At 70.8% G+C, this 111,979-nt stretch carries 106 protein-coding genes and 1 tRNA gene (1 of these 107 cut by a window edge); 58 read left to right on the top strand and 49 right to left on the bottom strand.

Annotated features, from left to right (window positions below):
• A protein-coding gene (locus tag Adu01nite_RS31880; protein WP_203732378.1) for a DUF4240 domain-containing protein crosses the window boundary here: on the bottom strand, window positions 1-399 show its 5' portion. 240 nt of this gene lie to the left of the window's left edge; only the first 399 of its 639 coding nucleotides appear in the window; it begins with the start codon at window positions 397-399; the stop codon falls past the left edge of the window.
• A 28-nt stretch (window positions 400-427) separates the two neighbouring features.
• A tRNA-Sec gene (locus tag Adu01nite_RS31875) sits at window positions 428-523 on the bottom strand.
• A 38-nt stretch (window positions 524-561) separates the two neighbouring features.
• On the opposite strand from Adu01nite_RS31875, the gene selD reads away from it, so the two are divergent.
• On the top strand, window positions 562-1,560 hold the full coding sequence (gene selD, locus Adu01nite_RS31870) for a selenide, water dikinase SelD (RefSeq protein ID WP_203732376.1): 999 nt from the start codon (window positions 562-564) through the stop codon (window positions 1,558-1,560).
• Here the strand turns inward: selD and Adu01nite_RS31865 are convergent.
• The 7 genes from Adu01nite_RS31865 to fdh form a co-directional block, all read right to left on the bottom strand.
• Window positions 1,555-2,325 carry a DUF1295 domain-containing protein gene (locus tag Adu01nite_RS31865; protein WP_203732375.1) on the bottom strand — a complete coding sequence of 257 codons (771 nt, stop codon included), beginning with the start codon at window positions 2,323-2,325 and terminating at the stop codon, window positions 1,555-1,557. The two genes, selD and Adu01nite_RS31865, sit on opposite strands and share 6 nt — an antisense overlap.
• Complete coding sequence (locus Adu01nite_RS31860) at window positions 2,319-3,557, bottom strand: SAM-dependent methyltransferase (protein ID WP_203732373.1); 1,239 nt, start codon at window positions 3,555-3,557, stop codon at window positions 2,319-2,321. Before Adu01nite_RS31860 ends, Adu01nite_RS31865 begins: the two co-directional genes overlap by 7 nt.
• Window positions 3,554-4,255 (bottom strand): DUF1365 domain-containing protein, encoded by a 702-nt coding sequence (locus tag Adu01nite_RS31855; protein WP_203732371.1) that lies wholly within the window; start codon window positions 4,253-4,255, stop codon window positions 3,554-3,556. Before Adu01nite_RS31855 ends, Adu01nite_RS31860 begins: the two co-directional genes overlap by 4 nt.
• Window positions 4,252-5,478: an NAD(P)/FAD-dependent oxidoreductase gene (locus Adu01nite_RS31850; protein WP_203732369.1), complete on the bottom strand. Its 1,227-nt coding sequence runs from the start codon at window positions 5,476-5,478 to the stop codon at window positions 4,252-4,254. The genes Adu01nite_RS31855 and Adu01nite_RS31850 overlap by 4 nt, the downstream gene beginning before the upstream one ends.
• Before the next feature lie 126 nt (window positions 5,479-5,604).
• Complete coding sequence (gene nrfD / locus Adu01nite_RS31845; RefSeq protein WP_203732367.1) at window positions 5,605-6,540, bottom strand: NrfD/PsrC family molybdoenzyme membrane anchor subunit; 936 nt, start codon at window positions 6,538-6,540, stop codon at window positions 5,605-5,607.
• A complete protein-coding gene (locus Adu01nite_RS31840; RefSeq protein ID WP_203732365.1) occupies window positions 6,537-7,451 on the bottom strand; it encodes a 4Fe-4S dicluster domain-containing protein in 915 nt (304 codons plus the stop codon). The genes nrfD and Adu01nite_RS31840 overlap by 4 nt, the downstream gene beginning before the upstream one ends.
• Complete coding sequence (gene fdh, locus Adu01nite_RS31835) at window positions 7,438-10,701, bottom strand: formate dehydrogenase (protein ID WP_239132842.1); 3,264 nt, start codon at window positions 10,699-10,701, stop codon at window positions 7,438-7,440. Before fdh ends, Adu01nite_RS31840 begins: the two co-directional genes overlap by 14 nt.
• Before the next feature lie 29 nt (window positions 10,702-10,730).
• Here fdh and selA point away from each other — a divergent pair, with 29 nt between their 5' ends.
• The 8 genes from selA to Adu01nite_RS31790 are packed head-to-tail and all read left to right on the top strand — an operon-like array spanning window position 10,731 to window position 19,528.
• On the top strand, window positions 10,731-12,026 hold the full coding sequence (gene selA, locus Adu01nite_RS31825; protein WP_203732412.1) for an L-seryl-tRNA(Sec) selenium transferase: 1,296 nt from the start codon (window positions 10,731-10,733) through the stop codon (window positions 12,024-12,026).
• Between the two features lie 2 nt (window positions 12,027-12,028).
• Entirely contained in the window at window positions 12,029-13,774 is a 1,746-nt protein-coding gene (gene selB / locus Adu01nite_RS31820) for a selenocysteine-specific translation elongation factor (RefSeq protein ID WP_203732359.1), read from the top strand.
• Window positions 13,775-13,816: 42 nt separating this feature from the next.
• Window positions 13,817-15,772: a phosphocholine-specific phospholipase C gene (locus tag Adu01nite_RS31815; RefSeq protein ID WP_203732358.1), complete on the top strand. Its 1,956-nt coding sequence runs from the start codon at window positions 13,817-13,819 to the stop codon at window positions 15,770-15,772.
• A gap of 44 nt (window positions 15,773-15,816) precedes the next feature.
• Window positions 15,817-16,944, top strand: a complete 1,128-nt coding sequence (locus Adu01nite_RS31810; RefSeq protein ID WP_203732356.1) for a Fic family protein — start codon at window positions 15,817-15,819, stop codon at window positions 16,942-16,944.
• A 47-nt stretch (window positions 16,945-16,991) separates the two neighbouring features.
• Window positions 16,992-18,143, top strand: coding sequence for an MFS transporter (locus Adu01nite_RS31805; RefSeq protein WP_203732354.1), 1,152 nt, complete (start codon window positions 16,992-16,994; stop codon window positions 18,141-18,143).
• Between the two features lie 39 nt (window positions 18,144-18,182).
• Window positions 18,183-18,542 carry a hypothetical protein gene (locus Adu01nite_RS31800; protein ID WP_203732352.1) on the top strand — a complete coding sequence of 120 codons (360 nt, stop codon included), beginning with the start codon at window positions 18,183-18,185 and terminating at the stop codon, window positions 18,540-18,542.
• Between the two features lie 56 nt (window positions 18,543-18,598).
• On the top strand, window positions 18,599-18,913 hold the full coding sequence (locus Adu01nite_RS31795; protein ID WP_203732350.1) for a hypothetical protein: 315 nt from the start codon (window positions 18,599-18,601) through the stop codon (window positions 18,911-18,913).
• A 3-nt stretch (window positions 18,914-18,916) separates the two neighbouring features.
• Window positions 18,917-19,528, top strand: coding sequence for a leucine-rich repeat domain-containing protein (locus tag Adu01nite_RS31790; protein ID WP_203732348.1), 612 nt, complete (start codon window positions 18,917-18,919; stop codon window positions 19,526-19,528).
• On the opposite strand, the gene Adu01nite_RS31785 is transcribed toward Adu01nite_RS31790, so the two are convergent.
• Complete coding sequence (locus Adu01nite_RS31785) at window positions 19,486-19,908, bottom strand: winged helix-turn-helix transcriptional regulator (RefSeq protein WP_203732346.1); 423 nt, start codon at window positions 19,906-19,908, stop codon at window positions 19,486-19,488. The two genes, Adu01nite_RS31790 and Adu01nite_RS31785, sit on opposite strands and share 43 nt — an antisense overlap.
• 36 nt (window positions 19,909-19,944) lie before the next feature.
• Here Adu01nite_RS31785 and Adu01nite_RS31780 point away from each other — a divergent pair, with 36 nt between their 5' ends.
• A complete protein-coding gene (locus Adu01nite_RS31780) occupies window positions 19,945-20,283 on the top strand; it encodes a hypothetical protein (RefSeq protein WP_203732344.1) in 339 nt (112 codons plus the stop codon).
• Here Adu01nite_RS31780 and Adu01nite_RS31775 read toward each other — a convergent pair.
• Together Adu01nite_RS31775 and Adu01nite_RS31770 are read right to left on the bottom strand one after the other, a co-directional pair.
• The gene (locus Adu01nite_RS31775; RefSeq protein ID WP_239132841.1) at window positions 20,280-21,218 is read right to left on the bottom strand and encodes a polysaccharide deacetylase family protein; all 939 of its coding nucleotides are present in this window, start codon (window positions 21,216-21,218) and stop codon (window positions 20,280-20,282) included. The genes Adu01nite_RS31780 and Adu01nite_RS31775 overlap by 4 nt on opposite strands.
• A 54-nt stretch (window positions 21,219-21,272) precedes the next feature.
• Window positions 21,273-22,541 carry a ferredoxin reductase family protein gene (locus Adu01nite_RS31770; RefSeq protein ID WP_239132840.1) on the bottom strand — a complete coding sequence of 423 codons (1,269 nt, stop codon included), beginning with the start codon at window positions 22,539-22,541 and terminating at the stop codon, window positions 21,273-21,275.
• Window positions 22,542-22,914: 373 nt separating this feature from the next.
• On the opposite strand from Adu01nite_RS31770, the gene Adu01nite_RS31765 reads away from it, so the two are divergent.
• The 3 genes from Adu01nite_RS31765 to Adu01nite_RS31755 are packed head-to-tail and all read left to right on the top strand — an operon-like array spanning window position 22,915 to window position 25,527.
• Entirely contained in the window at window positions 22,915-24,243 is a 1,329-nt protein-coding gene (locus tag Adu01nite_RS31765) for a D-alanyl-D-alanine carboxypeptidase family protein (RefSeq protein ID WP_239132839.1), read from the top strand.
• Between the two features lie 14 nt (window positions 24,244-24,257).
• Entirely contained in the window at window positions 24,258-25,001 is a 744-nt protein-coding gene (locus Adu01nite_RS31760; RefSeq protein WP_203732338.1) for a nucleotidyltransferase domain-containing protein, read from the top strand.
• Between the two features lie 22 nt (window positions 25,002-25,023).
• On the top strand, window positions 25,024-25,527 hold the full coding sequence (locus tag Adu01nite_RS31755; protein ID WP_203732336.1) for a hypothetical protein: 504 nt from the start codon (window positions 25,024-25,026) through the stop codon (window positions 25,525-25,527).
• Between the two features lies 1 nt (window position 25,528).
• Here Adu01nite_RS31755 and Adu01nite_RS31750 read toward each other — a convergent pair whose 3' ends face one another.
• A complete protein-coding gene (locus Adu01nite_RS31750) occupies window positions 25,529-26,179 on the bottom strand; it encodes a dienelactone hydrolase family protein (protein ID WP_203732334.1) in 651 nt (216 codons plus the stop codon).
• Window positions 26,180-26,228: 49 nt separating this feature from the next.
• Window positions 26,229-26,756 carry a QsdR family transcriptional regulator gene (locus tag Adu01nite_RS31745; RefSeq protein WP_203732332.1) on the bottom strand — a complete coding sequence of 176 codons (528 nt, stop codon included), beginning with the start codon at window positions 26,754-26,756 and terminating at the stop codon, window positions 26,229-26,231.
• 272 nt (window positions 26,757-27,028) lie between these two features.
• On the opposite strand from Adu01nite_RS31745, the gene Adu01nite_RS31740 reads away from it, so the two are divergent.
• The 3 genes from Adu01nite_RS31740 (at window position 27,029) to Adu01nite_RS31730 (ending at window position 31,215) form a co-directional block, all read left to right on the top strand.
• Entirely contained in the window at window positions 27,029-27,916 is an 888-nt protein-coding gene (locus Adu01nite_RS31740; RefSeq protein WP_203732331.1) for an alpha/beta hydrolase family protein, read from the top strand.
• A gap of 620 nt (window positions 27,917-28,536) precedes the next feature.
• Window positions 28,537-30,243, top strand: a complete 1,707-nt coding sequence (locus tag Adu01nite_RS31735; RefSeq protein WP_203732329.1) for an alpha/beta fold hydrolase — start codon at window positions 28,537-28,539, stop codon at window positions 30,241-30,243.
• Between the two features lie 408 nt (window positions 30,244-30,651).
• Window positions 30,652-31,215: a TetR/AcrR family transcriptional regulator gene (locus Adu01nite_RS31730; RefSeq protein WP_203732327.1), complete on the top strand. Its 564-nt coding sequence runs from the start codon at window positions 30,652-30,654 to the stop codon at window positions 31,213-31,215.
• A 23-nt stretch (window positions 31,216-31,238) separates the two neighbouring features.
• Here Adu01nite_RS31730 and Adu01nite_RS31725 read toward each other — a convergent pair whose 3' ends face one another.
• Window positions 31,239-31,979 (bottom strand): YwiC-like family protein, encoded by a 741-nt coding sequence (locus tag Adu01nite_RS31725; protein WP_239132838.1) that lies wholly within the window; start codon window positions 31,977-31,979, stop codon window positions 31,239-31,241.
• A 309-nt stretch (window positions 31,980-32,288) separates the two neighbouring features.
• Here Adu01nite_RS31725 and Adu01nite_RS31720 point away from each other — a divergent pair, with 309 nt between their 5' ends.
• Entirely contained in the window at window positions 32,289-33,344 is a 1,056-nt protein-coding gene (locus Adu01nite_RS31720) for an aldo/keto reductase (RefSeq protein ID WP_239132837.1), read from the top strand.
• 44 nt (window positions 33,345-33,388) lie between these two features.
• On the opposite strand, the gene ald is transcribed toward Adu01nite_RS31720, so the two are convergent.
• Complete coding sequence (gene ald, locus Adu01nite_RS31715; protein WP_203732325.1) at window positions 33,389-34,504, bottom strand: alanine dehydrogenase; 1,116 nt, start codon at window positions 34,502-34,504, stop codon at window positions 33,389-33,391.
• 131 nt (window positions 34,505-34,635) lie between these two features.
• Between ald and Adu01nite_RS31710 the strand changes: the two genes are divergently transcribed.
• Window positions 34,636-35,103: an Lrp/AsnC family transcriptional regulator gene (locus Adu01nite_RS31710; RefSeq protein ID WP_203732323.1), complete on the top strand. Its 468-nt coding sequence runs from the start codon at window positions 34,636-34,638 to the stop codon at window positions 35,101-35,103.
• A 1-nt stretch (window position 35,104) separates the two neighbouring features.
• Here the strand turns inward: Adu01nite_RS31710 and Adu01nite_RS31705 are convergent, their stop codons facing one another.
• Window positions 35,105-35,968 carry a response regulator gene (locus tag Adu01nite_RS31705; RefSeq protein ID WP_203732321.1) on the bottom strand — a complete coding sequence of 288 codons (864 nt, stop codon included), beginning with the start codon at window positions 35,966-35,968 and terminating at the stop codon, window positions 35,105-35,107.
• 194 nt (window positions 35,969-36,162) lie between these two features.
• On the opposite strand from Adu01nite_RS31705, the gene Adu01nite_RS31700 reads away from it, so the two are divergent.
• From Adu01nite_RS31700 to Adu01nite_RS31665, 9 genes are all read left to right on the top strand, one after another.
• Entirely contained in the window at window positions 36,163-37,386 is a 1,224-nt protein-coding gene (locus Adu01nite_RS31700) for a GAF domain-containing sensor histidine kinase (RefSeq protein ID WP_203732319.1), read from the top strand.
• A gap of 28 nt (window positions 37,387-37,414) precedes the next feature.
• Entirely contained in the window at window positions 37,415-38,041 is a 627-nt protein-coding gene (locus Adu01nite_RS31695; protein WP_203732318.1) for a GntR family transcriptional regulator, read from the top strand.
• A gap of 70 nt (window positions 38,042-38,111) precedes the next feature.
• On the top strand, window positions 38,112-39,491 hold the full coding sequence (locus tag Adu01nite_RS31690) for a M36 family metallopeptidase (RefSeq protein WP_239132836.1): 1,380 nt from the start codon (window positions 38,112-38,114) through the stop codon (window positions 39,489-39,491).
• Between the two features lie 408 nt (window positions 39,492-39,899).
• Window positions 39,900-40,028 carry a hypothetical protein gene (locus Adu01nite_RS48590; RefSeq protein ID WP_275414717.1) on the top strand — a complete coding sequence of 43 codons (129 nt, stop codon included), beginning with the start codon at window positions 39,900-39,902 and terminating at the stop codon, window positions 40,026-40,028.
• A 62-nt stretch (window positions 40,029-40,090) separates the two neighbouring features.
• On the top strand, window positions 40,091-41,104 hold the full coding sequence (locus Adu01nite_RS31685; RefSeq protein WP_203732316.1) for a hypothetical protein: 1,014 nt from the start codon (window positions 40,091-40,093) through the stop codon (window positions 41,102-41,104).
• Between the two features lie 82 nt (window positions 41,105-41,186).
• The gene (locus Adu01nite_RS31680; protein ID WP_239132835.1) at window positions 41,187-42,059 is read left to right on the top strand and encodes a pentapeptide repeat-containing protein; all 873 of its coding nucleotides are present in this window, start codon (window positions 41,187-41,189) and stop codon (window positions 42,057-42,059) included.
• 146 nt (window positions 42,060-42,205) lie between these two features.
• Window positions 42,206-42,805, top strand: coding sequence for a DUF5753 domain-containing protein (locus Adu01nite_RS31675; RefSeq protein ID WP_275414716.1), 600 nt, complete (start codon window positions 42,206-42,208; stop codon window positions 42,803-42,805).
• Between the two features lie 8 nt (window positions 42,806-42,813).
• Window positions 42,814-43,032, top strand: coding sequence for a DUF397 domain-containing protein (locus tag Adu01nite_RS31670; RefSeq protein ID WP_203732312.1), 219 nt, complete (start codon window positions 42,814-42,816; stop codon window positions 43,030-43,032).
• A 119-nt stretch (window positions 43,033-43,151) separates the two neighbouring features.
• On the top strand, window positions 43,152-43,676 hold the full coding sequence (locus Adu01nite_RS31665) for a hypothetical protein (protein WP_203732311.1): 525 nt from the start codon (window positions 43,152-43,154) through the stop codon (window positions 43,674-43,676).
• Between the two features lie 62 nt (window positions 43,677-43,738).
• On the opposite strand, the gene Adu01nite_RS31660 is transcribed toward Adu01nite_RS31665, so the two are convergent.
• Together Adu01nite_RS31660 and Adu01nite_RS31655 are read right to left on the bottom strand one after the other, a co-directional pair.
• A complete protein-coding gene (locus Adu01nite_RS31660; protein WP_203732309.1) occupies window positions 43,739-45,340 on the bottom strand; it encodes a cellulase family glycosylhydrolase in 1,602 nt (533 codons plus the stop codon).
• Between the two features lie 33 nt (window positions 45,341-45,373).
• A complete protein-coding gene (locus Adu01nite_RS31655; protein ID WP_203732307.1) occupies window positions 45,374-47,491 on the bottom strand; it encodes a glycoside hydrolase family 3 N-terminal domain-containing protein in 2,118 nt (705 codons plus the stop codon).
• 85 nt (window positions 47,492-47,576) lie between these two features.
• On the opposite strand from Adu01nite_RS31655, the gene Adu01nite_RS31650 reads away from it, so the two are divergent.
• Together Adu01nite_RS31650 and Adu01nite_RS31645 are read left to right on the top strand one after the other, a co-directional pair.
• A complete protein-coding gene (locus Adu01nite_RS31650) occupies window positions 47,577-48,482 on the top strand; it encodes an MFS transporter (RefSeq protein ID WP_239132834.1) in 906 nt (301 codons plus the stop codon).
• Between the two features lie 93 nt (window positions 48,483-48,575).
• Window positions 48,576-49,589 (top strand): LacI family DNA-binding transcriptional regulator, encoded by a 1,014-nt coding sequence (locus tag Adu01nite_RS31645; RefSeq protein ID WP_203732303.1) that lies wholly within the window; start codon window positions 48,576-48,578, stop codon window positions 49,587-49,589.
• Here Adu01nite_RS31645 and Adu01nite_RS31640 read toward each other — a convergent pair.
• Window positions 49,586-51,070 carry a serine/threonine-protein kinase gene (locus Adu01nite_RS31640; RefSeq protein WP_203732302.1) on the bottom strand — a complete coding sequence of 495 codons (1,485 nt, stop codon included), beginning with the start codon at window positions 51,068-51,070 and terminating at the stop codon, window positions 49,586-49,588. The genes Adu01nite_RS31645 and Adu01nite_RS31640 overlap by 4 nt on opposite strands.
• An 84-nt stretch (window positions 51,071-51,154) precedes the next feature.
• Window positions 51,155-51,874 (bottom strand): laminin G domain-containing protein, encoded by a 720-nt coding sequence (locus Adu01nite_RS31635; protein WP_203732300.1) that lies wholly within the window; start codon window positions 51,872-51,874, stop codon window positions 51,155-51,157.
• Between the two features lie 190 nt (window positions 51,875-52,064).
• On the opposite strand from Adu01nite_RS31635, the gene Adu01nite_RS31630 reads away from it, so the two are divergent.
• Complete coding sequence (locus Adu01nite_RS31630; RefSeq protein WP_307836664.1) at window positions 52,065-52,394, top strand: STAS domain-containing protein; 330 nt, start codon at window positions 52,065-52,067, stop codon at window positions 52,392-52,394.
• On the top strand, window positions 52,391-52,795 hold the full coding sequence (locus Adu01nite_RS31625; RefSeq protein ID WP_203732296.1) for an ATP-binding protein: 405 nt from the start codon (window positions 52,391-52,393) through the stop codon (window positions 52,793-52,795). The genes Adu01nite_RS31630 and Adu01nite_RS31625 overlap by 4 nt, the downstream gene beginning before the upstream one ends.
• On the opposite strand, the gene Adu01nite_RS31620 is transcribed toward Adu01nite_RS31625, so the two are convergent.
• Window positions 52,773-54,299, bottom strand: coding sequence for a PP2C family protein-serine/threonine phosphatase (locus tag Adu01nite_RS31620; RefSeq protein ID WP_239132833.1), 1,527 nt, complete (start codon window positions 54,297-54,299; stop codon window positions 52,773-52,775). The genes Adu01nite_RS31625 and Adu01nite_RS31620 overlap by 23 nt on opposite strands.
• 320 nt (window positions 54,300-54,619) lie before the next feature.
• On the opposite strand from Adu01nite_RS31620, the gene Adu01nite_RS31615 reads away from it, so the two are divergent.
• On the top strand, window positions 54,620-55,291 hold the full coding sequence (locus tag Adu01nite_RS31615) for a hypothetical protein (RefSeq protein WP_239132832.1): 672 nt from the start codon (window positions 54,620-54,622) through the stop codon (window positions 55,289-55,291).
• Window positions 55,292-55,334: 43 nt separating this feature from the next.
• Here Adu01nite_RS31615 and Adu01nite_RS31610 read toward each other — a convergent pair whose 3' ends face one another.
• Window positions 55,335-55,988, bottom strand: a complete 654-nt coding sequence (locus tag Adu01nite_RS31610) for an aspartate/glutamate racemase family protein (RefSeq protein ID WP_203732291.1) — start codon at window positions 55,986-55,988, stop codon at window positions 55,335-55,337.
• Entirely contained in the window at window positions 55,985-57,889 is a 1,905-nt protein-coding gene (locus tag Adu01nite_RS31605) for a hybrid sensor histidine kinase/response regulator (protein WP_307836663.1), read from the bottom strand. Before Adu01nite_RS31605 ends, Adu01nite_RS31610 begins: the two co-directional genes overlap by 4 nt.
• A gap of 84 nt (window positions 57,890-57,973) precedes the next feature.
• Here Adu01nite_RS31605 and Adu01nite_RS31600 point away from each other — a divergent pair, with 84 nt between their 5' ends.
• The 4 genes from Adu01nite_RS31600 (at window position 57,974) to Adu01nite_RS31585 (ending at window position 61,175) form a co-directional block, all read left to right on the top strand.
• A complete protein-coding gene (locus Adu01nite_RS31600; protein ID WP_203732287.1) occupies window positions 57,974-58,771 on the top strand; it encodes an SAM-dependent methyltransferase in 798 nt (265 codons plus the stop codon).
• Between the two features lie 46 nt (window positions 58,772-58,817).
• Entirely contained in the window at window positions 58,818-59,234 is a 417-nt protein-coding gene (locus Adu01nite_RS31595) for a response regulator (RefSeq protein WP_203732285.1), read from the top strand.
• 51 nt (window positions 59,235-59,285) lie between these two features.
• Window positions 59,286-59,903 (top strand): pyridoxamine 5'-phosphate oxidase family protein, encoded by a 618-nt coding sequence (locus Adu01nite_RS31590; protein ID WP_203732400.1) that lies wholly within the window; start codon window positions 59,286-59,288, stop codon window positions 59,901-59,903.
• A gap of 75 nt (window positions 59,904-59,978) precedes the next feature.
• A complete protein-coding gene (locus Adu01nite_RS31585) occupies window positions 59,979-61,175 on the top strand; it encodes a response regulator (RefSeq protein WP_203732283.1) in 1,197 nt (398 codons plus the stop codon).
• Here Adu01nite_RS31585 and Adu01nite_RS31580 read toward each other — a convergent pair.
• On the bottom strand, window positions 61,168-61,548 hold the full coding sequence (locus Adu01nite_RS31580; RefSeq protein ID WP_203732281.1) for an Hpt domain-containing protein: 381 nt from the start codon (window positions 61,546-61,548) through the stop codon (window positions 61,168-61,170). The genes Adu01nite_RS31585 and Adu01nite_RS31580 overlap by 8 nt on opposite strands.
• 83 nt (window positions 61,549-61,631) lie before the next feature.
• On the opposite strand from Adu01nite_RS31580, the gene Adu01nite_RS31575 reads away from it, so the two are divergent.
• From Adu01nite_RS31575 to Adu01nite_RS31560, 4 genes are all read left to right on the top strand, one after another.
• Window positions 61,632-63,932: a putative bifunctional diguanylate cyclase/phosphodiesterase gene (locus tag Adu01nite_RS31575; RefSeq protein ID WP_239132830.1), complete on the top strand. Its 2,301-nt coding sequence runs from the start codon at window positions 61,632-61,634 to the stop codon at window positions 63,930-63,932.
• A gap of 83 nt (window positions 63,933-64,015) precedes the next feature.
• Window positions 64,016-66,271, top strand: a complete 2,256-nt coding sequence (locus Adu01nite_RS31570; RefSeq protein ID WP_239132829.1) for a putative bifunctional diguanylate cyclase/phosphodiesterase — start codon at window positions 64,016-64,018, stop codon at window positions 66,269-66,271.
• An 11-nt stretch (window positions 66,272-66,282) separates the two neighbouring features.
• Entirely contained in the window at window positions 66,283-66,801 is a 519-nt protein-coding gene (locus Adu01nite_RS31565) for a hypothetical protein (RefSeq protein ID WP_203732277.1), read from the top strand.
• Window positions 66,802-66,878: 77 nt separating this feature from the next.
• Window positions 66,879-67,685 (top strand): hypothetical protein, encoded by an 807-nt coding sequence (locus Adu01nite_RS31560; RefSeq protein WP_203732275.1) that lies wholly within the window; start codon window positions 66,879-66,881, stop codon window positions 67,683-67,685.
• 63 nt (window positions 67,686-67,748) lie between these two features.
• On the opposite strand, the gene Adu01nite_RS31555 is transcribed toward Adu01nite_RS31560, so the two are convergent.
• From Adu01nite_RS31555 to Adu01nite_RS31525, 7 genes are read right to left on the bottom strand one after another with little or no spacing between them, the layout of a single operon-like run.
• Window positions 67,749-68,891, bottom strand: a complete 1,143-nt coding sequence (locus Adu01nite_RS31555; RefSeq protein ID WP_203732273.1) for an ABC transporter substrate-binding protein — start codon at window positions 68,889-68,891, stop codon at window positions 67,749-67,751.
• A gap of 34 nt (window positions 68,892-68,925) precedes the next feature.
• Window positions 68,926-69,690, bottom strand: coding sequence for an ABC transporter permease (locus Adu01nite_RS31550; protein ID WP_203732272.1), 765 nt, complete (start codon window positions 69,688-69,690; stop codon window positions 68,926-68,928).
• Window positions 69,687-70,466 (bottom strand): ABC transporter ATP-binding protein, encoded by a 780-nt coding sequence (locus Adu01nite_RS31545; protein ID WP_203732270.1) that lies wholly within the window; start codon window positions 70,464-70,466, stop codon window positions 69,687-69,689. The genes Adu01nite_RS31550 and Adu01nite_RS31545 overlap by 4 nt, the downstream gene beginning before the upstream one ends.
• Window positions 70,463-71,305 carry an ABC transporter permease gene (locus Adu01nite_RS31540; protein ID WP_203732268.1) on the bottom strand — a complete coding sequence of 281 codons (843 nt, stop codon included), beginning with the start codon at window positions 71,303-71,305 and terminating at the stop codon, window positions 70,463-70,465. Before Adu01nite_RS31540 ends, Adu01nite_RS31545 begins: the two co-directional genes overlap by 4 nt.
• The gene (locus Adu01nite_RS31535) at window positions 71,302-72,297 is read right to left on the bottom strand and encodes a TIGR03842 family LLM class F420-dependent oxidoreductase (protein WP_203732266.1); all 996 of its coding nucleotides are present in this window, start codon (window positions 72,295-72,297) and stop codon (window positions 71,302-71,304) included. The genes Adu01nite_RS31540 and Adu01nite_RS31535 overlap by 4 nt, the downstream gene beginning before the upstream one ends.
• A 3-nt stretch (window positions 72,298-72,300) precedes the next feature.
• A complete protein-coding gene (gene hydA / locus Adu01nite_RS31530) occupies window positions 72,301-73,701 on the bottom strand; it encodes a dihydropyrimidinase (protein WP_203732264.1) in 1,401 nt (466 codons plus the stop codon).
• Window positions 73,698-74,537, bottom strand: coding sequence for a nitrilase-related carbon-nitrogen hydrolase (locus tag Adu01nite_RS31525; protein WP_203732262.1), 840 nt, complete (start codon window positions 74,535-74,537; stop codon window positions 73,698-73,700). The genes hydA and Adu01nite_RS31525 overlap by 4 nt, the downstream gene beginning before the upstream one ends.
• Before the next feature lie 190 nt (window positions 74,538-74,727).
• On the opposite strand from Adu01nite_RS31525, the gene Adu01nite_RS31520 reads away from it, so the two are divergent.
• Both Adu01nite_RS31520 and Adu01nite_RS31515 read left to right on the top strand, forming a co-directional pair.
• Complete coding sequence (locus Adu01nite_RS31520; protein WP_203732260.1) at window positions 74,728-76,101, top strand: aminotransferase-like domain-containing protein; 1,374 nt, start codon at window positions 74,728-74,730, stop codon at window positions 76,099-76,101.
• 17 nt (window positions 76,102-76,118) lie between these two features.
• On the top strand, window positions 76,119-77,420 hold the full coding sequence (locus tag Adu01nite_RS31515) for an aspartate aminotransferase family protein (protein WP_203732259.1): 1,302 nt from the start codon (window positions 76,119-76,121) through the stop codon (window positions 77,418-77,420).
• 91 nt (window positions 77,421-77,511) lie between these two features.
• On the opposite strand, the gene Adu01nite_RS31510 is transcribed toward Adu01nite_RS31515, so the two are convergent.
• Window positions 77,512-78,384 carry a phytanoyl-CoA dioxygenase family protein gene (locus Adu01nite_RS31510; protein WP_203732257.1) on the bottom strand — a complete coding sequence of 291 codons (873 nt, stop codon included), beginning with the start codon at window positions 78,382-78,384 and terminating at the stop codon, window positions 77,512-77,514.
• Between the two features lie 258 nt (window positions 78,385-78,642).
• Between Adu01nite_RS31510 and Adu01nite_RS31505 the strand changes: the two genes are divergently transcribed.
• Window positions 78,643-79,536: a sugar phosphate isomerase/epimerase family protein gene (locus Adu01nite_RS31505; protein ID WP_203732255.1), complete on the top strand. Its 894-nt coding sequence runs from the start codon at window positions 78,643-78,645 to the stop codon at window positions 79,534-79,536.
• A complete protein-coding gene (locus tag Adu01nite_RS31500) occupies window positions 79,536-81,605 on the top strand; it encodes a PQQ-dependent sugar dehydrogenase (protein ID WP_203732253.1) in 2,070 nt (689 codons plus the stop codon). The genes Adu01nite_RS31505 and Adu01nite_RS31500 overlap by 1 nt, the downstream gene beginning before the upstream one ends.
• Here Adu01nite_RS31500 and Adu01nite_RS31495 read toward each other — a convergent pair.
• From Adu01nite_RS31495 to Adu01nite_RS31485, 3 genes are all read right to left on the bottom strand, one after another.
• Complete coding sequence (locus Adu01nite_RS31495; protein WP_203732251.1) at window positions 81,595-82,626, bottom strand: GGDEF domain-containing protein; 1,032 nt, start codon at window positions 82,624-82,626, stop codon at window positions 81,595-81,597. The genes Adu01nite_RS31500 and Adu01nite_RS31495 overlap by 11 nt on opposite strands.
• Before the next feature lie 155 nt (window positions 82,627-82,781).
• A complete protein-coding gene (locus Adu01nite_RS31490) occupies window positions 82,782-83,561 on the bottom strand; it encodes a hypothetical protein (protein ID WP_203732249.1) in 780 nt (259 codons plus the stop codon).
• Between the two features lie 184 nt (window positions 83,562-83,745).
• Window positions 83,746-84,264 carry a hypothetical protein gene (locus Adu01nite_RS31485; protein WP_203732247.1) on the bottom strand — a complete coding sequence of 173 codons (519 nt, stop codon included), beginning with the start codon at window positions 84,262-84,264 and terminating at the stop codon, window positions 83,746-83,748.
• Between the two features lie 197 nt (window positions 84,265-84,461).
• Between Adu01nite_RS31485 and Adu01nite_RS31480 the strand changes: the two genes are divergently transcribed.
• Window positions 84,462-85,547: a glycerophosphodiester phosphodiesterase gene (locus Adu01nite_RS31480; protein ID WP_203732245.1), complete on the top strand. Its 1,086-nt coding sequence runs from the start codon at window positions 84,462-84,464 to the stop codon at window positions 85,545-85,547.
• A gap of 89 nt (window positions 85,548-85,636) precedes the next feature.
• Here the strand turns inward: Adu01nite_RS31480 and Adu01nite_RS31475 are convergent, their stop codons facing one another.
• The 5 genes from Adu01nite_RS31475 to Adu01nite_RS31455 form a co-directional block, all read right to left on the bottom strand.
• Window positions 85,637-85,918, bottom strand: a complete 282-nt coding sequence (locus tag Adu01nite_RS31475; RefSeq protein ID WP_203732243.1) for a hypothetical protein — start codon at window positions 85,916-85,918, stop codon at window positions 85,637-85,639.
• A 13-nt stretch (window positions 85,919-85,931) separates the two neighbouring features.
• The gene (locus Adu01nite_RS31470; protein ID WP_203732241.1) at window positions 85,932-87,197 is read right to left on the bottom strand and encodes an inorganic phosphate transporter; all 1,266 of its coding nucleotides are present in this window, start codon (window positions 87,195-87,197) and stop codon (window positions 85,932-85,934) included.
• 171 nt (window positions 87,198-87,368) lie between these two features.
• Window positions 87,369-87,686, bottom strand: a complete 318-nt coding sequence (locus Adu01nite_RS31465) for a DUF3349 domain-containing protein (RefSeq protein ID WP_203732239.1) — start codon at window positions 87,684-87,686, stop codon at window positions 87,369-87,371.
• A gap of 18 nt (window positions 87,687-87,704) precedes the next feature.
• Entirely contained in the window at window positions 87,705-88,022 is a 318-nt protein-coding gene (locus Adu01nite_RS31460; RefSeq protein WP_203732237.1) for a hypothetical protein, read from the bottom strand.
• The gene (locus Adu01nite_RS31455; protein WP_203732235.1) at window positions 88,019-89,245 is read right to left on the bottom strand and encodes an inorganic phosphate transporter; all 1,227 of its coding nucleotides are present in this window, start codon (window positions 89,243-89,245) and stop codon (window positions 88,019-88,021) included. The genes Adu01nite_RS31460 and Adu01nite_RS31455 overlap by 4 nt, the downstream gene beginning before the upstream one ends.
• 217 nt (window positions 89,246-89,462) lie before the next feature.
• On the opposite strand from Adu01nite_RS31455, the gene Adu01nite_RS31450 reads away from it, so the two are divergent.
• Genes Adu01nite_RS31450 through Adu01nite_RS31440 form a run of 3 tightly spaced genes read left to right on the top strand, consistent with a single transcriptional unit; the run spans window position 89,463 to window position 90,756 of the window.
• The gene (locus Adu01nite_RS31450; protein WP_203732233.1) at window positions 89,463-89,969 is read left to right on the top strand and encodes a methyltransferase family protein; all 507 of its coding nucleotides are present in this window, start codon (window positions 89,463-89,465) and stop codon (window positions 89,967-89,969) included.
• Window positions 89,970-89,983: 14 nt separating this feature from the next.
• Window positions 89,984-90,418, top strand: coding sequence for a VOC family protein (locus tag Adu01nite_RS31445; protein ID WP_203732231.1), 435 nt, complete (start codon window positions 89,984-89,986; stop codon window positions 90,416-90,418).
• An 11-nt stretch (window positions 90,419-90,429) separates the two neighbouring features.
• On the top strand, window positions 90,430-90,756 hold the full coding sequence (locus tag Adu01nite_RS31440) for a TraR/DksA family transcriptional regulator (protein ID WP_203732229.1): 327 nt from the start codon (window positions 90,430-90,432) through the stop codon (window positions 90,754-90,756).
• Here Adu01nite_RS31440 and Adu01nite_RS31435 read toward each other — a convergent pair.
• The gene (locus Adu01nite_RS31435) at window positions 90,743-91,567 is read right to left on the bottom strand and encodes a GNAT family N-acetyltransferase (RefSeq protein ID WP_203732227.1); all 825 of its coding nucleotides are present in this window, start codon (window positions 91,565-91,567) and stop codon (window positions 90,743-90,745) included. The genes Adu01nite_RS31440 and Adu01nite_RS31435 overlap by 14 nt on opposite strands.
• 47 nt (window positions 91,568-91,614) lie before the next feature.
• On the opposite strand from Adu01nite_RS31435, the gene Adu01nite_RS31430 reads away from it, so the two are divergent.
• Window positions 91,615-92,007: an Imm1 family immunity protein gene (locus Adu01nite_RS31430; protein WP_203732225.1), complete on the top strand. Its 393-nt coding sequence runs from the start codon at window positions 91,615-91,617 to the stop codon at window positions 92,005-92,007.
• A 61-nt stretch (window positions 92,008-92,068) separates the two neighbouring features.
• Window positions 92,069-92,785, top strand: a complete 717-nt coding sequence (locus Adu01nite_RS31425) for a Clp protease N-terminal domain-containing protein (RefSeq protein ID WP_203732223.1) — start codon at window positions 92,069-92,071, stop codon at window positions 92,783-92,785.
• Here Adu01nite_RS31425 and Adu01nite_RS31420 read toward each other — a convergent pair.
• Window positions 92,778-93,722: an EamA family transporter gene (locus Adu01nite_RS31420; RefSeq protein ID WP_203732221.1), complete on the bottom strand. Its 945-nt coding sequence runs from the start codon at window positions 93,720-93,722 to the stop codon at window positions 92,778-92,780. The genes Adu01nite_RS31425 and Adu01nite_RS31420 overlap by 8 nt on opposite strands.
• A gap of 38 nt (window positions 93,723-93,760) precedes the next feature.
• Between Adu01nite_RS31420 and Adu01nite_RS31415 the strand changes: the two genes are divergently transcribed.
• Window positions 93,761-94,303, top strand: coding sequence for a CGNR zinc finger domain-containing protein (locus tag Adu01nite_RS31415; protein WP_203732219.1), 543 nt, complete (start codon window positions 93,761-93,763; stop codon window positions 94,301-94,303).
• Here the strand turns inward: Adu01nite_RS31415 and Adu01nite_RS31410 are convergent.
• Window positions 94,278-95,420 (bottom strand): acyl-CoA dehydrogenase family protein, encoded by a 1,143-nt coding sequence (locus Adu01nite_RS31410; protein WP_203732217.1) that lies wholly within the window; start codon window positions 95,418-95,420, stop codon window positions 94,278-94,280. The two genes, Adu01nite_RS31415 and Adu01nite_RS31410, sit on opposite strands and share 26 nt — an antisense overlap.
• Before the next feature lie 44 nt (window positions 95,421-95,464).
• Here Adu01nite_RS31410 and Adu01nite_RS31405 point away from each other — a divergent pair, with 44 nt between their 5' ends.
• Window positions 95,465-98,422, top strand: coding sequence for a glycine--tRNA ligase (locus Adu01nite_RS31405; RefSeq protein WP_203732215.1), 2,958 nt, complete (start codon window positions 95,465-95,467; stop codon window positions 98,420-98,422).
• On the opposite strand, the gene Adu01nite_RS31400 is transcribed toward Adu01nite_RS31405, so the two are convergent.
• On the bottom strand, window positions 98,419-99,756 hold the full coding sequence (locus Adu01nite_RS31400) for a serine hydrolase domain-containing protein (RefSeq protein ID WP_203732213.1): 1,338 nt from the start codon (window positions 99,754-99,756) through the stop codon (window positions 98,419-98,421). The genes Adu01nite_RS31405 and Adu01nite_RS31400 overlap by 4 nt on opposite strands.
• A gap of 96 nt (window positions 99,757-99,852) precedes the next feature.
• Between Adu01nite_RS31400 and Adu01nite_RS31395 the strand changes: the two genes are divergently transcribed.
• Window positions 99,853-101,460, top strand: a complete 1,608-nt coding sequence (locus tag Adu01nite_RS31395; protein WP_203732211.1) for a methyl-accepting chemotaxis protein — start codon at window positions 99,853-99,855, stop codon at window positions 101,458-101,460.
• A gap of 82 nt (window positions 101,461-101,542) precedes the next feature.
• Here the strand turns inward: Adu01nite_RS31395 and Adu01nite_RS31390 are convergent, their stop codons facing one another.
• Together Adu01nite_RS31390 and Adu01nite_RS31385 are read right to left on the bottom strand one after the other, a co-directional pair.
• Window positions 101,543-102,256 carry a class I SAM-dependent methyltransferase gene (locus tag Adu01nite_RS31390; protein ID WP_203732209.1) on the bottom strand — a complete coding sequence of 238 codons (714 nt, stop codon included), beginning with the start codon at window positions 102,254-102,256 and terminating at the stop codon, window positions 101,543-101,545.
• Between the two features lie 22 nt (window positions 102,257-102,278).
• Entirely contained in the window at window positions 102,279-103,529 is a 1,251-nt protein-coding gene (locus Adu01nite_RS31385; protein ID WP_203732207.1) for an alpha/beta fold hydrolase, read from the bottom strand.
• A 96-nt stretch (window positions 103,530-103,625) separates the two neighbouring features.
• Between Adu01nite_RS31385 and Adu01nite_RS31380 the strand changes: the two genes are divergently transcribed.
• Complete coding sequence (locus tag Adu01nite_RS31380) at window positions 103,626-104,249, top strand: hypothetical protein (protein WP_203732205.1); 624 nt, start codon at window positions 103,626-103,628, stop codon at window positions 104,247-104,249.
• Here the strand turns inward: Adu01nite_RS31380 and Adu01nite_RS31375 are convergent.
• Window positions 104,242-105,777 carry a sensor domain-containing diguanylate cyclase gene (locus Adu01nite_RS31375; protein WP_203732203.1) on the bottom strand — a complete coding sequence of 512 codons (1,536 nt, stop codon included), beginning with the start codon at window positions 105,775-105,777 and terminating at the stop codon, window positions 104,242-104,244. The genes Adu01nite_RS31380 and Adu01nite_RS31375 overlap by 8 nt on opposite strands.
• A gap of 195 nt (window positions 105,778-105,972) precedes the next feature.
• Here Adu01nite_RS31375 and Adu01nite_RS31370 point away from each other — a divergent pair, with 195 nt between their 5' ends.
• Together Adu01nite_RS31370 and Adu01nite_RS31365 are read left to right on the top strand one after the other, a co-directional pair.
• Window positions 105,973-108,495: a LamG-like jellyroll fold domain-containing protein gene (locus tag Adu01nite_RS31370; protein ID WP_203732202.1), complete on the top strand. Its 2,523-nt coding sequence runs from the start codon at window positions 105,973-105,975 to the stop codon at window positions 108,493-108,495.
• A 98-nt stretch (window positions 108,496-108,593) separates the two neighbouring features.
• Complete coding sequence (locus tag Adu01nite_RS31365) at window positions 108,594-109,574, top strand: endonuclease/exonuclease/phosphatase family protein (RefSeq protein ID WP_203732200.1); 981 nt, start codon at window positions 108,594-108,596, stop codon at window positions 109,572-109,574.
• Between the two features lie 5 nt (window positions 109,575-109,579).
• Here the strand turns inward: Adu01nite_RS31365 and Adu01nite_RS31360 are convergent, their stop codons facing one another.
• The gene (locus Adu01nite_RS31360; protein WP_239132828.1) at window positions 109,580-110,149 is read right to left on the bottom strand and encodes a TetR/AcrR family transcriptional regulator; all 570 of its coding nucleotides are present in this window, start codon (window positions 110,147-110,149) and stop codon (window positions 109,580-109,582) included.
• Window positions 110,150-110,219: 70 nt separating this feature from the next.
• Between Adu01nite_RS31360 and Adu01nite_RS31355 the strand changes: the two genes are divergently transcribed.
• Both Adu01nite_RS31355 and Adu01nite_RS31350 read left to right on the top strand, forming a co-directional pair.
• Complete coding sequence (locus Adu01nite_RS31355) at window positions 110,220-111,092, top strand: SDR family oxidoreductase (protein WP_203732198.1); 873 nt, start codon at window positions 110,220-110,222, stop codon at window positions 111,090-111,092.
• A 176-nt stretch (window positions 111,093-111,268) separates the two neighbouring features.
• Entirely contained in the window at window positions 111,269-111,742 is a 474-nt protein-coding gene (locus Adu01nite_RS31350) for a phosphoribosyltransferase (RefSeq protein ID WP_203732196.1), read from the top strand.
• The last annotated feature ends 237 nt before the right edge of the window (window positions 111,743-111,979 follow it).

The raw sequence follows: 111,979 nt of genomic DNA, 5'->3' as shown, positions 1-111,979 counted from the left end.
CGCGATGCGCTCGAAGGTCTCGCGCCCCAGGGTGATGACCCACGACCGCCAGTCGGTGAACCCGTCATCACCGACGGACCCGCACACCATGTCGGCCGCCGCGGCGTGCCGCCAGGTGTAGAGGCGCCGGCTCGCGGCAACCAACTGCCGCTGAAACCCACGCAGTTCGTCGTCACCGGCGTCGGCGAAACGCTCTTCGAGAACCTCCGCCATCGCGTCCGGGTCGTCGGAAGCCTGCTCCCGAGCGTCCCCGACGATCTGCCAGAACGCGTCCTCGTCCACCGTCTCCAGCCCTCTCACCGCGGTCGACGGCGACGCCTGTGGGCGGACCGGCGTTGCCCCGCACCCGGCCACCACCAGGGCGAGCAGCGGCGCAAGTACGTACCCAGCCCTCGCCATGTCACCCAACGTAGATGATCACGAAAGATGGCGGAGGCGGACGGGAATCGAACCCGCCTGGCCCGGATGCCGGGCCACACCAGTTTTGAAGACTGGGAGGGGCACCAGCCACCTGAACGCCTCCGCCGCACACCCTAGACCGTGGCGTGGGAGAGTGGGCGGGTGACGGCTACTTCGGTTCAGCGGCTCACCCAGTATGCGCACGGCGGTGGCTGTGCCTGCAAGATTCCGCCCGGCGAGCTGGAAGCCGTGGTTGCGGGTCTGACCACCGATCTGCCCAAGGGGCCCGGTGAGCTGCTCGTCGGGCTTGACGACGGGGATGACGCCGCCGTGGTGCGGATTGCCAACGGGCAGGCCATCGTCGCCACCGCGGACTTCTTCACGCCGGTCGTCGATGACGCCTATGACTGGGGGCGGATCGCTGCCGCCAACGCCCTCTCCGATGTGTACGCCATGGGCGGCACCCCCGTCGTCGCGGTCAACCTGCTCTGCTGGCCTCGTGATCTGCTGCCGATGGAGCTCGCCGCCGAGGTGCTGCGCGGTGGGCTCGACATCGCCCGGGAAGCCGGCTGTCACGTCGCCGGTGGGCACAGCGTCGACGATCCGGAACCCAAGTACGGCATGGCGGTCACCGGGATCGCCGACCCGGAGCGGCTGATGCGCAACGACGCCGGGCGGGCCGGCACCCCGCTCACCCTGACCAAGCCGCTCGGCATCGGCGTCCTCAACAGCCGGCACAAGAACACCGGCGAAGTGTTCCCGCAGGCGGTCGCGGCGATGACCACGCTCAACCGGGACGCCGCCGAGGCCGCCAAGCAGCGCGGCGTCACCTGCGCCACCGACGTGACCGGCTTCGGGCTGCTCGGGCACCTGCACAAGCTTGCCCGGGCCAGCAAGGTCACCGCGCGGATCGACTCCCGCGCGGTTCCCTACCTGGACGGTGCCCGGGAGGCCTTGAAACAGGGCTTCGTCAGCGGTGGCACCCGGCGCAACCTCGACTGGGTGCGGCCGCACCTCGACGCGTCCATCTCCGAGGACGAGCTGCTGCTCCTCGCCGACGCGCAGACCTCCGGCGGCCTGCTCATCGCGGGCGAGATCCCCGGCTACCCGGTCATCGGGGAGCTGGTGCCGAGCACCGGCAAGACGGTGGAGTGCTCATAGACGCCGGGGCGGCCGGGGGAAGAAACCGCTGGTCCGGGCCACGTATTCGGCGTAGCCCGGCCTTGTCGCCGACAGGTGTTTCTCCATCAACGGCTTGCCGGTCTTGCCGGCCAGGAACCACGTCATCAGCATCGGTGACAGCACCGTGAGCCAGCCGGTCCAGTGCAGCGCGGCCAGCGCGAACAGGCCCCACCACACGCACGCGTCGCCGAAGTAGTTGGGATGCCGGGTGTAGTGCCACAGGCCGGTGTCGAGGACCTTTCCCTTCGACGCGGGGTCGGCCCGGAACCGGGCCAGCTGCGCATCGCCGACCGCCTCGAAGAACAGGCCGACCGCCCAGATCGCCACGCCGATCACAGCGAAGGCGTTGAGCGGGGCGTAGTGGGCGGCGACCTGGACCGGCAGCGACACGAACCACAGGATGATCCACTGGAGCAGGTAGACGCTGCGCAGCGCGTACCAGGTCCGGTTGCCCTTTCCCTTGCTCAGCAACTCGGCGTAGCGCGGGTCCTCGCCGGGGTGCCGGCCGGCCTGCCGCCCGATGTGGATCGACAGGCGCAGGCCCCAGACAACGGTCAGACCAGCGGCGAGCCAGGCCATCGGGCGGTCCGCGTTGAGGGCGGCGGTGGCGACCGCGACCGCGGCGAACCCCAGCCCCCAGGCGACGTCCACCCCCTTGTGCCGGCCCAGGGCCACCCCGGCCGCAAAGGCCACCAGCATCACGGCGAGGGAAGCCGCGGCGGTGGTGAGCAGCAGGGTCAGCATTCGCGTACGCCGTGGCCCAGCACCAGCTGGCACACGTCCAGGTAGCGGGAGGCGAAGCCGGCCTCGCAGTAGGCCAGGTAGAAGTTCCAGGTCCGGGCGAAGGTGGCGTCGAAACCGAGCGCGGCCACCTCGTCCGTGCGGCCGGTGAAGGCGGCCCGCCAGCGGCGCAGGGTCTCCGCGTAGTCGAGGCCGAAGTCGAGCCGGTCGTGCACGGTCAGCCCGGCCCGGCCGAGCACGCCGGTCATTGCCGGCACCGACGGGATCAGCCCGCCGGGGAAGACGTACTTGTGGATCCAGGTGTACGTGTCGCTGGTGGCGAGCATGCGGTCGTGCGCCATGGTGATCATCTGCAGGCCGACCCGGCCGTGCGGGGCGAGGTGCCGGGCCAGGACATCCGCATAGGCCGGCCAGTAGTCGAGACCGACCGCCTCGACCATCTCGACCGACACGATCGCGTCGAAGCCGCCCGGCACCGGGGTGATCTCCCGGTAGTCGCACAGCCGTACCTCGACCCGGTCCGCCACCCCGGCCGCGGCGGCCCGGCGCAGGGCCAGGTCCCGCTGCTCGGCGGAGAGCGTCACGCTGACCACCCGGGCGCCACGCTGAGCGGCCCGGATGGCCAGCTCGCCCCAGCCGGTGCCGATCTCCAGCAGGAGGGTGCCGGCGGTGGTGCCGGTCCGATCCAGCAGCCGGTCGATCTTGCGATGTTGGGCGGTGAGGAGGTCGTCGGAGGAGCCGGAGGCGAACAGGGCGCTCGAATAGCTCATCGACTCGTCCAGGAACAGCGCGAACAGGTCGTTGGACAGGTCGTAGTGCCGGGCGATGTTGCTCCGGGAGCCGTCCGGCGTGTTCCGCTCGGCCTGCGGCGACCGCGGCCCGTGGAAGCGCCGTATCCATTGCAGCGACGGCGGGATCAGCGTGCCCATCCGCCCGGCCAGCACGGTCAGCACGCCGACCAGGTCGCCTGAGTCCCAGTCGCCGGCCTGGTAGGCCTCGCCGAAGCCGATCAGCCCGGCCGCCCCGAGCCGGGCGTGCAGGGCGGCCGGCCGGTGCACGTCCAGGATCGGCCCGGACGTGCCGGTCATCCGGCCGCCGGGGTAGCGGACCCGGACGGCGGAGCCGGCCATCGCGTGCCGGAACACCACGCCGGCCACGGCGGCCCGGATCGGGGCGTTCGGCAGGGCCGCCACGTCCGGCCACCGGCTGGTCGCCTGGTTCAGGGTGATCGTCATCGCGGGCCTTCCGTTCGGGGCACGACCGGCAGGCCGCGCAGGTACAGCCGGATTCCTTGCAGCCGGATCCGCACCGCCACCGCGACGGTGACGAACGGATGCCGGACGGCCGCGCCGAGCAGCGCGAGCCCGGTGGCCGGGCGGCGGCGCCCGCGCAGCGAGGCGACGAACGGGCGGCCGCCGTCGCGGTCCAGCGCGACGGTCAGGGCGAGCCGGCCGCCGGGCTCGGGCAGGGTCAGCCGGTACTCGCCGGACACGTCGTTGAACGGCGACACGTAGAACGCCTTGGCGGTCTCGGCCCGGCCGCGCTCGTCGGTGTGCAGCAGGTAGCAGTGCCGGCCGCCGTAGGTGTTGTGCACCTCGGCGATCACCGCGGCGAGACTGCCGTCGGCGCGATGGCACCAGTAGACGCTGAGCGGGTTGAACACGTACCCGAACGAGCGGGCGTTGGTGAGCAGCCGGATCGGGCCGCCGGCCAGGTCGATGCCGTGCCTGGCCAGGTACGCCTCGACGTTCGCCCGGATGGTCCGGGCCGGGTCGCCGAAGTGGTCGGCGGCCCGGAACGAGGCGAGCAGCCGGTCGCGCGGCAGCTCGTCGAGGTCGACGAACCACTGGTAGGTGCGGTAGGTGAAGGCGTGCCGCAGCGGCGTGGTCCGGGTGTGCCGGACCGTGCAGTCGTAGAGCGCGGGGGCGGTCACCAGTCGGCCCCGAGCGACTTGGCGGCCAGCACCCCGCTGCGGCAGCCGTCCTCGTGGAAGCCCCACCCGTGGTAGGCGCCGGCGAACGCGGTCCGGCCGTCGTTGAGCGCGGGCAGCCCGGCCTGGGCGGCGACCGACGCCGGCGTGTAGATCGGATGCTCGTAGGTCATCCGGGCCAGCTCCCCGCCGGTCCGGCCGCCGGCGTTCAGCGTGACCAGGTAGTTCCGCGACGCGTTCAGCCCTTGGAGCCGGTTCATGTCGTAGGTGACGACCGGCGGTCCGGCGTCCGGCGTGCAGCCCGGCAGCCGGTAGTTCCAGCTCGCCCGCGCCCGCCCGGAACGGGGCAGGATCGAGTCGTCGGTGTGCAGCACGGTCTCGTTGCGCGAGTAGCCGAACGCCCCGAGCGTCCGCTGCTCGGCCTCGGTCGGGTCGGTGAGCAGCCGTAACGCCTGGTCGGCATGGGTCGCGACGACCACCGCGTCGTAGTGGGTGCGCTCGGTGGCCTGAACGTCGACGCCCGACGGCGTACGCGTAATCGCGGTGACCGGATCGCTCACCCGAACGCTGCGCAGGTTTTTGGCGAGCAGCTCGACGTAGGTGCGGGAGCCGCCGGTCACGGTCCGCCAGGCAGGCGAACCGGTCACCGAGAGCATGCCGTGGTGGGCCAGGAAGGTGAACAGGTAGCCGGCCGGGTAGTCGGCGACGACGTGCGGGCCGCAGGACCAGACCGCCGACACCAGCGGCACGACGAAGTGCCGGACGAAGTGATCGGTGTACCGGCCGCGGGCCAGGAACTCCCCGAGGGTCATCTCGTCGCCACTGGCCAGCAGGGCGCGGGCCCGCCGGTGGAAGACCGGGACCTGCGCCAGGGTGGCCAGGTAGCGCGGCCCGGGCGGCTGGGCGAACAGGCCGCGGGGGCCCTTCGCGCCGGCGTACTCGAGACCGCAGCCGTCGCATCGCACCGACATGCTCATCTCGGTGGCCCGGGTGGGCACGTCCAGCTCGGCGAAGAGCCGGCGGAGCAGGGGGTACGTCCGGTCGTTGTGCACGATGAAGCCGGAGTCGACCGCGACGGTCGAGCCGCGGTCGGGCAGGTCGTGGGTGTGTGCGTGCCCGCCCAGCCGGGTGTCGGCCTCGTACAACGTCACGTCCCACGTGTTACGCAGCACGTAGGCCGCGGTCAGCCCGGACACCCCGGCCCCGATGACGGCTACTGATCTCATCCTCGGTCACTCCCCGCCGGTCAGTGGATCTTCCGGTGGTTATTCGGAACCAACCGCCCGGCGGATAGGTGCATTCATTTTCCGTCACCGGGCGCGGAGAGGCCGGGTGATCGAGAGAAAAGGGCGCTACTCGTTCCGTTGGGCAAGGCGCTCACGCTGCGGGATCACCGTGTATTTCGGGTCCCGCGCGGACACCATGCCGCCCTCGAAGATGCCGAACCGGGTGATCGCCGACGCGGCCAGCAGCGACAGACCGGACAGGGCGGACACGACCCGGCTGCGGCGGCCCAGCAGGGCGCCGGCGATCCCCGCGGCGGTCAGCAAACGGCCCGCCCGCAGCAGCGTTCCGGCGTGGCCGGAGGTGAAGGGCTCGCTGAGGATGCCCTTCGTCGTCTCGATCCGGTGCGCGCCGTACAGCTCCAGGGCCGCGCCCAGCACCGCCATCCGCCGGACCGGTGGCGCCGGATCGGCGATCAACCCGACGCCGGCCCCGCTGGCCAGGGCGCTTCCGGCAAAGACGAAGGGCAGTTCCGGGTACGCCGCGTGCCAGCTCGGCGTCGCGGTGTCGGCGAGCAGCACGGCCGTGTAGGTCGCCAGCGCGGGCGCGACGACCGCGGCGCCCAGCCCGGCGGCCGCGCCCACCGGCGGCAGCACCCGGCGGAAGAAGCCGGGCGGCAGCAGCGGCGCCGCCTCGGTGATCGCGGCCGCGCCGGCCGCCGCGCTGAAGGCGGAGAAGATCCACGTGCCCATCGACATCGGCGACGTCGGCTTGGCCACCCGCAGCATGTGGTGGAAGCGGGCGGGCCGGCCCAGGTCGGCGACCAGGAAGTAGCCGCTGGCCGCGACCGCGCCGAGCGACGCGACCCGCCCGGCCCGGCGCAACCGGGGCCGGCGGGTCAGCTGCCCGCCGGCGGCCAGGAGCGCCGACCCGGCCGCGAGCCCGCCGGTGAACAGGTAGGAGGCGATGTCGTGGGTCCACGGCGCGGGCCGCACGATCGGCCGGCCGTAGTAGGACTTGAACTCGGCCCGGGGCACCATCGGCCGGTCGCCGCGCTTGCTCATCCGCGCCGCCCCAGGAACGAGACGGCCACCGACGCGGCCATGGCCAGGGCGGCGATGCCGGCCCGCTTCCACATGTCCGGCAGGTCCCGCGTGGTGACGATCGGGTCGGGCGGCAGGCCGTACACCTCAGGCTCGTCCAGGAGCAGGAAGAACGCGCCGTCCCCGCCGACGCCGTCGTCCTCGGAGTGGCCGTAGAGCCGGGCCGACTCGACGCCGGCCTCGTGCAGCGCGTCGACCCTCTCCGCGGCCCGGGTGCGCAGCTCGTCGAGCTCGCCGAACTGGATCGACTGGGTCGGGCACGCCTGGGCGCAGGCCGGGGTCAGCCCGTCGCCGATCCGGTCGTAGCAGAGCGTGCACTTCCAGGCCCGGCCGTCGTCCTCGCGCCGGTCGATCACGCCGTACGGGCAGGCGGCGATGCAGTAGCCGCAGCCGTTGCAGATGTCCTCCTGGACCACCACCGTGCCGAACTCGGTGCGGAACAGCGATCCGGTCGGGCAGACGTCGAGGCAGCCGGCGTGGGTGCAGTGCTTGCACACGTTCGACATCATCAGCCAGCGGAAATCGGTGCGCGGCGCCTCGGTGACCCGGCCGGGCAGGTCGCTGAGCGGCATCCCGAGGAACTGGGTGCCGGCGGCAGCCAGCGCATCCGTCAAGGAAGGGACCACGGGCTGCTCGATGAAGGCCACGTGCCGCCACGTGTTGGCGGACAGGCCGCCGGTGTTGTCGTAGGACTGCCCGAGCAGGTTGAAGCCATCGTCCGGGATGGCGTTCCACTCCTTGCAGGCCACCTCGCACGCCTTGCACCCGATGCACACCGAGGTGTCGGTGAAGAAGCCCATCCGCGGTGGCGCGTCGACGTAGCCGGCGTCCGGCGCCGGGTCGAGCGGCCCGTAGAGGCTATTGCTCCCCATCAGCGTCCTCCGCGGAATGAGTGGTCACGATCGGTGTGTGATGCCCCGGCACGAGCCCGGCCCGGCGTCGATAATCCTCCACGAAGCTGAGCAGGGCCGGCCCGACCGGCCGCCGCCCCGGCTGGATGTCGCACGTGCCGACCTTGCTCTCCTGGATCAGGACGTTCGGGTCGAGGGTGATGCCGATCAGGTCGTTCGCCGAGTCGCCGGTGACCAGGCCCTCCGAGCCCCAGTGGTAGGGCAGCCACAGCTGGTGCACGATCCGGCCCTCGATCCGCAGCGGCGTCAGCCGCTCGGTGACCAGGACTCTCGCCTCGATCGCGGCGCGCGCCGTGACGATGTGCGCCCACCCGAGATGGTCGAGACCGCGTTCCGCGGCCAGCGCGGGGGAGACCTCGACGAACATCTCCGGCTGCAGTTCCGAGAGGTACGCCAGCTGCCGGCTCATGCCCCCGGCCGTGTGGTGCTCGGTGAGGCGGCTGGTGCTGAAGACGTACGGGAAGACCTCGGTGTGTTGTTCGGGTGGGCTGGGGTTCGTCGGGTTGTCGGACCGGTCGTAGACCTTGCGGGTCGGGTTGGCCTGCTGACCGTAGAGCGGGTTGCGGACCATCGACTCGGCCGGCTCGTAGTGGGTCGGCATCGGCCCGTCGATCAGCCCGGCCGGCGCGAACAGCCAGCCCTTCCCGTCGCCCTGCATGATGAACGCGTCGTCGCCGGAGATCGCCTCGACGCCGGTCGCGCCCTCGGGCGGCCGGTAGGACGGCGGCTTCGTCTTCTCGAAGTCGGGCACGTCGTGTCCGGTCCACTCGCCCGCGGCAGGGTCCCACCAGACGTAGGCCTTCCGTGAAGACCACGGATTGCCGTCCGGGTCGGCGGAGGCACGGTTGTAGAGGGTGCGCCGGTTGGCCGGCCACGCCCAGCCCCACTCCGGCGCCACCCAGCTCTGCTCGCGGCCGGGCTTGCGGCGGGCCGCCTGGTTGACGCCGTCGGCGAACACTCCGGTGTAGATCCAGCAGCCGCCCGACGTGGTGCCGTCCGGCTTCATCTGGTTGAAGGTGCTCAGCAGGTCACCGGTGCTCAGGTCGTACCCGTTGATCTCCTGCAGGACCTTCTCGCTGCTGGGCTCGTCATCGCCGTACTCCCAGGTCAGGTTTTGAATGCCCTTGTCCCGCGGCAGCGTGGACGCGGCCAGCCGGGCCCGGATGCGCTTGCCGAGGTGGTAGAAGAACCAGAGTTCGCTGTGCGCGTCGCCCGGCGGCTCGACCGCCTGCTCGCGCCACTGCAGGATGCGCTGGGTCTGGGTGAACGTGCCCTCTTTTTCGGCGTGCGAGGCGGCCGGGAACAGGAACACCTCGGTGCGGCACGTCTCCGGGGTGATCTCGCCGGTCGCGACCTCGGGGCCGTTCTTCCAGAACGTCGCGCTCTCGATCATGTAGAGGTCGCGGACCACGAGCCAGTCGAGGTTGGCCATGCCGAGACGCTGGGCGCGGCCGTGCGCCGACCCGACCGCCGGGTTCTGGCCGAGCAGGAAATACCCCTTGATCTTGCCGTCGATCATGTCGAGCGCCTGCCGGTACGTACCGTGATCGCCGGTGAGGCGCGGCAGCCAGCCGTACCCCCAGTCGTTCTCCGCCGTTGCGGCATCGCCGAAATAGGCCTTGAGCAGCGACACCGCGTAGGCCTCGGCGTTCGCCCAGAAGCCCTTCTGGCCGGGGTGGCGGATCGCGTCGATCCACTGCTGGAACGTCTCGTGCTGCTCGTGGTGCGGCATCGGCAGATAGCCGGGGAGCAGGTTGAACAGGGTCGGGATGTCGGTGGAGCCCTGGATGCTGGCGTGCCCGCGCAGCGCGAGCACACCGCCGCCGGGCCGGCCCATGTTGCCGAGCAGCAGCTGGATGATCGCGCCGGTCCGGATGTACTGCACGCCGACGCTGTGCTGCGTCCAGCCGACCGAGTAGACCAGTGCGGTGGTGCGTTCCCGGCCCGAGTTCGCCGTCCAGGCCTCGCAAACTTCCAGAAACGCCGCTTGCGGTACGCCGCACAGCCGCTCGACGACCTCGGGCGTGTAGCGTCGGTAGTGCCGCCTGAGGATCTGGTAGACGCACCGCGGGTCCTGCAGCGTCGGGTCCCGTGGCACGTCACCGGGCAGCGGCGCGCCGTGCGACTCGTGCTGCTGGCCGGCCGCGGTCTCCCGCTGGACGTGCGACTCGCCGTGCTCCTGGCCGTGCTTCTCGTGCCCGGCATACATCCACGACGACTGGTCGTAGGTGTTCGTCGACGGGTCGAAGCCGGAGAACAGGCCGTCGAGATCCTCGGTGTCCTGGAAGTCCTCGCTCACGATCATGGACGCGTTCGTGTACGCCAGGACGTACTCCCGGAAGTCCTTCTCGTTCTCCAGGATGTAGTTGACGATCCCACCCAGGAACGCGATGTCCGCCCCCGCCCGCACCGGCACATGGGTGTGCGCGAGCGCGCTGGTCCGGCTGAACCGCGGGTCGACATGGATGACCTTGGCGCCGCGGTTCTTGGCCTCCACCACCCACTGGAAGCCGACAGGGTGCGCTTCCGCCATGTTGGAACCCTGGATGATGATGCAGTCGGCGTTGGCCAGATCCTGAAGGAAGCTGGTGGCCCCGCCACGGCCGAAAGAGGTTCCCAGACCGGGAACGGTGGCGGAGTGTCAAATGCGGGCCTGGTTTTCGATCTGGATCGCGCCGAGCGCCGTGAACAGCTTCTTGATCAGGTAGTTCTCTTCGTTGTCGAGGGTCGCGCCGCCCAGGCTGGAGATGCCCAGCGTGCGGTTGAGCGGCCGGCCCTCGGCGTCGTTGTCCTCCCAGGTCTCCTCGCGGGCCGTCAGCACCCGGTCGGCGATCATGTCCATCGCCGTCTCGAGGTCGAGCCTCTCCCAGTCGGTGCCGAACGGCTTGCGGTAGAGCACGTGCTGCTGGCGCCGCGGCGAGGTGACCAGGCTGAGGCTGGCCGAGCCCTTCGGGCAGAGCCGGCCGCGGGAGATCGGGCTGTCCGGGTCGCCCTCGATCTGGACGACCTTCTCGTCCTTCACGAAGATCCGCTGCCCGCAGCCGACCGCGCAGTAGGGGCACACCGACTTCGCGACCCGGTCGGCGGTCTCGGTGCGGGCGGTCAGCGCCTTGGAGCGCGGCGACTGCGCGGCGGCACCACGACCCAGCGGGTCGGTCCCGGTCAGCTGCCGATAGACCGGCCAGCCTTCGATCCAGGTCCGGACGCCCACGAGAATGACCTTAGTCCTGCCCGGCATAGATTGGTGGCGTGGATCCCCGGCGGCAGGTGCCGCGTACCGATGTCGTCCTCGCCGATCCCCGGCTCCAGGACGCCGTCGCCCGTCTCGGCCGGCCGGCCGTGAAAGCGGCCGTCGGTGCTGCTCAGGAGCTGGTTCGCGGCGGCCGGCTCAGCCCATCGGAGGTCGCGGACGCAGCGGTGGCGGCGCTGCCGTCCACGGCCGGCGGGCTGCGGCCGGTGCTCAACGCGACCGGCGTCGTCCTGCACACCAACCTCGGGCGGGCGCCTCTCTCCCGGGCCGCGCGCGACGCGATCGTCGCGGCCGCCGGGAACACCGACGTCGAGATGGACCTGACCACCGGGCAGCGGGCCAAGCGCGGCCGCACCGCCCTGGCCGCCCTGCAGAGCGCGGTCCCGGACGCGGGCGGCGTGCACGTGGTCAACAACGGTGCGGCCGCGCTCGTGCTGGCCGCCACCGCCCTCGCCGCCGGTAAGGAGATCATCGTCAGCCGCGGCGAGATGGTGGAGATCGGCGACGGCTTCCGCCTGCCCGACCTGCTCGAATCGACCGGGGCCCGGCTGCGCGAGGTCGGCACCACCAACCGCACGTCGCTCACCGACTATGAAAAGGCGATAAATCCGGCAACGGGGTTCATCCTCAAGGTGCACCCGTCGAACTTCGAGATCACCGGCTTCACCAGCGAGGCCACCACCCGCGAGCTGTCCGCCCTGGACATCCCGGTGGTCGCCGACATCGGCTCCGGCCTCCTCGCCCCGGACTCGCTTCTACCGGACGAACCGGACGCCGCCACCACCCTGCGGGACGGCGCCGACCTGGTCATCGCGAGCGGTGACAAGCTCCTCGGCGGTCCGCAGGCCGGCCTCCTGCTCGGCGACGCCACCCTCATCGAGCGCCTCCGCCGCCACCCCCTCGCCCGGGCGTTACGCGTCGACAAACTCACCCTCGCCGCGTTGCAGGCCACCCTCACCGGCCCGGAAACCCCGGTCTGGCAGGCATTGCGCGTTTCGGCGGAGGAGCTGCGGCGGCGCAGCCTGAGCGTGCTGGAACGCCTCGAAGAAAAGGGCATCCCGGTCACCCTGGTCGAATCGGTCGCGGTCGTCGGCGGCGGGGGAGCGCCGAACGTCCAGCTCCCGTCGTGGTCACTGTCGCTGCCGCAGAGGTACGCGGTCGCACTGCGGACAACCGCAACGCCGGTCGTGGGCCGCCTCGCCGGCGGAAGTCTGCTGCTCGACCTGCGCTGCGTACCCCCGGAAGCGGACGACGACCTGGTCGCGGCCGTCCTGTCGGTGGCCTGACGATGCACGTCGTGGCGACCGCCGGCCACGTCGACCACGGCAAGTCCACCCTGGTCCGCGCGCTGACCGGGATGGAACCGGACCGCTGGGCCGAGGAGCGCCGGCGCGGCATGACCATCGACCTCGGCTTCGCCTGGACGGCCCTGCCCGGCGGGGAGACGGTCGCGTTCGTCGACGTGCCCGGCCACGAGCGGTTCGTGCCGAACATGCTGGCCGGCATCGGTGGCGTCCCGGCCGCGATGATCGTGGTGGCCGCCGACGAGGGCTGGATGCCGCAGTCGGCCGAGCACCTGGCCGCCCTGGACGCGCTCGGCGTCCAGCACGGCCTGCTGGTCGTCACCCGTTCCGACCTGGCCGACCCGGCGCCGGCGTTGGCGCAGGCCCGGGAACTGATCGCGGCGACCTCGCTGGGCGGGGTGGAGGCGGTCGCGGTCTCCGGGACGACCGGGGCCGGCCTCGACGACCTGCTAAGCGCCCTGGACCGCCTTGTCGGCGGCCTGCCCGCGCCCGATGAGGACGGGCCGGTGCGGCTGTGGGTCGACCGCGTCTTCACGATCAAGGGCGCCGGCACGGTCGCGACCGGCACCCTCAGCGCCGGGCGGCTCGCCGTCGGCGACGAGTTGCTCCTCGGGCTCCTCGGCGACGAGCCGGTGCGGGTCCGTGGGCTCCAGACGCTCGGCGCCCCGGTGCCTGAGGTGGCCGCGACGGCGCGGGTGGCGGTGAACCTGCGCGGCGTACCCAAGGAACGCCTCTCCCGGGGTGATGCCTTGCTGACGCCCGGCCGCTTCCGGCATACCGACCTGATCGACGTGCGGCTGCACGGCGACCCGGTCGAGGACCTGCCGCCGACCGCGACCCTGCACATCGGTGCGGCGGCGATCCCGGCCCGGGTCCGGCCGCTCGGCCCCGACACGTGCCGGCTGCGGCTGTCCCGGCCGCTCCCGCTGCGCCTCGGCGACCGGGCCCTGCTCCGCGACCCGGGCCGCCACCACGTCGCCGGCGGCGTCACGATCCTGGACGTGAACCCGCCCGGCCTGACCCGCCGGGGCGCCGCCGCGGCCCGCGCGACCGTGCTGGCCACCATGGACGGCACCCCCGACCTGGCGAGCGAGCTGAGCCGTCGCCTGCTGATCCGTGGGTCGGATCTGGCCGCCATGGGCGTACCCGTCAATGGTGTTCCGGTGGCCGGCGACTGGTTCGCCGACCCGGCCCACTGGGCCGCCCTCGCCGAAACCCTGACCGCCGAGGCCACCGCCTACCGGGCCGCGCACCCCCTCGAACCGGGAGCCCCGCTCGAGGCCGTCCGGCACCGCCTCGGCCTGCCCGACCGGGCCCTGGTCGAGGCCCTGGTCAAGCCGCCGCTGCGGGTCCGCAACGGCCGGATCGAGACCGGCTCCACCGGCATCCCTGCTGACCTGATCGCCGCTGTCGAGAAGGCGTTCGCGGACAAGGGCCCTTTTGCCGCCCCCGAGGCCTATTCGCTCGCCGCGCTGGGACTGGGCGCCCGTCAGCAGGCCGCCGCGGTCCGGGCCGGGCTGCTGATCCAGCTGGCGCCCAATGTGGTGCTGCTGGCTTCCGCCGTGCCGCTCGCCGCCACTTTACTGCGACAAATCGCCCAACCCTTCACGCTCAGTGAAGCTCGCAAGGCGCTCGACACCACCCGGCGGGTCGCGGTGCCGTTGCTGGAGCTGCTCGATCGTCGCGGAGTGACCGAACGGCTACCGGACGACCGCCGCCAATTCGCCTGACCGAAGCCCGCTGTTCGACGTTCGGGGCCGAGACTGCTCGGCATGGATCGCATCAATCGCCGTGGATTCCTGGCTCTCGCCGGGGGCGCCACCGCCATGGCCGCCCTGTCGCCGAGCATCGCCCGCGCCGCGGCGATCCCGGCCGACCGCCGCACCGGCACGATCGCCGACATCGAGCACATCGTGGTCCTCATGCAGGAGAACCGCTCCTTCGACCACTACTTCGGGGCGCTGCGCGGTGTGCGCGGCTTCGGCGACCGCACCCCGGTGACGCTGCCGGACGGCACCTCGGTGTGGAACCAGTCCGGGGTGCTGCCGTTCCGGCCGGACGTCGACGACCTGGGCATGCAGTTCCTCCAGGACCTGCCGCACGGCTGGAACGACGGGCACGACGCGTTCCACGGCGGCCGCTACGACCGGTGGGTGCCGGCCAAATCGCCGACCACGATGGCCTACCTGACCCGCGACGACATCCCGTTCCACTACGCGCTCGCGGACAGCTTCACCATCTGCGACGCCTACCACTGCAGCCTGATGGGCCCGACCGACCCGAACCGCTACTACATGTGGACCGGCTACACCGGCAACGACGGCCGCGGCGGCGGGCCGGTGGTCACCAACGACGAGCTCGGCTACGGCTGGACCACCTACCCCGAACGGCTCGAAGCGGCCGGGGTGTCCTGGAAGATCTACCAGGATGTCGGCGATGGCCTCGACGCGGCCGGTTACTGGGGGTGGACGTCGGACCCGTACATCGGCAACTACGGCGACAACTCGCTGCTCTACTTCGACAACTACCGCAACGCCGCGCCCGGTACGCCGCTCTACGAGAAGGCCCGCACCGGCACCAACCTCAAGGCCGGCGACGACATGTTCGCCCCGCTGCGCGACGACGTGCTGGCCGGCAACCTGCCGCAGGTGTCCTGGATCGTCGCGCCCGAGGCGTACACCGAACACCCGAACTGGCCGGCCAACTACGGCGCCTGGTACATCGCGCAGGTCCTCGACGCGCTGACCGCCGACCCGAAGGTCTGGGCGCGGACCGCCCTGCTGATCACCTACGACGAGAACGACGGCTTCTTCGACCACGCCGTCCCCGCGTATCCCACCGCCGGGAACTCGACCGCCGACCTGCGCGACGAGTTCCTGCCCGCGTCGAACGGTCACGTGGCCGGCCCGTACGGCCTGGGCCAGCGGGTCCCGATGCTGGTGGTGTCGCCGTGGAGCACGGGTGGTTACGTCTGCTCCGAGGTCTTCGACCACACGTCGATCGTCCGCTTCATCGAGAAGCGCTTCGGCGTGCACGAGCCCAACATCTCCCCGTGGCGGCGCGCCGTCTGCGGCGACCTGACGGCGGCTTTCGACTTCGCCAAGACCCGCCCGGCCCCACCGCGCCTGCCGGACACGAGGGCGTACGCCCCCGCCGACCGCAACCGCCACCCCGACTACGTCCCGACCCCACCCGCCGACCCGAAGCTCCCCACCCCCGAACACGGGGTGCGCCCGGCCCGCCCACTGCGCTACGACCTGGCCGCCGACGCCCGCTACGCGGCCGGCGAGGTGCGCGTGACGTTCGCGAGCCGGGCCGGCGCAGGCGCGGTCTTCTACGTGACCGAGGCGGGCGGCACCCCACGGACATACACGGCCGCAGCCCGAACCCACCTGACCGGCACCTGGCCGGACACCACGGACCTGAGCGTCCACGGCCCGAACGGCTTCTTCCGCCGCTTCCGCACCCCAGGCGTGGAGGTGAGCATCCGCCAGTCCCGCCTGACCCTGTCCAACCCGTCCTCAAAGGCGACAAGGGTGGTCCTGACCGACGCCTACAGCGGCGAGCGCTGGCCGATCCGCCTGAACCCGGGCCAAAGCCAAACCCGCCACCTGCCACACCACCACGACTGGTACGACGTGACGGTAACCAGCGACATAACCCCGACGTACCTACGCCGCCTGGTAGGCCACATCGAGGGCACCGAGCCGGGAGTGAGCCAGCCCTGATCGACTGAGATGCGCCTATGCTACTGCTGCAGTAGCATAGGCGCATGCTTTACGAGATGCCCGCGCTGGACGCCGACGACCTTCGAGTCCTCGGCGAGCTGGATGCCATGCGGGCTGAGCTTGGTGTGCAGTTGCGGGCGAAACCGCACTGGGAGGGCCAGCTGCGACGCAGCCTGTTCGCTGCGGCCATCCAGGGCTCGAACACGATCGAGAACATCACGATCAGCAACTCCGACGCCCGGGCGCTCGTCGAACATGCGCCGATGTCCGCGAGCGCCGGAGAGGAAACGCAGCAGGCGGTCGCCGGTTATCGCGATGCGATGACCTATGTGCAGCAGACGCCGCTGATGGGCTTCTTCGAATACTCGGAAACCCTGCTGTCCGCCCTGCACTTCATGATCACCAAATATCAGCCGGGTAAGTGGCCGGGTCGCTATCGTGCCGGCGGCATCTACGTGACGAGCGCCGACCGGCTGGAGCCCGCCTACACCGGTCCCGACGCCGACTTGGTCTCCGGACTCATGGGCGAACTGATCGAGTGGCTGCGCGATGGGGATCCGGACGCACCGGCGTACGCGCGAGCGGCGATGGCCCACCTGAATCTGGTCGGCATTCACCCCTGGCGGGACGGCAACGGGCGTACCGCCCGCGCGGTCCACACCCTCGTGCTGGCGAGGACGGGCGAGCTTCTGTCCGAGTTCTCCTCGATCGAGGAATGGCTGGGCGAGCAGATCAACACGGTGCAGTACTACGCGGCGCTTCGGTCGGTCCAGCAAGGAACGTTCGAGCCCGGCCGGGACGCCCATTCCTGGCTGCGATTCGTCCTGACCGCCCATCACCGCCAGGCGCAGCGGGTGAAACGGCGCTCCGAGTGGACCGTGCGCGTGTGGAACGACCTGGCGACCCTGGCCGCCGACCGCGGCCTGCCCGAGCGGGTCGTCTCCGCCCTCTACGGTGCCGCGATCGGCGAGGTCCGGCGTACCACCTACCAGCAGGACGAGGGGCTGACCCGGGACCAGGCCATCCGCGACATCCAGGCCCTGACCCGCGCCGGACTCCTGGCGCCGCAGGGCAACGCGACCTCCCGGGTCTACCTGCTGGCCGGCCCCGCCGTCGAGGCGGAGGAGTCCGCGACCGCCGCGGTGCGCGGCCCGGGCCGCGACCCGTACTGATCGTTAACTCGGATGCCCGTGGCGTCTTGATCGGGTAAGCAAGGCGGGTGCCATTTCTCGCGCTGGCCGGCGCCATTCTGATGCTCGGCATTGCCGACTCGATGTGGGGCTCCTACGTGGTGCTCTTCGCCGCCGATGTGGGGCACTTCGGGCCTCTTCAGATCGGGGTGACGGCGTCGGCCACCGCGATCGGCGGCATCACGGTCGCCTGGCTGCTCGGGCGGCGGTTCGATCGGCGGCCGGCCCGCCGCTACACCGTCGCTGTCACGCTCGGCTGCGCGGTCGCGTTCGGGATACTCACCGTCACCACCGCGTTTCCGGTGTTCCTGCTTCTCTCCGTCACCCTGCTCGGCGGGGTCGGGGCGGCATTCCCGCAGCTGTTCGCGCTGGCCCGGGCGGTTCTCGGGGACGGGCCGGCGGGGCAGCGGTCGGCGCCGCTGCTGCGCTCGGTCTGGTCCCTCGCCTGGGCGGTCGGGCCGCTGCTCGGGGCGGTGGTGCTGGCCCGCGCCGGCTACGCCGTACTCCTCTGGTCGGCCGCCGGCGCCCTCGTGCTCACCGCCCTCGCCACCCTGCTCATCCCGAAGCCGCGGGCGGTGGCGGCGGCCGTCGCCGACTCCGGCGCGGACGCCGCCGGGCCGCCGGCCTGGTCGGTGGTTCTGCTGACCGCGAGCGTCACGCTCTTCTTCACCGCCATGTACGCCGGTTCGCTGGCGTTGCCGCTGTTCGTCACCCGCGCCCTCGACCGGCCGGAGTCCTCGGTCGGCATCCTCTACAGCGCGTGCGCCGCCGTCGAGGTCGCCGCCGCGCTCGGGCTCGCCGCGGTGCCGGCCCGGGTCAGCCAGCGCCTGGTCATCCTCGGCGGCATGCTCAGCTTCGTCGTCTACTTCAGCCTCACGGTCCTGGCCGGCGGCATGGCGTTGCTGCTGGTCGGCCAGGTCTTCCGGGGCATCGGGATCGCCGTGGTCGGCGCGGCCGGCATCCGCTACTTCCAGGATCTGCTGGCCCCGGCGACCGGCCGGGCCACCACGCTGTTCGCCAACGCCTCGACGGCCGGCCTGCTGGTGGCCGGCGTCCTGGCCGGCGCCTCGGTCGACGCGTTCGGCTACCTGCCGACCCTCGCGTTGTGCGGGGTGGCGGCCGCCGCGGCGGCGATCGCGTTCACCGCCGGGTCGGCCGGTTTCAAGAACCGGTTCAGTTGAGGGGTGTGCGCCGACACCGGCGAGGGAACCCATGGATGTATGTCGATTGAACGCGAAGACCTGATGATCTGTCCCGCCCGCGTCACCCTCGACGCGGCGCAAATGGCCTTCTTCGACGGGCTTCCCACCAAGGCGCCCAGCGTGCAGGCCGAGCTGGGCTGTGAGCTGGAGCAGGGCCACGAAGGCTCGCATGCCGCCCTCGGCCAGCAGGTGGACACCACCATGTGGTGGATCCAGTGGACGCTGAGCGCCTCCGAGATCAACCCGTACACCTGGTGCCCGGCGACCCATCTGCCCGACACCGAGCGCCGCGACGACAAGGATTGCGCGCTGTTCAACGGCCACCCGGGCAGCCACTCCTCGGCGAAGCGATCCTGGCAGGCTTCGGAAGCGGCCTGAACCGGTTCAGAAAAAGCCGGGTCGACAGCCCCGGCGACAAGGGGTCACGATGAGGCATGAGCTCCGGGAGAGTGCCGGCCGCGGCGTCGGCCGCGATCGCGCTGGTCATGATCGCCGTCTACCTCGGACTGATCGCCCACCAGGACGGCGAGCCGGCGGTGTGGTTCGTCGCCGGTCTCGCGGCGGCGGCGCTGCTGGCCGCCTACGGCGCGGCCCGCCCGGCAAGGTTGGCGCTGATCGCCGCGGGTGTGCTGATGCTGGCCTTCGGCCTGCTGGGCATCCTGTCGATCGGGCTGCCGATCATCGTGGCCGGGGTGCTGGCCCTGGTGGCGGCCGGTCGCCTCCGGGTGCCCGGCAGGTCGGCCGCCTGACCGATGGAGGACGGTGACTGGATCCCGGCCCTGCCGACCGTCGAGGAGGCGCTCCGGCGGGCGGCGGGCGGCCGCGACGAGCTCCATCTCTACCAGCAGGACCTGCCGGTCGTGCCGCCGCCGGTCCGCGAGTTCCGGCACCTGCGGACGATCTACCTCTACAACAGCTACGTCCGGGTGCTGCCGGACTGGCTGGCCGAGCTGCCCGAACTGACCCTGCTGGACGTGTCCCGCAACGAGCTGACCGAGGTGCCGTTCGCGCTGCTGTGCAAGCCGGGCCTGGAACTCCGGATGAGCGGCAACCCGCTCGATCTGGGCCGGATGTTCCGCACGCTGATCGCGAACTACAACGAGGCCCGCACCGAGGACGTGGCCGCCGCCTGCGACCCCGGCATCACCCTGCACCTGCCGCGGGTCCGCCCGGCCGACGGCACCGGCCGCGAGGCAGTGGCGAAGATGCTCAACGACGCCTACCCACGCTACGGCCGGATCGAGGTCGTCGACGCCGACCAGCACCGGGCGGTCCTGAAGCCGGCCCGCGCACCCCAGATCGAGATGCAGCTGACCTGGCGTTACGGCCGGCTGTCGAAGGGCGACGGCGGCCGCTGCCGGTGACGGTCGATCTCCGGCTGGTGCTGCACGGCCCAGTCGGCCAGCGCGGACAGCGGCCCGAGCAGGCTCTCGCCGAGCGGGGACAGCCGGTATTCCACGCTCGGCGGGACGGTCGCGAAGACCGTGCGGGAGATCAGCCCGTCGGTCTCCAGCGACCGCAGGGTGCGGGTGAGCATCCGCTGGCTGATCGCCGGCACCGACCGGTGCAGCTCGTTGTAGCGGTACGGCCGCCGCCCCAGCAAGGTCAGCACCAGCACCGACCATTTGTCGCCGACCCGGCGCAGCACGTCGGTCAGCGGGCAGACCTCATGCTCGGCCGCCGGGACCGGGGTGGGCAGCACGTGCGCGAGCATCGAGGGCACACCCATGTTCGTACCGGACATGAAACTGCCTTCTTTCCGCTGACCCGCGGCTACGGCATGGTCCGGGCCCAGATGCAGGCCGGGCGGCTCAACGACCTGCTCGGCGTCGCCCAGTCGGGTGGCCGGGCCCGCTACGTGCTCTACCACCCGGGCTTCACCCGCAGCGGCGACCTCTCGCCGATGCCGGCCCCGCTGCGGGCCGCCCTGAAGCTCGCCGCCCGGGTGGCGGCCCGGCCGGTCGAGGAGTCGATCCGGCCGATCGACGACTGGATCGACCACCCGCCGCCGGCGCCGCTGACCGCCGTCGACCGGGACCGGGAACTGCCGATGAGCTTCCCCACCCTCGACCCGGAAGCGGCCCGGCGCCTGGTGCGGGAGACGGAACGGCTGCTCTAGTGGCCTTCGCGCGACCCGCCGCGCGGGCTGGGCGGGGTCGATGGAAGGGCGGCGCCGGGCACGTAGTCCTCCAGCAGGGCCGGGGTCAGCCCGGCCCGGTGGATGGCCTTCAGGGCGCCGAGGAAGTCCTTCACGAACGCCGGCCGGAAGTGCATCAGGATGATGTCGCCCGGCTGGACGACCTTGCCCTCCTGGTAGCGGACCTTGCCCTTGTCGACCGTCTCCTTCCACATGAAGGCCGCGGTCATCCCGCACTCCTTCGCCACCCGCAGCGTGGTGTTGTCCTTGTCGCCGAACGGCGGCCGGAACAGGACCGGGCGGCGGCCGTACCACTGGGCGAGCCGGTCGGCGCCGTCGCAGATCTGATGCTTCTGGAAGACGTAGGAGCGGCCGGCCAGCTCGGGGTGCGAGATGGTGTGCGCCTCGATCACCGCGCCGTAGCCGCGCAGCTGGTCGAAGAAGGCCGGGTCGTCCTGGATGGCGTCGGTGGTGAGGAACAGCGTGACCGGGATGTGCGCGGCCGCGAACAGCTTGATCGCTTCCGGGTTCTTCAGATAGCCGTCGTCGATGGTCAGGAACGCCACCGGCTGGGTGACCGGCACCCGGGACAGAAACGGCACCTGGTCGCCGGGCGGCAGCACGATCGGCTCCGGCGGGGGCGGCGGCGAGAACTGCGGAACCTCGTCGAGGCTCCACCCGACCGGCGGCGGCAGCGTCCACGACGACGTGGGGGTCGGCATACCCGCGGGGATGGACGGGGCGGTGACGGACGGCTCGGGCAGGATCCCCGGCGAGAAGGTCGGGACAGCCGACCCGGACGCGCCGGCCGACGGGCGCAGGGCCTGGCCGGCGCTCCAGCCGCCGACGGCCGGCACCAGGATCATCGCGGCGAAGACGGCGCCCACGACGATGCGGCGCCGCGACACTGGGATCACCCGCGGCACCTTACTCGCCGCGGGCAAGCGCCCCGGCCACTCCGTGAAACCCTCTCAGCTGGCCAGGCGGAACGTCTCCGCGTGCTGCTGGCGGGCCGGCACCTTCAGCTCGCGCAGGCTGCGCAGCACCGCGTCGGTCATCGCGGACGGGCCGCAGATGAACACGTCCCGCTCGGCGATGTCCGGCACCAGCTGCGCCAGGCCGGCCGGGCTGAACGGCTGGTTGCCCTCGCCGGTGCGGCCGGTGAGCAGGTGGATCCGGGCGCCGCGGACCGACGCGATGTTGTTCATCTCGCCGAGCAGGACCGCCTCGCCGCGGTCGCGCACCCGGTAGAGCACGATGATGTCGCCGGTGAGGTGCTCGTCCTCCAGGAGCGCGCGGATCGGCGTGATCCCGACACCCCCGGCGATCAGGAGCGTCTTGTCGGTGACCCGCTGGCCGGCGGTGAACGCACCGTACGGTCCCTCGGCGAACACCCGCGTGCCGATCGGCAGCTGCCGCAACCCGGCGCTGGTCGTCCCGATCGCCTTCGCCGTCAGGCGCAGCGAGCGACCGTCCGGCGCCGCGGAGAGGGAGAACGGGTTGACCTGCCACCACTTGTTGTGACCGAGGAACCGCCACAGGAAGAACTGGCCGGCCCGGGCGTCGAGCCGGCCGAGCTCGTGCCCGGTCAGGTAGACCGACACGACGTCGTCGGCCTCGGGCACCACGGCGGCGACTTTCAGCTGGTGGCGGGCGTTGCGCACGAGCGGCACGAACAGCCGGCCGACGAGCAGCGCGCCGATCGCGAACGCCCAAAGGCCCCACCAGTACGCCTGGGTGAACGCGTTGGACTTGAACGCGCTGCCCTCGTAGACCTGGTGCACGATGCCGAGCGTGACGATCACGTAGACGAGCAGGTGCACGGCGTGCCACGTCTCGTAGGACAGCCGGCGGCGGGCCAGCCGCACCGACAGGCCGGCCACGACCATCACCAGCACGGCGGCGATCATGCCGAGGAGCACCGGCATCTGCTTGGCGAGGTTGGGGATCTCGGCGAAGAACGAGATCTTGTCGAGCTTCGAGTAGCCCAGCATCACGAACGTGGGATGCAGCAGGACCAGCCAGAACAGGGTGAAGCCGGTCCAGCGGTGCCAGGACGTGAGCTTGTCCATGCCGATCCGGCGGTCGAGGAACGGCAGCCGGGCGACGAGCAGCAGCTGCAGCGCCATCACGAACGCGAGATGCAGGCCCAGGAAGCGGCCGATCGAGGTCAGCGTGTTGTGCGCCGGCGTGGCCGGGGTGGCGAACATCAACTCGACGATCACCAGGTTGGCGATCAAAAAGATCCAAAGGGCCAGATGGCCACTTCGGGCTGAGGTCTTGGGTCGGGTGTGGGGCGGAGTGACGGCGATCATCCGAATCCCTCCGTGGCTGATGTTGCCGGCGTGTACCACAGGTAGCGGACGTAGGTTCAGCGGTCAATCGGACTGCTGACAAGAGGGCTGGCGCGGGCCGGGAATACTGGTCGGGCGCCCGGGGAGTCCGGGCCGGGTGAGGAGCGGGTGGATGACGCGGGCGGCCGGACCGGACGACGGGACCAAGCCGGAGACTTCGGGCGAAAACGCTGCCCCGAGGGCTTCCGGCTCGGCGCGGGTCACGCCGCCTGCTCCACGGCAGCCACAACCCCAAGGTCAACCCCCTTCCCAAGGCCGGGTGTACGGGGGTCAGGCCGCACCCACCAGCCCCGCGGGCCGCGCGTCGGTGCCGGTCCCGCAGCAGTTCCCGGTCCAGCCGCAACCGCAGCCCTCGGTCGCCACCACGATCAAGCCCAAGAAGCGGAAACGTCTTCTCCTCGCCGTACTCCTTCCGGTCGTACTTTTAATCGCTCTTTCGGGTGGCGGCGTAGCCGCGCAGTTGCACCGAGCCCTGCCCGCCGCGACCTTGACCACCGAGATCGCCGCGACCATGAAGATCCCCGGCAAGCTGCCGTCGATCCCGTGGCCGTCGAAGGGCTCGGCCGAGTTGTTGATCGAGGGGATGGGCCGGATCGGCGGCTCGGGCGACAACGACCCGGAGCCGATCGGCAGCGTCGCCAAGGTCATGACGGCCTACCTGATCCTCAAGAACCACCCGCTCAGCGGCGCCGAGGAGGGCCCGAGCATCACGGTGACCAGCGCGGACGTGGCCGACTACAACGCCCGCATCCCGCTCGGCCAGTCGCTGGTCCCGATCGCGGCCGGCGAGAAGATGACCGAGCGGGACGCCCTCGAGGCGCTGATGCTGCCGTCGGCCAACAACGTCGCGCACATGCTGGGCGTCTGGGACGCCGGCTCGCAGGACGAGTTCCTGACGAAGATGAACGACGCCGCCGCGGAACTCGGCATGACCGGCACGCACTACACCGACCCGTCCGGCTATCTGCCGACCACCATCAGCACCGCCGCCGACCAGGTCGCGCTGGCCCGCGCGGCACTGAAGGACGAGGTGTTCGCCGAGATCGTGGCGCTCCCGTCGGCCACCATCCCGGTCGCCGGCAAGATCAAGAACTACAACGATCTGCTGGGTGAGCTGGGCGTCTTCGGCATCAAGACCGGTTCGACCGGGGAGGCGGGCGGCAACCTGCTCTTCGCGGCCAAGCTGACCGTCGGCGGCAAATCCCTGACGGTGGTCGGCGCGGTCTTCAACCAGCCCGGCGCGCACACCCCCGAGCAGCTCGCGAACGTCAACACCGTGGTCCGCAAGCTGCTCAAATCGGTGCGCAGCTTCGTCAAGGAGTACACCCTGCTGGCCGACAAGGCGGTCGGCCAGGTGAAGACCGCCTGGGGTTCGACGGTCACGGTCAGCCCGGCCGCCGCGCTCAAGGTCGTCGGCTGGCCCGGCCTCGCGATCCCGGTCAAGACCACCACGACGAAGCCGGCCTCGGAGGTAACCGCCGGCCAGGTGGTGGGTGCGGTCCAGGCTTCAGATGTACGCGTCGATCTGTCCACAGACGCAGCCACGGCCGAACCGACCTTCTGGTGGAAGGTGAGTCGCCGCCCCTGATGCACAATTGCCGTATGACCAGGTCCGGGCTCACGCTGCACGAGCCCAACGCGTTTCTGCTGTCCTGGGCCGAGAGCGAGTTGCGCGGCGCGCTGGCCCGGTCCCCGCTGCCGGGCGCTTTCGAGATCTTCGCCCAGGGCTCGCGGGCCAACAACACATACCTCGCGACGGGCAGCGACATCGACCTGGTCCTGATGCGCAGGGCGCCGTTCGAGGGCGGCTGGACGGACTTCCGGGACGACGTTCTCGCCGCGCTGGGGGAGATCTGGCCGGTGCGGATGGGCCGCCGCTGCCTGAATGTGGACGACCCCGGCTCGCTCTTCGGCGAGATGGTCGACGTGCTGGTGGCGACGGAATACCTCTCTTCCTCCGGCGAGCAGGGCGTCTACTTCCTGGACCGGGAAGGGCGGCCGATCGTCAACTTCCCCAAGCAGCACCGGCGCAACGGCGACGAGAAGGACCTGCGCACCGGCGGCCGGTTCAAACAGGTCGTCCGCACCGCGAAACGCCACCGCCCGCCGGGCACACCGTCCTATCTGCTCGAATGCCTGCTCCACAACGTCCCCGACCACATCTACCGGGCGCCCTCCGCCTACCGTGACGCGCTCGCCTGGCTGCGGCGCTGCCACCGCGAGGATCCGGCCGCGTTCGCCGCCCTGCCCTGCCAGAACGGCATCAACCGTCTCTTCGGCCCGGGTCCGGATCAATGGGAGCCCGCCGAGGCTGCAAGAATCATCGACGTCCTTCACCAGATCTGACGTCCCGGGCGGTAGCCGCAGCATGACTTGGACGGCCGCGCAGACCACGGCGGTGCTGGCGCCGGTGATCGCCATCCTCGGCGCTGCGCTGGTCGCGCTGCTGACCTACGGCCTGAACCGGCGGGCCGCCCGCCGCGAGCGCCGCGCCCGGGCGTTCGGCGAGGCGCTCAGCGTGATCGAGGACTACGCGGAGATGCCGTACCGCATCCGCCGCCGATCCGGCACGCTCGACGGCCGCCAGGAGCTCACCGACGAGGTGAGCCGGATCTATTCGCGACTGGCCTTCCACCAGGCGCTGCTGGACATCGAGGCCCCCGCGGTCGCGGCCGCCTACCGGCAGCTGGCGAACGAGGCGAAGGCCGAGGTGGGCGCCCAGATGAAGACGGCCTGGCAGAGGCCGCTACGCACCACCGACGCCGAGATGAACCTCGAGAAGCACTACGACCGGGTACGCGTCGACGCGGCCCGAGATCACTGTGTGGCCACGATGCGCGCAGCCCTGGACCGCGAGCCCTTCCGGACGTAGCTCAACGCAGGTGCGCCGCGAACCAGGTGGCGGTCTCCTCCGACACGATGTCGAGCGCGCCCGGTTCCTCGAAGAAGTGGGTCGCGCCCGGGACGATCCGCAACTCGGCGGTGGCCGTCATGGTGGCGCGGGCCTGCTCGTTGAGCTCGGCCACCGGCATGTCGCGCTCGCCGACGATCAGCAGGGTCGGCGCCTGCACCTGCGCCAGTGCGGGCCCGGCCAGGTCGGGCCGGCCACCACGGGCGACGACCCCGTGCACATGCTCGGGCCGGGCCGCCGCGGCGACCAGCGCGGCCGCCGCCCCGGTGCTCGCGCCGAACAGCCCGGCGGGCAGGCTGCGGGTGTCCGGGCGTTCGCTCAGCCAGTCGACCAGGCCGATCAGCCGGTCGGCGAGCACCCCGATGTCGAACCACAGGTGATGGCTCCGCTCCGCGCTCGTCTCCTCGTCGCGGGTGAGAAGGTCGACCAGCAGCGTGCCGAGGCCGCGCCGGTTCAACTCGCCGGCGACGCGGCGGTTGCGCGGGCTGTGCCGCGAGCTCCCGCTGCCGTGCGCGAACACCACCACACCGTGCGCGCCGGCCGGCAGGCGAAGGTCACCCGCCAACTCGATGCCCGCGGTGGGGACGTGGGTCGTCGCGATCGTCGCCGTCATGAACCTCGCCTACCCCGAGCGGTCGGTCCTATACATCCGACATCACACGCTACGGGGTTACTTGTCGCCCGTCCCGGTTCTGGCTCGCCTCATGCGGCCCACCGGCCCCTTGTGCGAGCAGAGCGCGCAGGGCTCGCTCAGCCGTCGGGAACTCCACGTTGCGGCCGCTGAACAGCTCGCCGTACAGGACCGACTCCATGATCCGGACGTAGAGGAACGCCAGCGGGAACAGGTCGGCGGTGCCGGGAGCGGCGCCGGTCTCGACGAAGATGTCGCGCTGGGCCAGGATCGCCCGGCGGTGCACCTCGCCGGACGGCGTGAACAGGACCCGGGCGGCGGTCTGCGGCTCGGCGTCGACGAAGCGCCGCATCGGGCGGGACGCTCGCAGCCGGTCGTGGAAGCGGCGGGACACCTCGATCACCCCGTCGGTGCCGCGCTCGCGGCGGGCGGATCGGGCCCGGCTCAGCAGCCGGTCGCCGAGCGCCCAGAGCGCGTTGCCGAGCAGCGCGTCCCGGCTGCCGGCGACCCGATAAAGCGTCGCCCGGCTGATCGCCAACTGGATCGCCAATAGATCCATGTCCAGCGATCCTATTGATCGGAATTGGCGCACCGCACCGCGCAGCACATCACCCTGAGCAATAACCCGGCGTTTCCCGTTGGCGTCCGTTTTCCCTGCCCTCCACACCTCGCCCGGACTTGAGAGAACACCGCAGCGGCAGTTTCGGTTCAATGCGGATTTCGCACTTGCGACGGCCGTCTCAGGAAGCCCCGCGCATTCGACCGGACACCGAATACCGCCCGTATGAGCAGCCACCGGATCCGGATTTCCGACCATCGTGGGAGAGCGTCATGCGAGCACCGAGAAGGAAACTCCGCACCATCGCCGGCGCGGCCGCCGGCCTGGCCCTGGCCGCGGCCGCCGTCACCCTGATCCCGCGGGCCGACGCCGCGACCGCGTCCTTCCAACGAGGACCGGCCCCGTCGGCCGCGAGCATCCGCGCCACCGACGGCCCGTTCGCGATCACCCGCACCAATGTCGCCCGCGCCGCGGTGTCCGGCTTCGGCGGCGGCGACATCTACGCACCCGACGACACCAGCCAGGGCACGTTCGGCGCGGTGGCGATCGCCCCCGGCTTCACCGCCACCCGCAGCAGCATGGCCTGGCTGGCCCCGCGGATCGCGTCGCAGGGCTTCGTGGTCTTCAACATCGACACCCTGACCACGTCGGACCAGCCGGCCACCCGGGGCCGTGAGCTCCTGGCCGCACTCGACTTCCTGACCGCCCAGAGCACGGCTCGCGCCAAGATCGACAAGAACCGCCTGGCCGTGATGGGCCACTCGATGGGCGGCGGAGGCACCCTGGAGGCGGCGAAGAGCCGCCCGGCCTTGAAGGCAGCCGTCCCGCTGACCCCCTGGGACCTGACCAAGAACTTTGCCGGCGTGACCGTGCCGACCATGATCATCGGCGCGCAGTCGGACACGATCGCCCCGGTCCGTCAGCACTCGGAGCGCTTCTTCGCCAGTCTGCCGTCCGGAGCCGATACCGGCTACCTGGAGCTGGCCGGCGCTTCCCACTTCGCCCCGAACATCCCGAACACGACGATCGCCTCCACCAGCGTGGCGTGGCTGAAGCGCTTCGTCGACGAGGACACCCGCTTCGAACAGTTCCTGTGCCCGGGCCCGGCGACCGGAGCCACCGTAAGCGAGTACGAAACAAACTGCCCCCACCAAGGCTGACCTGCCAAAAGCGGGTGGCTCCGAACCTCGGAGCCACCCGCCCTGCCGCTTGCTCTGCTCACCAATACGCACCCGCCCGCCCCTCGTCATGCGGGCCTGGGCGCGCGGAGTCGTCCTGCTCTGCTCACCAATACGCACCCGGCCCTCGTCATGCGGACCTGGGCGCGCGGAGTCGTCTTGCTCTGCTCACTCATACGCGCTCGGCCGCTGCTCCCTGGGCGCGTCGAGGCCCCGGCCCGAGTCGGCGAGCTTCGGCCCGTCGACGCCGCCGGATGCCGCGCCCGGGCGCCTGTTTGCCGTCACCCTGTTTCAGATCTTGAAAAACTAGTGCACGAATCGCACGCCAGATCGACAAGGGAGCGGGAGCCAGGGGCCGCCGGGCCACCGATTTCGCGGAAGTTGGGTCCTCGCCCAGACAGCTAGAGGCCGAGATCCAGGAAAACGGGCTCTCGTCGCTCGACCTAGGCCCCGACATCAAGAAAGCGGACGGTTTCGCGATCTTCCGGCCGATGGCTGGTCGGGTCCGGAGTTCGGCGGGTGCGGGGCCCTGGCTTCGGTGTCTGAGTTTGGGTGGGGTTTGATGACGCTCAATTGACTGGGGCGTCGGTAGCAAGTACGGCATGACACGACACAGAGCAATTGCCGCGGGTCTGGGGGTGCTGGCCACCGTGGCCGGCCTTCTCGTCGGGTCGGCGCCGCCCGGGTGGGCCGCGACCGGGTCGGCCGGGGTGCGATGGAGCGACTGCCCGGCGTACTCGGACGGGGCGATCGCCTCGATGGGCGTACCCGAAGCGCTTTATCCGGAATTTCGGGCGCTTCTCGCCCGTACCCAATGTGGAACCGTGCTGGTGCCGCTCGATTACCGCAAGCCGGGCGGTTCGAAGATCGCGGTAGCGATTACCCGGCTTCGGGCGAGCGACCAGCAGCACAAGCTCGGCAGCCTCGCGATGAATCCGGGCGGGCCCGGTGGCAGCGGATATCTGATGCCGATCAATCTGCTTCTGCGCAGCCCGGTGGTGGCTGAGCTCGCCGAGCGTTACGACCTGATCGGATTCGACCCGCGGGGGGTCGGATACAGCACCAAGGTCGGCTGCTCGGGGCCGGAGGGCGACCCGATCGACATTCCCGCCGGGCCGATCACCGAGGCGTTCGCCCGGCAGATGTACGACCAGCAGGTACGCGTCTATCAGGCCTGCTGGCAGAGCAATCCGGCGTTCCTGTCCCAGCTGACCACCGCCAACGTCGCCCGGGATCTCGACCGGGTGCGGCAGGCGCTGAAGCTGTCCCGGATCAGCTACTTCGGGGTCTCCTGGGGGACCCTGCTCGGTGCGGTCTACCGCAGCCTTTACCCCTCGTCGGTGGCTCGCATGTGGCTGGACAGCGTGGTCGGGCCGAACGGGAACCGCTTCGACGTGCGCGTTCACGACACCCTCGTGGCGCAGGAGCAGCAAACCGCGCGGTGGGCGGCCTGGGTGGCGGAACGCACCGGGACGTACGGGCTGGGCAGCACCGCCGATGAGGTCCTTGCCCTGGTCGCGGCGTTGAAGGCGCGGCTGGACGCGGATCCGGTCGTCTTCAGTGACGTTCCCGGGCAGACCCTCGACGGCAACTTCATCTCGTTCCTGGCGACCGCGCCCGGGCCGGCCTGGGCCGACGCCGCCCAGGCGATGAAGGAGATGACGACGGCCCGGTCCGGTGAGCCGGCCCCACCCGCGGTGGCACCGATCATCACCCCGCCACCGGGTGAGTCGACGCCGCCGCCGGACGACGCCCCCGAGCAGATGAACGGGATCGCCAACACCGCGATCCTGTGCAACGACGACACCGGCCCGCACGACTTCGACACCTGGTGGAGCAGGTTCCAGCAGTGGCAGCGGGACTTCCCGGTGACCGGCGGCTTCGCGCGGCCCACCCCGCCGTGTGCCGGGTGGCCGGTGCCGGCGCAGCCGTTCCAGCTGTGGAAGGCGGCCGGGTCGCTGCAGATGTCCGGGCACCGGTACGAGAGCTCGACCCCGTACCCGTGGGTCGGGCAGATGCAGTCGGCGATCGGCGGCACGGTGTTCACGGTGGAGGACGACATCCACGGGTCGCTGGTGGCCGTCGCGGATTGCGTCGAGCGCCTGACCGCCTACTTCCGGACCGGCCGGCCGGACGGCGGCCATTGCGAGGGCGTTCCGGTGGCCGGGGACGAGGACGACGAGACGCAGGTGGCCGGCACCCGGTCGGCGGTGGCCCAACTGGCCGACGCGCAGCCCGCCGGCCTGACCGCGACCAAGTACGACGGCCGGACGGCCGACCACGGCCGGCTGACCTGGCCAGGCCGGTAGCCGGTGGTTGTTGCGCCCGCGGTGGAGGGTCCGCCGCGGGCGCTTCGGCGTCACTGGGTCAGCGCGACGCCGATGAAGAAGCCGTAGAAGATCATGAAGCCTGCGATGAGGGCCATGTCCATGCCCCGCCGATCCAGTAAGTCCCGCACAACCTGCTCAACGATCGATGCGCCGGGAAATCCCGATCTTTCGTCCGAACGGGGTCTCCGCATCGCCTTTTGGGGGTCGCCCGTGTGGCGTTTGGCACCGGGACGTAACGTGCCTGTCAAATTGCTCCACAAAGGACTGGGGATGTGGAGCTCGGGGACCGCTTGCGGCAGCCCTGGATACCTAGCCTCCTAGGATGCTTTTGAGCGTGTGTGCGCGCCGGGCAGTTCCGGGCGGCGATGTCGGTGGAGGGGGCTGCGCGTGACTGAGAGCGTGCGGGAACGGATGATCGACGGTGCGGTGCGGCTGCTTGCCCGGCAGGGCTTGCAGGGGACGTCGTTCGCCGAGGTGCTGCAGGCGACCGGGACGCCGCGCGGTTCGATCTATCACCACTTCCCGGGCGGCAAGGACCAGCTGGTGGCGGCGGCCGTCGACGCGGCGGGGGAGAACACGCTGCACGAGCTGGCCGGACTGACCGGGGCCCGGCCTGACGTGGTGACCGAGCACTTCCTGGGCCGGTGGCGGGAGCTTCTGGTGCAGAGCGACACCACGGCCGGCTGCGCCGTTCTCGCGGTCACGGTGGCCACCCGCTCCGACGAGATGCTCGCCCGGGCGGCGGACGTGTTCCGGTCGTGGCGCGGCCGGCTGGCCGAGCTGCTGGCCGAGGGCGGCCACCCGGCCCCGGAGGCGTTCGCCGCGACGCTGGTGGCCGCGGGCGAGGGCGCCGTGGTCCTGTCCCGCGCCGAGCGTTCCCTCGAGCCGTTCGAGGCGGTGGCGGCGTTCCTGCTGGCCGAGGCCCGGGACGCTACCGGCCCTCGCCGCTGACCAGGGCCGGGGTCGGCTGGTCGTCAGATGGTGGCGGCGGTCAGCACCAGGGCGCTGGCGGCGATTTCGATGAGGCCTACCTGTTTTGGGGTCAGCGGGCGGGCGGGCAGCAGCCACGCGCGGGCCAGCAGCAGGGCGAATACCGCGCTGGGGAACCATCCGATCGCGGCCGCCGCGGCCAGCGCCGCGGCGTGGTAGGCGATCGAGGCGCGGCGGTAGGGTGCGCTGCCGCGTTCGCGGATCATGGTCTTGACGTAGAGGACCGTGCCGGTGAAGTAGAGCAGGGTCACCGCGAACGGGATTACGGCCGTGTGTGGGGGCCGGTCGGCGACGGTGGCGACCACGAACACCATCAGGCAGCTCTGCAGGACCGAGGCCAGGTCGTTGAGGAGGGCGCGTTCCTGGCGGCGTGCCGCGTAGCGGACGTTGACCGCGAACAGGGCCGCGTATGCCGGGGCGTAGAGCAGCAACTGGGGGCGGGCCACCGCGACGATCAAGCCGAAGCCGGCGGTGAGTGGGGCGTACCAGGTCAGTGGGGCGCGGAAACGGTGCGGGCGGCGGGTCTTGACGGCCTGCAGCACGAAGTAGGACAGCAGGTAGCCGGTCAGCCAGGTGGCCAGCAGTGGCACGTCCGGCCAGCGGAAGCCGGCCGCTGTGACGCCGGCCAGGTAGGGCAGGAGCAGCATCGCCCATGCGCCGTGCTGGGGCGGCAGGTACTGCCGGACGGAACTGCGGCGGCGGGGCCGGGCGGTCACCTCGGTCACGGGAATGGACGTTAGGGGCGTGAAACCCGCGATGCCAGGGACTTACGGTCCGGGTGGGGACGACTCGGTCTACGAGGAGACCGCGCCGGTGTCGCGCGCGAAGTCGGCGTCGGACCCCATTCTCCCGAGCCCGGCCGGAATCTGCCGGGTGACGGGCTGACCGGCCCGGATCGAGCGCGGGCCGATCAGCCCGGGTTCACCCGGCGCTGAGACGAGATATACCCCTCGTGGGTGGGTCCCGCATTCGGTGGACAATTCGCGGCACACGGGTGAAGGCTGGCAACGGTGGGAGGCACCGCAGAGAGGGCGATGACGATGCAGTACCGGCAACTTGGTCGGACCGGCCTGAGGGTCTCGACGTTCACCCTGGGCACGATGGGTTTCGGTGGCACCGGCTGGGCCACCCCGGTCGGCAAGATCGGTGTCGACGGGGCGCGGGAGGAGATCGCGATCGCCCGGGAGCTGGGCGTCAATCTGATCGACACCGCGGATGTGTATTCGGCGGGGTTGTCCGAGGAGATCGTCGGGCAGGCGCTCGGTGACTCCCGGGAGGATTGGCTGATCGCGACGAAGGTGCGGATGCCGATGGGGGAGGGCCCGAACGATGCGGGCCTGTCGCGGCACCACATCATCCGCGGCGCGGAGGCGAGCCTGCGCCGGCTCGGCACCGACTACATCGACCTGTACCAGGTGCACGAGTGGGACGGGCACACCCCGCTGGAGGAGACGCTGTCCGCGCTGGACGATCTGGTCCGCAGCGGCAAGGTCAGGTATGTGGGCTGCTCGAACTATGCGGCCTGGCACATGATGAAGGCGCTCGGCGTGTCCGAGCGGGAGCATCTGGAGCGGTTCGCGAGCACCCAGGTCTACTACTCGCTGCAGAGCCGCGACGTGGAGACCGAGATCGTGCCGGCGTGCATCGATCAGGGCGTGGGCATCCTGGTGTGGAGCCCGATCGCGGGTGGGCTGCTGTCCGGCAAGTACCGGCGCGGGGTGCAGGCGCCGGCCGGGAGCCGGCACCTGAGCGAGTGGTCCGAGCCGCCGGTGCACGACGAGGACAAGCTGTACGACACGATCGAGCTGGCGGTGAAGATCGGCGAGTCGCACGGGGTGTCGGCGGCGCAGGTGGCACTGGCGTACATCGTGCAGAAGCCGGGCGTGACGTCGGTGGTGGTGGGGGCGCGCACCAACGAGCAGTTGCGCGACAACCTGGCCGCGGCCGATCTGACGCTGACCGAGGACGAGGTCAAGGCGCTCGACGACGTGAGCGGGGAGCCGCTGCGGTACCCGTTCTGGCATCACCGCAACACGAGCACCGATCGGCTGAGCGAGGCCGACCTGTCGCAGATCTCCCGGTTCCTGTAGCGAAAAAAGGGGGCCGCCTCGGCGGCCCCCTTTTTCCTGCTGGGTCAGGCGAGGACTGAGGAGACCTCGACCGAAGGGAGGCCCAGCGCTTCGCCGACCGACGCGTTCGTCAGCTGACCGGCGTGGATGTTGAGACCGAGGGCGAGCGCCGGGTCCTGCTGCAGCGCGGCCTGCCAGCCGAGGTCGGCCAGGCGCAGCGCGTACGGGAGGGTGGCGTTCGTGAGGGCGTACGTGGACGTGTTCGGGACCGCGCCGGGCATGTTCGCGACGCAGTAGAAGACCGCGTCGTGCACCTTGTAGACCGGCTCCTCGTGGGTGGTGGCGTGCGAGTCCTCGAAGCAGCCGCCCTGGTCGATGGCGATGTCGACGAGCACCGCGCCCGGCTTCATCCGCTTCACCAGGTCGTTGCTGACCAGGGTCGGGGCCTTGGCGCCGGGCACGAGGACCGCGCCGATGACCATGTCGGCCTCGAGGACCTGCTGCTCGATGGCGTAGGTGCTGGAGACCAGCGTCTTGACCCGGCCGCCGAACTGGGCGTCGATCTGCCGCAGCCGGGGGACGCTCAGGTCGAGGACGGTCACGTCGGCGCCCATGCCGAGGGCGATGGTGGCCGCGTTGACGCCGGAGACGCCGCCGCCGATGATCGTGACCTTCGCCGGGCTGACGCCCGGGACCCCGCCGGGGAGCACGCCACGGCCGCCGGAGCTGCGCATCAGGGAGTACGCGCCGACCTGCGGGGCGAGCCGGCCGGCCACCTCGGACATCGGGGCGAGCAGCGGCAGCGACCGGTCGGCGAGCTGCACGGTCTCGTAGGCGATGGCGGTGGTGCCGCTGTCCAGCAGCGCCTTGGTGCCGGCCGCGTCGGCGGCGAGGTGCAGGTAGGTGAAGAGAACCTGGCCCGCGCGCAGCCGGTGGTACTCGGACGCGATCGGCTCCTTGACCTTCAGCAGCAGGTCGGCCTGGGCCCAGACGCTGTCGGCGTCCGGCACGATCCGGGCTCCGGCGGTGGCGAAGTCGTCGTCGGTGATCGACGAGCCGGCGCCGGCGCCGGCCTGGATGAGCACCTGGTGCCCACGGCTGACGAACTCGGCCACGCCGGCCGGGGTGATGGCCACCCGGTACTCGTGGTTCTTGACCTCGGACGGCACGCCGATCTGCATGCTGGCTTTCCCTTCAAGGGTGTCGCGGTATGGGGCTAGAGTGGAACGATGTGCAGGATTCGCGCAATGGGGCCGCAGAAGATTCTGCTTAGCGCGATCAGACTGCATAAGATGCGATCGGAGGCCTGATCATGACGGACTCGCCGAAGGATCTTCGGGGCCTTGATCCCATCGATCTGGACCTGCTGGCCCTGTTGGAGGTCGACGGCCGGATGCCCAACAACGCGCTCGCCGAGCGCGTCGGCATCGCCCCGTCGACCTGCCTGACCCGGATCCGCCGGCTGCGTGAGCTCGGCGCGATCCGCGGTTTCCACGCCGACGTCGACCCGGCCTGGATCGGGCGTCCGATCCAGGCCATGATCGCGGTACGGATCCGGTCGGACGCGCGCGACGCGATCGGCAAGTTCGCCGAGTCGCTCGCCGGCATCCCGGCGGTCCGCGACGTCTACTTCGTCTCCGGCTCCTACGACTTCCTGCTGCACGTGGCCACCGCCGACGTCGCCGACCTGCGCACGATCATCACCGAGCGGCTCAGCGGCACCCACCTGGTGGCCGGCACCGAGACCCACCTGATCTTCGAGCACCGCCGGGGCAATTGAACTACCGGCGGCGGTCGATCAACTTCATGATGCGGGGTACGGCGGCGGTCAGGATCTCCAGGGTGCGGCCGGAGAAGCGCATCGGCTCCGGTGCCATCACCACCATGGACGCGACGACCAGGCCCTCGGGGGAGTGCATCGGCACCCCGGCGTAGGAGCGGACGTCGGACAGCGAGACCAGCGGCAGATCCCGGAAGATCGGGTCGCGGGTCAGGTCGTCGAAGAGCACCGGCCGGTCGTTGCCGGCCAGCACGCCGCACGGCGTCCACTCGATCGGCACCCCGCCCGCCTCGATGATCAGGTCGGGCAGGCCGACCGAGGCGACGACCTGCAGCGTGCTGTCCAGGACCAGGCCGACCGCGGCGCTCTGCGCACCGGTCGCCTCGGCGAGGTTGGCGATCTCCATGGCCAGGGCCAGCTCGTCGACCGGGTCGGGCTCGTCGAGCAGCCGGGCCACCGCGGCCAGCCGTTCCGGGTCGTTCAGCGGCCGGCCGGTGGTCAGCTTCCGCAGGCCGGTCGTCGCGAGCAGGTTGCGGGCCACGTCGGCGATCTGCCGGAACGGGATCGGCTTGTGCAGCACCTGGTCGAACACGTCGCGGGCGCCGTCCGGGGCGAACGCGGTCAGCATCATCATCGGCATGCCGGCGGTGGTGTCGTCGGCGCGCAGCCGGCGGGCGACGTCGAGACCGGACATACCGGGCATCCCGTGGTCCAGGATGACCAGGTCGGGATGGGTCTCGGCGACCATCTGCAGCGCCCGCGGGCCGGTTCCGGCCATGTGCACGACGTGCCCGGCCCGGCTCAGCGTGGTGGCGAGCAGGTCCGCGACGTCGGCGTCGTCCTCGGCGGCGACGATTACGGCCATGTCAACCCCATCCTCTAGTGTGTTTGTGCAGCTCAGACGGTAGGCGCCGGAGGGCGGTGGGCAGAGTGCCGCCCGGTTGCAAACGGGTTGTGCCATCCCGAACCACCCTGCACCCGCGGTAAGGCTCAGCCCCGGCGGCCGGTGGCCGAGTGGTCCTGTGATGGCCGGACCGGCCGGCAGCGGAGGTACCCGAAATGTCGGACATGTTGGTTTTGGATGCGGCGCTGGAACAGCAGCGGCTCGCTGCCCTGCACGACTACCAGGTTCTCTACAGCGAGCCCGAAACCGACTTCGACGACATCGCCGTGCTCGCCGCCCAACTGTGCCGTACCCCGGTCGCCGCGATCAGTCTGATCTCCGGCAAGCAGCAGTGGTTCAAGGCCAGCGTCGGCATCGACGACCCGTGCGAGGTGCCCCGCGAGCACTCGTTCTGCTCGCACGCCATGCACCACGGCGAGGTCATGCAGGTCCCCGACGCCCGGCTCGACCCGCGGTTCGCCGACAACCCGATGGTGACCGGCGACCCGTACGTGCGCTTCTACGCCGGCGCCCCGCTGGTCACCGCGGACGGAAAGCCGCTCGGCAGCCTCTGCGTGATCGACTTCGAGCCCCGGCTGCTCACCCCGGCCGAATGCGCCGGCCTGCGCACCCTCGCCCGGCACGTGATGGCCCAGCTCGAACTGCGCCAGTACGCCCGCGGCCTGGACGAGGCCAACGAGCGGCTGCGCGACGCCGACCGGATCAAGGACGAGTTCCTCTCCCGGGTCACCCACGAGCTGCGCACCCCGCTCACCTCGATCAACGGCTACCTGGAGGTGCTCGGCGACCCCGAGGTGCCGCCGGCCGAGAACCACCAGTTCCTCGACCGGATCCGGCGCAACTCCGACCGGCTGATGGCCCTGGTCGACGACATGCTGCTGGCCGCCCAGGCCGGGCACACCTCCCTCGTCCTCGACCGCAGCGTGATCGACCTGGCCGAGCTGGCCCGCAACGCGGTCACCCGCAACCGGGTGCTCGCCGACGGCCGCGGACTGGAGATCGCCGCCGAGACGACCGAACCCGTGATGGTCCGCGCCGACCTGCAGCGCATCGGCCAGGCCCTGGAACGCCTGGTGCTCAACGCGGTCAAGTTCACCCCGCGCGGCTGGATCACCGTGGCCGCCACCGTCGACGGCGACGAGGCGGTCCTCGAGGTCCGCGACACCGGCGTCGGGATCAGCCCCGCCGACCAGGAACGGGTGCTGGCCCCGTTCCGCCGCTCGGCCGACGCCGAACGCAACGAGGTGCAGGGCGCCGGCCTGGGCCTGAGCATCGTCAAGGCGATCGTCGACGCGCACGAGGGCACCGTCACCATCGACAGCGACACCGGACGGGGCGCGGCCATCTCGATCCGGCTGCCCCGGCACGACGTCTGCTGACCGATCACCGGCAGGTTACTGTCGGGTCGTGCCACTGCCGAAGCTCGGGCTGTTCGCCGCGGACGCCGCCTACCAGCAGCTCCGCGAGGCGATCCTGGACGGCGAGATCGGCCCCGGCCGGCGGCTCGTCGAGGAGGAGCTGGCCGCGTCGCTGCAGGTGAGCCGCACCCCGGTGCGGGAGGCGCTGCTGCGGCTCGCGCAGGAGGGCCTGGTCGCGCGCACCCGCGGCTGGCTGGTCCGCGACCACGAACCCGGCGAGGCGCTGCAGATCGTGCAGGCCCGTGCGGCGGTGGAGAGCTCCGCCGCCCGCCTGGCCGCACCGCGGATCACCGCCGACGAACTCGACCGGCTCACCGAGCTGGCCGACGCGATCGACCGGCCGGGCGCGACCCCGCGCGAACTCAACCGGCTCAACCGGCAGTTCCACGGCCTGATCACCGCCGCCTGCGGCAACCCGCTGCTGGTCCAGTTCGCCCAGCGCACCACCATCGGCCACGCCCCGGTGCTGAGCCCGGCCGAGTCGAGCGCGGTCAACGCCGAGCACCGGCAGATGGTCGACGCCCTGCGCCGGCGCGCCGGCGACGCCGCCGAAGCACTGGTCAAGGCCCACATCGGCCGCACCCTCCGGCTGCTCGGCCAGGCTTCCGTCCGGTGACGACGCATTTGCATATCTCGCATCGATGACTACCATCGCCTCCCTCTGAGGAATCACGTGGGGGGAAGCCTTGAAGAGAACAGTTCGCGTGCTCGCGCCGCTGCTCGCCATCGGTCTGATCGTGTCCGGAGGGACGGCGGCAAAGGCCGCGCCGACCGGCCTCGAGAAGATCCAGACGCGCCAGTCCTTGCTGGGCACGCACATCTGGTACCAGCAGACCTATCGGGGGATCCCGGTCTTCGGCGGCTATTACGCAACACACACCGACGCCGGCGTGCTGACCGTCGACGACGGACGCAGGACGATCACCGGCCTCACGGATGTGGTCGCCGGCCAGACCGCGCAGGGCACCCGGTCCAAGGTGGCCGGCCGGCTCGGTCGCCAGCCCGGCAACGCCCAGCTGGTCGTCGTGCCCGGCGCCCCGGCCAAGCTGGCCTGGATGACGATGACGCCGACCACCAAGGGCACCTACCGGACCCTGACCGACGCCGACTCCGGCGCCCTGCTCCAGGAGGAGAACACCGCCCAGCGGGCCGACGGCAAGGGCCGCGTCTTCGACCCCAACCCGGTGGTCCGCCTGCAGAACGAGGGGCTCACCGACGCCGACAACGCCGACGGCCCGCAGTTCACCCGCGCCTACCGCACGGTCCGACTGACCAAACTCGACAAAAACAAAGACACACTGCAGGGTGCGTACGCCAACAACGTCAGCGCCGGTCAGGTCACCGCCCGCAGCAGGGCCTATATGTTCAACCGCGCGCAGGACGGGTTCGAGCAGGTGATGGCCTACTACAGCATCACCGGCGCCCAGGAGTACATCCACCGGCTGGGGTTCCGCGACGTCAACAACGAGCCGCAGGACTTCAATACGGTCGGTTTCGAGGACGACAACTCGTTCTACGACCCCGAGGTGGACGGCATCACCTTCGGCACCGGCGGCGTCGACGACGCCGAGGACAACGAGGTGATCTGGCACGAGTACGGCCACGCCATCCAGGACGACCAGGTGCCCGGCTTCGGCGAGTCCGAGGAGGCCGGCTCGATCGGCGAGGGCTTCGGCGACTATTGGGCGGTAACGATGTCCCAGGCAACAAGCCCCGACACCGCGGTGACTCCATGGGCATGCGTGATGGACTGGGATTCAACGTCCTACACCGACGACACCCCGCACTGCCTGCGCCGCACCGACACGCCAAAGGTCTACCCGGCCGACCTGGAGGGCGAGGTCCACGCCGACGGCGAGATCTGGTCCCACGCCCTGTGGGACATCAACCGCGCCTTGGGCCGCACGACGGCAAACCGGGTGATCCTGGAGTCCCAGTTCTACTTCAACCCCACGATCACCATGCCCGAGGCGGCAAAGCGCACGGTAGCCACCGCCCGAGCCCTCTACGGCCCACACGCCGCCGCCAAGACCCGAGCCGCCTTCCACCAGCGCGGCATCCTCTAAGCCGGCTCGATGCGGGCTCGGCGGACGATCGCCGAGCCCGCACCCACACGGCCCGGTCGGTCGATGTGTTCATGGCGGTCCCCGGCTTAACCTCCGGGTGTCGCCATGGAGAGCAACGTGGATCGATCAGATCGCGCGGGCCGAGCGAGACCGATGCGCAGAATCGGTCTCGTGACGCTGCTCCGCGTCTGGTCGGTGGCAAGTCTTCACGGCACCGCTGGATTTACCCCGGCCGGAGTCCCCGCCGGCTCTCCGACCGGCCTCCTCTGCCATTTGCCCGCGCACCGAAACTGGCGGGTCCATCCGGCATCCCGGGATGGACCCCACCGCGGACTTTGCACCGTGACCGGCGCGCCCTTCAGCTACGTTGCTTGCCCCAAGGTTGGCTGCCAACATTTCCTGGCCAGCGTGGACTCTGTGAACTGGTGGTGCCGGGCCGGGCACTCGGCGTACGGCCGGCTCTGCCCGCACCGCGGCTGCGGCATCGGCCGGAACGTCGGCGGGGCTTGGCAGTGCGCGCAGGGACACCGCTACTAGGACCCGCGATAGCATCGACCGCGGTCAACTTCAGAGAACGCCGCGGGCTGAGCGGAGGCCGCTTGAGCACGGACATCATCGGGGCAGCCGCCGGAGCGGGCCGCGTCGGGCGCTACTTCTCGGTCGTCAGCGCCCTGCCCTCGACGGTGTTCCTCGCCTACGTCTACGTGCTGATCCGCACCGGCGCGTGGAATGGCCCGCTGAACTGGTCCGCGGTTGTCGACTTCGACCCTGCGCAGCTGTTGGTCGTCGGCCTCGCGGCGCTCGTGCTTTCACTGGCGCTCAACCCGTTGCAGGTCCAGCTTCTCCGTCTCTTCGAGGGGTATTGGGGTAGCGGCACCCTCGCGCAGCAACTGGCGACGATGCGGACGCTGCACCATCGACGATTGCGGGCCGACCATCGTATGGCGGCCTTCCGCGCGCGACAGCGGCTCGGCGGGAGCAGGCTGGAAGGCGCCGCTGCACCCCCGTGGATGGTCCGGGCGGCGGTGCGTGATGCCACCCATCGGCTGGCCGAGGGCCGCTACCCCGACCGGGACTCGGAGATCCTGCCGACCAGTCTGGGCAACGTTCTGCGGTCGTACGAGTCCCGCGTGGGTCGCCCCTACGGCATCGAGGCGATTCGCACCATTCCCCGGCTGGCGATGGTCGCGGGAGAGCGCGAGACGGCCTACATGGAGAACCAGCGGACGCAGCTCGAGCTGGCCGTGCGTACCTCGTTGCTGAGCCTGCTGGGGGCCGTCGTCACGGTGCTCTTCTTCTGGCGGCACGGATGGTGGTTGCTTCTCGCTCTGGTGCCTTACACCGTCGCCTACCTGACCTACCGTGGGGCGGTGGCGCTCGCCGAGGAGTATGGAATGAGCATGGCGGTGATGGTTGACGTCAGCCGCTTCCGGCTCTACGACACGCTTCGGCTGCCGTCTCCGCGGGGCCACGATGCGGAGGTCGCGCAGAACGCCGCACTGATGGACGTCTTCGGCTTCGGCGACATGGATCTCGGGGTGTACGCGGAGACTCGGACCGACATCGAGCCGGGGACTTCACCGCCGGCCGAGCCCGACCCGGATACCGCATGAGGCGCCCCGCGATATTGGCAATCTTCGAAGGCACCTGAAACCATTCGTGGCATGCGCCGCTGAGCCTTGGAGGACCGCCATCATGGCGACGCCCGGAGGACCATCACCGCAGGACCCGCCAGCTGAACTCGCGCCGGTCGAGTCCGGGCGCGCATATGACCTGACGCTGCCGCCGGCCCAGACGCCGCAGCCGGAACCGGAGCCGGAACCGGAGCCGGAGCCGGAACCGGAACCGGAACCGGCCGTGACCAGCCGGCGGCGGGACCGGTGGCTCTGGCTCTGGCCGATCGTCGCCGTTTTCGCGATGGCCTGGGCCGGTGCGGTCTTCGGGCCGTTCGGTGCGTTGCTTACCGGGGTGGCCACCATCGGGGCGCTCGTCTTTCTTCTCGGCGGTGCGTTCTTCAACGACCAGGTCAGGCTCGGTGTCGCCCTTGTGGTGGGGCTTGTGGTGCTGCTGACGGTCTACGGGCACGCCCAGGGATGGCCGGCGCTCACCAGCCATCCGGCCGAGTCGGCCGCCGATGTGACGGCGCCGACCGGCGCGCCACGGGCCAAACCGGCGCGGGCGCAGGACGTCCGGGCGGGCGCGCAGATCGCCGGGGCAAACCTTGATGCGCTGAATCTGCCGTATGCGGACCTGACGGGCCTCGGCGCCGAGGGCGCGTCGCTGCGCGGCGCGACGCTCGACGGCACGGATCTGGCGAACGCGACGCTGCGCGGCGCCGACCTGCAGCTTGCCACGCTGCGGCGGGCCGACCTGCGCGGCGCGGATCTGCGGGGTGCGGATCTGCGCGGCGCCGACCTGCGCGACACGTGTCTCCAGGGGGCCGACCTGTCGGGCGCGCTGCTCGCCGGCGCCGACGCGCTGGGCGCCGCGACCGCCGGGGTGATCGGCGCACCGCCCGCGGGCGTCCGGAACTGGCCGCGAACGCCGCAGCCCGCAGCCTGCGGTTGACGACCCGGCCCCCAACCTGCTGACGATCACCATTACCGAGGCAGCCAAGCGAATGGGTAGCCACCACCCTTGTCCTTTACGGTCCGCGGCCAAGACCCCCGCGCCGCGTTCCGCGCCCGGCATCGTCTGACCCCGGCGTCCATCAAGTGGCGAGCAGGTTGCACGGTCGGGGCCGGCCGTCGCAACCTGCTCGCCATAGGTGGGGGCGTGCCACCAGCGGGGCTGCAAGCTTCGAGCCGCTCGTGGTGCACGGCCTCCTGCAGACCGAGGATTACGCTCACGCGCTCGCGGAGACCCTCAACCCGAGCCTGTCCGACGCCGAGGTCGATCGCCAGGTACGGATCCGGATGGAACGTCAGGAACGCGTTTTTGCTGAGGACCCGCCCGAGGTGTGGGTCGTGCTCGACGAGGCCGTGCTCCGCCGTCAGATCGGCGGGCGTGCGGTGATGGCGAAGCAGCTCGACCACCTCCTGCGACTGCCCAAGCGAGTGCTGGTGCAGGTCGTGCCGTTCGCGGGCGGCGGCTATCCCGGCACGTTGGGCGCGCTGACGTTGTTCGAGTTCGCCGAGGAGGTGCACACCCCGGTCGGATATGTGGAGTCACAGGCCGGGAACCTTTACCTGGAACGGGAAGACGACCTGGCGAGGGCTAATCTTGCGATGAACCACATCGCCGCGGCGGCGCTCAGCAAGCAGGAGTCACGTGAGCTGATCGCCTCCGTTGCTCGCCAGCTTTCCGAGCAGTAGGAGCCCTCATGGACAAGTACGACGTCGACCTGGCCGGCGCGGAGTGGCGTACTTCCAGGAAGTCCCAGAACAACGGCGGCTGCGTCGAGTACGCGCAGGTCGGTGCGTTCGTCGCCATCCGCGACTCGCGGAACCCTGACCGCGAGCCGCTGATCTTTGACGCCAACGAGTGGGACTGCTTCCTGGATGGCGCAGCGAAGGGTGAGTTCCCGGCGCCCGCCGTCTGACAGCGGTTCTGCGTCGCCGAGTTCCTCCGGCAATACCGCTACCGGGCAGCACCGCGTCCGGCAACCGAACTGCACCCGGGCGGGGTCACGATCAGAACTCCCCGATCAAGGAGTTGCCCGTGCGTGTTCGCCGAATCGTTGCTGCTGCGGCCCTGGCCACCGCTGTTGTCGTGCCCTCCGCGGCCACCGTCGCGTTCGCCTCGTCCGGGTCCGGTGGTGGTGGGGTCAGTGCCGCGCATCGGCCCGGCGGGGCGTCGTCCAGCTCGGGTAACTCGAGCAAGAAGAGCAAGTTCTCGGCCACCGGGACGGTCACGGCGGTCAGTGCCTCCGACGGGACCGTGACGATCAAGGTCAAGGGTGGCAACAAGGACCTCCGCGGGACCACGGTGACCATCTCGGTCGCGTCGAACGCTCGGGTCCGGGTCAACGGGAAGAGTGGGACCGTGGCGGACCTGGCCGTCGGCTACGGGATCACGGTGGCCGGCACCAAGAGCGGCAGCTCTTATCTCGCCGCTCGGGTCGAAGCCCGTGGGAAGAAGGTCAAGCGCAGTCCGTCACCGAGCCCGTCGGTCAGTCCTTCGGTGAGCCCGTCGCCGAGCGCGTCGGCGTCGGACGACTCGGGGCACGACAGCGACGACGACTGAGGTCTCCGAGGTGGGGTGAGCGGTGCGGACCAGCCCGGTTGGTCCGCACCGCTCGGTCAACATCAGGCGCAGGTCGCGCCGTTGAGCTTCACCGCGGACGGTGTGCTTGCCGTGCCGTTCGCCGTGAAGCCGATCGTCACCGACGCGCCCGCGGCCAGCGACGCCGCGTAGGTCGGGGCGGCCGCGGTCACCGACGTTCCGCTCTGGGTCACCGTGGCGTTCCAGCCGCTGCCCAGGGTCACCCCGGACGGCCAGGTCCACGTCACCGACCAGGGGTTCGCGGCGGCGGTGCCGGTGTTCTTCACCGTCACCGAGCCCTGGAAGCCGCCCTGCCACGCGTTGTCCTGCTGGTAGACGACGGTGCAGGCACCGGTCGTCGTGGGCGTGCTCGGCGACGTGGACACCGACGCGGAAACGGTCGGCGACGTGGTCGACGTGGAGCCGCCGACCGGGGCGATCAGGTACGGCTGCAGGATCGACTGCTTGGCCTGGTTGATCGTGGTCCAGTCGTCGTTGGCGATGCCGCCGGTGTCACCCGAGTTCGGGTTCCACGACCAGTAGGTGAAGCTCATGCCGTTGACGCCGGTGCCGGTGTAGGCCATCAGGTTCTGCAGCCACACCTTGTCGATGTCGCTGGCCAGCGTGGTGCCGAACTCGCCCATCATGATCGGCGCGATGTTCTGCTTGTACAGGTAACCCCAGTAGTGGTCCCAGATCGCCGGCATGTTCGCGGGGTACGTCGGGTCGTCGAACCAGGCCTGGTGGTAGACCGACGTGGCGTACTCGTGCGGGGAGTAGACCACCCGGTTCGCCACGCTCAGCCGGACCGGGAACTCGCCCGCCTTGGACAGGTTGCCGCCCCACCAGCCGCAGTCCTCGTCGTTGCTGGTGTCGTTGTCCCAGACGTTCGACAGGCCGCCGCTCGGGCAGGACACCCCCTCCACGAAGATCAGCCAGTTCGGCTGGACCGAGAGGATCGCGTTGCCGGCCCGCTCGGCGGCCAGCCGCCAGTCGCGGGTCTCCACGCCGCAACCCCAGCAGGCGCCGGTCGCGGCCGGGTTGGTGCCCTCGGCGTGCGGCTCGTTGTGCAGGTCGGCGCCGATCACCGTGGTGTTGCCGGCGTAGCGCCGGGCCAGGGACTGCCAGTCGGCGATCCAGGTGCTCTCCGGGACGGCCGAGGTGTACCAGAGGGCGGTCTGGCCGGCCGCGGTGGGCCGGTGCCGGTCGAGGATCACCCGCATGCCCTTGCCACCGACGTACTCGATGACCTTGTCGAGAATTTGGAGTGGCGAGAGCCCGACGAGATCCGGGTTCACGTAGTCGTTGATGCCGGTGGCGGTGGCGCCGGTCTTCAGCGCGTCGTCGGAGAACGGGATGCGCAGGGTGTTGTAGCCGAGCGAGGCCATCGTGTCGAGCTGGCTGCGCCACGGGTTGCTGGCCCAGAGACCGTGGAACGTCTTGTTGTCGGTCTCCATCCCGAACCAGTTGATGCCGGTCAGCCGGACCGTCGCACCGGTACTGTCGATGATCTTGTTACCGCTGGTGTGCAGGTAGCCGGTGCCGGTTCCGCCGGTGGCGGCGGTGGCCGGCATGGCCACTGCGGTGATGAGACCGGCGATGAGGGCACCGGCTGCCGCGGCCGCGAGAGCGACGCGTCGGATCATGGGGACTCCATCTGGGGAAAGGGAACGGGGAGTTCACGTCACGGCGCACGGGGTGCCGTCACGTGCCTTGCATCCGCGGGCGTCCGGGACGGTGACCACCAGCGGAGATGAGGGGGCCGAGCGGTTGCCGGCCTTGTCGCGCGCCACGACGGTGAGCTCGTGCACGCCGGGGGAGAGCTTCGGGACCGCGAACGCGGCGGCGGTGGTGGTGCCGATCAGGCCGCCGTCGCGCAGCACGTCGTAGCCGTCGAGACCGCTGCCGCCGGTGTCGGTCGACCCCATCCAGCTCAACCGCAGAGCGGTCGCGGACGGAGTGCCGGGGGCGCTGGGCGGGGCGGTGTCGGCTTCGCGGTCGTCAAAGCTCAGCCCATAGCCGTACGCGTAAAGCCCTGGTCCGTCGTTGATCGGTTCCTGGGCCGAGGTCGCCGGCCAGGTCACCGGGAGCCGGCCGGTCGGTGCGTAGTCGCCGAAGAGCACGTCGGCGACCCCGGCGCCCTCGCTGCCGGGCAGCCAGGCGGCGACGAACGCATCCCAGCCGGCGACCAGCGAACCGACGTCCATCGGCCGGCCGGACACCAGCACCACGATCACCGGCACCCCGGCCGCGCGCAGCTTGGCCAGCACGGCCGTGTCCTGGTCGTCGAGGCCGAGACCGCCGGGGCGATCCCCCTCGTACTCGGCGTAGGGGGTTTCGCCGATCACCGCGATCGCCGCCCGGTAGGTGCCGTCGATCCCGTCGCCCGCCCGGTCGTAGGTGACCGTCGTGCCCGAGCCGGCGACGTCGCGGATGCCCTGCAGGATCGTGGTGCCGCCCGGGTAGGTGGCGCCGCTCGACCCCTGCCACGTGGTCGTCCAGCCGCCGGCCTGGTTGCCGAGGTCGTCGGCGCTCTTGCCGGCCACGAAGACCTTCCCGCCGTTCTTGGCCAGCGGCAGCACCCCGGAGTTGCGCAGCAGCACCTGCGACTCGCGGACCGCCTGCCGGGCCAGCTCCCGGTGCGCGGCACTGCCGACGGTGGGCGTGAACGAGCGATCGGCGTACGGCTTCTCGAAGAGACCGATCTTGAATTTCTGGGTGAGGATGCGGCGGTTCGCGTCGTCGATCCGGGACATCGGGATCTCGCCCGCCTCGACCGCGGCGCGCAGATAGCCGATGAAGGTCGGCCAGTTCTCCGGGACCATCAGCATGTCCAGGCCGGCGTTGACCGCGGTGACCACCTCGGCCCGGGTGAAGCCGCGTTCGCCGTCGATCTGGTCGATGCCGGCCCAGTCGGAGACGGTGAACCCGGTGAAGCCGAGCTCGTTCTTGAGCAGGTCGGTGATCAGGAATTTGTCGGCGTGCGCCTTGACCCCGTTCCAGCTGCTGAACGAGATCATCACCGAGCCGACGCCCCGGTCGACCGCGGCCTGGAACGGCGGCAGGTGGATGCGGCGCAGGTCGGCCTCGCTGAGCTCGGTGTCGCCCTGGTCGTCGCCGCCGGTGGTGCCGCCGTCGCCGAGGTAGTGCTTGGCGGTGGCCAGGACCGGCGCCGGACCGTCCTGCAGGCCGGTGATCACCGTGGTCATCGAGGTGGCGATGGCCGGGTCCTCGCCGAACGACTCGTAGGTGCGGCCCCACCGGTCGTCGCGGGCCACGCACAGGCAGGGCGCGAACGTCCAGTCCGGACCGGCGCCGGTGACCTCCTCCGCGGTGGCCTCGCCGATCCGCCGGACCAGGTCGGGGTCGCGGGTGGCGCCGAGGCCGATGTTGTGCGGGAAGAGCGTCGAGCCGGGGACATTGTTGTTGCCGTGCACCGCGTCGACCCCGTAGATCATCGGGATCTTCAGCGGGGTGGCGAGCGCGCCGCGCTGGTAGGCGTCGTACATGTCGGCCCACCCGGCCGGGGTGTCGTCGTCCGGCGCCGAGCCACCGCCGGAGAGCACCGAGCCGAGCCGGTATTGCGCGACCTGCGCCGGGGTGACCGCGGCCCGCTCGGCCTGGGTCATCTGGCCGATCTTGTCGTCGAGGGTCATGCGGGCGAGCAGCTCGTCGACGCTCCGGGCGACCGCCGCGGCTGGTCGGACCTCGCCGTCGTCGGCGCGCAGCACCACGACCGCGGTGACGACCAGTAGTGCGGCCAGCACCCCCGCGGTGTGTTGCTTTCCGGCTCGCATAACAAAAACTCCACTCGCGGTAATCAATGTGAAAGCATCGTGTCATGGGAGCGCTCCCAGGACAATGTTTGCTAGCGTCCCCCGGGTGAAGGCGCTCGTCGATCTCCGGCCGTTGCGGGAGAACCGCACATTCCGCCGGCTGTGGATCGGCAGCACTGCCTCCGGGTTCGGTGGCCAGTTCGGCGGTTTCGCGGCCGTCTACTACCTCTGGGACACCACCCACCGGGCCGTCGTCGTCGGCCTCCTCGGCCTGGCCGTCGCCGCCCCGCTCATCCTGCTCTCGCTGGCCGGCAGCGCGTTCATCGACCACGTCGACCGGCGCCGGCTCGCCATGCGCTGCGCCGGCGGGCAGATCCTCATCAGCTCGGCGATGACCGCGGTGGTGTTCACTGGCGTCGGCGGGGTGCCGGCCGTCCTCGTGGCGACCCTGCTCGCCATGCCGATCGCGCTGTTCCCGGTGCTCAACGCCGAGCTGTTCGGCGACCGCCCGGAGGTCCTCGGGCTGTTCACCACCGCGCTCGCCGTCGGTGGGGTGACCGCCTCGGTGCTGTCCGGGCTCGCCACCCGGCGGCCGCACCCCGGGCGACTGATGCTCGCCTGCGGCGCGGTGTGGGCGCTCGCGCTGGGCGGGCTCGGACTCGTCCACCCCGGGCCCGGGATGATCGGCGTCGTCCTGCTGCTCATCGCCGTCGCCGGTGCCGCCGACACCTGGGCCGTGGTGGCCCGCGGCACCGTCGTGCAGAGCACCACGCCGGACGCGTACCGGGGCCGGGTCTCCGCCCTGGAAGCGATGGTCGGCGAGGCCGGCCCGCAACTCGGAAATCTCCGCGCCGGCCTGGTGGCCACGGCCACCTCGGGCGGCGCGGCACTGGCCATCGGCGGCGCAAGTGCGCTCGCCGCCACCGCACTGATCGCCGTGAGCACGCCCGCACTGCGGCGCTTCACCGTGCCCGACGAGGGTGCCCTGACCGGGAGTGACCTACATGGCTAATAGGCTTTGCCCGCATCGATCATGTCCTGGGCTGCATATGCCAGGTACTTTGTGTCGGGCGCGACCAGGATTCGCGCGGAGGAGGTGCCACCGATGACGACGGACCGGAGCAGGGCTTCCGGACGCCCGACCCTGGAAGAGGTGGCGGTGCGGGCCGGCGTCGGCCGCGGCACGGTGTCCCGCGTCGTGAACGGGTCGGCCCAGGTCAGCCCGCGTGCCAAGGCGGCCGTCGAGGACGCCATCGAAGAGCTGGGATACGTGCCCAACCGGGCCGCCCGCACCCTGGTCACCCAGCGCACCGACTCGGTCGCCCTGGTGATCTTCGAGTCGGGGGAGCGGTTCTTCGCCGAGCCGTTCTTCGGCCGGATCGTGCAGTCCATCTCGTCCGTGCTGGTCGCCCGGAACCTGCAGATGGTGCTGATGATCGCCCAGGCACCGGAGGAGCGCCGCCGGCTGGAGGGCTATCTGACCCGTCAGCACGTCGACGGTGCACTGCTGCTGTCGCTGCACGGCGACGACCCGCTGCCGTCGCTGCTCGAGGACCGCGGGGTGGCCACCGTGCGGGTCGGCCGCCCGATGTATGCCGAGCCCGGCACGTTCGTCGACGCCGACAACCGGGCCGGTGCTCGCGAGGCCGTCTCCTACCTTCGCAGCCAGGGCCGCCGCTGCATCGCGGCGATCACCGGCCCGCTGGACATGGCCGCCGGAATAGCGCGTCTGGACGGTTACCGCGACGTGGTCGGCGACGGGCCGGTCGCGTTCGGCGACTTCAGCCAGGAGAGCGGCGAGGCCGCCATGCTGCGCCTGCTGGAGCAATACCCGGAGGTCGACGCGGTGTTCGCGGCGTCCGACACGATGGCGGCCGGCGCGCTGCGGGTGCTGCGGCACTACGGCCGCCGGGTCCCGGAGGACGTGGCGCTGATCGGCTTCGACGACTCGGTCGTCGCCCGGCACACCGAGCCGTCGCTGACCAGCGTCGACCAGCCGATCGCCGAGATGGGCCGGGAGATGGTCCGGCTGCTCCTGGCGAAGCTGGACGGCGACGACGACCCCGGCGACAGCGAGATCGTGCTGCCGACCCGCCTGGTGATCCGCGGGTCGGCCTAAGAGGTAAGCCGATCCACATCGGCCAGCCGGGCGCGCAGAATGCTCGCCCGGCCGGCCGGGATGCTTCCCTCGCCGACCCGGTCGTCGATCTTCAGGCGGACCTGTTCCAGCTGATCCTGGCCGTTCTTGGCGCCGGCCCGCTCCAGGTTGCGGATCAGGTTGCGCAGGTCGAGACCCACATCGGCGCGGATGTCACCGGCCGACACTCCGGCGTCGATCGCCGAGCGCAGCCGGGTCAGCGCGTCGGCGAAGGTCAACTTGGGTGTCGGCGACGTGGTCGTGGGGGCCGGCGACGGCGGGGTCGTGATGGGCGGCGCGACCTTCGCCTCGGGCGAGGAGTAGTAGAACGTCGCCGGGTGGGTCGGGTTCACCGGCGGGTTGGCGTCGGTCCGGCCCTTGGGCCGGTTGACCAGGGTGTAGGCGCCGATCGCGGCCAGCAGCAGGGCGAGCACGCCGAGGACCAGGCCGATCCGCCGCTTGGCCGGCTCCACCTGTTCCCTTTCGGACAACGGCAGGGTGGCGGGGGCGGCACGGCCGGCCGCGTAGGCGGGGCGCGGCCCGTCCCAGATCTGGGCCACCCGGGGGTGCAGGGCCGACTTGGGTGCGGGCGCCGCGCCGACCGGGACGGGCTCGCGAACGGGCTCCGGGACGGGCGCCGGCTCGTCGTCGGGCTGGTCGGCCAGCCACAGGGCGGTCAGCGTGAAGCGGATCTCGTCGGCGCCCGGGCGGTCGACCGGCGCCTCGTCCAGGCAGTGGTCGACCACCGCACGGAAGTCGGCCGGCAGCGTGGTGGGCAGCGTCGTCGGGCCCTTCTCCCGGGCCGCCTCCAGCTCCTCCCAGGTCTCCACCGGGTACGGCGGGTCGCCGGTGACCATCTCGAACAGCAGCACGCCCAGCCCGTAGACATCCGTGGCCGGCTCGGCCGGCATGCCGTCCAGGCGCTCCGGGGCCACATAGGCCGGAGTCCCGAAGGTGGCCCCGGTGTCGTCGTCGTCCTGCTCACCGGCGGTCGCGCTGATCCCGAAGTCGAGGATCTTCACCCCGGTCGGGGTGAGCATGACGTTGCCCGGCTTGATGTCGCGGTGCACCACGCCGCTGGCGTGCGCGGCGTCGAGTGCGTCGGCCACCGCCGCACCCACCCGGGCCGCCTCCTGCCAGGTGAACGTCTCCCGTTCCAGGCGGGCCGCGACCGTCTCGCCGGCGAGCAGCTCCATCACCACGAACGTCGCGACCGTGCCGTCGGCCCGGACCGCCTCACGGTAGTCGTGCACCGCCGCGATGTTCGGGTGGGACAGCTTCGCCGCCATCCGGGCCTCGCGCCACGCCACCTGTGGACCGGTCGGCAGCTTCACCGCGACCGGGCGGCCGAGCAGCTCGTCGTCGGCGTGCCAGATCTGCGCCATGCCGCCGGTCTCGAGGAGAGCGACAAGGCGGTAGCGCGTCGCCAGCAGGGTCCCCGCGCTTGGCCAGTCATCGCTCATTGTCGAACATTCGCTCGGTCCGTCCCCGAGTGTCAACCTTGCGGGGAAAGCCTGTCTCTGAACTATCGCAGCGTGGTGCGGGCGCTACCAGTCGTGTCCGGCGGCATCGATCTGCACCCAGTCCAGATCGCCGGCGAAGTAGTCGCATCCCACCTCGACCTGATCGCAGTTGGTCTTGCCGCCGATGGACAGCGGCCAGTTGTTGGCGATCGTACCGGTCGGGCCGGCTTTGCTCGCGGCGACGACCCCATCGATGGCCACCGCGACGCCGGTGCTGTACCGGGTGCAGGTGATCGTGTGCCAGCGACTGTCGTTGACCGGCCGCGGCGCGGTCACCAGCACCTGGCCGGCCGAGCCGCGGAACCAGCACTGCACCTTGCCGCCCGGGATCTGAATCTTGAAGCTGCCGCCGGCGACGGTGGCCTGTCCCTTCTGGATGACGTTGCCGAACTGGTAGGGCGTGCGCAGTCGCAGCGAGACCGAGAAGTCGCGGTCGCCCGGGTTGAGCGCCGCGTAGCCGGGCACCACCACCAGATGCTGGGGGTGCGTGGGCGGGGTGTCCGGGTCCAGCCGGCCGAAGCCGTAGCCGTAGCCGTCGCCCGAATCGCGGGCGGTGACCACCTCGCCGCCGATGCTGCCGTTCAGGCCGTAGCCGCTGCTGTCGTACATGACCTGGGCGCCGGACGGCTCGTTCATCGCCCAGTGCGCCACGGTGAATCCGCCGTCGGCTCGCGCGGGCACCCCGGCGGTGACGGCCACGATCGACGCGGCAAGCGTGACGATCCACAGACGTCGGTTTCTCATGGCTCGTCCCCCGTCACTATTGATCAGACATACAGATACTAAGCACGTGTATGCCTACAAAGTGCCCGAATCAGGTCAGGTAGCCGTCGCTCGGGGGTTGGAACCCGTTGGAACCGGACGCGCCGGGTGACATGATGGCTCGGTTCGGTCAGGGGGGAAGGGGGAACGGCAGTCGATGGCGGATTTTTCGGTGACCACCTCCGACGGACCCGGGCATGTCCGGGTGATCCTGACCGGCGACTGCGACCTGGCCGTCCGCGACCAGATCAGCGCGGCCCTGCTGGCCGCCGTGGGCCGCAGCGACACCGTCGTCGTCGACCTCGCCGCCGTGGAGTTCCTCGACTCCAGCGGCCTGCACGGCCTCGTCGCCGCGCACCGGGCCGCCGTCGACCGGGGCGGCCGGCTCTACGTGGAAAATCCGGCCGGCGCGGTTGCCGCCGTGCTCGACCTGACCGGAGTGGCCGGCCTGCTGAGCCGCAACGGGCCGAGCCCCGACCAGACGGGCGGCGAACACCAGTGACCACACCCGCCGATCCGCCGGCCGCGGCGACCCGCCCGGCCGGGAAGGCCTACCTCGAGCCGGGCGACCTGGCCGCCGTGCGTGACTTCGTCCGCACCCAGGCGACCGCCCTCGGCCTGCCGAGGCTGCGCGCCGACCTGCTCACCGTCGCGGTCAGCGAGCTGGCCACCAACACCCTGCAGCACACCGGCGGCGGCGGCCGGGTGCTCATCTGGGCCGAGCCGGGCCGGGTCTGCTGCGAGGTCATCGACCAGGGTCGCCCGCCCGGGTTCGGCCGGGCCATGCCCGCCGCCGACCAGCCGCGCGGCCGTGGCCTGGCGATCGTCGAGCGCATCTGCGACGACGTGGACGCCGTCACCAGCGCCGACGACACCGTGATCAGCCTGACGATGCTGCTGTGACCACCCGCACCGCCACCGTGCACGTGTCGTCGTCCGGGCTCGGCCGGTTGAGCCGGGCTGCCACCGCCGGCAGGGCCTGCTCCCCGGGGTCGGCCGACGCCTCGGCCAGGGCGCTCATCACCTCGGCGAGCCGGGTCGGCGTCTCCGGCCGGCGCCGCTCGACCAGCCCGTCGGTGTAGAGGAGCAGCAGATCGCCGGGGGCCAGGCACGGCGTCAGCACCTGATAGCGGGAGTCGTCGTCGGCGCCCAGCAGCAGCCCGGCCGGCTGCTCCAGCGGCATGGTGACGCCCGAGCGAGCCAGCAGCGGGGCCGCATGGCCGGCCCGGGCCCAGGTCAGCGCCCGGGTCGCCGGGTCGAAGACGGCGACCACCGCGGTGCCGGTCACCCGCAGCCGGGTGCACAGGCTGTTGAGGTGCCGCAGCAGCGTCGCCGGGTCGTCGATGCCGATCGCCAGCCAGGCGATCAGCGCGAACCGCAGGTGGGCCATGCTGTTCGCGGCCGCGATGCCGTGCCCGGCCACGTCGCCGACCGCCAGGAACGCCCGGCCGTCGTCCAGCTCCTGCGCGTGGTACCAGTCGCCGCCCACCCGGATCGCGTGCTCGGCCGGCAGATAACCGACCATCACCTGCAGGCCGGGCAGCGGGAACGGCGCCGACGGCACCGGCTGGATCATGTGCTGCAGCCGGGCGGCCAGCCGATGCTCGGCCAGCGCGGTCAGCTCCCGGCTGCGCAACTGGTCGCTGAGCCGCTCGATGGCCGTCCGGGACAGCTCGCGCGCCGTCACGTCCTGCACCACCGCGTGCACCTTCAGCGGGGTGCCGGTCGCGTCTCTCACGACGTCGGACAGGACGCGCAGGTGCTTGGTCGACGTGCCGATCCGGAACCGCACGGTCACCTCGGAGACGCCGCCCGCCTCCATCTGCTGCCAGGCCGCCTCGCCCAGCCCGATGTCCTCGGCCACGATCGCCGCCGCCTGCTCGGCCCGGCTGATCGGGCCCAGCTCCGGCTCCCGCTCGAAGATCCGGTAGACCCCGGGCGACCATCGGCTCTCCCCGGTGACCAGGTCGTATTCGGCCCAGCCCAGGTTGCCCAGCTGCTCGGTGCGGTCGGTCCGGCGGCGGTCCTCGTCGAGGCGCTGCCACCAGACGAGCAGGCCACCGAGCACCGGATGCACGGTGACGTCGAACTCCGAGCGCGGCACCACGCCCGCCTGCTTCTCCTCATAGCGGAAACCGGGCATCTCGGCGGGTATGCCGGTGCGCTGCACCTCGAGGTAGAGGTGCCAGAGCGGGCCGCCGACGATGCCCGGGTAGAGCACGCTGAGCCGGGCGTCGACCCGGCCGGTGCCGCGGCGGTAGATGTCGTGGCCGCTGCCGCTGGCCGCGGCCACCTCGAAGTCGACGACCGTGCCGTCGGCCCCGGTCACCGGGCGCAGCCAGGAACAGCCCGCCGGGATCACGGACAGCACCTCACGGACGGCGGAGGTCACGGCGTCGTCTGCCACCATCTCAGGGTAGTGGCGGACGGCCCTGGCGCCGCCCCGCCGGTCCGGCTACGACGGACGGGTGATGTCTCGCTGCCGGTTCGGACCCCGTGTCCTGGCTTTTTGGTAAAAGCGTTTGTCACGATCCGATCAGTCTCGCGAAACGCCTGCTCAAGTTGGTAGCATCCCCGCCGAATAAAGCCAGTGCCCGTGCGAGTGGCCCAGTCGAAATCGGCTCGTACGTACGGAGGTCTTCGTTGTCCGACAACCGCATGAAGGATCGAGTAAAAGTGCTTCTTAATGGGACGTCCGCGGAAGGTCAGACCTCGGAGCAGGCGGTTGTGGCGCCCCCGCAGGCCCACCCCAACCAGGCGCTGCAGGTGCTCACCCTGGCCCAGCGCACCGCCGAGGAGCACGTCGCGCGTGCTCACCACCAGGCCGACAAGATCCGGACCGACGCACTGGCCGCGGCCGAGCAGATCGCCCGGGACGCTCAGGCGCATGGGCACAACGTGCGCCGGGAGGCCGAGAAGATCCTCACCGACGCGCGTGCCGCCGCCGAGCAGATCGCCCGCGACTCGCACGCCCGCACCGAGGAGGCGCGCCGCAGCGCCGAGAAGATCGTCGCCGACGCGCGCGCCGCGGCCGGCACGATCGGCGAGGACGCCCAGGCCAACGCCGATCACCTCAACCTGCAGGCCCGCCAGCGCTACGACGATGTGGTCGGCAGCCTCGGCACCAAGCGGGAAGCGTTGCAGCAGCAGATCGAGGCGCTCGAGCACTTCGACCGCGAGTACCGGCAGCGTCTGACCACCTTCATGCAGGGCCAGCTGCGCGCCCTCTGGGTCGACCAGCCCCAGGTCAACGCCGAGCTTCCGGAGCAGGCCGAGGCGCCGGTGTCGGCCGCGCCCCGGCACGGAGCCGAGGACGCCGAGGAGTCGGTTCCGGCTCAGCGGCAGTCGGCCGAGGACGAGGTCGGCGAGGAGAACGAGGAGGAGCTCAGCGAGCGCTGAGCCAATTCTTCGCGGGCCGGTCCAGGAATGGGCCGGCCCTTTCTCATGCCGGCGTGGCCTCGGCGACGGCCCGGGCGACCGCGGTGCGCGGGCTGGTCAGCACCGGGATCGCCAGGTCGGTGAGCAGCTCGGCGGCCGGGGTGAGGCTGGCTTGCGCCAGCACGATCACATCAACCCCGGGGGCGATCTCGCGCGCCCGGTCCGCGACCTTTTCGGCGTACGCCCGCAGGTCGCCCTGAAGGAAGAGTGACCACGCACCCGGGCAGGGCGTCTCGATCAGGGTGACCCGCCGCCCGGCCCGCTCGGCCGCTGTCCGCAGCAGGGCGCAGGTCGGCGCCAGCGTCGAGTCGACCGTGGCCAGCACCGCGATCCGCTCGCCCGCCGCGACCGCCGCTTCGGCCATCGGCCGATCCACCCGCAGCACCGGGACGCCCAGGTCGGACGTGCGGCTCTCGGCGTACTCGGCCAGCGACGAACACGTGCAGACGATCAGGTCGGCGCCCCGGTCGGCCAGCTCGTGCAGCCGGGCGTCGACCCGGCCGGCCAGCTCGGCGGTGATCCCGTCCCGCTGCGCGTCGGCGAGCAGGGCGGGATCGACGACGTGCAGATCCGCCCAGCCGGGGGCGAGCTCGGCCCGCAGCTCATGGAAGACCGGCACGTGAACGTCGGCGGTGTGCAGGAACCCGATCGTGGTCACGGATCCATTGTCAGGCACTGCTGCACGGCGGTGAGAAGCTGGTTCTTCGAGAACGGCTTCTCGACCAGGGTGACCTCGGGGTCGAGCGTGCCCTGCGAGGCCAGCGCCGGGCGGGCATAACCGGACATGAACAGGACGCTCGCGCCCGGGCACAGCTGCCGGAAGCGCTCGGCCAGGTCCTTGCCGAGCATGTGCGGCATCACCACGTCGGTGAGCAGCACGTCGATCCGGCCGGGATGCGCGGAGGCCAGGGTGAGCGCGGCCGGGCCGTCCGCGGCGATCAGCACCTCGTGGCCGGCCCCGGCCAGGATGCGGTGCAGCACGTCGCGCAGGGCCGGCTCGTCCTCGACCGCCAGGACGGTGCCGCGGCGGTAGTCGGGGGGCAGCGGCTCGGCCGGCTCCTCGACCTCGGCCGGCTCCGCGTCGGTGGTCGGCATCAGGATGGTGAACGTGGTGCCGGTGCCGGGCACCGAGTAGATGCTCAGGTCGCCGCCGGCCGCGGTGATGATGCCGTAGACGGTGGCCAGGCCGAGCCCGGTGCCCTTGCCGGCCGGTTTGGTGGTGTAGAACGGCTCGAACGCCCGCTCGATCACCTCGGGCGGCATGCCGGTGCCGGTGTCGCTGACCCGCATCCGCACGTAGTGGCCGGTGCGCAGGGCCGGGCGGCCGGCCGCGTACTCCCGGTCGACGGTGAGGTCGCAGGTCTCGATGGTCAGGGTCCCGCCGCGCGGCATCGCGTCCCGGGCGTTCACCGCCAGGTTGACCAGCACCTGGTCGAGCTGGCCGGGGTCGGCGGTGATCGACGGGAGCCCCGGGGCGAGGCGTACGTCGAGGGTGATGTGCTCGCCGATCGAGCGCCGCAGCATCTGCTCGATGTCGGCGACCACGTCGTTGAGGTTCAGCGGCCGCGGCCGGACCACCTCCCGCCGGGCGAACGCGAGCAGCTGGTGGGTGAGGTCGGCGCCGCGCTGGGCGGCCTTGGTGATCTGGGCGGCGTCCCCGGCGAGCTCGTCGAGGCCGTGCTCGGCGGCGGCCTCGGCGATGAACACGGCGTAGTTGCTGATCACCGCGATGAGGTTGTTGAAGTCGTGGGCCACCCCGCCGGCCAGCTGGCCGAGGCCCTCGAGGCGCTGGGCCCGCTGCAGCTGCGCCTCGAGCTGGGCGCGTTCGGCCTCGGCCTGCAGTTGCCGCAGCCGCTCGTGGGCGCGGACCCGCTCGGTGATGTCCCGGATCACCGCACAGCGCAGCGGCCCGTCGTCGGTCGGCAGCACGCTCACCGACACCTCGATCGGCACCGTGCTGCCGTCGACGCGGTGGGCCCGGGCATCCCCGCCGTGCGCCTCGTCGTGCGCCGGCGCCAGCTCGCGGGGCAGCGGCGGCATCAGCAGCTTGTCGATCTCCTTGCCGATCAGGCCGTGCCGGGTGATCCCGAACAGCGTCTCGGCCTGGGTGTTGGCCAGCACGATCCGGCCGTCGTCGCCGACCCCGACGAACGCGTCCGGGGCCGCCTCGAGCAGCGCCTGGAAGCTGGATTCGTGGCGTTCGCGGGCGCTGACCGCCCGCGCGATCACGGTGTAGCCGATCAGATGGTCGCCGTCGCAGAGCGGCGACATGCTCAGGGTGACCTGCGACCAGTGCCCGTCGCGGTGCCGGCGGCGGCTGCGGAAGCGTTCCAGCCGGGCGCCCGCCTCCATCAGCAGGAGCATCTCGCGCTGGTCGGAGTGCTGGTCGGGCGGGACGAGCAGGTCGACGCTGCGCCCGACGATCTCGTCGGCCGGGTAGCCGAACAGCGCCTCGGCGGCCGGGTTCCAGCTCAGGACCGTGAAGTCGCGGCCGACCGCGAAGATCGCATCATGGGCGGTATGCACCATCGCCCGCAGCAGTATGTCCGGCCGCGGCACCGAAGAATCGTGCGTTTCCCCCATTACCGGACCTACATTATCGATTCGGCCCGGCTCCGGGATGCATTTTCCTACCCTCACAGGATGGGGGAGGCCTTGACGGAAGTGGACCCGCAGCGGCCCAGCGGGGCGCGGATCTATGACTACTACCTGGGTGGCACCCACCATTTCGCGGCCGACCGGCAGGCGGCCGAGGTCGCGCTGGCCGCCATGCCCGACCTGCCGGCCGTGCTGCGCATCGGCCGCGCCTTCCTGGGCCGGGCGGTCACCGCCGCCGCCACCGGCGGTCTCGACCAGTTCCTCGACCTCGGCGCCGGCATCCCGGCCCCGGGCGACGTGCCGTCGACGGCCCGGGCGGTCCGGCCCGGCGCCCGGATCGTCTCGGTCGACACCGACCCGGTCGCGGTCGTGCACACCCGCCGCGCGGCGGCCGGCGACCCGGACGCGGCGGTCCTGCTGGCCGACCTCACCGACCCCGACGCGGTGCTCGGCTCCGCGCCGGTGCGCGAGCTGCTCGACCTCGGGCGGCCGGTCGGCCTGCTGGCGGTGGCGGTCGCCCACTTCATCCCGGACACCGAACGGCTCGGCCGGGCCCTCGAGCGCTACCGGGAGGCGGTGGCGCCGGGCAGCTACCTGGTGCTCTCGCACGCCTGCGCCGACGGTAACCCGCCGCACGCCCAGCAGGTGCTGCGCCTCTACAACCACACCACCGCGCCGATGATGCTGCGTGAACGCGACGAGTTCCGGGCGTTCTTCGGGGATTGGACGCTGCTCGAACCGGGCATCGTGCAGGCCTTCGCCTGGCGTCCGGCGCCGGAGGACGGAGATCCGGGGGAGACCGCTCGCGGGTCCCTGATCGCCGGCGTGGCGGTGAAGTCATAACATCAAACCGGCACATGCCGCCGGTGTGGCGGCGCATGCTTGGCGCATGGCCGTAGTACTCGTCGCCGAGGACGATCAGGACATCGCGGTGATTCTGACCAGGCTGCTGACCCGGGCCGGGCACCTCGTGGTGCACCGGCCGGACGGTCTTGCGGCCTTCGAGCACGCCGTCGCCGCCCGGCCCGACGTGCTGCTGACCGACCTCGGCATGCCCCGGATGGACGGCCTCGAGCTGACCCGCGCGGTCCGCGCGCATCCCGACCTGGCCGACACCCCGATCGTCATGCTCAGCGGCCACCTCCACCCCGGCGACCAGCAACCGGTCGAGGCCGGCTGCTGCGCCGTGCTGCTCAAACCCTGCCCGAACGACAAGCTGCGCGAGGTGGTGCAGGAGCTCGCCGACCGCGGACCGCACGCGCACACCGGCGCGGCCTGCCCGGCCCACCACCCGGTCAGCGCCTGATCGTAGAGTCAGCGGGTGCTCTCCCCGACGCCCCGCACCCGGCACCGCCGGATGAAGGACAACGGCCGTGCCGACCGGGCCGATCTCACCGCGGTGCTGGCCGCCGGTCTGGTCGCCCACCTCGGCGTGCTGGTCGACGGCCACCCGATGGTGGTGCCCACCGTCTACGGGTTCGACGAGCAGCGGATCTTCCTGCACGGATCGGTCGCCAGCCGGAGTCTCACTGTTAAAAATGAGGTCTGCGTGACCGTCACCGTGCTGGACGGGCTGATCCTGGCCCGCTCGGTGTTCGAGCACGGCATCAACTACCGCAGCGCCATGATCTACGGCGTCCCGGTCCCGGTGACCGACCCCGATGACCTGCTCTACGGCCTGCGCCTGCTCACCGAGCACGTGGCCCCCGGGCAGTGGGACTACGCCCGGCCGCCCTCGACGAAGGAGCTGGCCGCCACCACGCTGCTGGCCGTCCCGCTCGACGAGGCCTCGGTGAAGATCAGCGACGGCCCGCCCGACGACGGCGACGGCCCGGACGCCGCACTCGGCCTCTGGGCCGGCCGGCTGCCGGTCGCCGCGACCTGGGGTACGCCGGTCGCCGACCCCCTCCTGCCGGCCGGGATCGAGCCGCCGCCGCACATCTCGAACCGAACCGGCCGTCCGATCACCGGATAACGCTCATCCCGCGGCGCCTGCCGTCCGAATATGCGGACGTAGGCCAGCGACGGCGGAAACGGTGGGAATCAGACGATGGTGAACGAGCAGGGGCAGCCGAGCGGGCGTCCGACCGTACTGCTGGTCGACGACGAGAACGACATCCTGGAAGCGCTCGCGCTCACGCTTCGCCGCGACCACCGGGTGATCGTGGCCGATAACGGTGACGACGCGCTGCGTCTGCTCGCCGAGACCGGACCGGTCGCCGCGGTGATCAGCGACCTGCGGATGCCGGGCATGGACGGCGTCGAACTGCTGCGCCGCGTCCAGCTCGAATACCCGGACACCACCCGGGTGCTGCACACCGCGCAGAGCGACCTGACCGCCGCGATCTCCGCGATCAACGACGGCGGCGTCTACCGCTACCTGTCCAAGCCGGTCAAGAGCGACGACCTGCGCGCCACCGTGCAGGACGCGGTCGCGCTGCACGGCCGCTCCACCGCCGAGCGGCACCTGCTCGAGACCACCCTCAAGTCCAGCATCCAGGCCGTCTTCGGCTGTCTGGAGCTGGCCAGCCCGATGGCGTTCGCCCGGGCCGGCCGGATCCGTACCCGGGTCGCCGAGCTGTGCCAGATGATGCAGCTGGAGGCGCTCTGGGAGATCGAGGTCGCCGCGATGGCCTCGCAGCTGGGCGCGGTCACCATCCCGCCGAGCGTGCTCGCCAAGCTGGACAAGGGCGAGCCCTGCAACGACGACGAGCAGCGCATGATCGACGCGATGCCGGGCGTCGCGATCCAGCTGCTCAAGGGCATCCCGATGATGGAGGACGTGCTCGAGATCGTCCGCGGCCTCGCACCGGGCTTCCAGCCGGACCCGGCCAAGGCGCAGTCGCCGCTCATCGAGGCGGCGATCGACGTCATCCGCACCGCCATGGACTTCGAGACCCTCGAGAGCCGCGGCATGGAGGTGGAGAGTGCCATCACGGTGCTCGAGTGCCGTGAGGACAGCGCGCTGTCCGTGCTCAGTGCGCTGCGTGCGGTCAACGGCCTGGACAAGGCCGAGAAGAAGCAGGTACGCGGCCTCAAGGTGGCCGAGCTCGAGGTGGGCATGCGGGTCGCCGAGGACATCGCCGCCACCAGCGGGCTCGTGCTCATCGGCCGCGGCATGGTCGTCACGTCGCTGCTGCTGGACCGCCTGGACAACTACGCCCGGATGATCGAGATCATCGAGCCGGTGCTGGCCATTCCCGGCGCCCTCAACCCGATCGAAGTGGCCGACCCCGACCTCAACTAGGTTCCAGATCCTTCGCGAACTCCTCGAGCAGGCCCAGCACCAGGGCCTGCTCGCAGGCTATCCGGCCCAGTGTCATGTCCGGGTCGAGCACGATCCCCTCCCGGGCCGAGTCCTCCACCTCGCGAAATATCCCGGCCAGCTGGTCGGCGCCGATGTTGGCGGCCGACCCCTTCAGGCTGTGCGCGTGATCGCGCACCGCCTTCGGATCGCCGCCGCGCAGCAGTTCGCCGAGCAGGTCCACGCCGGCCGGCGTCTTGCCGACGAACGACCGGATCAGCCGGGCCATCAGCGCCCGCTCCCCGTGGCCCGGCTGGGGCCCGCCGATGTCGGCGAGCCGCGCCCGGATCTCCGCTTCACGGGTGCTCACGTCCATCCGCCCATCCTCCGTCCGCGCCCGCCGGGCCGGGGCCAAAAGCGGCAGAGCGGCGTGACCTAAGTCCTACAGTGCCGCCCGGGGTGGCCGATCTCATTCGCATGACCGTCACCCGGCCTTCGCCCCGCCCGTACGTGCTGGCCACCGCGGGCATCGCCGGGTTGTCGATGCTCTGGTACCTGGTCTACCGGGTCTTCGGACTGGGACCGTCGGTACCGGCCTACTTCGCGGCGCCGCTCGCCTCGGCGACCGGCGCGGTGGCCGTGCTCGCGCTGCTGCGGTGGGTTCCGCTGGAACCGGCCGCCCGCACGTTCTGGCGGCTCATCCTGGTCCTCGAGACCACCGTCGCGATCGGCCGGGGCATCAATGCCGGCTACGCCGTCGTGGCCTACCCCGATCCGCCCCGCACACCGCCCGCCTTCGCGTTGTTCTCCGTGGTCGGGATGATCGCGGCGATCGTCGCGATCTGCCTGGTCCCGCTCGGCCGGATCTCCCGGGCCGACCGGCGCAAGCGGTTCCTCGACCGGTGCATCGCCTTCTACGGCTGCGCCACCCTGCTCTGGTTCGCCGCGCTCGGCCCGCTGCTGGACGCCGACGAGCCGTGGCCGCTGCGCGCGAAGCTGATGGTGGGGCTGGCGTTGCTGATGAGTGCGCTCGGGATCAGCCGGGTGGCGTACGTGCCGGGTGGTCCGGTGGACCGGGCCGCGGTGCGGCTGGTCGCCTGCAGCGGGCTCGCCACCGCGGCGTACGCGATGCTGGCCGCGCACGCCGGCCACCACGTCGGCGTCGTCGGCCAGTCGGTGCTGCTGCCGCTCGGCCCGGTGCTGATCGTGCTGGCGGTGGCCCGGCAGTGGCGCTACACCGGCGCCGTGCAGAAGCGCGAGGCGTGGCTGCCCTACCTGGCCGTGGTCGCGGTCGACGTGCCGCTGGTGCTGACCGTGTTCGGGCCGATGGGCTGGCCGGGCCGGATCGTGGTGCTGATGGCCGTCTTCGTCACCCTGCTCGCGTCGCTGCGGCAGCTGCTGGCCTACCGGGAGAACCAGCGCCTGATCGCCGCCCAGATCGCCGCCCAGGAGCAGCTGCGCTGGGACGCCACCCACGACGCGCTGACCGGGGTGGCCAACCGGAGCCTGTTCCGCGACCGGCTCGCCCTGGCCCTGGAGGCCGACCCGGCCACCGTGATCATGGTCGACCTGGACGACTTCAAGACGGTCAACGACTCGCTCGGCCACAACGTCGGCGACGACCTGCTGGTCGCGGTCGCGGCCGTGCTGACCGAGGCGGTCGGCCGGGACGGCATCGTGGCCCGGCTCGGCGGCGACGAGTTCGCGGTGCTGATCGACGACCCGGCGGTGGAGTCGGACGCGGTGCTCGGCCGGATCGGCGCCGTGCTCAGCAGCTCGCTCAGCGAGCACCGGCTGCTCATGCACGCCAGCGCCGGCGTCGCCACGGCACCGGCCGGCACCCCGCTGGACCACCTCCTGCGCGACGCCGACACCGCCCTCTACTCCGCCAAGCAGCGCGGCAAGGACAACTGGGTGCGGTTCGCCCCCGGCATGGAACGTCCGGTCGTGGCCGACGCCCAGCTCGGCGCCGACCTGCGCCGCGGCCTGGAAGCCGGCGAGTTCCGGGTGGTCTACCAGCCGCTGGTCGACCTGCACCTGAACCGGGTGATCGGGGTGGAGGCGCTGGTCCGCTGGCAGCACCCGACCCGCGGGGTGGTCTCGCCGGCCGACTTCATCCCGGCCGCCGAGCGCACCGGCCTGATCGTGCCGCTGGGCCGGTTCGTGCTGCGCGAGACCTGCCGGCAGGCCGCGCAGTGGCTGGCCGAGTTCGGCCCGGAGGTGCTGCAGAAGGCCGGCCCGAACGTGTCGGCGCGGCAGCTGCACGACCCGGACTTCGTCGACGACGTGCGCGCCGCCCTGGCCGACAGCGGCCTGCCCGGCGAGCTGCTCGTCCTGGAGTTGACCGAGTCGGCGGTGCTGCGCGGGCAGCAGGTGTCGCGGGCCCTGCACGAGCTGCACGACATGGGCGTCCGGCTGGCCCTGGACGACTTCGGCACCGGCGAGTCGTCGCTGAGCCTGCTGCGGGCGTTCCCGGCCTCGATCGTGAAACTGGACAAGTCGTTCGTCGACGGCATCGAATTGGACGACGACGGCACCCCGGAGGCGGCAGCCCGGCAGGCGGTGGCCCGGGCGGTCATCCAGATGGCCGGGGCCCTCGACCTGGACACGGTGGCCGAGGGCATCGAGAACGAGGAGCAGGCCGAACGGCTGCGCCGACTGGGTTACTCGCTGGGCCAGGGCTTCCACCTGGCCGAGCCGATGAGCCCGGCCGAGGTCGGGGCGATGCTGGCCGGCCAGCGCGTCGCCGACGCGGCGTAATGGTGAAAACCCCTACAGTAACGGCCGGGATCGCCGAACCAATCGAAGTGACCAGTGATTGCCGCGCCCCCAAGCTCCACCTGGTGGCCACGAGCGGCATCCTGCTGATCTGGACCGTCTGGTATCTCGCCTGGCTGGCCGGCGGCCCGGGCTCGGCCACCTTCGCCTATCTCGCGATGCCGCTCGGCGCGGCGGTGGCGGCGCACAGCATCTACCGGCTGTTCCGGTCGGTCGAGGACCCGGTCGCCCGCCGCTTCTGGCGCGGGCTGCTGATCGCGTTCACCCTGGTCGCGGCGGGCTACACCATCCTCGCGGTGGCCGCCTTCCAGCAGCAGCCGGTCCTCCCGGACATGCCGATCCCGGCCGCGGCCGTGGTCGGCGTGGCCTTCCTGGTGGCCATGTGGGCGGTGGGCCGGGTTCCGCTCGGCATCTCCAGCCCCGGCCAGCGCTGGAAGCAGTGGCTGGACCGGTCGATCGCGTTCTTCGGCTGCAGCACCCTGCTGTTCCATTTCGGGCTGGCCCCGATGATCGGCTCGTCCGCCGACTGGAGCGCCCAGATGCTGGTGCTGCTGGGCCTGTCGTTCATGCTCGCGGTCGGCGGCATCACCAAGGTCTCGTACATCGGCGGCGGCCCGGTCGACCGGGTCGCGATCCGGCTCATCGGCTCCGGCGGCATGGTCGGCGCCGGGATCGCGCTGCTGTCGGTGGCGGGCGGCGCCCAGAGCATCATCCCGTCCCAGGCCGTGGTCATGCCGTTCGCGCCGCTGCTGGCCACCATCGCGGTGCGCCGCCAGTGGACCTCGACCGGCGCCAAGCCGCGCCGGGCCAACACCTGGCTGCCCTACCTGGCCATCGCCGCCGTCGACATCCCGCTGCTGAGCCTGCTGTGGCAGCACGAGCTGGGCTGGGGCGGGCACTTCGTGATCACCGCGGCGGTGGTGGTCAACGGCCTGGTCGCGGTGCGGCAGATGGTGGCGATGCGGGACAACCAGCGGCTGCTGCGGGAGAAGCGCGCCTCCGAGGAGCGGCTGCGCCACGAGGTCACCCACGACGGCCTGACCGGCCTGGCCAACCGCGGCCTGTTCCGGGAGCGGCTCGCCGCCACCCTGGAGCGCGGCGGCGCCACCGTGCTGCTGGTCGACCTGGACGACTTCAAGACCGTCAACGACTCGCTCGGCCACGAGATCGGCGACCACCTGCTGATCGCGGTGGCCGAGGAGCTGCGCGTGGCGACCGGCCCGGACGGGCTGCCGGTCCGGCTCGGCGGCGACGAGTTCGCGGTGCTGCTGGAGCCGGACGTGATCGGCGAGGCGGTCGCCGAGCGGATCCTGGCCTGCTTCAGCGGCCCGATGAGCGCCCACCACCTGCTCGTGCACGCCAGCATCGGGATCGCCACGGCCAACACCGGCACCCCGCTCGACCACGTGCTGCGCGACGCCGACGTGGCCATGTACGCCGCCAAGCAGCGCGGCAAGGCCAACTACGTCCGCTACCACGGCGGCATGGAGCAGCCGATCTTCGCGCACGCCCAGCTCGGCGGCGAGCTGCGCCGGGCCCTGGACGCCGAGGAGTTCCGGCTCGTCTACCAGCCGATCATCGAGCTGGCCACCGGCCGGGTGATCGGGGTGGAATCGCTGGTCCGCTGGCAGCACCCGACCCGCGGCCTGGTCTCGCCGGCCGAGTTCATCCCGGCCGCCGAGGGCACCGGCTTGATCGTGCCGCTGGGCCGGTTCGTGCTGCGCGAGGCGTGCCGGCAGGCCGCCGCGTGGCTGGCCGAGTTCGGTCCGGACGTGCTGCAGAAGATCGCCCCGAACGTGTCGGTGCGGCAGCTGCACGACCCGGACTTCGTCGACGACGTCCGCCGGATCCTGGCCGAGGCCGGCCTGCCCAGCGACCGGATCGTCCTCGAGCTGACCGAGTCGGCGGTGCTGCGCGGCCCACAGGTGCTGCAGACCCTGCACCGGCTGCACGACATGGGGATCCGGCTGGCGCTGGACGACTTCGGCACCGGCGAGTCGTCGCTGAGCCTGCTGCGCGCGTTCCCGGCCTCGATCGTGAAGCTCGACAAGTCGTTCGTCGACGGCATCGAGCTCGACGAGGAGGGCACGCCGGAGGCGAACGCGCGGCAGGCGGTGGCCCGCGCGGTCATCCAGATGGCCGGCGCACTCGGCCTGGACACGGTGGCCGAGGGCATCGAGAACCAGGTCCAGGCGGACCGGCTGATCGGCCTCGGCTACACCCTCGGCCAGGGCTACCACCTGGCCCGGCCGATGCCGGCCGAGGACTTCACCCGCCTTCTGGCGGCCCAGCGGGAACGGGCCACGGCCGTCGCCATCTAGGGTGTACGGCGATGGACGACGGCACGAGTACGGCCCAGTCGCTCGAGCAGTGGCTCGCGGCTCTGCACTTCACCGACCTGCCCGAGGCGGCGGCCACCGCCCGGGTGGTCGACGCGGTCGTGGCGTGGGGTGAGTCGCAGGGCTGGCGGGTCTACCGCCGGGCCCCCAGCGTCTTCCCGCTGCCCGCCCCGCTCAAGGGCCACTCGGTGCTCGACGTGGCCTGCGCCCGGCCCGGCGGCCAGCCGATCGCCGTCGAGGTGGACCGCCTCGACCGGCAGCGCACGGTCGACAAGCTGCTGGCCGAGGCCGCGGCCGGCCGGCTCGCCATCTGGGTGCGCTGGGGGACCGGCCCGTTCCGGCCGCCGCCGCTGCCGGTGCACCTGGCCGGTCGGGAGGCGTCCCGCAGCCGCGGCCTCTGGCACACGGTGACCGACCGGCCGGCCCCGCAGCACTCGGCCGACCCCGGCACGGTCGAGGCCGCCGAGTTGCCGCTCGGCAACGTGACGGAGGTCAAACAGCAACCGTCCTAAACCGGAGCCCTTCGCGGACGATGAGGTACCCACATGCCGGGGCGGCCCCCCGGATCTTCAGGTGAGGAGCCGCGATCATGTATCCCGGATTGGCCATTGCCGCACAGGCATCCAGGAATCGTGGGCACTCCACGGAGTGGTGGGCGCAGTTCCAGGAGGTGTCCGACCGCTTCGACGCGGCCTCGGTGACCGAGGGGCTCGCCGACGCGATCATCCCGAAGATCCCGTCGCCGCTGCTGCGGCGCGAGGCCGAGATCGCCGCCGAGGTGGTGGTCCTGTACCTGAACAAGGCGGCCAGCGACGAGCTGGCCGGCCGGTCCCGCAAGGCGGTCGACCGGCTGGTGGCCACGGTGTCCCGGCTGACCGAGCGGTCCACCGCCGAGGAGGCCGGCACCGACGCGGCGTACGCGCTCTGCCATGCCCTGGAAGGGCGGTGGGCGGACGCGGCCGCCGAGGCCGAACCGCTGGTCGGCACCCAAGCGCTGCTGCGGGTGTTCGTGAAGGCGCTGCGCCTGGAGCGGTTCGACATGTCGCTGGCGGTGCGCCTGCTGCGGGCCGGGCAGCAGCCGGACATCGCCGTCCAGTCCGGACTGGTGGTCGGCAAGTACGCGTGGTGGCCGGCCTGGCTCATCAAGATCGTCACGGAGCGGGCGATGGCCGGCACCCTCGACGACGACACCATCATGGCGCTCGACCGGTGCGCGTACGCGGAGCTCAGCCCGGCGCAGGCCCGGATGGCCCGGCGGCTGCTCAACGGCGACGAGATGCTGATCGACGGGGCCGCGTTCCGGCTGGAGGCGATGGGCGAGCCGCGGGCGGCGGCAAAACTGCGCGAGGGCGACCTGACTGCGGTCGCCCTCGCGGCAAGACTGATCCCACTGTGAGTGCGAGGAGTGAGCCGGTTTTGCGAGCCCCGCAGTCGCGAACGAAAGGCGGCCCGGTAAGGCTTACGCGCCGCCCTCGGTGAGGGTCACGGTGGTCGGCGCGAAGGACGCGCCGTTGACGTCCACGCCGGCCGCCTTGGCCGCGGTGATCGCCTGGTTGATGTAGTCGTTGGTGTAGGCGAGACCCTCCGGGGCCTTCTTCAGCACGGTGTCACCGGTCTGGTTCTTGGTGGTCATCGAGATGTCCACGGTCTGCTTCCAGTCCGCGTCGCTGACCACGCCGATGCCGCCGGTGGCCGGCCAGATCAGCTTGTTGACCTCGTTCATCTGCCACAGCTGGTGGCTCTTGCCGAGCTTCGAGCCCTTGGCCACCACCATGTCGCGGCACTTCTCCGCGTTGTCCCGGCAGAACGCCCAGCCCTTGATCGTCGCGGTCAGGAACTTGACCGTCTGCTGCTGGTACGCCGGGTCGCTCAGCTTCGACTCGTTCGCCCACACCGCGTCCTGCAGCATGGCCGAGCCCTCCTTCTTCCAGTCGATGACGGAGAAGTCGTCGGCGGTGTAGAGCTTGCCGGTGGCCGGGTTCTTGGCCTCCAGCAGCTGGGCGTACTCGTTGTAGCTCATCGCCTGGGCGGCGTCGATCTCCTTCTTGAGCAGCGCCTGCATGTCGAACTGCTGCTGCACCAGGGTGACGTCCTTGCCCGGGTCGATCCCGGCCTTGGTCATGCCGGCGAACAGCTCGAACTCGTTGCCGAAGCCCCAGTTGCCGACCTTCTTGCCCTTGAGCTGGGCGGCCGATGTGATCCCGGAGTCCTTCCAGGCCACCTGGTAGGTGCCGGAACGGCCGAAGATCTGCCCGACGTCGGTGATCCCGGCGCCCTGCTCGCGGGAGGCGAGCGCCTTCGGCACCCAGGCCACCGCGTAGTCGGCCTTGCCGGTGGCCAGCACGGTCTGCGGCACGATGTCGGTGCCGCCCTCGAGCAGCTGCACGTCGAGGCCCTGCTCCTTGTAGAAGCCCTGGTCGACGGCGGCGATGTAGCCGGCGAACTGGGCCTGGAAGAACCACTGCAGCTGCAGCTTGATCGGGGTGAGGGCGCCGCCGCTGGCCGGCGTCGTGGTGGTCGAGCTGTCATCGGCCGTGCCGCATCCGCTGAGCATCAGAACCGAAGTGGCGGCGATAGCAGTAAATATCCTGACTTTGCGCATTAAGGAACCTCCGGGGTTGTTTTAAAAAAGAAGATCAAGCAATCAGCCGTGTACGCCACGGCATGGCGAGCCGCTCCAACAGGAGCGTGGTCAGGTAGAAGGCGAGTCCGAGCAGGCAGGCGCCGACCACGAAGGCCCAGGCACGGGGGTAGGCGGTGAACGACGCCGCGGAGGTGATCCGCGAGCCGAGCCCGTCCTGCAGGCCACCGAAATACTCGGCGACCACTGCGGCGATCACGGCCAGCGACGACGCCTGCCGCAGGCCGGTGAAGACGTAGGGGAGTGCACCGGGCAGCCGGACCTTGCGGGCGAAGGTCCAGCCGCTCGCCGCGTACGTGTGCATGAGCTCCTGGTGGATCGGGTTGACCTCACGGAGCCCGCGCAGCGTGTTCAGGAAGACCGGGAAGAACACGATGATCGCGGCGACGATGCGGCGGGGGATGCTGCTGGTCGCCTCGAACATGTTGTTGAGGATCGGGGCGAGCGCGATGATCGGCAGCGCGCTGATCACCGCCGCGAACGGGATGGAGATCTCGGCGAGCGGCCGGAACCGGCTCGCCGCCATCGCGAACAGCACCCCCATGATCGACCCGGCGGCCAGCCCGATCAGCGCGTTGGTGCCGCTGGCGAGGGCCGCCTCCCACACGTTCTGCTTCTGCTCGACGAGCTCGGCCCAGATCGCGCTCGGCGCCGGCAGGATGAACGGCGCGATCCGGCCGAGCTTCACGGTCAGCTCCCAGGCCACGATCGCGGCTAAGCCGACGAGCACCGGCGGAAGGACGTTGCGCACCCACTTCATGTCGCGCTCTTCGCGGGTACGCCACGAAGGGCTTGCCGTACGGCGGTGACGTGCTCGAAGTATTTCTCCGACTGCCGGGCCGCCTCGTCGCGGGCGGGCAGGTCGACGTCGATCGCCGCGGTGATCCGGCCGGGCCGAGCCGACATGACCACCACCTTGGTCGACAGGAAGACCGCCTCGGAGATCGAGTGGGTGACGAAGACGGTGCTGGTCCCGGTCTTGGCGCAGATGCCGAGCAGCTCGGTCTGCAAGCGTTCCCGGGTCATCTCGTCGAGCGCCCCGAACGGCTCGTCCATCAGCAGCAGCGGCGGCTGCACGGCGAGAGCGCGGGCGATCGCGACCCGCTGCTGCATGCCGCCGGACAGCTGGGCCGGGTAGTGCCCGGCGAAGTCGGCCAGCCCGACCAGCGCCAGCATCTCCTCGGCCTTGGCCTTGCGCTCGGACTTCTTCAGGCCGCGCAGTTCGAGGGGCAGCTCGACGTTGCGCAGCACGGTCCGCCACTCGAACAGCCCGGCCTGCTGGAACGCGATGCCGTAGTCCTGGTCGCGGCGGGCCCGGTCGGCGCTCTTGCCGGCCACCGTGACACTGCCGGTGGTGGGCTGGATCAGGTCGGCGATGAGCCGCAGCAGCGTGCTCTTGCCGCACCCGGACGGCCCGATCAGCGAAACGAACTCGCCGTCGCCCACGGTCAGCTCGACATCGGACAGGGCGGTAACTTCATCGCTCCGGCCTTGGTTGAAGACCTTGGTCACGTTGTCCACGACGACGGCGGTCATAGCGTTACCACCTCCACGTGGCGCCGGTGCCGCATGAGCGGCACTTCAAGCAGGCTGACGGCACCGGCGACGAACAGGCCCAGCAGGGCCGCGCCGAGCATCGCGGTGTAGACCTTCGCGGGGTCACTGGTGGCCTCGCGGGAGTACTCGATGATCAGGCGGCCGATGCCGCCGCGGGTGCCGGTGGAGATCTCGCCGACCACCGCGCCGACCACCGCCGCCGCCCCGGCCAGGCGCAACGCCGGGAAAAGATAGGGCAGCGAGGCCGGGAAGCGGAGCTTGACCAGCGTGCGCCACCAGCCGGCGGCGTAGCTGCGCATCAGCTCCACCCCGCTCGCCGTCGGCGACTGCAGACCGCGCAGCATGCCCACCGCGACCGGGAAGAACGCCAGGTAGGCGGCGATCACCGAGACGGTCGCCCAGGGCGGCATGATGGTGCCGCCCCACCCGGAGATCAGCGGGGCGAGCGCGACGAGCGGCACGGTCTGGCTGAGGATGACGTACGGCAACAGGCCGCGCTCGACGATCCGGAACTGCTGCATGAGCACCGCGAGGACCAGGCCGACCAGCGCACCGGCGACGAACCCGGCCGCGGTGATGCCGAACGTGAACGCGCAGGCGTGCAGGATCACGATCCACACCGGTTGCCCGCCGGTCAGCTCGGGCCTGCCGAGTCGTTGCAGGACCGTCCACAGGTGCGGCATGGACAGGTCGTCGGCCCGGGGCAGGAAGCGCACCCCGAACAGCACCGTGCCGTCCGGGCTTCCGACGAGCTTGTAGCCCTCCCACAGCGCCGCGAAGATCGCGACGCCGAGGAGGACGTACAGGACTCTTCTCATGCGACCGCCGGGATGATCTGCGAGCCGTACGCTTCGAGGGTGGCCAGCTTCGCGTCGTGCTGCAGATAGACGGCGAACTGGTCGACACCCAGGGCCTTGAGCTCTTCGAGCCGCTTGAGGTGGTTCTCCACCGGGCCGAGGATGCAGAACCGGTCGACGATCTCGTCGGGCACGAACGTGGTGTGGCTGTTGCCGGCCCGCCCGTGCTCGGCGTAGTCGTACCCCTGCCGGGCCTTGATGTAGTCGGTGAGCGCCTGCGGCACCGCACCGCCCTCGCCGTAGCGGGCGACGATGTCGGCGACGTGGTTGCCGACCATCCCGCCGAACCAGCGGCACTGCTCCCGCTGGTGTTCGAGGTCGTCGCCGACGTAGGCCGGCGCGGCCACACAGAACTTGATCGACTTCGGGTCCCGGCCGGCCTTCTCGGCCGCCGAGCGGACCGCGCCGATCATCCAGGCGGCGATGTCCGGGTCGGCGAGCTGCAGAATGTACCCGTCGCCCACCTCACCGGTCAGGGCCAGAGCCTTCGGACCGTACGCCGCGACCCAGACCTCCAGCCGCGAGTCGGGCGCCCAGGCGAACTGGAGTTCCTTGCCGCGCAGCGTGACCTTCTCGCCGCTGCCCAGGCCCTTGATCACCTGGACCGCCTCGCGAAGCTGCCCGAGGGTCTGCGGCTGCGCGCCGAGCACCCGCAGCGCCGAGTCGCCCCGGCCGATGCCGCAGACGGTCCGGTTGCCGTACAGCTCGTTGAGCGTGGCGAACGTCGACGCGATGACCGTCCAGTCCCGGGTGCCGGGGTTGGTGACCATCGGCCCGACGATGACGCGTTCGGTCTCGTCGAGGATCTTGGAGTAGATGACGAACGGCTCCTGCCACAGCACGTGCGAGTCGAACGTCCATACGTGGCTGAAGCCGGCCGCCTCGGCCTTCTTGGCCATCTCGACCACGCCCCGGGCGGGCGGGTCGTTCTGAAGTACTACGCCGATGTCCATGCGCTATACCAGGTAATCGCTGAGCGAACGGGGAACGTACTTGCCTCGGCCCTTGCGGCCTCGGTATTCGCCGCCGCTGACGAGGACCTCGCCGCGGGACAGGACGGTGTCGACCTTGCCGTCGATCTCCCAGCCTTCCCAGGCCGAGTAGTCCATGTTCATGTGGTGGGTCTCGACGCTGATCCGGGTGCGTCCGTTCGGGTCGTAGAGCACGATGTCGGCGTCCGAGCCGGGCGCGATGATGCCCTTCTTCGGGTACATGCCGAACATCCGGGCCGGTGTGGTCGCGATCGTCTCCACCCAGCGCGCGAGCGACAGCTTCTTGTCGACGACGCCTTGGTAGAGCAGGTCGACGCGGTGCTCGACGCTGCCGATGCCGTTCGGGATCTTGGAGAAGTCGCCGATCCCCATCTCCTTCTGGTCCTTCATGCAGAAGGGGCAGTGGTCGGTCGAGACCACGGAGAGGTCGTTGGTGCGCAGGCCCTGCCACAGGTCGGCGCGGTGGCTCTGTTTGCCGGAGCGCAGCGGGGTGGAGCAGACCCACTTCGCGCCGTCGAAGCCGGGTGCGCCGAGCTGGTCCTCCAGCGTCAGATACAGGTACTGCGGGCAGGTCTCGGCGAACACGTTGCGGCCCAGGTCGCGGGCGTTGCGCACCTGCTCCAGGGCCTTCGACGCGCTGAGGTGCACGATGTAGAGCGGGCAGTCGGCGGCGACGCTGGCCAGCCAGATCGCCCGGCTGGTGGCTTCCGCTTCGAGCTCCTGGGGGCGGGTGAGCCCGTGGTAGATGGGATCCGTTTCCCCACGTTCAAGAGCTTGCTTGACGAGTACGTCGATGGCCGGACCGTTCTCGGCGTGCATCATGATCATGGCGCCGTTCTCGCGCGCCTTCTGCATCGCCCGCAGGATCTGGCCGTCGTCGGAGTAGAAGACCCCCGGGTACGCCATGAACAGCTTGAAGCTGGTGATGCCCTCGCTCGCCACGAGCTGGTCCATGGCCTTGAGCGAGTCGTCGTCGACCCCACCGATGATCATGTGGAAGCCGTAGTCGATGTGGCACTGGTCGGCCGTCTTGGCGTGCCAGGCGGCCAGCCCGTCCTGCACGACCTCGCCGTACCGCTGGATGGCGAAGTCGATGATCGTGGTGGTGCCGCCGATGGCGGCGGCCCGGGTGCCGGTGTCGAACGTGTCGCTGGCCTCGGTGCCGCCGAACGGCATCTGCATGTGGGTGTGCGCGTCGATCGCGCCCGGGATGACGTACTTCCCGGTCGCGTCGATGATCTCCGGGCCTTCGGGCGCCTGGCCCGGGGCGAAGATCGCCGCGATGGTCTCGCCGTCGACGAGGACGTCACCGGCGTACGGGCCGCTCGGCCCGACCACCGTCCCGCCCTTGATCAGGATCGTCACAGCTCCACCGTCCGGGTGTAGGCCTCCGGGCGGCGGTCCCGGTAGAACTGCCAGCGCTCGCGCACGGTCTTGATCAGGCCCAGGTCGAGGTCGCGGATGATCAGCTCCGGGTTGTGCGTGTCGCCGACCTCGCCGACGAACTTGCCTTCCGGGTCGACGAAGTAGCTCTGCCCGTAGAAGTCGTCGTCGCCGAGCTCCTCGATGCCGACCCGGTTGATCGCGCCGATGAAGTACTCGTTCGCGACCGCGCTGGCCGGCTGCTCCAGCTGCCAGAGGTAGGAGGAGAGGCCGCGACTGGTGGCCGACGGGTTGAAGACGATCTGCGCGCCGCCCAGGCCCAGCTCACGCCAGCCCTCCGGGAAGTGCCGGTCGTAGCAGATGTAGACGCCGACCTTGCCGACGGCGGTGTCGAACACCGGGAAGCCGAGGTTGCCCGGGCGGAAGTAGAACTTCTCCCAGAAGCCGTTGACCTGCGGGATGTGGTGCTTGCGGTACTTGCCGAGGTACTTGCCGTCGGCGTCGACCACGGCCGCGGTGTTGTAGAGGACGCCTTCCTGCTCCTTCTCGTACATCGGCAGGACCATCACCATGCCGAGCTCGGCCGCGAGGGCCTGGAAGCGCTCGGTGGTCGGGCCGGGAATGGACTCGGCGTACTCGTAATATGCGGCGTCCTGCACCTGGCAGAAGTACGGGCCGTAGAAGAGCTCCTGGAAGCAGATCACCTTCGCCCCCTGGGCGGCGGCGTCACGGGCATAGTCCTCGTGCGCCTTGATCATCGATTCCTTGTCGCCCGTCCAGGTGGTCTGGACGAGAGCGGCGCGGACGATGTCGGTCATGACTGCCCTCCTTGATCTTGTGGCTGCTGCTCACAGAGCACGGTGGAAGCGCCTGTGATCAGTTGTCTACTCCCCGTTATACGGCCTTCGCTAGGTCTTGCTTGTGAGGTTCAGATGCCGTAGGACACTAACGACACACATCGAGCCGGACAATTGCTCGTAAGTTACAAAATGTTTCGGGAAGGCAAACTTGATCGAGCTGATTACCGGGGCGGTGGACGATCGCAGTGCTAGGGGGATTGCCGCGGCCGTCGGCCGTCTGGTCAGCGCCGGAAGCCTCCCGGTCGGCACCCGGCTGCCGACCGTGCGCGACGTGGCGCGGGAGCTCGGGGTCAGCCCGACCACGGTCAGCGAGGCCTGGCGCAGCCTGACCCGGGCCGGCGCCATCCAGACCCGCGGCCGCTCCGGCACGTTCGTGGCCACCCCCGGCGGCCCCCGGCAGGGCTGGCGGTACGCCCAGATGGGCGCGCACGCCGTGGTGTCCCGCGACCTGTCCACCGGCGTGCCCGACCACGACCTGCTGCCCGACCTCACCGACGCGCTCAAGCGGCTCGGCGACGGCCGGATGACGGCCGGCTACCTGGACGCCCCGGTGCTGCCCGCGCTCGAGGAGGTGCTGCGCGAGCGCTGGCCGTTCCCGCCCGAGCGGCTCACCGTGGTCGACGGCGCGCTCGACGCCCTCGACCGGGTGATCGCCGCGGTGGTCCGCTTCGGCGACCACGTGATCGTCGAGAACCCGGCCTTCCCGCCCCTGCTCGACCTGCTGCAGGCGGTCGGCGCCACCGTTCTCGGGGTGCCGATGGACGCCCACGGCATGCGGCCCGACCGGCTGCACGCCGTCCTCGACGGGCACCCGGCGGTCGCGGTGTTCCTGCAGCCCCGGGCGCACAACCCGACCGGCGTCAGCATGACCGCCGAGCGGGCCGCCGCGCTCGGCGCGGTCCTGCGCGAGTTCCCGGCCGTCACGGTGGTCGAGGACGACCACGTGGGTGACATCGCCACCGCGCCGCCGGTCAGCCTCGGCACGCACCTGCCGGAGCGGACCGTGCACGTCGCCAGCTACTCCAAGAGCCACGGGCCCGACCTGCGGCTGGCCGCGATCGGCGGACCGGCCGGCGTGGTCGCCGCGGTCGCCGACCGGCGTCATCTCGGGCCGGGCTGGTCGAGCCGGCTGCTCCAGGCGGTCCTGCTCGATCTGCTCACCGACCCGACCGCGATCGCGCAGGTCGCCGACGCCCGCGAGGCGTACGCGGCGCGGCGCGCGGCCCTGCTCTCCCGCCTGCACGACCGCGGGGTGACCGCCACCGCCGCCGACGGCATCAACCTCTGGATGGCCGTCGACGATCAGCAGATCGCCCTGGTGTCGCTGGCCGCGCACGGCATCGCGGTCGCGCCCGGCGGGCCGTTCTGTGTCACTCCGCTCGACAGCGACCACGTCCGTGTCACGGCCGGGCTGGTCGCCGACGGCTACGACGACCTCGCCGACGCGCTCGCGTCGGCCGCCATCCTGGACAGCCGCGGCAGCGGCCCCCGAACCCGCCAGCACCCCCGCGGCTGGCGCTGACCTCGGAGGTTTCCGAAATGACCGACGATCTGCTGGCCCGGCACCGCGCCGTGCTCCCCGACTGGATGCCGATCTACTACGGCGACGACGCGATCGAGATCGTCTCCGGCTCCGGCCGGCGCGTCGTCGACGGCGCCGGCCGCACCTACCTGGACTTCTTCGGCGGCGTGCTGACCAACATGATCGGGTACGACATCGCCGAGATCAACGAGGCGGTGCAGCGGCAGCTCGCCACCGGCGTCGTGCACACCTCGACGCTCTACCTGATCCGGCAGCAGGTCGAGCTGGCCGAGAAGATCGCCCGGGTGTCCGGCATCCCGGACGCCCGGGTGTTCCTCACCAACTCCGGCACCGAGGCCAACGAGACCGCGCTGCTGATGGCGACCAACGCCCGCCGGTCCAACCAGATCCTGGCGATCAAGAACAGCTACCACGGCCGCACCTTCGCCACCATGGCCATCACCGGCCACCGCTCCTGGTCGTCGAGCTCGCTGAGCCCGCTCAGCGTGTCCTGGCTGTCCTCGGCCGACCGGCTGCGCGGGCGGATGGCCGGGCTGGGCGACGGCGACCTGGCCGAGGCGGCGGTCGACGACCTGCGCGAGGTGCTCGCCACGGTCACCGCCGGGGACGTGGCCGCGCTGATCGCCGAGCCGATCCAGGGCGTGGGCGGGTTCGTCGCGGCACCGGACGGCGTGCTGGGGGCGTACCAAAAAGTCTTGAATGAATCTGGCATTTTGCTGATCGCGGACGAGGTGCAGACCGGGTGGGGGCGGACCGGCTCGCATTTCTGGGGCTATCAGGCGCACGGGGTCACGCCCGACCTGATCACCTTCGCGAAGGGGATCGGCAACGGGTTCGCGCTCGGCGGCGTGATCGGGCGCGCCTCGGTGATGAACGCGGTGCCGGCGATCAGCTTCTCCACGTTCGGCGGTAATCCGCTGTCGGCGGCGGCCGGTAATGCGGTCCTCGACTACGTGCTCTCGCATGATCTGCAGGCGAACGCGGCCGCCGTCGGCACCATCGTGCTGGACGGGCTGCGCGCGCTCGACCTGCCGATCGTGGCCGAGGTGCGCGGGCGCGGCCTGATGATCGGCGTCGAGTTCGTCCGGCCGGGCACCCGCGAACCGGACCCGGCCGCGACCGTGCGGGTCTTCGACGAGTGCAAGGCCGGCGGCCTGCTGGTCGGCAAGGGCGGCCTCTACGGCAACGTGATCCGGATCGGCCCGGCCCTGACGCTGACCGAGGCCGAGGCCCGCGAGGGTCTGGCGATCCTGGTCGACGCGATCACCCGCGTCGACGCCGAGTCGCGGATCAACTGAGGCCGGTGGCCCCGTCCCGATCCCCGGGAACACCTGGGGGCAGGCTCCCGCGTGCGGGACGGGGCCACCGGAGATCACTCTCCGTTATGGATCAACGGAGCCATGGAATTGACCGATCGAGAAGTCCGCGCGACTGCAATTCGTGCCGCAGCGGGATTTTCTCGTCGATGTATCCGTCCCAGTTCACGCCCCAATGATTAGCGGTGTGGGTTGCTTCGCCGAGCAATTGTTTCTGCACCGGCGTGCGATTGGCCCACCACTGACCGTCCTTGTCGACCGGCATGTCGTCGAGCGGCCGGATCCACCGGTAGGTGTAGCCGACGAACAGCATCTTGCGGGTCACCGCGCTGCTGTTGACCGACCGCGAGTGCCACAGCCGCCGGTCGAAGACGAACGCATCGCCCGGGTTCGCGGTGATCTCGACGGTGCCGCGCGGGTCGCCGCCCTCCGTCCGGTCCAGGGTGTTGCGGAGATGGCTTCCCGGGATGACCTTGGTGGCGCCGCGTCCGGTGCGCGACAAATCCGACAAGACGTAGGCCACCTTGAGCGAGAGCATCGGGCGCGGCTCGTCGGCCAGCGATTCCGGGTCGGAATTCTGCCGGTATCCGTCCTGGTGCCAGCCCCAGATCGGCGGCTCCTCGTGCGGCGACGGCGGTGTCACGTCGAGGTGGTTGTGGTGCGAGTAGATGTTCCAGCCGGCCAGGCCCCAGATGTACGGGAAGGTGGACGGCTGGGTCAGCAGCTCGCCGAACTCCTCGTCGCGGTCGAGGAACCCGAGCAGGTGCAGGGTGCCGTCGGGCTTGAGCCGGCCGCCCTCGCGCTCGGCGGCGTAGACCCGGTCGACGGCCGCCTCGAGACGGGCCCGGTGCTCCTCGGTGAGCGCGTTGCGGATCAGCAGAATCCCCTCCCGCTGGAACTCGTCGCGCTGCTCCGGCGTGATCGCCTCAAATCCGGTAAGGCCCATTTCCGGTCCCCTCAAGCATTCGTTGTTCACTTGTCCCCCGGGGGATCCGGTGCTTCACGATTTAAGACGCAGTGGGGCCACGAATGCGTTGCATTTTCCCGAGAATAAATCGCAAATCGGCACGTACGGTCACCGAGCGTGACGATCAAGTTTTGCTCGGACTTCGAGAACTTTCGCTGGATCTGAAGAAACTTGGGTTCACTGTGGACGAAACTTCTCGGTAATGTGCGGCGCATAGCCGTTCAAAGGAGAGCGTCAATGAATCGCCGCCAACTCCTCGGTGCCGCCGCAGCGGCCGGTGCCGCCACCACCCTCACCGTTCCCGCCGCCGCCGAGGCCGGCGGCCACGGCGCGCTCCATCGGGTGCCCCGCGACAAGATCAGCGTCCAGCTCTACACGCTGCGCAATCAGCTCCAGATCGACCTCGCCGCGAGCCTCGCCGAGCTCGTGTCGATCGGCTACACCCGGGTCGAGCACGCCGGGTTCGTCGGTCGCACCGCCGCCCAGTTCCGGGCCGCCCTCGACACCGCCGGCATCCGGGCCACCTCCGGTCACGTCGGCATCCCGCAGCCGTTCGACGCGAACCTCTGGGAGAAGGCCCTCGAGGACGCCAACGTCGTCGGCAACCACTTCATCGTCCACCCGTTCTTCGGCCAGGGCGCCAACGGGCCGATCCGGGACGCGGCCGTCTACCGGGCGTTCGCCGCCGACCTCAACCGGGCGGGCGCCCTCGCTCGCCGGGCCGGCCTCGACTTCGGCTACCACAACCACCACGCCGAGTTCTTCCGGCAGACCGGCACCAGCCAGACCGGGTTCGACATCATCACCAGCCAGACCGACCCGCGCAACGTGCACCTCGAGGTCGACCTCTACTGGGCGTTCCGGGGCGCGCACGACCCGGTCGACCTGATCGCCGAGCACCGCGGCCGGATCAAGCAGGTCCACGTCAAGGACCTGGACGTCAACGCGAGCTTCGCCGACCCCGGCGCCGGCCTGATCGACTTCGGCCGCATCTTCGCCCGGTCCCGCGAGGCCGGCCTGATCGAGTACATCGTCGAGCGGGACGACGCCGGGTCGCCGCCGCGCACTCCGGCCCAGGCGCTCGACACCGCCGAGGTCGGGTTCGACTACCTGGCCGGGCTGCGGTTCTGATGATCCGCCGCCTGGGACTTCTCGGTGCGGTCAGCGCGGCCCTGCTGGCCGTGCCGACCGCGGGTCTGGCCCATCCCGGCCACGAACTGCCGCCCGCCTCCGACTTCCAGAAGGTCACCCTCGACGACTTCCCCGGCGAGCCGATCGCGCTCGCCGTCCTGCCCGACCGGCGGGTGCTGCACACCGCCCGGACCGGGGAGGTGCGCATCCACGAGCCGTCGACCGGCCGCAACGTGCTCGCCGCCAAGATCCCGGTCTACCAGCACGACGAGGAGGGCGTGCAGGGCGTCGCGATCGACGCCGACTTCTCCGAGAATCATTGGGTCTACGTCTATTACTCGCCGCCGCTGAACACGCCGGCCGACGACCCGGCCACGCCGACCGTCAATGAAGGGGATGCGCCGTCCGCCGGCACCGCGGCCGACTTCGCCCGGTTCAAGGGCGTGATGCGGCTGTCCCGCTTCAAGCTGACCGGCAACACCCTGCAGCTGGGCTCGGAACAGAAGATCATCGAGGTCGGCACCGACCGGGGCATGTGCTGCCACGTCGGCGGCAAGATCGACTTCGACAGGGCCGGCAACCTTTATCTCTCCACCGGTGACGACAGCAACCCGTTCTTCTCCGACGGGTATGCGCCGATCGACGAGCGCGCCGAGCGCAACCCGGTCTTCGACGCGCAGCGCACCGCCGGCAACACCAACGACCTGCGCGGCAAGCTGCTGCGCATCAAGGTCGGCCGCAACGGCGGCTACTCGATCCCGCGTGGCAACCTGTTCCGGCCCGGCACCCCGCAGACCCGCCCGGAGATCTACGCGATGGGCCTGCGCAACCCGTTCCGGTTCGCCGTCGACCCGGAAACCGACGTCGTCTACCTGGCCGACTACTCGCCCGACGCGCGGGCCGCCAACCCGGCCCGCGGGCCGGCCGGGCAGGGCCGCTGGATGGCGATCGACAAGCCGGCGAACTACGGCTGGCCCTACTGCGTCGCGCCCGACCAGCCCTACATCGACTACGACTTCGCCACCGGGGTGTCCGGCGCGCCGTTCAACTGCGCCGCCCCGGTCAACGACTCGCCGAACAACACCGGCCGGCGCATCCTGCCCCCGGTGGAGCGGGCCGAGGTCATCTATTCGTACGGGGCCAGCGCCACCTGGCCGCAGCTGGGCACCGGTGGCATCGGGCCGATGGGCGGCCCGGCCTACTCCTTCGACCGCCGGCTCCGCTCGGCGGTCAAGTGGCCGGCCTCGTTCGACGGCCTGCCGCTGTTCGCCGAGTGGACCCGCGACTACGTCAAAGCCTTCCACCTCGACCGGCGCAACCAGGTCACCCAGGTCGACCCGGTCCTGCCGGAGATCGTCTTCGACAACCCGATGGATCTGGAGTTCGGCCCGGACGGCGCGCTCTACGTCCTGGAGTACGGCGACGGGTATTTCGCCGAGAACCCCGACGCCCAGCTCGCCCGGATCGACTACGCCCCGGTCAACAAGAGCCCGATCCCCAAGGTGACGGCCACGCCGACCGGCGGCCAGGCGCCCCTCATGGTCGCCTTCTCCAGCGCCGGCACCGTCGACCCCGACGGCGACGCCCTGTCGTACGCCTGGGACTTCAACGCCGACGGCCGGGTCGACTCCCGCGCCGCCGACGCCGGCTACACGTTCACCGCGAACGGCGACTACCGCCCGGTCCTCAAGGTCACCGACAGCACCGGCCGCTCGGCCAGTGCCGAGGTGATCCTCCCGGTCGGGACGCTCGCCCCGGTGGTGGAGTTCGTGACCCCGGCCGAGGATCAGCCGTTCAGCTTCGGCGACACGGTCACCTTCCAGGTCGCGGTCACCGATGACGCCCCGGTCGACTGCGCCCGGGTCACCGTCACCTACATCCTCGGCCACGACCAGCACGGCCACCCGCTGTCCACCTCGTCCGGCTGCACCGGGTCGATCACCACGTTCCTCGACCCCGGCCACGCCGGATCCGACAACCTGACGGCGGTGTTCGTCGCGTCGTACACCGACACCGGCACCCCGCCGCAGACCGGCACCGACACGGTCGTCCTGACCCCTACCCCCTAGAAGAAGATTTCTCCCGGTACATCGCCTGGTCGGCCTGGGCGGTGAGGGCATCGAGCGAGATGTCCGCACCGCCCGGCCGATAGGCCGCACCGATACTGACCCCGACCTTGGCAAGACCATCCCCGATCGGCACCGGCTGGGTGATCGCCGCCCGCAGCCGCCGGATCACCTCGGTGGCGTCGTCCGGCCCGGTCTGCGGGAGCAGCACCTGGAACTCGTCGCCACCGATCCGCCCGGCCAGGTCGCCGGCCCGCAGGGCGGCCCCGATCCGATGCCCGGTCACGCACAGCAACTCATCGCCGGCCGCGTGCCCCAGCTCGTCGTTGATCTTCTTGAAGCCGTTGAGGTCGAGCAGCAGCACGGTGAGCTCGCGGCCGTTCTCGCCGGCGGCGAACTGGGCCAGCCGGGTGCGGTTCGGCAGCCCGGTCAGCGGGTCGTGCCCGGCCTGGTGCTCCAGCGCCAGCCGGGCCTCGTCGAGCGCGTCGATCTGCCGGGCGAACGCGCCGGCCTGGGTGCCGCTGATGAACGCGATGATCAGGTTGATCAGCACCGCGAACGCCAGGTGACCGACCGGCTCCGGGTTGCCGATCCGCATCGCGAACGGGAGGAAGGCCGAGGTCACCGCCCAGGTGCCGAGGGCACCGGGCAGCCCGAAGCGCAGCGCCCCGCCGACGATCGGCACGAGCAGCCCGGTCCACGTGGTGATGTCGGAGTAGACCCGCAGGGCTGCCACGAACGCGCACATCACCGCGACGTCGGCGGCCACCTGCACCGCGCTGCGCCAGAGGTAGTGCGGGTCGTTCGGGTGGCGGAAGTTGAGCACCCCCAGGACACCGGTCAGGAGCAACACCGTGATCATGGCGGCGCACTCCAGCACGAGCGCGTGCGGCATCCCGTCCGGGAAGATCCGGAAGGCCCCGGCCACCAGCAGCGCGGTGAACAGGATGCCGGCGCCGCGCGCCAACAGCTGTCCGGCCTCGACGGTGCGGCGGTGCCGGGGCAGGGACAGGTCGGCGGTCATCGCCGATCACCCGACCAGCAGGCGTGCGCCGTGAGCAGCGCGATGACAAGCAGTGTCAGACCGCGAGCGCGGCCACCGGCCCATCTCATGATCCAAAACGCTCCCATCGATCAACCCTCTTGATCGGCGGGAGCGCCGTGGATCTGAGGCTCTAGTTAGCCGGCCTTCTCGACCTGGGCGGCGAGGGCGTCGACCTTCGCGGTCAGTATCGCCAGGTCCTCCAGGAGCTTGGCGAAGACGCCGTCCGGCGGCAGCGGGTCGCCGGCCCGGGTGGTGCCGACCATCGCGGCGAACCAGACGTCGCCGGTCAGGTCGGCAAGGTTCCGCTTGTACGTCGAGCCGGGGGTCGCGGTGCCGTCCATCCGGTAGTCGGTGGTGACCTGTTTGCCGATGGCGGCCAGCCGGGTGTCGATCGCCTTCTGCGTCTGGGCCACGATCGTGTTGGTGATCCAGGTCTTGTCGGCAGCGGTCAGCGCCACGGGAATGTCCTCCAGGTGCCAGGAAGCCGTCGAGGCCTCGTGGGTGGTGTCGTACGAGGCGGAGAAGTGCGCGTGCTCGGTGTGCGGCGATGCACCGGTGTAGGTCTTCTGCACCCACTCCGAGCTGGCACTCCAGATGCGCTTGTTCCAGATGATGTAGCGCAGGCGCTTCTCCGCGCCCGACCGGCAGCGGCCGAGCAGGAACTGAACGACCTTCTCCATGGTCAGGTCGCTCTCGTTCAGGTTGTTGTCGACGTCGATCGCGTGGACCTCGTTGACGTTGTCGGCGTCGTGGATCGGCACGGTGCCGGTCTCGTCCGGGTTGTGATCGGACGAGGTCTGCGAGTGCGCGGTGTCGCCGATGCTGCCGTCGCTGGCTTTGTCGCGAGCAGGTGCGATGCGGTCGAACTCTGCGAACAGCGACTTCAAGCAGGGAATCAGGACCCAGCTTGCCATCGAGGGACCTCCGGGATGCGGATCAAGGGGCGAGCGGAACTGTACTGCGATGTTCACCCACCCGCACTCAGCGCAAACGTCACCGCGGAGATCCACTATGGTGGTCCACATAGGCCGTTGGGCCTATCTACCAGGGCAAATGCAGTGAAACAAGTGCTTGTGTGCCAATTTCCGCGCGATCACCCTACTGACGCAGTGTCAGCCGCATCAGGTTCTCGTTGTCGGCGGCGTACAACGCGTACATGGTGAAGGTCGGGAAGCGCCACTGATCGAACGGCTGGCCGGGGTCGGGCCGGCCGAGGGCGGCGTGCAGACTGCCGCGTTTCGGGATCGTGCCGCCGCGCCCGGGGATCGTGCCCGGATAGGGCCGGAAGCCATTGTCGCCGTGGAAGTGCAGGGCGATCGCCACCACCGTGCCGAGCTCGTCGGCGCCGAGCGAGACCCCCAGCTCGGCCGACTGGCAGTGGCGGCCGCCGGGCAGGGCGACCATCGCATACTCCCGGCAGACCTCCTGGGTGAACTGGTCGGCGAGGTTACGGCCGAGCAGTTGGGTCACATCGGTGCGGACGGCCGGCGCGAGCGGCGGCGGTGGGATGGCCGGGATGCGCACCTCGACCGGATCCTGCCGCACCCCTTCGGAGCTGCGGGGCTGGGAGTGTCGCGAGTCGTAGACCGTAGCGAAGACCCGCTCCAGAAATCTCATCGCCAACTCCGCCCGTGAGCGCTCAGGGTCACACCGTAGCGGCGCGGCGAGATCACCCTCAAGCCATCGATAGATGCTTTTCCGCGTCGTTTCCTTGATCGCCATGTCGAGGTTGCCGTTCGGTCGATCGGGTCCAGTCGACTGCCACCAGGAGCCCCGGCGACGGACGCCGGGTGCGAAGTCCCGTGGAGGAACTCGTGGCAGACCGACGTCAGGTGCTGCGGATGGGTGCTGTTGCCGCCGCCGCGCCCGCGCTGGGTGCGGCCGTCGCCCCGGCCGAAGCGTTCGCGCACGGGTCGAGGACGACCGAGGTCTTCGGTCACCGCGGCGCGTCCGGCTACCGGCCCGAGCACACGCTCGCGTCCTACGAGCTCGCCGCCCGGCTGGGCGCCGACTACCTCGAGCCCGACCTGGTCTCGACGAAGGACCACGTGCTGGTGTGCCGGCACGAGCCGGAGATCGGCGGCACCACCGACGTGGCGTCGAAGCCCGAGTTCGCGAGCCGCCGCAAGACCGTGCTGCTCGACGGGGTCAGCGTGACCGGCTGGTTCACCGAGGATTTCACCCTGGCCGAGCTGAAGACGCTGCGCGCGGTCGAGCGGCTGCCCGCCGTCCGCCAGCGCAACACGATCTACAACGGCCTGTTCGAGGTGCCGACCTTCCAGGAGCTGCTCGACCTGCGGGCCAAGCTGTCCCGCGAGCTGGGCCGCGAGCTGGGCGTCATCCCGGAGACCAAGCACCCCACCTACTTCCGCCGGTTCGGCCTCGAGCTGGAGACGCCGCTGCTGCGCACGCTCGACCGCAACGGCCTCAACCATCGCGGCGCCCGGGTCTGGATCCAGTCGTTCGAGGCGGCCAACCTGCGCGACATCCGGGCCACGGCCAAGGTCAACCTGGTCTTCCTGACCAGCGCGTCCGGCAGCCCGTTCAACGACCCCAAGACCTACGCGCAGTACCTCACGCCGGCCGGCCTCAAGGAACTCTCCCAGTACGCCGACGGCATCGGCCCGGACAAGGCCCAGGTCATCCCGCGCAACGCCGACAACACCCTCGGCACCCCGACCAGCCTGGTCCGGGACGCGCACGCGGCCGGCCTCAAGGTCATCCCGTACACCTTCCGCGCGGAGAACCAGTTCCTCCCGCTGGACTACCGGAACGGCACCGACCCGAACGCCTACGGCCGCGCGTTCGACGAGCAGATCACCTACCTCAACACGGGCATCGACGGCCTCTTCACCGACCAGGCCGACATCGGCGTCCTGGCCAGAAAACTGCGCAAATAACCTTTATGGGTACGGGGCTCGACGTCCACCACCGCACCATGACCGTTCCCCGCTGCTCGGCACCACATGGCCGAGCAGCGGGGGAGGGATCAGTGCTTCGGAACGATCGTCGGGTAGATGTGCTCGAAGCTCAGCGCCTTGCCGAACCCGGTCGCCACGATGAACGTGATGCCGAGCAGCACGCCGAGGATCACCACGGCGAACAGGCCGTAGCCGAGGGTGCGTCCGGCCGGCCGGGCCACGCCGCCCGAGTCGGCCCAGGCCAGCGACCGGATGCCGAAGGCGAACAGCACCGGCAGCCCGGCCCCGAGGAGCAGCCCGGCGAGCAGGACCCGCCAGGCCCCGTCGAGCGCAAAACCGAGATTGTGCATGGGTCGTCGCTCCTCAGCTCGCGGCGGTGACGGTGGCGGGAGCGGGTGCCACCGGGGCTTCCGCCGCGGCAACGGCCGCGGCGTGCTCCGGCCCGGCGGCGACGTCCCAGTCGTCGTTGACGTTGTGGCTGCCGATCGGCGCCCGGCGCGACCGCAGCCACACCGCGACCGCGGCCGCCACCAGCAGGGCGAACACGACCAGCGCGCCGGCCAGCCCGCCGATCAGGTGCCCGATGCCCCACATCAGGGCGCCGACCACACCGGCGGCCGGCAGGGTGATCAGCCAGGCGGTGATCATGCGGCCGGCCACCCGCCAGCGCACCTGCGCGCCCGGCCGGCCGAGGCCGGAGCCGAGCACCGAGCCGGTGGCGACGTGCGTGGTGGACAGCGCGAAGCCGAGGTGGCTGGAGGCCAGGATGACCGCGGCCGAACTGGACTGCGCGGCCATGCCCTGGGCGGGGGCGATGTCGACCAGGCCCTTGCCGAGGGTGCGGATGATCCGCCAGCCGCCGAGGTAGGTGCCGAGGGCGATGGCCAGGGCGCAGGCGACCTTCACCCAGAACGGGATGTTCTTGGTGTCGGTCCAGTCGCCGCTCGCGATCAGCGCGAGGGTGATGACACCCATCGTCTTCTGCGCGTCGTTGGTGCCGTGCGCGAGCGAGACCAGCGAGGCGCTGCCGATCTGGCCCCACTTGAAGCCCTGATCGGTGTAGCGGGCGGCCAGGCCGGCGGTGATCCGGTGAATGATCCACGTGCCGACCAGCGCGACCACGCCGGCGATGACCGGCGACAGGACCGCGGGGAGCAGAACCTTGCCGACCACGCCGTCGAGCTTCGAGCCGTCCCCGTTCCAGTTGACCCCGGCCCAGCCGAGGCCGGCGATGGTGGCGCCGATCAGGCCGCCGAACAGCGCGTGCGACGAGCTGGACGGCAGGCCCAGCAGCCAGGTGAACAGGTTCCAGATGATCCCGCCGGCCAGCCCGGCCAGGATTATCAGGAGCAGGGCACTTCCGCCGTCCGAGACGAGCGACGCCTTCGGCGTACCGTTCGAATTCTGGATCTTGACGACGGCGTTGGTGACGGTGAGCGCCACCTGGACGGAGAGGAAGGCGCCGACCAGATTGAGCAGGCCCGACAGGGCAACCGCGGTCTTCGGTCTCAGTGCCTTGGTGGCGATGGTCGTGGCCATCGCGTTAGCGGTGTCGTGGAACCCGTTGGTGAAGTCGAAGGCCAGTGCCGTCACAACCACCAGGGCGAGGACCACCGAAGCTTGTGTCACACAGGCGATGTTGACCTGGGTTGCTGTGCGCTTTCTAGAGGATGAACGGCACCTTTTCGATGTTCGATCCTCGTTAACCGAATGTTTCCCAAATGTGAACGCTGGGTAGTGTTGATCTTACTAAGGGTGAACGGCCGGGTGTGATCCACCCGGCCGTTCATGTGAGGTTCATCATTCCGTCGGCGGATCCACCAGCGGCCAGCCGCCCGCGGCGAGGTGGGCGGACACCCGCGTGACGTCCGCGGGGGTCGCCTCCTGCAGCATCGACTGGCTGATCAGATCCTCGATGTCCTGACTGCTGATCGGGTCGTCGGACAGCACCGACTGAGCGGCGAGTTCCTTGGCGAGGCCGCGGATCTCGTCCTCGGTCAGCTTGCGGCGCAGCACGCCGAGCAGGGCAACGTAGTCCTGCCGGGGAACGCCCGTGGGATATCCGGCGCGCAGCCATTCCACGCTGCGCGACAAGAAGTTGGAACGAGACTCGGTCACCCGTCTGCTCCTATGGTTTCAGTGCTTGGGAACGATTGTCGGGTAGATGTGCTCGAAGCTAAGCGCCTTACCGAACCCGCTGGCAACGACGAATGTGATGCCGAGAGCGATCCCGAGCACGACGATCGCGAAGAGCACGAAGGCGAGGACCGTACCGATCGGCTGCGCCTTCGGGCCGGTGACGCCGCTCTCGTGCACCTCGGCCTCACCGCCGGCACCCCAGGCGAGCGACCGGATCCCCAGCGCGAACAGCAGCGGAAGGCCGGCGCCGAGGACCAGCCCGGCGAACAGCACCTTCCACGCCCCCTCGAGGGCGAACCCCAGGTTGTCGCTCACTTCGTTCCCCCCGCGGTGACCGGGACCTGCTCCTCGGCCGGAACGCCGTCCCACTCGTCGTTGACGTTGTGATGCCCGACCGGCTCCCGGCGGGAGCGCAGGTACATGTAGCCGGCCGCGGCCAGCAGCAGCAGGAAGATCACGATGGCGCCGCCGAGGCCGCCGATCAGATCGCCGATGTACCACATGACCGCGCCGACGATCGCCGCCGCGGGCAGCGTGATCAGCCAGGCCGAGACCATCCGGCCGGCCACCCGCCAGCGCACCTGGGCGCCCGGCTTGCCGACCCCGGAGCCCAGGATCGAGCCGGTCGCGACGTGCGTGGTGGACAGCGCGAAGCCGAGGTGGCTGGAGGCCAGGATGACCGCGGCCGACGCCGACTCGGCCGCCATGCCCTGCGGCGGCGCGATCTCGACCAGACCCTTGCCGAGCGTGCGGATGATCCGCCAGCCGCCCAGATAGGTGCCGAGGGCGATGGCCAGGGCGCAGGACACCTTCACCCAGAACGGGATGTTCTTGGTGTCGGTCCAGTCGCCGCTCGCGATCAGCGCGAGGGTGATGACACCCATCGTCTTCTGCGCGTCGTTGGTGCCGTGCGCGAGCGAGACCAGCGAGGCGCTGCCGATCTGACCCCAGCGGAACCCGTTGTCGGTGAACCGCTGCGCCACTCCCGTGACGACCTTGTAGATGAGCCAGGTGCCGGCCGCGGCGATCACGCCCGCGATCACCGGCGACATCAGGGCCGGCAGGATCACCTTCCCGACGACGCCGTCGAGCTTGGTGCCGTTGCCGTTCCAGTTGACCCCGGCCCAGCCGAGGCCGGCGATGCTGGCGCCGATCAGGCCGCCGAACAGCGCGTGCGACGAGCTGGACGGCAGGCCCAGCAGCCAGGTCAGCAGGTTCCAGATGATCCCGCCGACCAGACCGGCCAGCACGATGATCAGTAACGCCTCACCACCACCGGCGGTGAGCGTCTCCTTGGGCGTACCGTCCGAATTCTGGATCTTCACGACGGCGTTGGTGACGGTCAGCGCGACCTCGACGGAGAGGAACGCGCCTATGAGGTTGAGCAGACCGGAGAGGGCGACGGCCACCTTTGGCCGCAGCGCGTTCGTGGCGATGGACGTGGCCATCGCATTCGCGGTGTCGTGGAACCCGTTGGTGAAGTCAAAACCGAGAGCGGTGATGACCACCAGGGCCAGAATGACCGTTGACTCTGTCACCCGGCCAGACTGAACCCGGAAAGGTCAGACCTGAAAGGTCCCTGAGCAGGGCAGATGAGTGTTCGGCCGGTGTTGGGAAGGCGACCATTCAGCGTTCCCTCAAACGTCAGGCGGCTTCATGTTTGCGCGACGACTGGCCGTTGGGTGAGGAACCGGCGGGCAAACCGTACCCGAACGACAGTTCCGCGGGCGCGGCCGGGTCGGCAGAATGAGCGATGTGGACAGACGAGGTGCGGCGAGCGGAAGTGCCCTCTTCTTCGCCCTCGCGCCGGGGACGGTGGCCGGGCTGGTGCCCTGGTTGCTGACCGGTTGGCAGGTGGGCGCCGGGTTCGCGCACTGGTGGCCGCTTCGCGTCCTCGGCATCGCGGTCCTGATCGCGGGAGCGCTGTTCCTCGTCCAGGCCTTCGCCCGCTTCGTGCGGGAGGGCCTGGGCACGCCGGCTCCGGTCGCCCCGCCCGTCCACCTCGTGGTCGGCGGGATTTACCGCTACGTTCGCAACCCGATGTACGTCGCGGTCATCGCCACGATTCTCGGCCAGTCGCTGCTGCTGTGGCGCCCGGTGCTGCTCGGCTACGCGGTGATCGTGGCGGCCGCGATGGTGGCGTTCGTGATCGGCTATGAGCAGCCCGCCCTGACCAGCAGATTCGGCGCCGAATACCTGGCCTACCGCCGCGCCGTCCCGGGCTGGTGGCCGCGACTGACCCCGTGGCACCCGGATCGCTGATCTACGGTGTAGCGATGTCGCCGGTCAAGCAGTTCCAGGTCACCTTCGACTGCGCGGAGCCGGAGCGGCTCGCCCGATTCTGGTGCGCGGTGCTGGGCTACGCCGTGCCGCCGGTGCCGCCGGGCTTCGCGACCTGGGACGACTACGACCGGACCCGGCCGCCCGAGCGTCAGGGGTCGGCCTTCGCGTGCGTCGACCCGGCCGGGGTGGGTCCGCGGCTGTACTTCCAGCGCGTACCCGAAGGAAAGGTGGTCAAGAACCGCGTGCACCTCGACGTGCGCGTGGGCACCGGCCTGGTGAAGGAGGAGCGGCTGGCCGCCCTCGAAGCCGAGTGTGCCCGCCTGATCCCGCTCGGCGCGGTGCGGGTGCGGCTGCTGCTCTCCGACGACTACGAGGAGTCCTGCATCGTGATGCAGGACATCGAGGGCAACGAGTTCTGTCTCGACTGAGAGGCGCGCAGATGGTCCGGGATGAGCTGCTGCGGCTGCGCGCGGACGCGGAGGCCGAGGCGGCGACCATGGCCCGCGACCTGCAGGCGCTGTTCGAGGCCTCGCGCGACTCGAACGCCGACGACGAGCACGACCCCGAGGGCGCCACCATCGGCTTCGAACGCGCCCAGCTGACCGCCCTGCTGGCCGCCGCCCGCGAGCGGATCGCCGAGGTCGACGAGGCACTGCGCCGGCTCGACACGGCCACCTACGGCATCTGCGAACGCTGCGGCCGCCCGATCGCCCCGGAACGGCTGGCCGTGCGCCCGTTCGCCCGCTCCTGCGTCACGTGCGGCTGAACGCGTAGCCGGTCAGCTCGGCCAGCGGGACGTAACCGATCCGCCGGTAGAGGTCGTTGCTGGTGCGGTTGGCCGGGTTGGTGAACAGAACGACGTCGCCCGCGCCCGCGGCCAGCGCCGCCGCACTCACCGCCACCGTCACGGCCCCCGCATAGCCGCGCCCACGCAGGTGGGCCGGCGTGTAGACCGGATCCACCCGGACCATGCCGCCGATCAGCCGGGTCGACCCCGCCATCGACACCGGCTCGCCCGTCGGGGTCTCCCAGAACGTGAAGTGCTTGTCGGCGTAGCGCGAACTCGCCCAGGCGGCCGGGTCCAGGGAGTCGTCGACCGCGGTGGCGAAGTCGCCGCACCAGCGGATGACCTGGTCGAGGTCGGCCGGACCGGCGAGCCGGGCGGCACCCGCCGGCTCCGGCTCCGGCGGGGTCAGCGTGCCCAGCCGATGCAGGCGCCCCCACCAGTTCGGCGTCGCCTCGACGCCGGTGTGCCGCCGCCAGGCCTCGGCGAAGGCCGTGGCGGTGTCGTGGTCCGAGGTCACCCCGGTGAGCTGCTGCCCGGCGGCACCCAGATGGACGACAAGGGACTCGGCCTGCTCCGGCGAGAGGCGGGTCAGATGCACTCGATGCGAGCTGAGGCGATAGAGGAAGCCACGGACCGCACCCTCGGTCTCCAGCCACCCGAAGAGGGTGCCACGAGCACGTGGTTGCGCGGTCACCGTCAGCTGCATGGTGTGCAGGGCAGGCCGCGACCGCAGAAAGTCCACGACCCGGCCCGGAACGTCATCGGTCAGATGCCACCCGTCCGAACGCATGAATCCATGCTCCCCGATCCGCACCACCGGACCTACCATGCCTGCTTATGGCGACGGTGGTGTGGGGCGATGAGCCGGAGGAACGGGCTGTTGTGTCCGCTGAGGACGTGCGGGAGGTGCTGGTCGAGGTGGATCGGCTGGCGGCGGAGCATCCGCTGATCGTGGATGTGACCGTCGACAGTGGCGACACCCTGGGGGTGGCGCTCGGCGGGGATGTGTCGGTGCTGCTCTTCGGGGTGGCGTCCAAGAAGCCGCCCTACTTCGTCAGCCGGGGGCGGGCGCCGCGGCGCGGTGATGGTGTCGTCGGGTTCGGGTACTTCGGGTCGCGTACGGAGTTTCTGGAATCGCAGGTGATACCGCTGCGCGATGCGCTTGATGCCGCCTGTCTTTTCGTGGCCGACGGTGAGCGGCCCGGCAACGTGGGGTGGACCGAAGTCTGATGCCCCAGAAATCGTCAACCCTGGGTTGACGATCGGATGCCGTCAACCTAGGGTTGACGGCATGACGCAGATTAAGCCGCCGGTCCGGCTGGATGACCTCATCGCGGCGATCACCAAGAACAACTCCGACGCTCTCGATCAGCTCTCCGACGCGATGATGCTGGCCGATCACATCGGTGATGTCGCGGACCATCTCATCGGGCACTTCGTCGATCAGGCGCGCCGGTCCGGGGCGTCCTGGACCGACATCGGGCGCAGCATGGGGGTCACCAAGCAGGCGGCGCAGAAGCGGTTCGTCGGCAAGCCCGACCCGGATCCCTCGCAGGGATTCCAGAAGTTCTCCCAGGCGGCGCGGAGCGCGGTCGTCGGCAGCATGAACGAGGCCAAGCAGGCCGGCAACGCCGAGATCGTGCCGGCCCACCTCGTCCTCGGGCTGCTCGGCGGTGACGGTGTCGCGATCGACGCGTTGCGGGCGCAAGGCGTCGACCTCGGCGCGGCGCGGGCGGCCGTGGTCGCGACCCTGCCGGGCCGCAGCGATGCCGATCCGGTGCTGACCCCCTACGACGCCCGGGCCAAGAAGGCGCTCGAGCTGACGTTCCGGACGGCGCTGCGGCTCGGCGACGACGTGATCGGCACCGGGCACGTGCTCCTCGGGCTGCTGGAGGAGGAGGGCGGCGACGGGGTGCTGTCCGGGCTGGGGGTGGCGGCGGAGGCGGTCGAGCGGTTCGTCGTCGACGCCGACGACGAACCGCGGGCCGGACAGCCGCCGGTCAGCTGATGTCGCGGTCGCCCAGGCGGACGGCGACCACGCCGCCGATGATCAGGAGGCCGCCGGCCAACTGGGCCAGGCCGGGCAGTTGGTCGACGAAGAACCACGCGAAGAGCACGGCCGCGACGACCTCCCACAGCGCCACGAACGACGCCACCCGGGAGCCGAGCAGGCGGATCGCGGCGATGCCGGTCGCGTAGGGGACGGCGGCGGTCACCACGCCCAGCAGAACCAGCGGCGCCCACCAGGGCAGGTCGCCGAAGGCGTAGGCGGTGGCGGCGGTGTTCGCGTGCATCGGGAGCAGGCCGGTCACGGCCAGGGCGCCGAGGGTGACGGCGCCGACCACCAGGCCGGCGCCGGCCAGCGCGAGCGGCGGCAGGCCGCTGTCGGTGTCGGCCGAGATCAGGAAGTACGACGTGGCGCCGATCATCGCGGCGAACGCCCAGGCCACGCCCGACCAGGCCAGGTCGGCGCCGGAGAACAGGTCGAGCACCAGCACCAGGCCGGCGGCGGCCAGCGCCGCCCCGGCCACGGTCAGCCGGCCGGGGCGCTGGCCGCGGGTGATCCACAGCCAGGCGACCACCGCGGCCGGCGCGGTGTATTCGATGAGCAGCGCGGGGGCCACGTCCATCGTGGCCACGGCCGAGAAGTAGCAGAACTGGGCGCCGGCGACGGCCAGAACCCCGTACAGCAAGATCTGCAAAGCCTGGGTGCGCAGGAGCCGCCACTTGCCGCGCAGGGCGACCACCGTGAAGGGCGCCAGCACCAGTGCGGCGATGGCGATGCGGGTGAGCACGATCGCGCCCGGGCTCCAGCCGGTGTCGAGCAGGCCGGTCGCGAGTGGACCGGAGAGGCCGAACGTGGTGGCCGAGAGGGCGGCCAGGAGCAGTCCGCCGCTGACGCCGACGGGAACGGCGGCACGGGTGTCATTGGCTATCTGCGTCATGACACGTGACGCTATGGAGAGGGGCGTAAGATGTCAAGGTGCATTTAGCCCATGACACCGAGATGGCACTGCAGTCGGCGGTCGAGCTGGTGAACACCGGCGAGGACCCGGAGACGTTGCTGACGATCGAGGACGTCGACGCCTGGTATGCGAGCTACCGCTACACCGGCCGGCGCGACCGCGACCAGGCCGAGCTGGACGAGTTGCAGGGCGTCCGCCCGGTGCTGCGCGCACTGCTGCTGGCCGGCCGGGACGAGGCGGCCGAGATGGTCAACCGGATGCTGGCCGAGACCGGCGCGATCCCGCAGCTGGTCCGGCACGACGACCTCGACTGGCACGTGCACGCGGTCGACGCCGGCCAGCCCCTGGTCCGCCGGGTGATCGTGGAAACCGCGATGGCCGTCGCCGACCTGATCCGCGGCGACGAGATGACCCGCCTGACCACCTGCGCCGACGACACCTGCTGCGGCATCGTGCTCGACCTGACCAAGAACCGCTCCCGCCGCTTCTGCAGCACGACCTGCGCCAACCGGGTGGCGGTCGCCGCCTACCGGCTCAGACGAAAGCACTCTCCCCGGTGATCGCTCGGCCCACGATCAGGGTGTTGATCTCGCGGGTGCCCTCGTAGGAATACAGGGCCTCGGCGTCGGCTACGAAGCGGCCGATGTCGTAGTCGAGGACGATGCCGTTGCCGGCCAGCAGCTCTCGGGACCAGCCGGCCACCTCGCGCATTCTGGTGGTGCAGTAGGCCTTGGCCAGGGCGGAGTGTTCGTCGCGGTAGCGGCCGGCGTCCTGCAGCTGGGCCAGCCGCACGCACATGCCCAGCGACGCGGTCACGTTGCCGGCCATCCGGACGAGGAGGTCCTGGACCAGCTGGAAGGCGGCGATCGGCTTGCCGAACTGGGTGCGCTCCTTGGCGTAGGCCAGCGCGATCTCGTAGGCCGCCAGCATCACGCCGACCGCCTCCCAGGCGACGCCGCTGCGGGTCGCGCGCAGCACCTTCGCGGTGTCCTTGAACGAGTCGGCCCGTTGCAGCCGATCGGTTTCGGGCACGCGCACATCGTCGAGGGTGATGTCGGCGTTCTGGACCGTACGCAAGGCGATCTTGTTCTCGATCTTGGTGGCGGTGAAACCGGGCGCGTCACCGGGCACCACGAAGCCCTTCACCTGGTGGTCCTCCTCCGACTTCGCCCAGACCACGATCAGGTCGGCGAAGGTGGCGTTGCCGATCCAGCGCTTCCTGCCGTTGAGGATCCAGGTGTCGCCCTCGCGCCGGGCCGTCGTCCGCAGGCCGGCCGCGACGTCCGACCCGCCGGTCGGCTCGGTCAGCGCGAACGCACCGACCTGATCGAACGTAGCCATCGCGGGCAGCCAGCGCTCCTGTTGCTCGGTCGAGCCGCAGGCCCGGATGCTGCCCATCGCCAGGCCCGAGTGCACGCCGTAGAAGGTGGCCATCGAGGCGTCGGCGCGGGCCATCTCCAGCGCCAGCCAGCCGTTGAGCAGCGACGACCCGGGTTTCCCGGCGATGTCCAGCTCCGCGTAGCGCTTGATCAGGTGCATCGGGAAGGCGGCGCGGGACCACTGGTCGTTCGCGATCGGTACCACCTCGGTGGTCAGGAAGTCGCGAACACGCTGGACAATCGCGGCTTCGTCATCCGAAAGCAGGTCCTGAAAGGCGTAAAGATCTCCGGCGAGCATATTCGGTGTCTACCCGTTCGGCGCCTCTCCTAGACTTGCGACCCATGCTCACCATGCAGGATGCCCTGGCCCGGTTGACCGCGTACTGGACGGAACACGGTTGCCTGACCGTCCAGCCGATGAACACCGAGGTCGGCGCCGGAACCCTCAACCCGGCGACCTTCCTGCGGGTGCTGGGGCCGGAGCCGTGGCGGGTCGTCTACGTGGAACCGTCGGTGCGGCCGGACGACTCGCGCTACGGGGAAAACCCGAACCGGCTCCAGACCCATACGCAGATGCAGGTGATCCTCAAGCCCGACCCGGGCAACTCGCAGGAGCTCTACCTGGGCAGCCTGGCCGCGCTCGGCATCGACGTCGCCGCCCACGACGTGCGCTTCGTCGAGGACAACTGGGCGTCGCCGGCGCTCGGCGCGTGGGGCCTGGGCTGGGAGGTCTGGCTCGACGGCCTGGAGATCACCCAGTTCACCTACTTCCAGCAGGCCGGCGGCCTCAACCTCGATCCGGTCAGCGTGGAGATCACCTACGGCATCGAGCGCATCATCATGGCCCTGCAGGACAAGAGCCACTTCAAGGACATCGAGTACGGCCCGGGGATCTCGTACGGCGAGGTGTTCGGCCAGACCGAGTACGAGATGTCGCGGTACTACCTCGACGACGCCGACGTGGCCGCCAACCGGCAGCTGCTCGAGCTGTACGCGGGGGAGGCGCAGCGGCTGATCGATGCCGGACTCCCGGTGCCCGCCCACACGTACGTGCTGAAGTGTTCGCAGGCGTTCAACGTGCTCGACTCCCGCGGTGCGGTCTCCACCGCCGACCGGGCCGCCGAGTTCGGCCGGATGCGCCGGCTCGCCGGTGAGGTCGCCAAGCTGTGGGTGACCCGCCGTGCGGAGCTGGGCCTTCCGCTCGGCCGGGCGGCGGTGCCGGCCCTCGCCGCGCCGGTCGCGCTGCCCGCCGAGAAGGACGGTGCCCGGCTGCTGGTCTTCGAGATCGGCACCGAGGAGCTGCCGCCGGCCGAGTGCCGGGCCGCCCTCGGCTACCTGGAGCGGGAGATCCGGAGCGGTCTCGCCGCGACCCGCCTCACCCACGGCGAGGTGCGGGTCTTCGCAACCCCGCGGCGTCTGGTCGCGGTGGTCGGCGACGTCGCGGCCCGCGAGGCCGATCACGTACGCACGGTGCGCGGCCCCAAGCTCGCCCAGGCGTACGCCGCGGACGGCACGGCCACCCCGGCGCTGCAGGGCTTCCTGCGGGGACAGGGTGCCGCGGCCGGGGACGCCGCGGAGGGTGACTTCAACGGCGTACGCCATGTGGTGGTCAATAAGCACGAAGCCGGTGGCGCCGCCGCCGCCGTGCTCGGACCGGTGCTCGCGAAGGTCGTCGCCGGGCTGCGCGGCGCGAAGAACATGCGATGGAGCGACCCGCAGCTGTCCTACAGCCGGCCGATCCGCTGGCTCGTCGCGCTGTGGGGCGACGACGTCGTGCCGGTCGCGGTCGGCACGCTGACCGCCGGCCGGGAGACCCGGCTGCTGCGCACCTCGGCCACCCCGACCCTGGCGATCGCGTCGGCCGAGACCTTCATGGAGACCCTCGCCTTCAACGGCATCGTCGCCGACCCGGAGGACCGCCGCGAGCTGATCACCACCGGTGCGCAGGACCACGTCTACCCGGACGGCCGGGTCGACGTGCGCGGCGAAGAGGCGCTGATCGACCAGATCACCTACCTGGTGGAGGCGCCGACGCCGCTGCTCGGCACGTTCGACGAGGCCTACCTGTCGCTGCCGGACGCCGTGCTGACCACGGTGATGCGCAAGCACCAGCGCTATCTTCCGGTGCGCGACGCCGAGGGTGCGCTGCTGCCGATGTTCGTGACCGTGGCCAACGGCCCGGTCGACGTCGAGCTGGTCCGGCAGGGCAACGAGGCGGTGCTGCGGGCCCGCTACGAGGACGCGGCGTTCTTCTACCGCGCCGACCGGGAGCTCGCGCTGGAGTCGATGCGCGAGCGGCTGCAGCGGCTGACCTTCACCGACAAGCTCGGCTCGATGGCCGACCGGGCCGGCCGGATCGCCGCGCTCGCCGCCGCGCTGGCCGCGGATCTCGGCCTGTCCTCGCCGACCCTGGACCGGGCCGCTTTCCTGGTGAAGTTCGACCTCGGCTCGCAGCTGGTCACCGAGATGACCAGCCTGGCCGGCGTGATGGCCCGCGACTACGCCCTGCACGCCGGCGAGCACCGGGCGGTGGCCCAGGCCGTCTACGAGGCCGAGCTGCCCCGCAACACCGGCGACGACCTGCCCGCGTCGCTGCCCGGCGCGCTGCTGTCGCTGGCCGACCGGCTCGACCTGGTGGCCGGCCTGGCCGCGACGGTCGGGCTGCCGACCGGCAGCAGCGACCCGTTCGCGGTCCGGCGGGCCGTGCTCGGCCTGCTGGCCGTCCACCGGGCGCACCCCGCCCTGGCCCCGCTTTCGCTGCGATCGGCGCTGGCCACCGCCGCAGCCGGCCAGCCGGTTCCGGTCTCCGCCGAGATCCTGGACGCCTCCGCAGACTTCCTGGCCAAGCGCCTGGAGCAGGCCCTGGTCGAGGAGGGCTACCCGGTCGACCGGGTGCGGGCCGTGCTGCCGCACGCCGACCGCCCGTCGGTCGCTGTCAATCTGCTCAACCAGCTCGGCGAGGTGGCCGCCAACCCCGACTTCATGGCGGTCGCCGAGGCGATCCAGCGCAGCCGCCGGATCGTCCCCGCCGAGGTTCCCGCCGGTTACGACCCGACCGTGCTGAAAGAACCGGCCGAGCTGGCCCTGCACGACGCGGTCGCCGCGGTGCGAGCGCCGGCCGAGCCGGACCTTTTCGAGTTCACCGCGGTGGTTGCCCGGCTGGCCGGGCCGCTGGCCACCTTCTTCGACGAGGTCTTCGTGATGGCCGACGATCCGGCGCTGCGGGCCGCCCGGCTCGGCCTGCTGGCCACCGTCCGCGACCTGGGCGCCGGCTTGCTCGACTGGTCCGAGTTGCGCTAGGCCACGCGGGCGATCGCCCGCACGCCGCCGTAGAGGTAGCGTCCGCCCTCGATGAACATCGCCACCGAGTGGACGCCCTCCTCGGGCTCGACCGCGACGAAGCGGTCGCCGCCGACGGCGACGCTGCGGGCGGTCCGCGGCTTCTCGCCGAGCTCGGCGGCCAGCCCCTTCGGGATGGTGGTGATGTCGAGGCCACCGTCGGCCGCGGCCACGTCGTAGCGGGCGACCGGCCCCTCGTAGCTGCCCACGTAGGGGGCCGGGTCGAACGGCACCGGCTCGGCCGGTGGCCGCAGCCGGGCCGGCACCCGGATGCCGGCCGTCTCGGCGAGGACCGCGGTCAGCACGTCGTCGATGAGCGGGGTGGCGTCGCCGCCGTTCGCGTTGATCGCGATCACCACGTCCCGGCTCGGCACGATCCGCCAGCAGGTGGTCTGGCCGATGGTGCCGCCGTCGTGCCCGACCACCGGGACGCCGTCCCACTCGAACAGCTCGAAGCCCAGACCCCAGCGCAGCGGCCCGCGCTCGCTGAGCCTGGGCAGCGTGACCTGCGGTTCGAGCATGGCCGCGAAGGTGCCGGCCGGCAGCACCCGAGTGCCGTCGGCGGCCACGCCGTCGGCCAGGAACATCCGGCCGAGCTTGATCAGCTCACGCGGCGCCGCGGCCGGGACCGACCCGGCCGGGGCGTTGGAGCGGGGCAGGCCGATGCGGGCGACGCTGTTTTCCGGCGGCAGGTGCCCCACCGCCGCCCGGTAGAACAGGCCCTCGTCGAGGTGCAGCGCCATGTGGGTGACGCCGAGCGGCTCGACCAGCCGTTGGCGCATCACCGACTCCCAGGTGTCGCCGCGCAGCCTGGCGACGAGCGCGCCGAGAACGACGAAACCGGCATTGCTGTACGAGTGGATCGCGCCCGGCGGGTGCACCTGGGTGCCGGCGGTGCCCAGGAAGGTCAGCAGCTTGGCGACGGCGTCGTCGCCGCGCCCGGTGTCCTCGAACAGGTCGCCCTGGAAGCCACCGGTGTGGGTCAGCAGCTGGCGGACCGTCACCGTCTCGGTCGCCACCGGATCGACCACCCGGAACTCCGGCAGATAGGTGCGCACCGGCGCGTCGAGGTCGACCAGGCCCTCGTCGACCAGCTGCATGACCAGCGACGACGTCCAGATCTTGGTGACCGAGCCGATCTGGAACACGCTGTCCGGGGTCGCCTCGACGCCGGTGTCCCGATTGATGACGCCGGTGGCCGCCTCGAACAGCTCGCCGCCGGCCCCGACCGCGACGGCCGCCCCGGGCACGTGGTGACGTTTCGCCGCGTCGTCGAGCAAGCCCTGAAGGTCCATATCGACGACCGTACCGGTGGGCGGGGCGCGGCGTCGCCCGCAAAAGTCTGATGTATCGGGCATTAAGTGGCTGACTTTTTTGCCGAAGAGCTGGCTGTGACGAACCCCTCTACGAAATCCGCCCGGCGAGGCTTCGCCGACCTGCCCACCGGCGTGAAGATTCTCGGCGCGGTCGGGACGGCCGGCGTCGTCGCGCTGGCCATCGGCGTCAGCGGCATGATGTCGCTCTCGAAGGCCAGCGACTCCGTCGACAAGATTTACAGCAACAACGTACTGGCCGTCGGCGCCATCGGTGACGTGCGGGCGTCGGTCATCACGGCCCGCCTCGACACCGCCAACCTCGCCCTGGCCGAGGACACCGCGACCGCCCAGAAATTCGCGACGGCGTTCACCGCCGAAGCGAAGAAGTTCGGCGTCGCCCTCGAAACCTACGACGCGGCCAGCACGACCCCGGTCACCGTCGACGCCCTCCGCGCGCAATGGACCGAGTACACCACGCTCGTGCAGGACAAGCTGATCCCGTTCGGGCTCGCACACAACACGACCGCCTTCAACCAGGTCCGGAGCGACTCGGTCGTTCCGCTGATGGAGAAGATCGCCGCGAGCGTCGACGCCCTGCTGGCCGCGGAGAACGAGGAGGCCGCGGCGGATGCCGCCGCCGCCCGCAGCGCGTACGAGAGCAGCCGCACCCTCTCGATCGCGCTGCTCGCCGGCGGTCTTCTGATCGCCGCGCTGATCGGCTTCGTGGTCACCCGCGGCATCCGCCGCTCGCTCGCCCGGGTCGAGGACGTCTGTGAGGCGCTCGCCCAGGGCGACCTGACCCACTCGGCCGGCCTGACCAGCCAGGACGAGCTGGGCCGGATGGGCCGCGCGCTGGACTCCGCGGTCAGCCGGCTGCGCACCACCGTCTCCACCATCAACGGCTCCGCGGTCGCGCTGGCCGCCGCCACCGAGGAGATCTCGGCGACCGCCGAGCACATCGCCGACTCGGCCACCGAGACCTCCCGCCAGGCGGCGGCGGTGTCCACCGCGGCCGGCGAGGTGTCGCACAGCGTCACCACGGTCTCGGCCGGCGGCGAGGAGATGGCCGCGGCGATCCGGGAGATCTCGCAGAACGCCAGCGAGGCCGCCCGGGTGGCCGCCGAGGCGGTCACCGCGGCCACCGCCACCTCGACCACGATGAACCAGCTCAGCACGTCGTCGGTGGAGATCGGCAACGTGATCAAGGTGATCACCGCGATCGCCGAGCAGACCAACCTGCTCGCCCTGAATGCCACCATCGAGGCGGCCCGGGCCGGCGAGCTCGGCAAGGGCTTCGCGGTCGTCGCGTCCGAGGTCAAGGACCTGGCCCAGGAGACGTCGAAGGCCACCGAGGAGATCTCCCGCCGGGTCGAGGCGATCCAGTCCGACGCGGGCGGCGCGGTCTCCGCCATCGAGCTGATCACCGACGTGATCAGCCGGATCAGCGACTTCCAGACCACCATCGCGTCGGCCGTCGAGGAGCAGACCGCCACCACCGCCGAGATGAACCGCAGCGTCACCGAGGCGGCGGCCGGCACCGAGGAGATCTCGCAGACCATCACCGGCGTGGCCGATGCGGCCCACACCACCAGTGAGGGCGTCGCCGAGACCAAGCAGGCGACCGCCGAGCTGGCCCGGATGTCCGGCGAGCTGACCAACCTGGTGTCGGCCTTCAAGTACTGATCTTTTACCGGTGTGGGACCTGCCTATCGGCCGTCGACCTGACGATCGATGCGCAGGTCCCGCTCCAGTTCCGAGGTCACCATCAGGCGGGCTTGCGCCCGAGGAACAGGCGGCAGCGCGGGCTTCCGTCGCTGTTGCGGCCCAGCGGCGTCAACGGAACGGCCCGCACGGCGAAGCCGGCCGCCACCAGATCGTCGCGCACGGCAACGAGCGGCGTGGTCCGGTAGTACATGACGAACGGCGGCCGCCACACGGCGTTCCGGACCCGCATGGCCACATCGAACCCGAGCGTGACCCAGTGCCCGACCGACGTCGGCGGCGGCGGCGTCCCGATCGGAAACGCGAAGAGCCCACCCGGCCGCAGCGCGCGGAAGACCTCGGCGAAGAGCGCGGGCCGCTCGGCCGGCAGAAAGTGCCCGAGCGCCCCGAAGGTCACCGCAAGATCGAACGCTTCGCCGAACGGAAGGGCCCGGGCATCGCCGCGAACCCAGCTGGCGTCCGGGTGCGCGGCACGCGCCTGCCCGAGCATGCCGGCGCTGAAGTCGATCCCGGTGCTCCGCCCCGGGCACAGCGGCTGAAGAACCTCCATGCCCGCGCCGGTCCCGCAGCAGACATCAACCCCGGCACCGAACGGCCCGAGCTCGGCCAGCGCTTCGCGCGTGGCACCGAGGATGCTTTCCGGCGTACGGAACGGGGTGTGATCGAACTTCGGCGCGAGAAGGTCGTAGCCGCGTTCGACCGAGGACAGTGCCTGGACAGCCAGTTCACGCAGCGACGGACCTTGGGGCGAGAACATCGCCCGAGGCTACCTGCCGCGATCAGCGCAGACCGGCCGCCATCTCCATCAGGTGGCCCAGAACGGCGTCGCCGGACGTGCGCAGGCCGTCGTGCTCGTGCTCGTTGGTGACCCACGTTCGGACGTTGCCCACCGTCGCGGCCGTCTCCAGCGACAGGCCGGCGTCGACGTACATGTCGTCGGCGTAGACGGCGGCCAGCACCGGGACCTCGTTGCCGGCCAGGCGCTCGCGGTCGTAGAGCGTCGGCCAGTCGGTCGTTGCGGCCAGGATGTCGGCGGCGCCGGCGAACGGGCGCAGGGCGGCGATCTGCTCGAACATCCAGGGGTACATCATCTCGCCGGTGAACAGCAGCGGGTCGGCGTCGGGGGCGAAGCGCGGGTAGTCGGCCATCGCGCGGTCGGCGGCCCAGTTGGTGGCGCCGTTCGCCTGGCCGTAGCAGTACTCCTGCAGCGCGAACAGCGGCTGGCCGACGAAGCCGGTGTGGGCCATCACCTCGTACCGGAAGGTGTCGGACAGGCGCGTGCCGTGCCACGCCTCGTCGAGCAGCCAATGCACCTGGGCGTAGCCGTCGCTCATGCCGAAGGCGCTGCCGAGAAAGCGGAACCGCTCGACCGTGAGCCGATCCCCGTCGGGCAGCCGGACGTCCTCGGCGGCCAGATGGTCGGCGACCCGGCGGACCGCCGCGAGGTCGTCCGGGAAGGCGCGGTAATACTCGGCGTTCTTGGCGGCCACCCGCGGGTAGGTCCGGGCGTAGACCTCGTCGGCGGTCGCGGTGAGCCCGGGCAGCCCACCGGTGACGAAGCAGTTGCGCAGCCCCTGCGGCGCGACCGACAGGTAGGCCATGGTGACGAACCCGCCGTAGCTCTGCCCGAGCGTGTCCCACTTCGAGCCCTCGGCCAGACGCTCCCGCAGGATCTCGGCGTCGGCGACGATGCTGTCGGCCCGAAACAGCCGAAGATGATCGGCCAGCTCTTGAGGCGTGCGCCCATCGGCGGCCAGCGGCGTGCTCCGCCCGGTGCCACGCTGATCGAGCAGCAGCACCCGATGGGTGCGCACGGCCCGCCCGATCCAGCTCTCCGCCCGAACCGGCCGCGACGCCTTCCCGCCGGGCCCACCCTGCAGAAAGAGCAGCCACGGCAGATCCACCCCGACCTGATCGGCGGCCACCACCTCGCGGGCGAACACCTCGATCGTGTCGCCGTCGGGCCGCGAGTGGTCGAGCGGCACGGTGATCGTGTGGTCGGCGAAGCGCAAGCCGGGGTGAGCGATCATGAAGACCAGCCTACGATCTGGCGAGGAGCCGGCTGCGGCGGCGCCGCGTAACTCTATTTCCCGAAAAAACGGGCTTGGATGCGACATTCTGCCCAGGTGGTGCAGCGAGCAGGGCCCAGCCGGGCCGAGGTCACCCAGGGCGTGAATCAGCGCCTGGAAGCGACCCTGCACGCCGACCCCAGCCTGCGCCTCGAACCCGTCCCGGCCCAGTTCCTGCGCACCCCGGAGACCAGGTCCGGCATCCGGATCGTGCGCGGCGGGCGGCTTCCCGAGGCCGGGGACGAGGCCTTCGACCTGGTGGCGGAGCTCTGGCGGGAGGCCGGCGGGCGGGTCGAGGAAGCCTCGGGGCTGGACGGCCGCCTGCTGGTCGTGCACGATCCGGCCGGCTACATCATCTCGCTGACCCGGCATTCGGGGGAGGATCCGATCCTCACCGTGGCCTCGCCGGCCATCCCGGCGCCGTTCCTGGATCGCGGCCTGATGTCCGGCCTGCTCGCCGGCCTGGTCGTCGGCTGCCTCGGGCCGTGCGCCACGACCGTGATCCCGTCGGCGGCCTTCCCGGGGCTGGCCGGCACGCACCTGACCTACTGGGCGTGGATCCCGCTGTTCCTGGTGATCGTCGGGGGCAGCCTCTACCTGCCGGAGGCCCGGCGGTTCGGGGTCGGCCTGCTGGTCGGCGGCGTTCTGATCGGGCTGCCGATCGCGACGATGTTCAGCTGACCTCGGGGTGCGCCCGCCGGCTGCCGCCGCCGAGGGCCTTGGTGTCGCGCTTCGCGTCGTACATCGCGGCGTCGGCGCTGCGCATCAGGGCGTCGTACGCTCCGGCGTCCTCGGGGTAGAGGGCGATGCCGACGCTGCCGCCGATCTTCACCTCGACGTCGTCGATGGTGAACGGCTCGCGCATCCGTTCGACGATCCGGTCGGCCACCGCCGTCGCGACCGCCTCGTCGGGGTCGCGGGTCAGCAGGATCGCGAACTCGTCGCCGCCGAGCCGGGAGACCACGTCGTTCTCCCGGACCGCGCCCAGCAGGCGCTTGGCGACCTGCTGCAGGAGCCCGTCGCCGACGTGGTGACCGGCGGTGTCGTTGACCTCCTTGAAGCCGTTGAGGTCGAGCAGCATCATCGCCACCCGGCCGCCGGTGCTGGCCGCGTGCCCGACCGCCTGCTCGGCGCGTTCGAGCAGGTAGGAGCGGTTCGGCAGGCCGGTCAGTGAGTCGTGGAACGCCTGGTGGGACAGCTGTGCCACGTGCGCCTGGGCGGCCTGGCGCATACCGGCGCTGTCCACGATCAGGGCGCCCTCGACCGACAGCTGCTCGGCGAGGATGCGGTCCCGGCTGGTCCAGTCGCGGGTGTCGGCCTGACCGCACAGGATCATGCCGACGCAGCCCTGGGCGGACATCATCGGGATCGCGATGTACGACCTGAGGCCCATGGTGCGGACGAATCCGCAGGTCAGCACGGCGGCGTTGGTGGCGTCGGTGACCAGCACGGGCTTGCCCTCGCTGATCGCCCGCCAGACCGGGGAGTCGGTGGCGGCGGTGCCGATCAGGTGCCGGAACTGGGCGTCGCCGTCGGCCATCCCGACGCTGTGGATGTAGCGGACAATGCCTTCGCCGTCGACCAGGACGAGCGCGCCGAAGTCGGTGCGGAACGCCTCGGCGGAGCAGGTGACCAGGGTGCGGCCGGCCGCCTCGACGGTGGTGGCGACCATGCCCTGCTCGAACAGCTTGCGGATGGTCGCGGAGACGTGCGACAGGAACTGGCGCTGCTTCTCCGCGGCGATCCCCTGCAGGGTGGCCGCGAAGTGCAGGGCGATCGGCGACAGCGTCTCCGGGCGCAGCACGGCCAGGCCGGTGCCGGTCAGCAGCAGCACGCCGACGGTCTGCCCGCCGATGCGCAGCCGGATCGCCATCCGGCCGCCGTCGGCCAGCGGTGCGGCACCGGCCGCCATCCGGAACACCTTGCCCGCGGTGAGCAGGTCCCGGGCGCCGGGCGCGCCGACCCGGGCGGTCGGGTTGAGCAGGCCGGTCTCCGAGTCGAGCTCGTAGACGGTGGCGGCGGTCAGGCCGGCCGCCTCCCGCAGGAACGGCTCGGCCAGGTCGAGGATGTGCTGGACCGAGGGGGTGTCCTTGGTCATGAAGGCGATCAGCCCGGCGAGGAGGGCGTCCTGCGGATCGTCGACAGCGCCGGGCGCCCCCGACGAACCCAGGGCAGCCGCCACCGGCCGCACTCCACTGCTCACGCTCATGGCACTAAAGGTCGGCATCCGCGGCGGGCGGTTGAGTGGGCGACCCCACCGGTCCGGTCGCAGTTCGGTTGCAGGGTTGCCCCCTTGGACATAGATCGCCATGAAACCTTGACGTAACCTGAGCGTCGTTGTTCAACTGTGTTGGCTCATGGCGAAACACGAGCGCACTCTTCCGCTCCGAAGGGAATAACGCGCGTGACACAACATGTCCGGGGCCGGTGGCTGCTCGCCGCCGCGTCCGCGACCGCCCTGCTCCTCACCTTCTCCTCGGCCCCGGCGGAAAGTGCGCCCAGTTCGGTCGAGACTCCCGTCGCTCCCGCCCCACTGACCTCGGCGGTGGCCGCCGCCGACCCCGCCTGGCACGCCGGCATCCCGCCGCTGGCCACCCCCTGGACCGCCAAGGTCGGGCCGAACAACGCGCTGCCCGAATATCCCCGCCCGCAGCTCACCCGCGACAAATGGCAGAACCTCAACGGGGTCTGGGAGTTCGCCAAGGCCACCACCGGCGAGGCGGTTCCGGCCGGTCGGGGTCTGGCCGAGCGCGTCCTGGTCCCGTACCCCATCGAAAGTGCTCTTTCCGGCATTCAGCGGCACGAGGACCGGATGTGGTACCGCCGGACCTTCACCGTGCCGGCCGGGTGGAAGGTAGGCGCCGGCAACCGGCTGCAGCTGCACTTCGGCGCGGTCGACTACGACGCCAAGGTCTACGTGAACGGCACGGCGGTGGCCACCCATCGCGGCGGCTACGACGGCTTCGACGTGGACGTCACCGACGCACTCACCGCGAGCGGCCCGCAGGAGCTGATCGTCTGGGCCGAGGACCTCACCGACGCGACCGGCCAGCCGATCGGCAAGCAGCGCCGGGTCGGCGACCGCGGCATCTTCTACCAGGGCAGCTCCGGCATCTGGCGGACGGTCTGGATGGAGCCGGTGCCGGCCGCCTCGATCACGTCGCTGTCGCTGACCCCTTCGGTGTCCGCGGGCGTTCTGAAGATCAAGGTCAACACCTTTGCGGGTACGGGTCTGACGGTGCGCGCCGCGGTTCGGGGTGGTGGCTCGGTGACCGGTGCGGCCGACACGCTACTGACCCTGCCGATGCCGCGCGCTCGCCTCTGGTCCCCGGACCATCCGTACCTGTATGACCTGTCGGTTTCTTTGGTTGATCGCGGCAAAACGGTTGATGCGGTCGGGTCGTACTTCGGCATGCGGGAGATCGGGACCGCGCCGGGTGCCGACGGGAAGCTCCGGATCACGCTCAACGGGAAGATCCTGTTCAACCAGGCCAACCTCGACCAGGGCTTCTGGCCGGACGGCCTGAACACCGCCCCGACCGACGCGGCGCTGCGCTTCGACCTCGAGCAGGACAAGGCGATGGGCTTCAACGCCGTCCGCAAGCACATCAAGGTCGAGCCGGACCGCTGGTACTACTGGGCGGACAAACTCGGGCTGCTGGTCTGGCAGGACATGCCGGCCGCCAACACCGGGCCGATTGCCGCCGAGTGGCGCGGGCAGTTCGAGTCCGAGCTGCACGAGATGGTGCGCGAGCACGAGTCGTGGACGTCGATCGTCGCCTGGGTGCCGTTCAACGAGGGCTGGGGCGAGTGGAGCCGCGAGGACACCGGGCGGATCGCCACGGCGGTCAAGGCGCAGGACCCGTCCCGGCTGGTCAACGCGCACAGCGGGGTGAACTGCTGCAACTCGCACGGTGACTCCGGGGCCGGCGACGTGATCGACTTCCACCAGTACCTCGGGCCGGCCACCCCGGCGCCGTCCGGTTCGCGGGTGGCGATCGACGGCGAGCACGGCGGGTTCGGGCTCAAGACCTCGAACCACATGTGGTTCGGGGACGGCCAGGCGTACGAGATGGAGCCGTCGTCCTCGGTCTTGACCGCGAAATACGTGGCCAACCAGGAAGCGGTGATCACCTCGGCCAAGTACTGCGGAATCAGCGCGGCCATCTACACCCAGATCACCGACGTCGAGGGGGAGCTCAACGGCTTCTGGACGTACGACCGGCAGCTCGCCAAGATGGATCTGGCCGCCGTCCGGAAGATCAACAAGAAGATCATCGCGTCCGCGGACGGGTCCGGGGCCAATGTGCCGCAGCCGCCGGCCGGCACCCCTGGGTTGGAAGGTGTCGCATTCTGGTCGCTCGACGGCTCGTACGGGACGCTGACCCCGGTCGGCTCGCCCGGCTTCGTGTCGGGACATAACGGGCAAGGCGTTGATTTCAACGGCTCCACCCAATACCTCGACGCCGGGAAGCCGGTGCTGAACACCGCCTCCGACTACTCGGCGGCGGCCTGGGTGAAGCTCGACAAGGCGGACGGCGCCTTCCAGACGATCATCAGCCAGGACGGGGCCTCGAACAGCGACTTCTTCCTGCAGTACTCCGGCGCCGACCAGAAGTTCGCGATGAGCTTCGCCGGCGTCCGGGCCCTCGCCGGGTTCAAGCCGGCGGTCGGGCAGTGGTACCACCTGGTCGGGGTGCGCGACACGGTCAAGGGCGAGCTCCGGCTGTACGTCGACGGTGCGCTCGCCGGCACCGCCAGTGCCTGCATGCCGCAGGCGGCGCCGACCGGCAACACCGTGATCGGGCGCGGGAAGTACGGCGGTAACCCGGTCGACTACCTCGACGGGGTGGCCGACCAGGTGCACCTGTACGACCGGGCGCTGTCCGCCACCGAGATCCAGCAGCTCTATTCGTCCGGGAACTGATGTCGGTGGAGCGGGGTCGAGGCATCGACCCCGCTCCATGCTGAACGATCTAGGACAAAGGACGCTGTTTTCGCTGCTCAGCGGCCTACCTTGACGGCATGACGGAACTGCGCATCTCGACGTTCAACCTCGAGAACTTCGACGAGACAGCCGACGGGGTCGAGCCCTCGCTCGCCGACCGGATCGCCCTCATGCGGCCCCAGATCCAGCGCCTGCGCGCCGACATCGCCTGCTTCCAAGAGGTCAACGGCCAGGAGCGGCCCGGCCAGCCGCGCGCCCTGCACGCCCTGCGCGCGCTGCTGACCGACACGGTTCTAGAGGGTGCCGAGCTGGTCACCACCAAGCCCAAGGACGACGGCGCCTACAACGAGCGCAACATCGTGGTCGCCACCCACCTGCCGGTGCTGTCCCGCCAGCAGCTGCGCAACGAGCTGGTCGCCGCGCCCACCTACCGGCGGCTGACCGCCATCCCGCCCGACCAGTTCGCCATCGAGATCGGCGTCGAACGCCCCATCCTGCACGTCGAGCTCAACGTCGGCGGCCGCCCGCTGCACGTGATCAACGTGCACCTCAAGTCGAAGCTGCCCACCACCATCCCCGGCCAGATGGTCGACCAGTACACGTGGCGCAGCGCCGACTCGTGGGCCGAGGGCTCCTTCATCTCCTCGATGAAGCGGATGGGTCAGGCCCTGGAGGTGCGCCGCCTGGTCGACCAGATCCTCGACGGCGACCCGGACGCCCGCATCGTGGTGGCCGGCGACTTCAACGCCACCCCCGAGGAGGTCCCGGTGCTGGCCATCCGCGGCCAGGTGGAGGACACCGGAAACGGTGCGCTGGCCGCAAGAGTGCTCGTCCCGATCGAGCAGACGGTCCCGCAGTCGAGCCGCTACACCCTGTTCCACCAGGGCCAGGGCAACATGCTCGACCACATGCTGGTGACCCGGAACCTGCTGGCCCACTACCGGGGCTCCGAGATCCACAACGAGATCCTGCACGACGAGTCCCAGTCCTTCGCCACCGACCGGAAGTTCCCCGAGTCCGATCACGCCCCGGTGGTGGCCACTTTCGACCTGCCCTGAGGTTTCTAGGCGATCCGGGCGATCAGCATGCGGAGCAGTTCGTCGCCGGTCACGTGCCACTTCTCCGGGGTGAGCTGGCCGCTGTTCTCCATCGCGACGATGCCGTGCAGGCTGGTCATCAGGAGCGCGCCGAGCGGGCCGGCCCGGTCCGGGCCTTTGACGACCTCGGCGACGATGGCGAGGAACTGGTCGTGCGTGCGGGACACGGCGGCGATCGCGTCCGGGTGTTCCTCGGTGGGGGCGGCGAACATCAGCGCGTACGCGTGCGGGCGCCGCCGGCCGACCTCCATGAGCCCGGCCAGGGAGCGCTCCAGGCGGACGGCGGGGGGCAGGGCCCGGTCCGCGATCAGCTCGTCGAGCCGGTCGCCGACCTCCTGCCAGCTCTTGGCCGCGACCGCGGCGAGCAGGTGTTCCTTGTCCGGGAAGTGACCGTAGGGCGCGCCGCGGGACACGCCGGCGCGGGCCCCCACGGCGCGCAGGGTCACCGCGTCCGGGCCGCCCTCGTCGAGCAGGTCGGCGGCCGCGTCGACCAGCGCACGCCGGGTTGCCGCCGCGCTCTCCACTCTGCTGACCACGCCGCCAATCTACCTGACAACGTCAGCCCGTTCACTTGACAGCGTCACATGAGCTGCTACCTTGGTTCGTATGACAACGTCACATGAAGAGCTCGTTCTGATCAGCGGCGCATCCACCGGCATGGGCGCGGCCACCGCCCGTGAGTTGGCCCGCCGCGGCTACCACGTGCTCGCCGGCGTCCGGCGCGAGGCCGACGGCGAGGCGCTGCGCGGGCCCGGCCTGGAGCCCGTTCTGCTCGACGTCACCGACCCGGCGCAGATCGAGGCGGTCGCCCGGCGCGTCGCCGCCGACCCGGCGCGGCGGCCGCTGCGGGCGGTGATCAACAACGCCGGCATCGCCATCAACGCACCGGTGGAGCTGTTGTCGATGGACGAGTGGCGGCGGCAGTTCGAGGTGAACTTCTTCGGCCACGTCGCGGTCACCAAGGCGCTGCTGCCCGCGCTGCACGCCAGCTCCGGCCGGGTGGTCAACATCAGCTCGGTCGGCGGGAAGGTCGCGCTGCCGACCTACGGGGCGTATGCCGGGGCGAAGTTCGCCATGGAGGGGATGAGCGACGCCCTGCGGCGGGAACTCGCGCCGCACGGCGTGCAGGTGGTGGTGGTCGAGCCCGGCGGCGTACGCACCGAGATGACCGGCCGCGGCATCGAGCGGATGCGCGGCACGATCGACGCGATGTCGCCGGCCGAGCGTGGCCGCTACGGCGGGCTGCTGCAGGCGATCATCAGCCAGGCCACCGCGTTCACCCGGTCGGGGCTGTCCGCCGAGGCGGCGGCCCGGATCATCGCCGGCGCCGCGACGGTGCGCCGGCCGCGCGCCCGCTACACGGTCGGCCGGGACGCGGCCATCCTCACCCGGCTGTCCCGCATCCTCTCCGACCGCATCCTCGACCGCATCATGGCCGCCAACCTGCGCCCACACTTCCCCAAGGAGCAGCGCGCCTGAGCGGCCGCCGGGGCAACGCGACGACGCGGCGCCGGGCAACGCTTCGCTGGGGCAACGCGCCTGGGCTGCCGGTGGCCTGCGAGGCGGCTCACCTGATCTTTCCCGCTGGGGCGGCCTGCTGGATCATTGCGGTTGGGACGCCCGCGGTGGCGGGGATTCGGTGGTAGGGGAGTGGCGTGAGCGAGCGGGAAACGTTGACCTGGGACGACTTCGGGCGGGCGGGGCGTGCGCTGGCCCAGCAGGTCGCCGATGACGGGTATCGGCCCGATCTCATCCTGGCGATCGCCCGTGGCGGGCTGCTTCCGGCCGGGGCGATCAGTTATGCGCTCGACGTGAAGAACCTGCATCTGATCAACGTCGAGTTCTATACCGGCGTCGACGAGCGGCTGGATCTGCCGGTGATGCTGCCGCCGGTGCCGCAGACCGTCGACCTGTCCGGGGCGACCGTGCTGATCGTCGACGATGTCGCCGACACCGGCGCCACCCTGAAGCTGGTCCGCGACTACTGCGCCGGGCACGTCGCCGAGGCCCGCTGCGCGGTCATCTACGAGAAGCCGCACTCGGTAGTGAAGTGCGAATACGTGTGGTCCCGCACCGACAAATGGATCAACTTCGCCTGGTCGAGCCAGCCCTCGGTAACCCAGGCCTGACCCGGTGGCCGCAGCGGTCTCTCGGCGCGCTGTTTGGCCTCCCGCGCTCTCGCGCTGCCCGTTCACTGGGTGATTGGCTGGGCTGGTGACGTGCTCACCGTTTGGTTGATTGGGTTGGGCGGTGTGCTGACCGGGCGCGGGGCTGAGCCAGCCGGCCCGCTCACGGGGTGCGGGGATGGGCTGGGCGGCGCACTCACCGGGCGCGGGGCTGAGCCAGGCGGCGCACTCACCGGGTGC

The organism is Paractinoplanes durhamensis (genome assembly GCF_016862175.1).
Lineage (GTDB): Bacteria > Actinomycetota > Actinomycetes > Mycobacteriales > Micromonosporaceae > Actinoplanes > Actinoplanes durhamensis.
The sequence above is the reverse complement of the archived record's forward strand: the minus strand, read 5'-3'. Positions and strand labels throughout refer to the sequence as shown.

Excerpts from the sequence above, each read along its gene's own strand:
- Adu01nite_RS31865 (WP_203732375.1), bottom strand. The coding sequence starts at position 2,325 with ATGCTGACCCTGCTGCTCACCACCGCCGCGGCTTCCCTCGCCGTGATG.
- Adu01nite_RS31860 (WP_203732373.1), bottom strand. The coding sequence starts at position 3,557 with ATGACGATCACCCTGAACCAGGCGACCAGCCGGTGGCCGGACGTGGCG.
- Adu01nite_RS31850 (WP_203732369.1), bottom strand. The coding sequence starts at position 5,478 with ATGAGATCAGTAGCCGTCATCGGGGCCGGGGTGTCCGGGCTGACCGCG.
- nrfD (WP_203732367.1), bottom strand. The coding sequence starts at position 6,540 with ATGAGCAAGCGCGGCGACCGGCCGATGGTGCCCCGGGCCGAGTTCAAG.
- Adu01nite_RS31840 (WP_203732365.1), bottom strand. The coding sequence starts at position 7,451 with ATGGGGAGCAATAGCCTCTACGGGCCGCTCGACCCGGCGCCGGACGCC.
- selB (WP_203732359.1), top strand. The coding sequence starts at position 12,029 with ATGCACGTCGTGGCGACCGCCGGCCACGTCGACCACGGCAAGTCCACC.
- Adu01nite_RS31815 (WP_203732358.1), top strand. The coding sequence starts at position 13,817 with ATGGATCGCATCAATCGCCGTGGATTCCTGGCTCTCGCCGGGGGCGCC.
- Adu01nite_RS31810 (WP_203732356.1), top strand. The coding sequence starts at position 15,817 with ATGCTTTACGAGATGCCCGCGCTGGACGCCGACGACCTTCGAGTCCTC.
- Adu01nite_RS31800 (WP_203732352.1), top strand. The coding sequence starts at position 18,183 with ATGTCGATTGAACGCGAAGACCTGATGATCTGTCCCGCCCGCGTCACC.
- Adu01nite_RS31795 (WP_203732350.1), top strand. The coding sequence starts at position 18,599 with ATGAGCTCCGGGAGAGTGCCGGCCGCGGCGTCGGCCGCGATCGCGCTG.
- Adu01nite_RS31790 (WP_203732348.1), top strand. The coding sequence starts at position 18,917 with ATGGAGGACGGTGACTGGATCCCGGCCCTGCCGACCGTCGAGGAGGCG.
- Adu01nite_RS31785 (WP_203732346.1), bottom strand. The coding sequence starts at position 19,908 with ATGTCCGGTACGAACATGGGTGTGCCCTCGATGCTCGCGCACGTGCTG.
- Adu01nite_RS31780 (WP_203732344.1), top strand. The coding sequence starts at position 19,945 with ATGGTCCGGGCCCAGATGCAGGCCGGGCGGCTCAACGACCTGCTCGGC.
- Adu01nite_RS31760 (WP_203732338.1), top strand. The coding sequence starts at position 24,258 with ATGACCAGGTCCGGGCTCACGCTGCACGAGCCCAACGCGTTTCTGCTG.
- Adu01nite_RS31755 (WP_203732336.1), top strand. The coding sequence starts at position 25,024 with ATGACTTGGACGGCCGCGCAGACCACGGCGGTGCTGGCGCCGGTGATC.
- Adu01nite_RS31750 (WP_203732334.1), bottom strand. The coding sequence starts at position 26,179 with ATGACGGCGACGATCGCGACGACCCACGTCCCCACCGCGGGCATCGAG.
- Adu01nite_RS31745 (WP_203732332.1), bottom strand. The coding sequence starts at position 26,756 with ATGGATCTATTGGCGATCCAGTTGGCGATCAGCCGGGCGACGCTTTAT.
- Adu01nite_RS31740 (WP_203732331.1), top strand. The coding sequence starts at position 27,029 with ATGCGAGCACCGAGAAGGAAACTCCGCACCATCGCCGGCGCGGCCGCC.
- Adu01nite_RS31735 (WP_203732329.1), top strand. The coding sequence starts at position 28,537 with ATGACACGACACAGAGCAATTGCCGCGGGTCTGGGGGTGCTGGCCACC.
- Adu01nite_RS31720 (WP_239132837.1), top strand. The coding sequence starts at position 32,289 with ATGACGATGCAGTACCGGCAACTTGGTCGGACCGGCCTGAGGGTCTCG.
- ald (WP_203732325.1), bottom strand. The coding sequence starts at position 34,504 with ATGCAGATCGGCGTGCCGTCCGAGGTCAAGAACCACGAGTACCGGGTG.
- Adu01nite_RS31710 (WP_203732323.1), top strand. The coding sequence starts at position 34,636 with ATGACGGACTCGCCGAAGGATCTTCGGGGCCTTGATCCCATCGATCTG.
- Adu01nite_RS31705 (WP_203732321.1), bottom strand. The coding sequence starts at position 35,968 with ATGGCCGTAATCGTCGCCGCCGAGGACGACGCCGACGTCGCGGACCTG.
- Adu01nite_RS31700 (WP_203732319.1), top strand. The coding sequence starts at position 36,163 with ATGTCGGACATGTTGGTTTTGGATGCGGCGCTGGAACAGCAGCGGCTC.
- Adu01nite_RS31680 (WP_239132835.1), top strand. The coding sequence starts at position 41,187 with ATGGCGACGCCCGGAGGACCATCACCGCAGGACCCGCCAGCTGAACTC.
- Adu01nite_RS31670 (WP_203732312.1), top strand. The coding sequence starts at position 42,814 with ATGGACAAGTACGACGTCGACCTGGCCGGCGCGGAGTGGCGTACTTCC.
- Adu01nite_RS31660 (WP_203732309.1), bottom strand. The coding sequence starts at position 45,340 with ATGATCCGACGCGTCGCTCTCGCGGCCGCGGCAGCCGGTGCCCTCATC.
- Adu01nite_RS31655 (WP_203732307.1), bottom strand. The coding sequence starts at position 47,491 with ATGCGAGCCGGAAAGCAACACACCGCGGGGGTGCTGGCCGCACTACTG.
- Adu01nite_RS31645 (WP_203732303.1), top strand. The coding sequence starts at position 48,576 with ATGACGACGGACCGGAGCAGGGCTTCCGGACGCCCGACCCTGGAAGAG.
- Adu01nite_RS31640 (WP_203732302.1), bottom strand. The coding sequence starts at position 51,070 with ATGAGCGATGACTGGCCAAGCGCGGGGACCCTGCTGGCGACGCGCTAC.
- Adu01nite_RS31635 (WP_203732300.1), bottom strand. The coding sequence starts at position 51,874 with ATGAGAAACCGACGTCTGTGGATCGTCACGCTTGCCGCGTCGATCGTG.
- Adu01nite_RS31600 (WP_203732287.1), top strand. The coding sequence starts at position 57,974 with ATGGGGGAGGCCTTGACGGAAGTGGACCCGCAGCGGCCCAGCGGGGCG.
- Adu01nite_RS31595 (WP_203732285.1), top strand. The coding sequence starts at position 58,818 with ATGGCCGTAGTACTCGTCGCCGAGGACGATCAGGACATCGCGGTGATT.
- Adu01nite_RS31590 (WP_203732400.1), top strand. The coding sequence starts at position 59,286 with ATGAAGGACAACGGCCGTGCCGACCGGGCCGATCTCACCGCGGTGCTG.
- Adu01nite_RS31585 (WP_203732283.1), top strand. The coding sequence starts at position 59,979 with ATGGTGAACGAGCAGGGGCAGCCGAGCGGGCGTCCGACCGTACTGCTG.
- Adu01nite_RS31580 (WP_203732281.1), bottom strand. The coding sequence starts at position 61,548 with ATGGACGTGAGCACCCGTGAAGCGGAGATCCGGGCGCGGCTCGCCGAC.
- Adu01nite_RS31565 (WP_203732277.1), top strand. The coding sequence starts at position 66,283 with ATGGACGACGGCACGAGTACGGCCCAGTCGCTCGAGCAGTGGCTCGCG.
- Adu01nite_RS31560 (WP_203732275.1), top strand. The coding sequence starts at position 66,879 with ATGTATCCCGGATTGGCCATTGCCGCACAGGCATCCAGGAATCGTGGG.
- Adu01nite_RS31555 (WP_203732273.1), bottom strand. The coding sequence starts at position 68,891 with ATGCGCAAAGTCAGGATATTTACTGCTATCGCCGCCACTTCGGTTCTG.
- Adu01nite_RS31550 (WP_203732272.1), bottom strand. The coding sequence starts at position 69,690 with ATGAAGTGGGTGCGCAACGTCCTTCCGCCGGTGCTCGTCGGCTTAGCC.
- Adu01nite_RS31545 (WP_203732270.1), bottom strand. The coding sequence starts at position 70,466 with ATGACCGCCGTCGTCGTGGACAACGTGACCAAGGTCTTCAACCAAGGC.
- Adu01nite_RS31540 (WP_203732268.1), bottom strand. The coding sequence starts at position 71,305 with ATGAGAAGAGTCCTGTACGTCCTCCTCGGCGTCGCGATCTTCGCGGCG.
- Adu01nite_RS31535 (WP_203732266.1), bottom strand. The coding sequence starts at position 72,297 with ATGGACATCGGCGTAGTACTTCAGAACGACCCGCCCGCCCGGGGCGTG.
- Adu01nite_RS31525 (WP_203732262.1), bottom strand. The coding sequence starts at position 74,537 with ATGACCGACATCGTCCGCGCCGCTCTCGTCCAGACCACCTGGACGGGC.
- Adu01nite_RS31515 (WP_203732259.1), top strand. The coding sequence starts at position 76,119 with ATGACCGACGATCTGCTGGCCCGGCACCGCGCCGTGCTCCCCGACTGG.
- Adu01nite_RS31510 (WP_203732257.1), bottom strand. The coding sequence starts at position 78,384 with ATGGGCCTTACCGGATTTGAGGCGATCACGCCGGAGCAGCGCGACGAG.
- Adu01nite_RS31505 (WP_203732255.1), top strand. The coding sequence starts at position 78,643 with ATGAATCGCCGCCAACTCCTCGGTGCCGCCGCAGCGGCCGGTGCCGCC.
- Adu01nite_RS31500 (WP_203732253.1), top strand. The coding sequence starts at position 79,536 with ATGATCCGCCGCCTGGGACTTCTCGGTGCGGTCAGCGCGGCCCTGCTG.
- Adu01nite_RS31495 (WP_203732251.1), bottom strand. The coding sequence starts at position 82,626 with ATGACCGCCGACCTGTCCCTGCCCCGGCACCGCCGCACCGTCGAGGCC.
- Adu01nite_RS31490 (WP_203732249.1), bottom strand. The coding sequence starts at position 83,561 with ATGGCAAGCTGGGTCCTGATTCCCTGCTTGAAGTCGCTGTTCGCAGAG.
- Adu01nite_RS31485 (WP_203732247.1), bottom strand. The coding sequence starts at position 84,264 with ATGAGATTTCTGGAGCGGGTCTTCGCTACGGTCTACGACTCGCGACAC.
- Adu01nite_RS31475 (WP_203732243.1), bottom strand. The coding sequence starts at position 85,918 with ATGCACAATCTCGGTTTTGCGCTCGACGGGGCCTGGCGGGTCCTGCTC.
- Adu01nite_RS31445 (WP_203732231.1), top strand. The coding sequence starts at position 89,984 with ATGTCGCCGGTCAAGCAGTTCCAGGTCACCTTCGACTGCGCGGAGCCG.
- Adu01nite_RS31440 (WP_203732229.1), top strand. The coding sequence starts at position 90,430 with ATGGTCCGGGATGAGCTGCTGCGGCTGCGCGCGGACGCGGAGGCCGAG.
- Adu01nite_RS31435 (WP_203732227.1), bottom strand. The coding sequence starts at position 91,567 with ATGCGTTCGGACGGGTGGCATCTGACCGATGACGTTCCGGGCCGGGTC.
- Adu01nite_RS31430 (WP_203732225.1), top strand. The coding sequence starts at position 91,615 with ATGGCGACGGTGGTGTGGGGCGATGAGCCGGAGGAACGGGCTGTTGTG.
- Adu01nite_RS31425 (WP_203732223.1), top strand. The coding sequence starts at position 92,069 with ATGACGCAGATTAAGCCGCCGGTCCGGCTGGATGACCTCATCGCGGCG.
- Adu01nite_RS31420 (WP_203732221.1), bottom strand. The coding sequence starts at position 93,722 with ATGACGCAGATAGCCAATGACACCCGTGCCGCCGTTCCCGTCGGCGTC.
- Adu01nite_RS31410 (WP_203732217.1), bottom strand. The coding sequence starts at position 95,420 with ATGCTCGCCGGAGATCTTTACGCCTTTCAGGACCTGCTTTCGGATGAC.
- Adu01nite_RS31405 (WP_203732215.1), top strand. The coding sequence starts at position 95,465 with ATGCTCACCATGCAGGATGCCCTGGCCCGGTTGACCGCGTACTGGACG.
- Adu01nite_RS31400 (WP_203732213.1), bottom strand. The coding sequence starts at position 99,756 with ATGGACCTTCAGGGCTTGCTCGACGACGCGGCGAAACGTCACCACGTG.
- Adu01nite_RS31390 (WP_203732209.1), bottom strand. The coding sequence starts at position 102,256 with ATGTTCTCGCCCCAAGGTCCGTCGCTGCGTGAACTGGCTGTCCAGGCA.
- Adu01nite_RS31385 (WP_203732207.1), bottom strand. The coding sequence starts at position 103,529 with ATGATCGCTCACCCCGGCTTGCGCTTCGCCGACCACACGATCACCGTG.
- Adu01nite_RS31375 (WP_203732203.1), bottom strand. The coding sequence starts at position 105,777 with ATGAGCGTGAGCAGTGGAGTGCGGCCGGTGGCGGCTGCCCTGGGTTCG.
- Adu01nite_RS31365 (WP_203732200.1), top strand. The coding sequence starts at position 108,594 with ATGACGGAACTGCGCATCTCGACGTTCAACCTCGAGAACTTCGACGAG.
- Adu01nite_RS31355 (WP_203732198.1), top strand. The coding sequence starts at position 110,220 with ATGACAACGTCACATGAAGAGCTCGTTCTGATCAGCGGCGCATCCACC.